At 53.5% G+C, this 115,343-nt stretch carries 95 protein-coding genes, 8 pseudogenes and 1 CRISPR repeat array (1 of these 104 running past the window's edge); of the genes and pseudogenes, 45 read left to right on the forward strand and 58 right to left on the reverse strand.

Annotated features, from left to right (window positions below):
- Positions 1–34: 34 nt before the first annotated feature.
- From cmk to NL510_RS15065, 4 genes are all read right to left on the reverse strand, one after another.
- On the reverse strand, positions 35–718 hold the full coding sequence (gene cmk / locus NL510_RS15050; RefSeq protein WP_253377934.1) for a (d)CMP kinase: 684 nt from the start codon (positions 716–718) through the stop codon (positions 35–37).
- Between the two features lie 188 nt (positions 719–906).
- Complete coding sequence (gene aroA / locus NL510_RS15055) at positions 907–2,190, reverse strand: 3-phosphoshikimate 1-carboxyvinyltransferase (protein ID WP_253377935.1); 1,284 nt, start codon at positions 2,188–2,190, stop codon at positions 907–909.
- 69 nt (positions 2,191–2,259) lie between these two features.
- Positions 2,260–3,348, reverse strand: a complete 1,089-nt coding sequence (gene serC / locus NL510_RS15060) for a 3-phosphoserine/phosphohydroxythreonine transaminase (protein ID WP_253377936.1) — start codon at positions 3,346–3,348, stop codon at positions 2,260–2,262.
- Positions 3,349–3,510: 162 nt separating this feature from the next.
- A complete protein-coding gene (locus NL510_RS15065; RefSeq protein WP_253377937.1) occupies positions 3,511–4,203 on the reverse strand; it encodes a DUF421 domain-containing protein in 693 nt (230 codons plus the stop codon).
- 127 nt (positions 4,204–4,330) lie between these two features.
- Between NL510_RS15065 and ycaO the strand changes: the two genes are divergently transcribed.
- The 4 genes from ycaO (at position 4,331) to pflA (ending at position 10,657) form a co-directional block, all read left to right on the forward strand.
- Positions 4,331–6,091 (forward strand): 30S ribosomal protein S12 methylthiotransferase accessory factor YcaO, encoded by a 1,761-nt coding sequence (ycaO, locus tag NL510_RS15070; RefSeq protein WP_253377938.1) that lies wholly within the window; start codon positions 4,331–4,333, stop codon positions 6,089–6,091.
- Between the two features lie 406 nt (positions 6,092–6,497).
- A complete protein-coding gene (gene focA, locus NL510_RS15075) occupies positions 6,498–7,355 on the forward strand; it encodes a formate transporter FocA (protein ID WP_253377939.1) in 858 nt (285 codons plus the stop codon).
- A gap of 51 nt (positions 7,356–7,406) precedes the next feature.
- Entirely contained in the window at positions 7,407–9,689 is a 2,283-nt protein-coding gene (gene pflB, locus NL510_RS15080) for a formate C-acetyltransferase (protein WP_253377940.1), read from the forward strand.
- Positions 9,690–9,916: 227 nt separating this feature from the next.
- Positions 9,917–10,657, forward strand: a complete 741-nt coding sequence (gene pflA, locus NL510_RS15085; protein ID WP_119934860.1) for a pyruvate formate lyase 1-activating protein — start codon at positions 9,917–9,919, stop codon at positions 10,655–10,657.
- A 32-nt stretch (positions 10,658–10,689) separates the two neighbouring features.
- Here pflA and NL510_RS15090 read toward each other — a convergent pair whose 3' ends face one another.
- The 8 genes from NL510_RS15090 to lrp all read right to left on the reverse strand — a co-directional run bounded on the left by NL510_RS15090 (position 10,690) and on the right by lrp (position 22,966).
- The gene (locus tag NL510_RS15090) at positions 10,690–11,838 is read right to left on the reverse strand and encodes an MFS transporter (RefSeq protein ID WP_253377941.1); all 1,149 of its coding nucleotides are present in this window, start codon (positions 11,836–11,838) and stop codon (positions 10,690–10,692) included.
- A gap of 268 nt (positions 11,839–12,106) precedes the next feature.
- Positions 12,107–12,322 (reverse strand): DmsC/YnfH family molybdoenzyme membrane anchor subunit, encoded by a 216-nt coding sequence (locus NL510_RS23060; RefSeq protein ID WP_436299138.1) that lies wholly within the window; start codon positions 12,320–12,322, stop codon positions 12,107–12,109.
- Positions 12,323–12,538: 216 nt separating this feature from the next.
- Entirely contained in the window at positions 12,539–14,983 is a 2,445-nt protein-coding gene (gene dmsA, locus NL510_RS15105; RefSeq protein ID WP_253377942.1) for a dimethylsulfoxide reductase subunit A, read from the reverse strand.
- A 171-nt stretch (positions 14,984–15,154) separates the two neighbouring features.
- Positions 15,155–16,447, reverse strand: a complete 1,293-nt coding sequence (gene serS / locus NL510_RS15110) for a serine--tRNA ligase (protein WP_253377943.1) — start codon at positions 16,445–16,447, stop codon at positions 15,155–15,157.
- Positions 16,448–16,539: 92 nt separating this feature from the next.
- Positions 16,540–17,883 carry a replication-associated recombination protein RarA gene (rarA, locus tag NL510_RS15115; protein ID WP_253377944.1) on the reverse strand — a complete coding sequence of 448 codons (1,344 nt, stop codon included), beginning with the start codon at positions 17,881–17,883 and terminating at the stop codon, positions 16,540–16,542.
- Positions 17,884–17,892: 9 nt separating this feature from the next.
- Positions 17,893–18,504: an outer membrane lipoprotein periplasmic chaperone LolA gene (gene lolA / locus NL510_RS15120; RefSeq protein WP_253377945.1), complete on the reverse strand. Its 612-nt coding sequence runs from the start codon at positions 18,502–18,504 to the stop codon at positions 17,893–17,895.
- A gap of 127 nt (positions 18,505–18,631) precedes the next feature.
- A complete protein-coding gene (locus NL510_RS15125; protein WP_253377946.1) occupies positions 18,632–22,336 on the reverse strand; it encodes a DNA translocase FtsK 4TM domain-containing protein in 3,705 nt (1,234 codons plus the stop codon).
- A gap of 135 nt (positions 22,337–22,471) precedes the next feature.
- Positions 22,472–22,966 (reverse strand): leucine-responsive transcriptional regulator Lrp, encoded by a 495-nt coding sequence (gene lrp / locus NL510_RS15130; RefSeq protein WP_000228473.1) that lies wholly within the window; start codon positions 22,964–22,966, stop codon positions 22,472–22,474.
- Positions 22,967–23,497: 531 nt separating this feature from the next.
- Between lrp and trxB the strand changes: the two genes are divergently transcribed.
- From trxB to infA, 5 genes are all read left to right on the forward strand, one after another.
- Positions 23,498–24,466 (forward strand): thioredoxin-disulfide reductase, encoded by a 969-nt coding sequence (gene trxB, locus NL510_RS15135; protein WP_253377947.1) that lies wholly within the window; start codon positions 23,498–23,500, stop codon positions 24,464–24,466.
- Between the two features lie 114 nt (positions 24,467–24,580).
- Positions 24,581–26,347, forward strand: coding sequence for a heme ABC transporter permease/ATP-binding protein CydD (gene cydD, locus NL510_RS15140; RefSeq protein ID WP_253377948.1), 1,767 nt, complete (start codon positions 24,581–24,583; stop codon positions 26,345–26,347).
- Positions 26,347–28,068: a heme ABC transporter ATP-binding protein/permease CydC gene (gene cydC / locus NL510_RS15145; protein WP_253377949.1), complete on the forward strand. Its 1,722-nt coding sequence runs from the start codon at positions 26,347–26,349 to the stop codon at positions 28,066–28,068. Before cydD ends, cydC begins: the two co-directional genes overlap by 1 nt.
- Positions 28,069–28,114: 46 nt before the next feature.
- Positions 28,115–28,819 carry a leucyl/phenylalanyl-tRNA--protein transferase gene (gene aat, locus NL510_RS15150; RefSeq protein WP_253377950.1) on the forward strand — a complete coding sequence of 235 codons (705 nt, stop codon included), beginning with the start codon at positions 28,115–28,117 and terminating at the stop codon, positions 28,817–28,819.
- 284 nt (positions 28,820–29,103) lie between these two features.
- The gene (gene infA / locus NL510_RS15155) at positions 29,104–29,322 is read left to right on the forward strand and encodes a translation initiation factor IF-1 (RefSeq protein ID WP_002211347.1); all 219 of its coding nucleotides are present in this window, start codon (positions 29,104–29,106) and stop codon (positions 29,320–29,322) included.
- Between the two features lie 94 nt (positions 29,323–29,416).
- Here infA and NL510_RS15160 read toward each other — a convergent pair whose 3' ends face one another.
- The 15 genes from NL510_RS15160 to clpS form a co-directional block, all read right to left on the reverse strand.
- Positions 29,417–30,106, reverse strand: coding sequence for a fimbria/pilus periplasmic chaperone (locus NL510_RS15160; protein ID WP_253377951.1), 690 nt, complete (start codon positions 30,104–30,106; stop codon positions 29,417–29,419).
- The gene (gene ecpD, locus NL510_RS15165; RefSeq protein ID WP_253384946.1) at positions 30,075–31,703 is read right to left on the reverse strand and encodes a fimbrial adhesin EcpD; all 1,629 of its coding nucleotides are present in this window, start codon (positions 31,701–31,703) and stop codon (positions 30,075–30,077) included. The genes NL510_RS15160 and ecpD overlap by 32 nt, the downstream gene beginning before the upstream one ends.
- Positions 31,704–31,707: 4 nt before the next feature.
- Positions 31,708–34,233: a fimbrial biogenesis outer membrane usher protein gene (locus NL510_RS15170; protein ID WP_253377952.1), complete on the reverse strand. Its 2,526-nt coding sequence runs from the start codon at positions 34,231–34,233 to the stop codon at positions 31,708–31,710.
- Between the two features lie 25 nt (positions 34,234–34,258).
- Entirely contained in the window at positions 34,259–34,927 is a 669-nt protein-coding gene (locus tag NL510_RS15175) for an EcpB family pilus assembly chaperone (protein WP_253377953.1), read from the reverse strand.
- Positions 34,928–34,987: 60 nt separating this feature from the next.
- Positions 34,988–35,575, reverse strand: coding sequence for a common pilus major fimbrillin subunit EcpA (ecpA, locus tag NL510_RS15180; protein WP_253377954.1), 588 nt, complete (start codon positions 35,573–35,575; stop codon positions 34,988–34,990).
- A gap of 654 nt (positions 35,576–36,229) precedes the next feature.
- Positions 36,230–36,508 carry an anti-adapter protein IraM gene (locus NL510_RS15185; protein WP_253377955.1) on the reverse strand — a complete coding sequence of 93 codons (279 nt, stop codon included), beginning with the start codon at positions 36,506–36,508 and terminating at the stop codon, positions 36,230–36,232.
- A gap of 489 nt (positions 36,509–36,997) precedes the next feature.
- Positions 36,998–37,552: a type I-F CRISPR-associated endoribonuclease Cas6/Csy4 gene (cas6f, locus tag NL510_RS15190; protein ID WP_253377956.1), complete on the reverse strand. Its 555-nt coding sequence runs from the start codon at positions 37,550–37,552 to the stop codon at positions 36,998–37,000.
- 9 nt (positions 37,553–37,561) lie between these two features.
- Positions 37,562–38,560, reverse strand: a complete 999-nt coding sequence (gene csy3 / locus NL510_RS15195) for a type I-F CRISPR-associated protein Csy3 (RefSeq protein ID WP_253377957.1) — start codon at positions 38,558–38,560, stop codon at positions 37,562–37,564.
- 12 nt (positions 38,561–38,572) lie between these two features.
- Positions 38,573–39,508, reverse strand: coding sequence for a type I-F CRISPR-associated protein Csy2 (gene csy2 / locus NL510_RS15200; RefSeq protein WP_253377958.1), 936 nt, complete (start codon positions 39,506–39,508; stop codon positions 38,573–38,575).
- On the reverse strand, positions 39,505–40,815 hold the full coding sequence (gene csy1 / locus NL510_RS15205) for a type I-F CRISPR-associated protein Csy1 (RefSeq protein WP_253377959.1): 1,311 nt from the start codon (positions 40,813–40,815) through the stop codon (positions 39,505–39,507). Before csy1 ends, csy2 begins: the two co-directional genes overlap by 4 nt.
- A gap of 382 nt (positions 40,816–41,197) precedes the next feature.
- The gene (gene cas3f / locus NL510_RS15210; RefSeq protein ID WP_253377960.1) at positions 41,198–44,425 is read right to left on the reverse strand and encodes a type I-F CRISPR-associated helicase Cas3f; all 3,228 of its coding nucleotides are present in this window, start codon (positions 44,423–44,425) and stop codon (positions 41,198–41,200) included.
- A complete protein-coding gene (gene cas1f, locus NL510_RS15215; protein WP_253377961.1) occupies positions 44,422–45,405 on the reverse strand; it encodes a type I-F CRISPR-associated endonuclease Cas1f in 984 nt (327 codons plus the stop codon). Before cas1f ends, cas3f begins: the two co-directional genes overlap by 4 nt.
- Before the next feature lie 702 nt (positions 45,406–46,107).
- Positions 46,108–48,477: a CRISPR direct-repeat array (repeat unit 28 nt; unit sequence TTTCTAAGCTGCCTGTACGGCAGTGAAC).
- A gap of 175 nt (positions 48,478–48,652) precedes the next feature.
- The gene (locus tag NL510_RS15220; protein WP_253377962.1) at positions 48,653–49,093 is read right to left on the reverse strand and encodes a hypothetical protein; all 441 of its coding nucleotides are present in this window, start codon (positions 49,091–49,093) and stop codon (positions 48,653–48,655) included.
- 409 nt (positions 49,094–49,502) lie between these two features.
- Positions 49,503–51,782, reverse strand: a complete 2,280-nt coding sequence (clpA, locus tag NL510_RS15225; protein WP_253377963.1) for an ATP-dependent Clp protease ATP-binding subunit ClpA — start codon at positions 51,780–51,782, stop codon at positions 49,503–49,505.
- Between the two features lie 27 nt (positions 51,783–51,809).
- Entirely contained in the window at positions 51,810–52,130 is a 321-nt protein-coding gene (gene clpS, locus NL510_RS15230) for an ATP-dependent Clp protease adapter ClpS (protein WP_253377964.1), read from the reverse strand.
- A 267-nt stretch (positions 52,131–52,397) separates the two neighbouring features.
- Here clpS and cspD point away from each other — a divergent pair, with 267 nt between their 5' ends.
- Positions 52,398–52,619 carry a cold shock-like protein CspD gene (gene cspD, locus NL510_RS15235; RefSeq protein WP_006174390.1) on the forward strand — a complete coding sequence of 74 codons (222 nt, stop codon included), beginning with the start codon at positions 52,398–52,400 and terminating at the stop codon, positions 52,617–52,619.
- 70 nt (positions 52,620–52,689) lie between these two features.
- Here cspD and macB read toward each other — a convergent pair whose 3' ends face one another.
- Together macB and macA are read right to left on the reverse strand one after the other, a co-directional pair.
- Positions 52,690–54,630 carry a macrolide ABC transporter ATP-binding protein/permease MacB gene (gene macB, locus NL510_RS15240; RefSeq protein WP_253377965.1) on the reverse strand — a complete coding sequence of 647 codons (1,941 nt, stop codon included), beginning with the start codon at positions 54,628–54,630 and terminating at the stop codon, positions 52,690–52,692.
- Positions 54,627–55,742 (reverse strand): macrolide transporter subunit MacA, encoded by a 1,116-nt coding sequence (gene macA, locus NL510_RS15245; protein ID WP_253377966.1) that lies wholly within the window; start codon positions 55,740–55,742, stop codon positions 54,627–54,629. The genes macB and macA overlap by 4 nt, the downstream gene beginning before the upstream one ends.
- A gap of 158 nt (positions 55,743–55,900) precedes the next feature.
- Here macA and NL510_RS15250 point away from each other — a divergent pair.
- Positions 55,901–56,098 (forward strand): annotated as a pseudogene (locus NL510_RS15250) (VirK/YbjX family protein); the annotation flags it as partial.
- 19 nt (positions 56,099–56,117) lie between these two features.
- Here NL510_RS15250 and NL510_RS15255 read toward each other — a convergent pair.
- Positions 56,118–57,776, reverse strand: a complete 1,659-nt coding sequence (locus NL510_RS15255) for an ATP-dependent endonuclease (RefSeq protein ID WP_253377967.1) — start codon at positions 57,774–57,776, stop codon at positions 56,118–56,120.
- 287 nt (positions 57,777–58,063) lie between these two features.
- Between NL510_RS15255 and aqpZ the strand changes: the two genes are divergently transcribed.
- The 8 genes from aqpZ to NL510_RS15295 all read left to right on the forward strand — a co-directional run bounded on the left by aqpZ (position 58,064) and on the right by NL510_RS15295 (position 68,025).
- Positions 58,064–58,759, forward strand: a complete 696-nt coding sequence (gene aqpZ / locus NL510_RS15260; RefSeq protein ID WP_253377968.1) for an aquaporin Z — start codon at positions 58,064–58,066, stop codon at positions 58,757–58,759.
- Between the two features lie 148 nt (positions 58,760–58,907).
- The gene (locus NL510_RS15265) at positions 58,908–59,807 is read left to right on the forward strand and encodes a LysO family transporter (RefSeq protein WP_253377969.1); all 900 of its coding nucleotides are present in this window, start codon (positions 58,908–58,910) and stop codon (positions 59,805–59,807) included.
- Positions 59,808–59,951: 144 nt separating this feature from the next.
- Complete coding sequence (hcp, locus tag NL510_RS15270) at positions 59,952–61,604, forward strand: hydroxylamine reductase (RefSeq protein ID WP_253377970.1); 1,653 nt, start codon at positions 59,952–59,954, stop codon at positions 61,602–61,604.
- Positions 61,605–61,614: 10 nt separating this feature from the next.
- Complete coding sequence (hcr, locus tag NL510_RS15275; protein ID WP_253377971.1) at positions 61,615–62,583, forward strand: NADH oxidoreductase; 969 nt, start codon at positions 61,615–61,617, stop codon at positions 62,581–62,583.
- Positions 62,584–62,712: 129 nt separating this feature from the next.
- Entirely contained in the window at positions 62,713–64,431 is a 1,719-nt protein-coding gene (gene poxB, locus NL510_RS15280; protein ID WP_253377972.1) for a ubiquinone-dependent pyruvate dehydrogenase, read from the forward strand.
- Positions 64,432–64,469: 38 nt separating this feature from the next.
- Positions 64,470–65,471, forward strand: coding sequence for a low-specificity L-threonine aldolase (ltaE, locus tag NL510_RS15285; protein WP_253377973.1), 1,002 nt, complete (start codon positions 64,470–64,472; stop codon positions 65,469–65,471).
- A gap of 10 nt (positions 65,472–65,481) precedes the next feature.
- Positions 65,482–66,918 carry an SDR family oxidoreductase gene (locus tag NL510_RS15290; protein ID WP_253377974.1) on the forward strand — a complete coding sequence of 479 codons (1,437 nt, stop codon included), beginning with the start codon at positions 65,482–65,484 and terminating at the stop codon, positions 66,916–66,918.
- Positions 66,919–67,011: 93 nt separating this feature from the next.
- On the forward strand, positions 67,012–68,025 hold the full coding sequence (locus NL510_RS15295) for a 3-beta-hydroxysteroid dehydrogenase (RefSeq protein ID WP_253377975.1): 1,014 nt from the start codon (positions 67,012–67,014) through the stop codon (positions 68,023–68,025).
- A 56-nt stretch (positions 68,026–68,081) separates the two neighbouring features.
- Here the strand turns inward: NL510_RS15295 and NL510_RS15300 are convergent, their stop codons facing one another.
- Both NL510_RS15300 and NL510_RS15305 read right to left on the reverse strand, forming a co-directional pair.
- Positions 68,082–68,705, reverse strand: a complete 624-nt coding sequence (locus tag NL510_RS15300) for a helix-turn-helix domain-containing protein (protein WP_253377976.1) — start codon at positions 68,703–68,705, stop codon at positions 68,082–68,084.
- 299 nt (positions 68,706–69,004) lie between these two features.
- Positions 69,005–69,148, reverse strand: a pseudogene (locus NL510_RS15305) (heavy metal-binding domain-containing protein); the annotation flags it as partial.
- Between the two features lie 110 nt (positions 69,149–69,258).
- On the opposite strand from NL510_RS15305, the gene NL510_RS15310 reads away from it, so the two are divergent.
- The 6 genes from NL510_RS15310 (at position 69,259) to artJ (ending at position 73,786) form a co-directional block, all read left to right on the forward strand.
- Positions 69,259–69,777, forward strand: a complete 519-nt coding sequence (locus tag NL510_RS15310; protein ID WP_253377977.1) for a lipoprotein — start codon at positions 69,259–69,261, stop codon at positions 69,775–69,777.
- A 226-nt stretch (positions 69,778–70,003) separates the two neighbouring features.
- Positions 70,004–70,732 carry an arginine ABC transporter ATP-binding protein ArtP gene (gene artP / locus NL510_RS15315; RefSeq protein WP_253377978.1) on the forward strand — a complete coding sequence of 243 codons (729 nt, stop codon included), beginning with the start codon at positions 70,004–70,006 and terminating at the stop codon, positions 70,730–70,732.
- 19 nt (positions 70,733–70,751) lie between these two features.
- Positions 70,752–71,483, forward strand: a complete 732-nt coding sequence (gene artI / locus NL510_RS15320) for an arginine ABC transporter substrate-binding protein ArtI (protein ID WP_253377979.1) — start codon at positions 70,752–70,754, stop codon at positions 71,481–71,483.
- 6 nt (positions 71,484–71,489) lie between these two features.
- The gene (artQ, locus tag NL510_RS15325) at positions 71,490–72,206 is read left to right on the forward strand and encodes an arginine ABC transporter permease ArtQ (RefSeq protein WP_253377980.1); all 717 of its coding nucleotides are present in this window, start codon (positions 71,490–71,492) and stop codon (positions 72,204–72,206) included.
- Positions 72,206–72,874 (forward strand): arginine ABC transporter permease ArtM, encoded by a 669-nt coding sequence (gene artM / locus NL510_RS15330; RefSeq protein WP_253377981.1) that lies wholly within the window; start codon positions 72,206–72,208, stop codon positions 72,872–72,874. The genes artQ and artM overlap by 1 nt, the downstream gene beginning before the upstream one ends.
- A gap of 180 nt (positions 72,875–73,054) precedes the next feature.
- The gene (gene artJ / locus NL510_RS15335) at positions 73,055–73,786 is read left to right on the forward strand and encodes an arginine ABC transporter substrate-binding protein ArtJ (protein WP_253377982.1); all 732 of its coding nucleotides are present in this window, start codon (positions 73,055–73,057) and stop codon (positions 73,784–73,786) included.
- 63 nt (positions 73,787–73,849) lie between these two features.
- Here artJ and NL510_RS15340 read toward each other — a convergent pair whose 3' ends face one another.
- The 11 genes from NL510_RS15340 to nfsA all read right to left on the reverse strand — a co-directional run bounded on the left by NL510_RS15340 (position 73,850) and on the right by nfsA (position 84,506).
- On the reverse strand, positions 73,850–75,319 hold the full coding sequence (locus tag NL510_RS15340; RefSeq protein ID WP_253377983.1) for a sensor histidine kinase: 1,470 nt from the start codon (positions 75,317–75,319) through the stop codon (positions 73,850–73,852).
- Complete coding sequence (locus NL510_RS15345) at positions 75,303–76,010, reverse strand: response regulator transcription factor (RefSeq protein WP_253377984.1); 708 nt, start codon at positions 76,008–76,010, stop codon at positions 75,303–75,305. Before NL510_RS15345 ends, NL510_RS15340 begins: the two co-directional genes overlap by 17 nt.
- Positions 76,011–76,081: 71 nt before the next feature.
- Positions 76,082–77,209 carry a 23S rRNA (uracil(747)-C(5))-methyltransferase RlmC gene (rlmC, locus tag NL510_RS15350; RefSeq protein WP_253377986.1) on the reverse strand — a complete coding sequence of 376 codons (1,128 nt, stop codon included), beginning with the start codon at positions 77,207–77,209 and terminating at the stop codon, positions 76,082–76,084.
- A 40-nt stretch (positions 77,210–77,249) separates the two neighbouring features.
- Positions 77,250–77,735 (reverse strand): YbjO family protein, encoded by a 486-nt coding sequence (locus NL510_RS15355; protein WP_253377987.1) that lies wholly within the window; start codon positions 77,733–77,735, stop codon positions 77,250–77,252.
- Positions 77,736–77,787: 52 nt separating this feature from the next.
- Positions 77,788–78,633, reverse strand: coding sequence for a putrescine ABC transporter permease PotI (potI, locus tag NL510_RS15360; RefSeq protein ID WP_253377988.1), 846 nt, complete (start codon positions 78,631–78,633; stop codon positions 77,788–77,790).
- Entirely contained in the window at positions 78,630–79,583 is a 954-nt protein-coding gene (gene potH, locus NL510_RS15365) for a putrescine ABC transporter permease PotH (protein WP_253377989.1), read from the reverse strand. The genes potI and potH overlap by 4 nt, the downstream gene beginning before the upstream one ends.
- 10 nt (positions 79,584–79,593) lie before the next feature.
- The gene (gene potG / locus NL510_RS15370; RefSeq protein WP_253377990.1) at positions 79,594–80,727 is read right to left on the reverse strand and encodes a putrescine ABC transporter ATP-binding subunit PotG; all 1,134 of its coding nucleotides are present in this window, start codon (positions 80,725–80,727) and stop codon (positions 79,594–79,596) included.
- A gap of 100 nt (positions 80,728–80,827) precedes the next feature.
- Positions 80,828–81,940 carry a spermidine/putrescine ABC transporter substrate-binding protein PotF gene (gene potF / locus NL510_RS15375; protein ID WP_253377991.1) on the reverse strand — a complete coding sequence of 371 codons (1,113 nt, stop codon included), beginning with the start codon at positions 81,938–81,940 and terminating at the stop codon, positions 80,828–80,830.
- A gap of 349 nt (positions 81,941–82,289) precedes the next feature.
- Positions 82,290–82,766: a YbjN domain-containing protein gene (locus NL510_RS15380; RefSeq protein ID WP_253377992.1), complete on the reverse strand. Its 477-nt coding sequence runs from the start codon at positions 82,764–82,766 to the stop codon at positions 82,290–82,292.
- Between the two features lie 63 nt (positions 82,767–82,829).
- Entirely contained in the window at positions 82,830–83,732 is a 903-nt protein-coding gene (gene rimK, locus NL510_RS15385) for a 30S ribosomal protein S6--L-glutamate ligase (RefSeq protein ID WP_253377993.1), read from the reverse strand.
- Between the two features lie 51 nt (positions 83,733–83,783).
- Positions 83,784–84,506 (reverse strand): nitroreductase NfsA, encoded by a 723-nt coding sequence (gene nfsA / locus NL510_RS15390; protein ID WP_253377994.1) that lies wholly within the window; start codon positions 84,504–84,506, stop codon positions 83,784–83,786.
- Positions 84,507–84,690: 184 nt separating this feature from the next.
- Here nfsA and NL510_RS15395 point away from each other — a divergent pair, with 184 nt between their 5' ends.
- On the forward strand, positions 84,691–84,942 hold the full coding sequence (locus tag NL510_RS15395) for a GrxA family glutaredoxin (protein ID WP_253377995.1): 252 nt from the start codon (positions 84,691–84,693) through the stop codon (positions 84,940–84,942).
- Positions 84,943–84,972: 30 nt separating this feature from the next.
- On the opposite strand, the gene NL510_RS15400 is transcribed toward NL510_RS15395, so the two are convergent.
- Complete coding sequence (locus NL510_RS15400) at positions 84,973–85,347, reverse strand: inner membrane protein YbjM (protein WP_253377996.1); 375 nt, start codon at positions 85,345–85,347, stop codon at positions 84,973–84,975.
- A 271-nt stretch (positions 85,348–85,618) separates the two neighbouring features.
- Between NL510_RS15400 and NL510_RS15405 the strand changes: the two are divergent.
- Positions 85,619–87,311: pseudogene (locus NL510_RS15405) on the forward strand (aspartate:alanine antiporter).
- 1,005 nt (positions 87,312–88,316) lie between these two features.
- A complete protein-coding gene (locus tag NL510_RS15410) occupies positions 88,317–89,330 on the forward strand; it encodes a hypothetical protein (RefSeq protein WP_253377997.1) in 1,014 nt (337 codons plus the stop codon).
- A 65-nt stretch (positions 89,331–89,395) separates the two neighbouring features.
- Here NL510_RS15410 and NL510_RS15415 read toward each other — a convergent pair whose 3' ends face one another.
- Entirely contained in the window at positions 89,396–89,953 is a 558-nt protein-coding gene (locus tag NL510_RS15415; protein ID WP_253377999.1) for a TetR/AcrR family transcriptional regulator, read from the reverse strand.
- A gap of 81 nt (positions 89,954–90,034) precedes the next feature.
- Here NL510_RS15415 and NL510_RS15420 point away from each other — a divergent pair, with 81 nt between their 5' ends.
- Together NL510_RS15420 and NL510_RS15425 are read left to right on the forward strand one after the other, a co-directional pair.
- The gene (locus NL510_RS15420; protein WP_253378001.1) at positions 90,035–91,249 is read left to right on the forward strand and encodes an MFS transporter; all 1,215 of its coding nucleotides are present in this window, start codon (positions 90,035–90,037) and stop codon (positions 91,247–91,249) included.
- Positions 91,239–92,051: a Cof-type HAD-IIB family hydrolase gene (locus NL510_RS15425; RefSeq protein WP_253378004.1), complete on the forward strand. Its 813-nt coding sequence runs from the start codon at positions 91,239–91,241 to the stop codon at positions 92,049–92,051. The genes NL510_RS15420 and NL510_RS15425 overlap by 11 nt, the downstream gene beginning before the upstream one ends.
- A 56-nt stretch (positions 92,052–92,107) precedes the next feature.
- Here the strand turns inward: NL510_RS15425 and NL510_RS15430 are convergent, their stop codons facing one another.
- Entirely contained in the window at positions 92,108–93,340 is a 1,233-nt protein-coding gene (locus NL510_RS15430; protein ID WP_253378005.1) for an MFS transporter, read from the reverse strand.
- Between the two features lie 167 nt (positions 93,341–93,507).
- On the opposite strand from NL510_RS15430, the gene NL510_RS15435 reads away from it, so the two are divergent.
- The 8 genes and pseudogenes from NL510_RS15435 to NL510_RS15470 form a co-directional block, all read left to right on the forward strand.
- Positions 93,508–93,909: a hypothetical protein gene (locus NL510_RS15435; RefSeq protein ID WP_253378006.1), complete on the forward strand. Its 402-nt coding sequence runs from the start codon at positions 93,508–93,510 to the stop codon at positions 93,907–93,909.
- 7 nt (positions 93,910–93,916) lie between these two features.
- The gene (gene ybjG / locus NL510_RS15440; RefSeq protein ID WP_253378007.1) at positions 93,917–94,525 is read left to right on the forward strand and encodes an undecaprenyl-diphosphate phosphatase; all 609 of its coding nucleotides are present in this window, start codon (positions 93,917–93,919) and stop codon (positions 94,523–94,525) included.
- Positions 94,526–94,592: 67 nt separating this feature from the next.
- A complete protein-coding gene (deoR, locus tag NL510_RS15445; protein WP_253378008.1) occupies positions 94,593–95,351 on the forward strand; it encodes a DNA-binding transcriptional repressor DeoR in 759 nt (252 codons plus the stop codon).
- 493 nt (positions 95,352–95,844) lie between these two features.
- Positions 95,845–96,036: pseudogene (locus tag NL510_RS23070) on the forward strand (type III effector phosphothreonine lyase); the annotation flags it as partial.
- Positions 96,037–96,297: 261 nt separating this feature from the next.
- A complete protein-coding gene (locus NL510_RS15455) occupies positions 96,298–96,657 on the forward strand; it encodes an EspG domain-containing protein (RefSeq protein ID WP_253378009.1) in 360 nt (119 codons plus the stop codon).
- A gap of 37 nt (positions 96,658–96,694) precedes the next feature.
- Positions 96,695–97,539, forward strand: a protein-coding gene (locus NL510_RS15460) for an IS5 family transposase (RefSeq protein ID WP_253376809.1) whose coding sequence is annotated in 2 segments (ribosomal slippage) — positions 96,695–97,040 and positions 97,040–97,539 — 846 coding nt in all. Because the reading frame shifts where the segments join, the coding sequence is not laid out codon by codon here.
- A gap of 18 nt (positions 97,540–97,557) precedes the next feature.
- Entirely contained in the window at positions 97,558–98,400 is an 843-nt protein-coding gene (locus NL510_RS15465) for an EspG domain-containing protein (protein WP_301308608.1), read from the forward strand.
- 230 nt (positions 98,401–98,630) lie between these two features.
- Positions 98,631–98,717 (forward strand): annotated as a pseudogene (locus NL510_RS15470) (hypothetical protein); the annotation flags it as partial.
- Between the two features lie 284 nt (positions 98,718–99,001).
- On the opposite strand, the gene NL510_RS15475 reads toward NL510_RS15470, so the two are convergent.
- Complete coding sequence (locus NL510_RS15475) at positions 99,002–99,742, reverse strand: carbonic anhydrase (protein WP_253384951.1); 741 nt, start codon at positions 99,740–99,742, stop codon at positions 99,002–99,004.
- Between the two features lie 188 nt (positions 99,743–99,930).
- A complete protein-coding gene (locus NL510_RS15480) occupies positions 99,931–100,959 on the reverse strand; it encodes an NEL-type E3 ubiquitin ligase domain-containing protein (protein WP_301308566.1) in 1,029 nt (342 codons plus the stop codon).
- 555 nt (positions 100,960–101,514) lie between these two features.
- Here NL510_RS15480 and NL510_RS15485 point away from each other — a divergent pair.
- From NL510_RS15485 to NL510_RS15495, 3 genes and pseudogenes are all read left to right on the forward strand, one after another.
- Positions 101,515–101,658: pseudogene (locus tag NL510_RS15485) on the forward strand (IS630 family transposase); the annotation flags it as partial.
- A 149-nt stretch (positions 101,659–101,807) separates the two neighbouring features.
- Positions 101,808–102,272, forward strand: coding sequence for a hypothetical protein (locus NL510_RS15490; protein ID WP_253378010.1), 465 nt, complete (start codon positions 101,808–101,810; stop codon positions 102,270–102,272).
- A 54-nt stretch (positions 102,273–102,326) separates the two neighbouring features.
- Positions 102,327–102,701, forward strand: coding sequence for a hypothetical protein (locus NL510_RS15495; protein WP_253378011.1), 375 nt, complete (start codon positions 102,327–102,329; stop codon positions 102,699–102,701).
- Positions 102,702–102,804: 103 nt separating this feature from the next.
- On the opposite strand, the pseudogene NL510_RS15500 reads toward NL510_RS15495, so the two are convergent.
- The 4 genes and pseudogenes from NL510_RS15500 to NL510_RS15515 form a co-directional block, all read right to left on the reverse strand.
- Positions 102,805–102,912, reverse strand: a pseudogene (locus NL510_RS15500) (IS3 family transposase); the annotation flags it as partial.
- 168 nt (positions 102,913–103,080) lie between these two features.
- Positions 103,081–104,058: a fimbrial protein gene (locus NL510_RS15505; RefSeq protein WP_253378012.1), complete on the reverse strand. Its 978-nt coding sequence runs from the start codon at positions 104,056–104,058 to the stop codon at positions 103,081–103,083.
- A gap of 42 nt (positions 104,059–104,100) precedes the next feature.
- Positions 104,101–104,391 carry a FimD/PapC C-terminal domain-containing protein gene (locus NL510_RS15510; protein WP_253384953.1) on the reverse strand — a complete coding sequence of 97 codons (291 nt, stop codon included), beginning with the start codon at positions 104,389–104,391 and terminating at the stop codon, positions 104,101–104,103.
- Positions 104,392–104,751 (reverse strand): annotated as a pseudogene (locus NL510_RS15515) (fimbria/pilus outer membrane usher protein); the annotation flags it as partial.
- Positions 104,752–104,845: 94 nt separating this feature from the next.
- Here NL510_RS15515 and NL510_RS15520 point away from each other — a divergent pair.
- Together NL510_RS15520 and NL510_RS15525 are read left to right on the forward strand one after the other, a co-directional pair.
- Positions 104,846–105,265, forward strand: coding sequence for a hypothetical protein (locus NL510_RS15520; RefSeq protein ID WP_253378013.1), 420 nt, complete (start codon positions 104,846–104,848; stop codon positions 105,263–105,265).
- Positions 105,266–105,273: 8 nt separating this feature from the next.
- A complete protein-coding gene (locus NL510_RS15525; protein WP_301308567.1) occupies positions 105,274–106,488 on the forward strand; it encodes an IS91 family transposase in 1,215 nt (404 codons plus the stop codon).
- Between the two features lie 136 nt (positions 106,489–106,624).
- Here NL510_RS15525 and NL510_RS15530 read toward each other — a convergent pair whose 3' ends face one another.
- From NL510_RS15530 to dacC, 4 genes are all read right to left on the reverse strand, one after another.
- On the reverse strand, positions 106,625–108,547 hold the full coding sequence (locus NL510_RS15530) for a fimbria/pilus outer membrane usher protein (protein WP_253378015.1): 1,923 nt from the start codon (positions 108,545–108,547) through the stop codon (positions 106,625–106,627).
- A 73-nt stretch (positions 108,548–108,620) separates the two neighbouring features.
- Entirely contained in the window at positions 108,621–109,295 is a 675-nt protein-coding gene (locus NL510_RS15535) for a fimbrial biogenesis chaperone (RefSeq protein WP_253378016.1), read from the reverse strand.
- Positions 109,296–109,391: 96 nt separating this feature from the next.
- Positions 109,392–109,907: a fimbrial protein gene (locus NL510_RS15540; RefSeq protein ID WP_253378017.1), complete on the reverse strand. Its 516-nt coding sequence runs from the start codon at positions 109,905–109,907 to the stop codon at positions 109,392–109,394.
- Positions 109,908–111,211: 1,304 nt separating this feature from the next.
- Positions 111,212–112,417, reverse strand: coding sequence for a serine-type D-Ala-D-Ala carboxypeptidase (dacC, locus tag NL510_RS15545; protein WP_253378018.1), 1,206 nt, complete (start codon positions 112,415–112,417; stop codon positions 111,212–111,214).
- Positions 112,418–112,672: 255 nt separating this feature from the next.
- On the opposite strand from dacC, the gene NL510_RS15550 reads away from it, so the two are divergent.
- Positions 112,673–113,299 carry a glutathione S-transferase family protein gene (locus NL510_RS15550; protein ID WP_253378019.1) on the forward strand — a complete coding sequence of 209 codons (627 nt, stop codon included), beginning with the start codon at positions 112,673–112,675 and terminating at the stop codon, positions 113,297–113,299.
- On the opposite strand, the gene NL510_RS15555 is transcribed toward NL510_RS15550, so the two are convergent.
- Positions 113,300–114,418, reverse strand: coding sequence for a PQQ-dependent sugar dehydrogenase (locus NL510_RS15555; protein WP_253378020.1), 1,119 nt, complete (start codon positions 114,416–114,418; stop codon positions 113,300–113,302). It lies immediately after the preceding gene.
- 106 nt (positions 114,419–114,524) lie between these two features.
- Positions 114,525–114,908, reverse strand: a complete 384-nt coding sequence (bssR, locus tag NL510_RS15560; protein WP_253378021.1) for a biofilm formation regulator BssR — start codon at positions 114,906–114,908, stop codon at positions 114,525–114,527.
- A gap of 185 nt (positions 114,909–115,093) precedes the next feature.
- Between bssR and rimO the strand changes: the two genes are divergently transcribed.
- Positions 115,094–115,343 carry the 5' portion of a 30S ribosomal protein S12 methylthiotransferase RimO gene (gene rimO, locus NL510_RS15565; RefSeq protein WP_253378022.1) on the forward strand. The gene runs 1,058 nt beyond the window's last position, so 250 of the gene's 1,308 nt are visible here — the first part of the coding sequence; the start codon lies at positions 115,094–115,096; its stop codon lies beyond the right edge, outside the window.

Here is a 115,343-nt window from a genome sequence, read left to right on the forward strand (position 1 = left end):
CATTGCAGCGGGGATACTGCTAAATAGGTCGCGATTACGCGAGTGCCAGTTTTTGGCGCGCATATTGTAGCGCTTTTTCAATCACTTGCTCAATAGTTAAACTGGTGGAATCCAGAACTAATGCATCTTCCGCAGGAACAAGCGGGGCGACGGCACGGTTGCGATCGCGGTCGTCGCGCTCTTTTATCTCAGATAAAAGGCGATCAAAGTTAACACTAAACCCCTTTTCCTGCAACTGAAGCATGCGGCGTTGAGCACGTTCTTCCGATGAGGCGTCAAGGAAAATTTTCACGGGAGCGTCCGGGAAAACGACGGTTCCCATATCACGCCCGTCGGCGATCAGGCCCGGTGCTTCACGGAAACCGCGCTGGCGGCGCAACAACGCTTCGCGTACGCGCGGGAACGCAGCGACCTGAGAGGCCGCGTTTGCGACGTCCTGGGTCCGAATTTCAGCGCTCACGTCTTCCCCTTCCAGGATCACTTCGAGGTTGCCGTCAGTAGAGACAAAACGCACATCCAGATGCGCAGCCAGCGGTACCAGCGCCTCTTCAGAGGCAACGTCCACATGGTGATGCAAGGCCGCCAGCGTCAGCACGCGATAGATTGCTCCCGAATCTAAAAGATGCCATTGCAATGCTTCCGCCATCGCTTTGCACAGAGTACCTTTCCCTGCGCCACTTGGCCCATCAATGGTGATTACCGGGGCAACTGCCGTCATCTTTTTCTCCTTAATTAAGGCATACCGTTAACATAAACGCCGCGCATTATACGCGCCAACGTGCGCAACTGTTACCTTTGCGTGCAAATTACCGAATGATAGAAGCAGAGTGTAGAAGAAATAAGCGCGGGTGTTCATCAGGAACCGTAAGGAAATGATGCCGCACCCGAAGATGCGGCAGAGCGTCATCAGGCCAGCGTACTGATGCGCGCCAGCTGCCCGAAGTAGTCCGGGAAGGTTTTCGCCGTGCACTTCGGATCGAGGATGGTGACCGGGGTATCCGACAGCGCCACCAGCGAGAAACACATCGCCATACGGTGATCGTTGTAGGTGCCAATTTGCGCGGACTGCAGTTTTACCGGCGGCGTGACGCGAATGTAGTCTTCGCCCTCTTCAACGTGAGCGCCAACTTTACGCAGCTCAGTCGCCATCGCAAACAGGCGATCGGTTTCTTTTACGCGCCAGTTATAGATGTTGCGCAGCGTCGTGGTGCCATTGGCGAATAACGCCGCCGTCGCAATGGTCATTGCCGCATCCGGGATATGGTTCATGTCCATATCAATGGCGTTAAGTTCGCCGCGTGTACAGGAGATGAAGTCATCGCCCCAGGTCACCACGGCGCCCATTTTCTCCAGCACATCGGCAAAACGGATGTCGCCCTGCACGCTGTTACGGCCTATGCCGGTGACTTTCACCGTACCGCCTTTAATCGCGCCAGCGGCAAGGAAATAAGACGCGGAAGATGCATCGCCTTCAACCAGATAGGTGCCCGGAGAGTGATACTGCTGCGCCCCACGCACCACGAATCGCTGATACGCCTCGTTTTCAACCTCAACGCCAAAGGTCTTCATCAGGTGCAACGTGATGTCGATGTACGGTTTCGAGACCAGATCGCCTTTGATTGTAATCACCGTATCCTGCGGCGCCAGCGGGGCAGTCATCAGCAACGCGGTCAGGAACTGGCTGGAGACGCTGCCGTCAACCTCAACGTGACCGCCGGTAAACCCCCCGCGCAAACGCAACGGCGGGTAGTTTTCCTGCTCCAGATATTCAATCTGCGCGCCGCCCTGACGCAGGGCATCGACCAGATGACCAATCGGTCGCTCTTTCATGCGCGGTTCGCCGGTCAGGACGATGTTGTTGCTGCCCAGACACAGCGCGGCCGCCAGCGGACGCATTGCGGTACCCGCGTTGCCCAGGAAAAGCGCAAGCTCATCTATGGAACGTAACGCGCCGCCGTTGCCGGTCACTTCACATCGGGTACGATCGTCAGAGAGTGTGTAATGAACGCCCAACGCTTTCAGCGCATTGAGCATATGGCGCACGTCATCGCTGTCCAGCAGGTTAGTGAGGACGGTCGTGCCGTTTGCCAGCGCTGCCAGCAGCAGAGCGCGGTTCGAGACACTTTTTGAACCAGGCAGATTAATGGTGCCATCCACCCGCGCGATAGGTTGTAACGTCAGGGATTCCATGAAACTTCACTCTCAACTCAACATAATAAAAAACCCCGCAGCCGCGCTACGGGGGTGATAACGGGGCGATTAACCGTGACGACGTTCGAAATCAATCATGAATTCGGTCAATGCCTTAACGCCTTCCAGCGGCATGGCGTTATAGATAGAGGCGCGCATACCACCCACGACACGGTGGCCTTTCAGCGCGTGCAGGCCTGCGGCGAACGACTCTTCCAGGAAGAGTTTATCCAGGCTGTTGTCCGCCAACTGGAACGGCACGTTCATGCGGGAACGGTTCGCTTTCGCCACGTCATTGCGGTAGAAGCCGCTTTTATCGATAGTGGCGTAGAGCAGGTCCGATTTTTGCTGATTGATCTTGTCCATTTGCGCCACGCCACCCTTTTGCTTCAGCCATTTGAAGACCAGGCCGGAAAGATACCACGCAAACGTCGGCGGCGTGTTGAACATAGAGTCGTTATCGTTGAGCACGGTGTAATCAATAATCGACGGGCAGGAAGTGTGGGCTTTGCCCAGCAGGTCTTCGCACACAAGGACGATAGTCAGCCCGGCGGGACCAATATTTTTTTGAGCGCCAGCATAGATAACGCCGTAACGGCTGACATCCAGCGGCGTGGAAAGGATTGTGGAAGAGAGATCTGCCGTGACCACCACGTTCTCACCAAAGTGTGGCTCTTCGTGAATGGCGATACCGTCGATGGTTTCGTTCGGGCAATAGTGCAGGTATGCGGCATCAGCGGAAAGCTGCCACTCGCGCATCGGCTTAACAGCACGCAGGCCGTCAACAGTCACTTTGGCGTCGATGACGTTCGGGGTGCAGTATTTATGCGCTTCTTTTACCGCACTGGCCGCCCAGTAGCCTGCATCAACATAATCGGCCGTGGTTTTATCGCCCAGAAGATTGAGCGGGATGCCCGCAAACTGACCGCGGCCACCGCCGTGGCAGAACAATACTTTGTAGTTCGAGGGAATGTTCAGCAGATCGCGAAAATCTTTTTCTGCCTCTTCCGCCACCTGAATGAATTCTTTACCACGATGGCTGATTTCCATCACCGACGTACCCAGACCGTTCCAGTCACACAGCTCCTGTTGCGCCTGTTTAAGTACATCTGCCGGTAACATTGCTGGACCTGAACTGAAATTAAAGACTTGAGCCATTTCCCCTCACCACGCTAAAAGCCATAAGTTATAACTGTGGATATCGGTTTTATCATTCAGTGACACGCGCCGCAATGTCTAAAACTTATGACCGGTGAAATGTGCTCGTCATCACACAATACAATCTGCCACCTTGCGGTAACAAAACCGACAAAATAGCTGTCAGGTAATACGTTTAGCCCGGCTAACCCGCGACCATTCCGGATTTGCGCAGCGTGGACATAATTGATGGTCCCCCGCCTGTAGAGCAATAACATGGCTACATCTTACACAGGCGTACTCTTGTGACTCAGGAACGGTCGTAAACCGCTCAACGAAGCTGTCTGGCAAAATGCACAGCCCCGGTTTCACCTCATCATCGGCATAGTAATAAACGCTGATTTGTCCGTTGGTCTCCATTATGGCCAGCCGTACCTGCCCCAGTTGTTCAACGCTGCTGATTCGAAGCTCCATAAAGAACTCAAGCTCTGTCATATTGGCTGCGCGAACGTTCTCCCAGGCCAACCGCCCTTCTTCCACAATAACAACCGGTTTCCCTTCAAACAGATCTTCCAGTTTTTCACTTTTCGACATCAGCCACATCACCAGCCGGTACAGCAAGGCCAGTGAGACGAAGACGATAAAGACCGGCACCATCGGCACATCGTCATAAAAGGCGACATCCCCCGCCGCGGATCCGAGGGTGAGGATGATCAACACTTCAAAAAGCGACATCTGCCGCACGCCGCGACGCCCGGTGATCTTGAGAAACAGAAACACCAGGACAAAGGTATAAAGACTACGCAGCGCGACCTCCCACAAAAATTCAGGAGGAACTTTGTCAAACGCCATCCGCTGGAGATCGAAAGCTTTCATTTTTCTATGCCTTAACAGTGGTTTACTGCCAGTAAGCATAGCTCAGCCTTTTATTTTCGCCGAAGATAGCACCTGTCACGCAAAACCCGTATCATTGCGCGCTTTACGTACGATAAAAGTGAACGCCATGACTCAAACGTTTATCCCCGGCAAAGACGCCGCCCTGGAAGATTCCATCGCTCGCTTCCAGCAGAAACTGACCGACCTGGGCTTTAATATCGAAGAAGCCTCCTGGCTGAACCCGGTGCCTCACGTCTGGTCCGTGCATATTCGCGATAAAGACTGTGCACTGTGCTTTACCAACGGTAAAGGCGCGACGAAAAAAGCGGCACTGGCCTCGGCGCTGGGTGAGTATTTTGAACGTCTGTCGACCAACTATTTCTTCGCCGACTTCTGGCTGGGTGAAACCCTTGCGAACGGCCCGTTCGTTCATTACCCGAACGAAAAATGGTTCCCGCTGCCCGAAGACGACGAACTGCCTGAAGGCATTCTTGATCCGCGCTTACGCGCGTTTTACGCTCCAGAAAACGAGCTGACAGCAAGTATGCTCATCGACTTGCAGTCAGGTAACGAAGCACGCGGTATCTGTGCCCTGCCGTTCACTCGTCAGTCTGATGAGCAGACCGTCTATATTCCGATGAACATTGTCGGGAACCTGTATGTCTCTAACGGCATGTCCGCCGGTAATACCCGCAATGAAGCGCGCGTACAGGGTCTGTCTGAAGTTTTTGAGCGTCACATCAAAAACCGCATCATTGCCGAGTCCATCAGCCTGCCGGTGATCCCAACTGAGGTGCTGGCACGCTATCCAGGGGTGGTGGAATCTATCGCAAAACTGGAAGCCGAAGGCTTCCCAATCTTCGCGTATGACGGCTCGCTGGGCGGGAAATATCCGGTCATTTGCGTGGTGCTGTTCAACCCGGCTAACGGCACTTGCTTCGCCTCTTTTGGTGCACACCCGGACTTCGGCGTGGCGCTGGAGCGTACAGTGACCGAGCTGCTGCAGGGGCGGAGTCTGAAAGATCTCGACGTGTTCACCCCGCCAACCTTCGATGATGAAGAGGTCGCTGAGCATACCAACCTTGAAACCCACTTCATCGATTCCAGCGGCGCTATCTCCTGGGATATGTTTAAGCAGGACGCGGATTATCCGTTTGTGGACTGGAGCTTTGCCGGTACTACCGAAGAAGAGTTCGCCACCCTGATGGCTATCTTCACAGCGGAAGATCAAGAAGTCTATATTGCTGACTACGAGCACCTGGGCGTTTACGCTTGCCGCATTATTGTGCCTGGGATGTCCGATATTTATCCTGCTGAGGATCTGTGGCTGGCGAATAACAGCATGGGCGCACACCTGCGCGAAACGCTGCTGGTCTTGCCGGGTAGCGAGTGGGAGAAAGAAGAATATCTTAACCTGATAACCCAACTGGACGAAGAAGGCCACGATGATTTCACCCGCGTACGCGAGCTGCTGGGTCTGGCGACGGGTAAAGACAACGGCTGGTATACTCTGCGTATCGGCGAGCTGAAAGCCATGCTGGCGCTGGCGGGCGGCGATCTGGATCAGGCTCTTGCATGGACGGAATGGACCATGGAATTCAACCAGTCCGTCTTCTCTGCCGAGCGCACCAACTACTACCGCTGCCTGCAAACCTTTCTGCTGCTTGCTCAGGAAGAAGAACGAGAGCCGCTGCAATATCTGAATGCATTTGTACGTATGTACGGTGCCGACGCAGTAGAAGCGGCCAGCGCGGCACTGAGCGGTGAAGAACCGTTCTACGGCCTTCAGGCCGTCGATAGCGATTTGAAAGCCTTCCCGGCGCATCAGTCGCTGTTGAATGCTTATGAGAAACTGCAGAAAGCCAAAGCCGCTTACTGGTTAAAATAAGCGCACATCACAGTAGCGACAGTAGGCGTATTCACTCGCCTGGGCTATATTACGGGGCAATTTCATTGCCCCCTTTTTTATTTTTTCCCGCAATGACGTTCGATTGTAGTAATTAAGTTAAACATAGGTAAATATAATAATAGTTACCTGGGCTTTACTGTAACTTATTATGGGTAATACTCCATTTTAATTAACTGTTGCATGGAGGGCCCGGCGAAAAAATTCAACACTTTCGATAACTTTTAAAATTTATTTTTACAAGAATAATCAAAAACTTACACCGCACTTGCTGTAAAACCATACGCAATGCGGGCCTATAAGCCAGGCGAGATATGATCTATATCAATTTCTCTTCTATAATGCTTTGTTAGTATCTCGTCGCCGACTTAATAAAGAGAGAGTTAGTGTGAAAGCTGACAACCCTTTTGATCTAATACTCCCCGCTGCGATGGCCAAAGTTGCCGAAGAAGCAGGTGTCTATAAAGCAACGAAACACCCGATGACGACGTTCTATCTGGCGATCACGGCCGGTGTGTTCATCTCCATCGCTTTCGTCTTCTACATCACGGCCACCACCGGTACTGCTGCAATGCCTTATGGTATAGCGAAGCTGATTGGCGGTATCTGCTTCTCACTGGGTCTGATTCTTTGCGTCATCTGCGGCGCTGACCTCTTCACCTCAACGGTGTTGATTGTGGTCGCAAAAGCCAGTGGCAGAATTACCTGGGGGCAACTGGCGCGCAACTGGCTTAACGTCTATGTTGGTAACCTGGTTGGCTGTCTGCTCTTTGTTTTGTTGATGTGGCTCTCTGGCGAGTACATGACTGCCAACGGTGGCTGGGGGCTTAACGTCCTGCAGACCGCTGATCACAAAATGCACCATACATTTATTGAGGCTGTTGCTCTCGGCATCCTCGCAAACCTGATGGTCTGCCTGGCGGTCTGGATGAGCTACTCAGGTCGCAGCCTGATGGATAAAGCCATGATCATGATCCTGCCGGTTGCGATGTTTGTGGCCAGCGGCTTCGAACACAGTATCGCAAACATGTTCATGATTCCTATGGGTATTGTTATCCGCAACTTTGCGAGCCCGGAGTTCTGGACTGTTGTTGGTTCAGCCCCGGAAAATTTCTCTCACCTGACTATTATGAATTTCATTACTGATAACCTGATTCCTGTCACTATCGGGAACATTATCGGTGGGGGTTTATTAGTTGGGTTGACATACTGGGTCATTTACCTGCGTGGCGGCGACCATCATTAAGGGTTGTCTCAGGCAGTAAATAAAAAATCCACTTAAGAAGGTAGGTGTTACATGTCCGAGCTTAATGAAAAGTTAGCCACAGCCTGGGATGGTTTTGCGAAAGGTGACTGGCAGAATGAAGTAAACGTACGTGACTTCATTCAGAAAAACTATACCCCGTATGAAGGTGATGAATCCTTCCTGGCTGGCGCAACTGACGCGACCACCACCCTGTGGGATAAAGTAATGGAAGGCGTTAAACTGGAAAACCGCACTCACGCGCCAGTTGACTTCGATACCTCTGTTGCATCCACCATCACCTCCCACGATGCTGGCTACATCAACAAAGCCCTTGAGAAAATCGTGGGTTTGCAAACTGAAGCGCCGTTGAAACGTGCGATCATTCCGTTTGGCGGTATCAAAATGGTTGAAGGTTCCTGCAAAGCGTATGACCGCGAGCTGGACCCAATGCTGAAAAAAATCTTCACCGAATACCGCAAAACCCACAACCAGGGCGTATTCGATGTTTACACCAAAGACATTCTGAACTGCCGTAAATCTGGCGTTCTGACCGGTCTGCCAGATGCATACGGCCGTGGCCGTATCATCGGTGACTACCGTCGCGTTGCGCTGTACGGTATCGATTTCCTGCTGAAAGACAAATACGCACAGTTCGTTTCCCTGCAGTCTGACCTGGAAAACGGCGTGAACCTGGAAGCGACTATCCGTCTGCGTGAAGAGATCTCTGAGCAGCATCGTGCGCTGGGCCAAATCAAAGAAATGGCGGCTAAATACGGCTGCGATATCTCTGGTCCTGCGACCAACGCTCAGGAAGCTATTCAGTGGACCTACTTCGGCTACCTGGCCGCGGTTAAGTCTCAGAACGGCGCAGCAATGTCCTTCGGTCGCGTATCCACCTTCCTGGACGCCTACATCGAACGTGACATCAAAGCCGGTAAAATCACCGAGCAAGACGCTCAGGAAATGATTGACCACCTGGTCATGAAACTGCGTATGGTTCGTTTCCTGCGTACTCCTGAATACGATGAGCTGTTCTCCGGCGACCCAATCTGGGCAACTGAATCTATCGGTGGTATGGGTGTAGATGGCCGTACTCTGGTAACCAAAAACAGCTTCCGCTTCCTGAACACCCTGTACACCATGGGGCCTTCTCCGGAGCCGAACATCACCGTTCTGTGGTCTGAAAAACTGCCTCTGAACTTCAAGAAATTCGCCGCTAAAGTGTCCATCGACACCTCTTCTCTGCAGTACGAGAACGATGATCTGATGCGTCCGGACTTCAACAATGATGATTACGCTATCGCATGCTGCGTAAGCCCGATGGTTGTTGGTAAACAAATGCAGTTCTTCGGTGCGCGTGCAAACCTGGCGAAAACCATGCTGTACGCAATCAACGGCGGCGTTGATGAAAAACTGAAAATGCAGGTTGGTCCTAAATCTGAACCAATCAAAAGCGATGTTCTGAACTTCGACGAAGTTATGGACCGTATGGATCACTTCATGGACTGGCTGGCGAAACAGTACGTCACTGCGCTGAACGTGATTCACTACATGCATGACAAGTACAGCTACGAAGCCTCTCTGATGGCGCTGCACGACCGTGACGTCGTTCGCACCATGGCATGTGGTATCGCAGGTCTGTCCGTTGCAGCTGACTCCCTGTCTGCAATCAAGTATGCGAAAGTTAAACCGATTCGCGACGAAGACGGCCTGGCGGTAGACTTCGAAATCGAAGGCGAATACCCGCAGTTTGGTAACAACGACGCTCGCGTTGATGATATGGCGGTTGATCTGGTAGAACGTTTCATGAAGAAAATTCAGAAACTAACCACTTACCGTAACGCTATCCCAACGCAGTCTGTTCTGACCATCACCTCTAACGTTGTGTATGGTAAGAAAACCGGTAACACCCCAGACGGTCGTCGTGCTGGCGCGCCATTCGGACCAGGTGCTAACCCTATGCACGGTCGTGACCAGAAAGGTGCCGTTGCCTCTCTGACCTCCGTTGCGAAACTGCCGTTTGCTTACGCTAAAGATGGTATCTCTTATACCTTCTCTATCGTGCCAAATGCGCTGGGTAAAGACGACGATGTGCGTAAAACCAACCTCGCCGGTCTGATGGATGGTTACTTCCACCATGAAGCGTCCATCGAAGGTGGTCAGCACCTGAACGTGAACGTAATGAACCGTGAAATGCTGCTTGATGCGATGGAACACCCTGAGAAATATCCTCAGTTGACCATCCGCGTATCGGGCTACGCAGTACGTTTTAACTCCCTGACCAAAGAACAGCAGCAGGACGTTATCACTCGTACTTTCACGCAGTCCCTGTAATGGGAGTTGACTGAAATCACACGTTAAAAAGCGTATAATAAAGGCTCCACGCAAGTGGGGCCTTTTTAGCTCTCCCCCAGTCTCTTTTGTCCGCTATCTATACGTATGGATAACAGCCAAAACAGACTAAGAGCCACCCCATCAGGTGGGTTTGGTTCGTAAACACAGCCGGTTTGAGCTGTGCATACTCAGGCCCCGGACGGGCCGAAGCTGGAGATGTCACCGCAATGTCAATTATTGGTCGTATTCACTCCTTTGAATCCTGTGGCACCGTTGATGGCCCGGGGATCCGCTTTATTACCTTCTTCCAGGGCTGCCTGATGCGCTGCCTGTACTGCCACAACCGTGATACATGGGATACGCACGGCGGAAAAGAAGTGGCCGTCGAGGATTTGATGAAAGAGGTGGTGACCTATCGCCACTTTATGAACGCGTCCGGCGGCGGCGTGACCGCCTCAGGCGGCGAAGCAATCCTTCAGGCCGAGTTTGTCCGCGACTGGTTCCGCGCCTGCCGAAAAGAAGGCATTCACACCTGTCTCGATACTAACGGTTTTGTCCGTCGTTACGATCCAGTGATTGACGAACTGCTTGAAGTAACCGATCTGGTGATGCTCGATCTCAAACAGATGAACGATGAGATCCACCAGAATCTGGTTGGCGTCTCCAACCATCGTACGCTGGAATTCGCGAAATATATCGCCGACAAAGGCATCAAAACCTGGATCCGCTATGTGGTTGTACCAGGCTGGTCAGATGATGATGATTCAGCGCATCGCCTGGGCGAATTTACCCGCGACATGGGCAACGTCGAAAAAATTGAGCTTCTGCCCTACCACGAGCTGGGTAAACATAAATGGGTGGCGATGGGCGAAGAGTATAAGTTGGATGGCGTGAAACCGCCGAAAAAAGAGACAATGGAACGCGTCAAAGGCATTCTTGAGCAGTACGGCCACAAGGTCATGTATTAAAAAATCCCGGCGAATTCGCCGGGATTTTTATATCAGGCATGTGCCACTGGCGTGCGGTGCTCGCCGGCTTTTCGCAGCAACATAAGCAGATAAATAAACGACACGCTGGCAATCATAATAAACAGCAGGTTGTCAGAAAAGTTTTGCATCAGCATGGCGGTAAACGTCGGCCCCAGCAAACTGCCGATAGTATAGCTCAGCAATAATGCCTGGTTCATCGCCACCAGTTGATGATGCTCGACTTTCTCACAGGCCCACGCCATCGCTACCGGGTAGAGCGTAAAGCCTGCCGCCCCCAGAATAAACAGTGCCGGGGCCATCGCCGCGCTGCTCAGCATCGCCAGACACCCGATAATGACCACAAAGACCTGCACGCGCAGTACCAGCAGGCGACCAAAGCGGTCCGCCAGGCGGCCGATTGGCCACTGTCCGACAATGCCGGCGCTGACCATCACCGCCATCCAGAAGCCAATGCCGGAATCGCTTACGCCCTGATGATTAAGATAAAGCGGCATTAGCCCGTAGAGCGAGCCCAGCACAATCCCGGAGATAATACAGCCATTAACCCCCAGACGTGCCTGACGCAGTCTGAGCATCGGCCAGATGTGCGTCGCTTCCTGATGTTCGCTGTTCTGGTTTACAATACGCGTAAAGAGCAGCGGCAGAATAGCAGCCAGCACCATACCCGTGACCCACGGCAGCACGCTCATCAGTTCGGTCGGCAGTTTACTGACCATCAGTTGACCGAGCACGGTCCCGACATAATAGACCATCATGTAAGCTGCCAGCAGGCGCCCGCGATTGTGGGAAGTACCACTGCACATCAGGGCGCTTTCAACCACCACCCAGATCATTGCGCAGCCTACGCCCGCAATAAAGCGCCAGACCATCCAGCTCCAGAAGCCGACCATCAGGCCCAGGCCTGCACATCCCATGGCGAACATCAACGATGCCAGATAATAGCTGCGGTTAAAACCGAAGCGTTTTATCAAGCTCCCGGTTAATAATGTCCCCAGCAGGTTGCCGCTAAAAAAGGAGGAGCTAACCATACCCACCTGCCAGGTCGGTAAGTTTTCATGGGCGAGCCACAGCGGGACGAGCGTATTTAACACCGCGATCGCCAGGGTCAGCAGAAGCAGGCCACAGAGCAAAAGCAGCACTGGCCGGGTATAGATGGTCATGGATTAAAAACCGTGAGGAAGTAGTGATTTCGTGCGCATCATGCCACCGGTAAAATCAAAGTCAATCCACCCTTTTAGCCGGTACGCACAATATGTGCCGTGTCGATTTAAAAAACTAATCCTGCTAATGCAACGCCTGCTATTTATATAACTTATCTGTTTGTTTTTATTTATTTCCAGACAATGTGAAAGCCAAACGACAGTCGAAAAATTTCATGAATGAAAAAAAGCCGGGCACGAAGTCCTGGCGTGAAATAAAAAGTCAGCCTTAACTGGCGACGGCCATGCCAGCGGTCATATGCAGACCGTAAAACACCCCGCGACCTATCAGTTCCCCCGCCAGCACCAGCACAAAAGCCAAAGACAGTGCGTCGCTGGCAATTTCGTTGCTGAGTGAAGAGGCCCCTACGGGATTCAGGGAGTTGAACGCGCGCGCAGAAGACCCGGGGTGCAGGGTCGAGGCAACAAAGCCAATCTCCCTCAGCGGCCATTCATACCATCCACTTCCCTTCTCACACCTCCATCGGGTTTGCCGGTAGCACCTGTAGGGTGGCTGTTGGCGTTCGGTTTACTCACCATGTTTGGCTGCGTACAATAGACGGACGGCAGCATTGCGACGGCGGCCAGCTCGCAGGTTTTGCACCCGGTGCACCGGCTGGAATCAATTTAAAATTCATATTGGTTTGTCCTCGGTTACTCCTTACGCCTTTTCCACCTGGACGAGATTGGTGTGGGACGGGTTGCCTTTCGCCAGCGGTGACGGGCGCTGCGTGGTCAGAACGTTTATACTGCCAGCCTGGTCGATGCGGTTCGCATCCGGGCTATACCAGGCCCCTTCCCCCAGCGCGACCACCCCAGGCATCATGCGCGGCGTTACTTTGGCTTCGATATGCACCTCCCCACGCCCGTTAAAGATGCGCACACGGTCACCATTGCTGATCCCACGCGCCTTCGCATCCATCGGGTTGATCCACATCGCCTGCCGACACGACGCTTTCAGCACATCAACGTTGCCGTAGGTCGAGTGAACGCGCGCCTTATAGTGGAAACCGGTTAGCTGTAGCGGGAATTTTTCCGTCAGCGGATCGTTGTAGTTTTCAAAGCCCGGCGTATAGATTGGCAGCGGATCGATAACATCCCCATCCGGCAGTTCCCATGTAGCCGCAATGTTCGCCAGCTCTTCGGAGTAGATCTCAATTTTGCCCGACGGCGTAGTCAGCGGATTAGCCTCGGGATCTTCCCGGAAAGCTTTGTACGCCACGTGGTGCCCTTGCGGATCGCGCTGCTTGTAGATCCCCTGCTTGCGGAAGGTATCAAAATCAGGCAGATCGGGGATTGCCCGGCGGGTAATTTCATGCAGATGGCGCATCCACCCTTCCTGGGTACGTCCCTGTGTGAAGGGCTGCTCCACGCCAAGACGTTTTGCCAGATCAGAGGTCATCTGATAGATGGTTTTGCACTCGAAGCGCGGTTTGATGGCGCGATCGGTGAAGATAACGTAAGACATGTTGCCGCAGGAGGCATCCAGCGCGAAGTCCATCTGCTCGGAGGCGGTGCAGTCCGGCAGCAGGATGTCGGCATATTTCGCCGATGAGGTCATGTGGCAGTCAATCACCACAATCATCTCGCATTTCTTGTCATCCTGCAGGATATCGTGGGTGCGGTTGATATCAGAATGCTGGTTGGTGAGGCAGTTACCGGCATAGTTCCAGATCATCTTGATTGGGACAGCCAGTTTGTCTTTGCCGCGCACACCGTCGCGCAACGCGGTCATTTCCGGGCCACGCGCAATCGCATCCGTCCACATGAACATGGAGATGCTGGTCTGAACCGGGTTGTCCAGCGTTGGCATGCGTTCAAAGGGCAGCGAACAGGAGCCTTCACGCGCGCCGGAATTACCGCCATGAACACCGACGTTGCCGGTCAGGATTGAGAGCATTGAGATGGCGCGAGTCACGATTTCGCCGTTAGCATGCCGCTGCGGTCCCCAACCCTGGCTGATAAAAGCAGGTTTCGCCGAGCCGATGTCGCGTGCAAGTTGAATAATACGTTCCGCCGGGATCCCGGTGATCGTGGAGGCCCATTGCGGGGTCTTTGCCACACCGTCGCTGCCCTGACCCAGAATATACGCTTTGTAATGCCCGTTAGCTGGCGCACTGGCTGGCAGAGTTTTCTCGTCATAACCGACGCAGTATTTATCGAGGAACGGCTGATCGACGAGATTCTCGACGATCATAACCCACGCCAGCGCGCTAACCAGCGCCGCGTCGGTCCCTGGACGGATGGGGATCCATTCATCTTCGCGCCCTGCCCCGGTATCGGTATAGCGCGGATCGATGATGATCATGCGGGCATGCGATTTTGCCCGCGCCTGTTCCAGATAATAAGTCACCCCGCCGCCGCTCATGCGCGTTTCGCCGGGGTTATTGCCGAACAACACCACCAGTTTACTGTTCTCAATGTCGGAGGGGCTGTTACCGTCTGCCCAGCCACCGTAGGTATAGTTGAGTCCAGCAGCAATCTGCGCGGAAGAGTAGTCACCGTAGTGATTAAGATAACCCCCGCAGCAGTTCATCAGACGCGCGATCAGCGTTTTACCCGGCGGCCAGGAGCGTGTCAGGGTGCCACCAAGCGTACCGGTGCCGTAGTTGAGGTAGATAGATTCGTTACCGTAGTCTTTAATCAGGCGCTGCATATTGGTGGCGATGATGTCGTAGGCTTCGTCCCAGCTGATACGCTCGAATTTCCCTTCCCCTCGCTTACCGACGCGCTTCATCGGATATTTCAGACGATCCGGGTTATAGACGCGGCGACGCATTGAGCGGCCACGCAGACAGGCGCGTACCTGGTGTAACCCTTCGTAGCTATCATCACCGGTATTATCGGTTTCGACATATTTAATTTCGCCATCCACTACGTGCATCCGCAATGGACAACGACTGCCACAGTTTACGGTACAGGCACTCCACACCACTTTTTCCGGTTCAGTGGCCGGGGACAGAGCATTCGCCGCAGACGCCAGCCGGGTAAAAGGAAGCGTGAAGGCGCTACTGGCCACCGCCAGTCCGCTGATTGTCGTCGTTTTCATCAACCCACGGCGAGTGACCCCGGCAGCCATTAACGCTTCAGGCGCGTTGATTTTCATAGAGATTTGGTTGCTCACACAGAAAAGAGAAGCGGCGCAAGCCGCTATGGCGTTTTATGCTACCCATTATTTAAAGGAGTATTACTCCTTTAGAGGGAGGAGGTATTGCTTCTCATCAAATCCCGGGCGTAAAAAAAGCGCCCTGAGGCGCTTTTGTGTGTAAGGCAACGATTAGCCGATGTACTGCTGACCTTTCATGTAAGGACGCAGCACTTCAGGGATCTCGATACGGCCATCAGCCTGTTGGTAGTTTTCCAGCACCGCAACCAGCGTACGACCCACCGCCAGACCAGAACCGTTCAGGGTATGAACCAGACGGATTTTCTTGTCGGATTTACTGCGACAGCGAGCCTGCATACGACGCGCCTGGAAATCCCAGACGTTAGAGCAGGAAGAAATTTCACGGTAGGTATTCTGCGCCGGAACCCAGACTTCGAGGTCGAAGGTTTTGCAGGCACCAAAGCCCATATCCCCGGTGCACAGCGCCATACGACGGTACGGCAGGCCGAGCAACTCCAGCACTTTCTCGGCGTGGCCGGTCATCTCTTCCAGCGCGTCCATCGACTCTTCTGGACGAACGATTTGCACCATTTCAACTTTGTCGAACTGGTGCATACGGATCAAACCACGGGTGTCACGACCGTAAGAACCCGCTTCAGAACGGAAGCACGGAGAGTGCGCCGTCAGCTTAATCGGCAGATTGTCTTCGTCGATGATCTCGTCACGCACGAGGTTGGTCAGCGGCACTTCCGCCGTTGGGATCAGCGCGTAGTTGCTGCTGTCTGCTTCCTCGTCCAGCGGACGCGTGTGGAACAGATCGCCGGCAAACTTTGGCAGCTGGCCGGTGCCGTACAGCGTATCGTGGTTGACCAGATACGGAACGTAGGTTTCGCTGTATCCATGCTGCTCGGTATGCAGATCCAGCATGAACTGCGCCAGTGCGCGGTGCAGGTGGGCAATCTGGCCTTTCATCACCACAAAGCGAGAGCCGGTCAGCTTAACCGCCGCGGCAAAGTCGAGGCCCGCGTGCATTTCACCCAGCGTGACGTGGTCGCGAACCTCGAAGTCGAACGCGCGAGGCGTGCCCCAGCGCTTCACTTCAACGTTGTCGTTTTCGTCTTTGCCGACAGGTACGCTGTCGTCAGGCATGTTCGGAATAGCCAGGGCGATATCACGGATCTCGGCCTGAAGAACCTCCAGCTCGGCTTTCGCCTGATCCAGCTCTTCACCCAGTTTGTTCACTTCCAGGCGTAATGGCTCAATGTCTTCTCCGCGCGCTTTCGCCTGGCCAATGGACTTCGATCGAGAGTTACGCTCTGCCTGCAGATTTTCAGTTTGTACCTGCAGAACTTTACGACGCTCTTCAAGAGTGCGCAGCTTATCTACATCCAGCTTAAAGCCCCGGCGTGCCAGTTTGTCAGCGACTGCGTCTGGCTCATTACGCAGCAGATTGGGATCGAGCATGCTTATCCTGTGCTTATCGAATTAAAATAGGAAAATGTGACCACAGCCTGCGGCCACAAGGATATTACGCCAACATTACCGCAACGATCGCTCTAACGGTAGCGTTTTATAGGGCTATTTTGATCCTGTCCGGTAAGCCAGGCGAGCTTTTCGCCAATCTTACCCTCAAGACCTCTGTTTGTGGGGTGATAATAGCGGGTTTGTGCCATCTCCTGCGGGAAATACTCCTCCCCGGCGGCATAGGCATTGGGCTCATCATGGGCGTAGCGGTACTGCTGCCCATAGCCCATCTCTTTCATCAGTTTGGTTGGCGCATTGCGCAGATGGACCGGAACATCGTAGTCCGGACGATCCCGCGCGTCAGACAGCGCCGCCTTAAAGGCGGTATAAACGGCATTACTTTTCGGTGCACACGCCAGATAAACAATCGCCTGAGCAATGGCACGCTCGCCTTCTGCAGGGCCGACGCGGGTAAAACAGTCCCAGGCCGAGATTGCGACCTGCATGGCACGCGGGTCGGCATTGCCCACATCCTCAGAGGCAATGGCCAGACAGCGACGCGCCACGTACAGCGGATCGCCGCCTGCGGTAATAATGCGTGCATACCAGTAAAGCGCCGCGTCTGGCGCACTGCCGCGCACGGATTTATGCAGGGCGGAAATCAGATCGTAAAAACGGTCGCCTTTGTTATCGAAACGCGCGCTACGTTCACCCGCAATTTCAGTGAGCAGTTCAGGTTTCAGCACTCGCTTGCCGGCATCATCCAGTTCGGCCATGTCGGCCATCATTTCGAGCGTATTCAGTGCCCGACGCGCATCGCCGTTGACCAGCTCCGCGATCGCACGACGCGTCTCGTCCAGCAGAACGATATCCTGCCCGCCGTAACCACGCGCGTTATCATCCATCGCCTGAGTGAGGATCTTTTCAATGTCTTCAGTGATTAGTGATTTAAGCAGATAAACGCGCGCGCGCGAAAGCAACGCCGAGTTCAGCTCAAAGGATGGGTTTTCAGTCGTTGCGCCGATGAAAAATATCGTGCCATCTTCAATGTGCGGCAGAAAAGCATCCTGCTGGCTTTTATTGAAGCGATGAACCTCATCCACAAACAGGATGGTCCGGCGTCCGGCATTGCGGTTCTGTCGGGCGCGCTCAATGGCCTCACGGATCTCTTTAACGCCGGACGTGACCGCCGAGAGACGTTCAACATCGGCATTAGCGTAGCGGGCGATCACTTCAGCGAGGGTGGTTTTACCGGTTCCGGGCGGGCCCCAGAGGATCATGGAGTGCAGATGCCCCGCTTCAATAGCGCGCGGCAAAGGCTTGCCCGCAGCCAGCAGGTGCTGCTGGCCGATATACTGGGCTAAATTTTCTGGCCGCATACGCGCGGCCAAAGGTTGAAATGCATTCTCTGAAAAATCAAGCGACAGGTTGCCCACGCACGCCTCTTACTTACGTTGGTCGTCCACCGTTACGCCCTGTGGCGGGGTAAAGGTGAATTTCGATGCATCAATAGCGCCATTCTGCTGCGTTTTGAGCTGATAGCTGCTGCGCTGACCATCCTGCTCAACCGCACCGAACTGATTGATGGTCCCGTTGCTGCTCACGTTAATGGTGAACTGCTTGAGATTGCCGTTACTGTCTTTCGGCGTCAGGACAAATTCATCACCGTTCTGTTTAATGTTGTACTGCTGCCAGTCGCTGGACTGGTTACGGGCAATCAGCATAAAGGGCGTATTGCTGGTCGCATCGTTCAGCCAGGTCGCCGTTGCCTGCTCAACAAAGGGGTTGAAGAACCACAGAGTTCTGCCGTCAGACACCAGGATGCTTTCATCCGGCTGGGTCATATGCCAGTTAAACAGATTCGGGCGTTTCACCCACAAGTCGCCCTGACCTTCCTGCACCGCGTTGCCGCTGCCGTCCGTCACCTTTTGCGTGAAGCTGGCGTGGAAGCTGCTGACTTTATCCAGTCGGTTTTTAAGGTCGCTGGCTGCATCAGCCCAGACGCTAGTGGCGACAAAACTGGTGAGTAATGCACAGGCGATTGCGATTTTTTTCATCGTTATTCCTTAAAATACGTCTTCCCGATATGGGGGTTACGTGTTCTATTCTGGACCTGCCCACAGGCAGGCGACAGAAGAATATGCTTAATTTTTCCTGATTTACCCTTCTTTGCAATCATGAGGGTTAATCAAACGGCGGCGGCGCCAGTACCTCTCGGTTACCGTTATGCCCTTGCTCGCTCACAATGCCCTGCGCCTCCATTTGTTCAATGATACGCGCTGCGCGGTTGTAGCCGATGCGGAACTGACGTTGTACACCAGAGATAGAGGCTTTACGTTTTTCAGTAACGAAGTTAACTGCCTGGTCGAATAACGGATCCAGCTCTTCGCCGCCGTCCATGCCCCCCCCCCCACCTTCGCTTTCGCTTTCGGAGGTAATGCCGTCAACGTATTGTGGACGCCCACGCGCTTTCCAGTCCTGCACCACTGCGTGCACTTCCTCGTCGCGCACGAAGGCGCCGTGAACACGCACCGGCGAGGTCGAGTTCGGGCCGGAGAACAGCATATCCCCCATTCCCAGCAGCGACTCAGCGCCGCCCTGATCGAGAATAGTGCGGGAGTCAATTTTGCTCGAGACGGTAAACGCGATACGGGTCGGGATGTTGGCTTTGATCAAACCGGTGATGACATCCACGGAAGGACGTTGTGTCGCCAGCACCAGGTGGATACCTGCCGCACGCGCTTTCTGCGCCAGTCGGGCAATCAACTCTTCCACTTTCTTGCCAACGGTCATCATCAGGTCGGCGAACTCATCCACCAGCACCACGATGTAAGGCAGTTTCTCCAGCACCGGATGCTGGGCATCCATGCTATCGCCCGGCTTCCAGTACGGGTCCGGGATCGGACGGCCCATGCGTACCGCCTCGGCGATTTTCTCGTTATAACCGGCAAGGTTACGCACGCCGAGCGCTGACATTAGCTTATAGCGACGTTCCATCTCGTTAACGCTCCAGCGCAGGGCATTGGCCGCGTCTTTCATGTCGGTCACCACTTCGGTGAGAAGATGGGGAATACCTTCGTAAACGGAGAGCTCCAGCATTTTCGGGTCGATCATAATAAAGCGCACATCTTCCGGCTGCGCTTTGTAAAGCATGCTGAGGATCATGGCGTTGACACCAACCGATTTACCGGAACCGGTAGTACCTGCAACCAACAGGTGAGGCATTTTCGCCAGGTCGGCAACCACCGGATCGCCCGCGATATCTTTACCCAGCACCACGGTTAACGGAGAGGGGTTATCACGGAACTTGGTGTTGTCCAGCACTTCACGCAGGTAGACGGTTTGACGTTTCTTATTCGGCAACTCAAGCCCGACGTAAGGCTTGCCGGGGATCACCTCTACCACACGTACCGCGACGGTAGAGAGGGATCGCGCCAGGTCACGGGACAAGTTAGAAATTCGCGCCGCTTTAACGCCAGGCGCCAGGTTCAGCTCGAAGCGGGTGATAACCGGCCCCGGAGAATAGTTCACCACATCCGCTTTGATGCGGAAGTCTGCCAGACGCGCTTCCACCAGCCGCGCCATCTGCTCCAGAGCAAAGGTATCGACAGGCTCTACCTCTGACGGCGGCGGCGTTAACAGGTCAAGCGACGGCAGCGGCGTGCTCGGGCGCTGCAGCGGACGGCTGTCACCGTTACGCATCAGCAGCGGATGGATAAGGCTCTCCTGAGGCTGCTGATACTGCGGCGGCCGTTGAGGCGGCGGCTGCTGCGTCCAGGGTTGCGCTGCGAGTTGCTGTTTCTGTGGTTGCTGCTGTGGCTGCACGTAAGCCTGCGGCGCTGGAGCCGGCGGCTGACGTACGGGTTCGGCTTCCGGCATCACGCCCGGGGTAAACAATGGCTCGCTCGGGCCATCATCCACCAGGTCCTTCAGCGGCGAGAATTCGAAATCAGCCAGCGAGAACGGGTTCGCGCCGGTGGGTTGATCGCCGGAATAGCGCTGCTGCTGAGTGGCGGCAAACTGGCGGGCTAACTCCGCTTCTGCCGCATTATCTTCGTCTTCCTGCACAGGCTCAGGGTGTTGGTACGCGTCGCCGTAGCGTTGATTCTGCTGCGCGGCGAATTGACGCGCCAGCTCATCCTGGTGCAGTTCGTCGGCATCGTCTTCATAACCTGGCTCGCGCGCGTGCTCTTGTGTCATACGCTGGGACGGCAGCTTAATACCATAGGAGGCCAGCTCACGACGGGTTGGCACGCGCACGCGGTTAGGGCGAGGCAGTTGAGGACCAATCCCCTCTTTCACCTGAGGGCGTGGCGCACTGCCTGCCAGGCTAAAGACCGGTGCAGCCGCGACGGTAGCGGCAGTGGCTTGCTTCACGCTCTCAGCCACCGGAGCCATGGCCGCTGTAGCATCTACCGGCGGTACAGAAACGGCAGGCGCTTTGGTGACTGGCTCCTGAACGGGTTCAGGTACGGGCTGATACCAGGCCGCCAGCTGTTCGCGCTCGCGGGCACGACGCTCCTCGACCTCTTCGAAATAGTACATCGGCGGACGCGAGGGCTTCGCCTCTTCCATCACGTCAGGTTCCGGCTGTGGCGCAACGTAGGGCTCGACCGGCTCAGGCACATACTCCTGATACGGCTGGGCGGCGGGCTGCTCGACGTGCGAATACCCCTGCGGCTCATACACCGGCTCCGGCTGTAAGGGCTGCTGCCATTGCTCCTGCTGTACCGGCACATAGCTTTCAGGCTCAGGCGCAATAACCGGTTCCGGGGTGTGCACGCCTGGCGCGGTCTGCCAGTTAACCTGAGAGCGCTGGATAACGGAGTCCGGCGCCGGAACGGGCGCGGTGGGCATGACCGCCTGGACAGGCGCGGCGTACGCCTGGGCCGCCGTGGTAGCGGCTGCAGCCACCGCAACCGGCTCGGTTACCGGGTGGCCGTGCAACAACGGATCGTACTCGTCAAAATCACCCGGCAGCGCGCGGTTGCCTGAGAAGAGCACATCTTCTGGATCGACGGCCGCTCCTGCGGCACGGTACTCAACCTGCTCGTCTTCATCCATACGTTTGCCGGAGAAAAGCGCCGCATCGGTTTTACGGCCAAGTGGATTGGCAAATTTTTCAGCGACGCGCTGACGACGCGCCAGCGCACCGCGCAGAATGCGCGCACGACGAGACTCATGACGCTGCACGGGCGCATCGTCATCCTCTTCGTACTCATCTTCATATTCGTCTTCGTCTTCGTCTTCGTCGACCCACGTATCATCACGGCGGGTACGATTGCTGGCGAAGGTCAGAAGCGTAAGGATAAAGCTGCCGATCTTCTCGGCAATGCTCACCCACGACCAGCCGGTGAACAGCGTTAAACCTGCCGCCCAGACACACAGCAGCGTCAGGGTGCCGCCGCTGCTGTGAAGCATCGGCTTCAACACGGAACTCAGCAGACTGCCAATCACCCCGCCGGACGCGAAATACCAGATATCATCAGCGTTAATGGCCGCCAGCCCGCAGGAGGTGAGGATCAGCGCCAGCGCGCCAATCAAACGCAACGACACCGCAAAGTAATCGATGTAATCATCATTTTGACGGTGCCGCCAGGCAAACCAGCATCCGCCAATAATGATGACGGGAATGGTGTAAGCCATCACACCGAAAATGAACAGGAGGGTGTCCGCAAGCCAGGCGCCGGGGACGCCGCCTAAATTATGGATAGGCTCGTGCCACGCGGTCTGCGACCAGCTCGGGTCTGAGGGGTTAAAGCTGATTAAGGCAACCATCAGCCAGACGGCAAAAAGGGCAATAACTATCAGCAACGCCTCAAGGAGACGACGTCCGCTGCTTAGCTTAGATAGTGTGACTTCTTTGTCTTCAGTGTATTCCTGGCTCAAAAAAGGCTCTCCAGGTATCAGGCAATTCCTGCCTGTTTGCTAAAACGGACAACAGTGCCGGGTATCCCCGGCACTGTTGCTGTATGGATTAACAGGAGTGTAATCAAACTACACTGACTTTGCACCTGTTCCGTGTTAGCGCGTCTTAATTACCAGACGATTGCTCTGTTTGACCTCTTCCATCACCACATAGGTGCGGGTGTCATTCACGCCAGGCAGACGCAGCAGGGTTTCACCCAGCAGCTTACGGTAGGCGGACATATCGGGTACGCGGGTTTTCAACAGGTAGTCAAAATCACCGGACACCAGATGACACTCTTGAATTTCTTCAAGTTTTTGTACAGCGGTATTGAATTGTTCAAACACATCCGGCGCACCACGATTCAGAGTAATCTCAACAAATACCAGAAGTGAGGCATCCAGATAATGCGGGTTCAGCAGAGCCGTATAGCCCTGAATAAAACCCTGTCTTTCCAGTCGGCGCACACGCTCAAGGCACGGCGTCGGGGAAAGCCCCACACGTTTAGAAAGCTCGACGTTGGAAATACGCCCATCCTTCTGCAATTCATTAAGAATGTTACGATCGATACGGTCGAGATCTTTGCCAGGGCGCTTCTTGCTATCTACCATTATTATTGTCTCTCTGTATTCCTTCCCTACTCCTGCCTGGACCCTGCACACATCACTGTTCAGAGCCTGTACCCGTTTTTCATCACATCGCCTGATTATGGAATAGACGCGATGTGGGATCGGGTTCTGTTTGTTAAGAAGACCGTCATCGACATCACGTATGGCATCTGTCCACACCATGCGTAGATTTTACTGACACGGTTAAAAATGGCATTTCCATGCATGCTTATGCGGTACATGGTTAATGCGGATTTTTTCTTCCTCGAATGTTTTCGCAAAAGCGCAGGTGATTGTCAAAGCAAAACATCGATTTTTAGTACAACATGCCAGATATTCATTACGCCCGGGAATTAATCCTCATTTTCTTGCCGTATAAACGACCGTTTTTCAGTTGAAAGCGTTATGTTATAGCGCTCGGTTAATCGTCGGCATCTATTACACATATCGTTATCAAAATTGCTGAGCTCTTTTTTTACGGCTACAAATTCCCTACAATCCTGCCCAATGTCTGCCAACAACAATGGGGATCTCATGGGCACGGCCAAACACAGTAAGCTACTCATCCTTGGTTCTGGACCTGCGGGATACACCGCGGCGGTCTATGCTGCACGCGCTAACCTGCATCCGGTACTCATCACCGGTATGGAAAAAGGCGGTCAGTTGACCACCACCACAGAAGTAGAAAACTGGCCAGGCGACCCGAACGACCTGACCGGGCCGCTGCTGATGGAACGTATGCACGAGCATGCGGCCAAATTCGAAACCGAAATTCTGTTCGATCATATCAATAAGGTCGATCTGCAGAACCGTCCGTTCCGTCTGACCGGCGACAGCGGCGAATATACCTGCGACGCGCTGATTATCGCGACGGGCGCCTCTGCCCGTTACCTGGGTCTGCCTTCTGAAGAAGCGTTTAAGGGCCGCGGCGTATCAGCCTGCGCAACCTGTGACGGTTTCTTCTATCGCAACCAGAAAGTGGCGGTTATCGGTGGCGGCAACACCGCCGTGGAAGAGGCCCTCTATCTGGCGAACATCGCCTCAGAGGTGCATCTGATCCACCGTCGCGACACCTTCCGCGCGGAAAAAATCCTGATCAAACGCCTGATGGATAAAGTGGCGAGCGGCAATATTGTGCTGCACACCAACCGTACGCTGGAAGAGGTGACCGGCGATCAAATGGGCGTTGCCGGTCTGCGTATCCGTGATACGCACAATACCGATAGCGTTGAAACGCTGGACGTCGCCGGCCTGTTCGTGGCGATCGGCCACAGCCCGAACACCGCTATTTTCGACGGCCAGCTGGAACTGGAAAACGGCTATATCAAAGTACAGTCCGGTATTCACGGCAATGCAACCCAGACCAGCATCCCAGGTGTCTTCGCAGCAGGTGACGTGATGGACCATATTTATCGTCAGGCGATCACCTCTGCGGGTACGGGCTGTATGGCCGCACTGGATGCGGAACGTTACCTCGACGGACTGGCTGAACAAGCCAAATAATCTTTACAAGTCAGTAACAAACGTAAATAAAGGCGGCGATAAGTCGCCTTTATTGTCTCTCCGTTGTAACATTGCGCTGCCCACTTTCTAATAACATCACCTGCAAAGCACGCAATGGAAAAAACCCGTCAACAAGAGTTAACACGCTGGCTGAAACAGCAAAGCGTTATATCCCGCCGCTGGCTTATGATCTCGCGACTTCTGGGGCTAGTCAGTGGTGTGTTGATTGTTGCCCAGGCATGGCTGCTGGCTCGCATTCTTCATCATATGATCATGGAGAACATCCCGCGCGAAGCGCTGTTGATGCCGTTTATCGTACTGGTTCTGATTTTTGTTCTGCGCGCCTGGGTCGTCTGGCTGCGTGAGCGCGTCGGTTTCCATGCGGGGCAGCATATCCGGTATGAAATTCGTCGCCAGGTGCTCAACCGTCTTCAGGATGCAGGGCCCGCGTGGATCCAGGGTAAGCCTGCCGGTAGCTGGGCCACACTTATTCTTGAACAGATCGATGATATGCACGACTACTATGCCCGCTATCTCCCCCAGATGGCGCTGGCCGTGTTTGTGCCGCTGCTGATCGTTATCACCATTTTCCCCATTAACTGGGTGGCGGCCCTGATTCTGCTGGGGACCGCGCCGCTGATCCCGTTATTTATGGCGATGGTCGGTATGGGCGCGGCAGATGCCAACCGTCGTAACTTCCTGGCGCTTGGCCGCCTGAGCGGCCACTTCCTTGACCGTCTGCGCGGGATGGAAACCTTACGGATCTTTGGTCGTGGGGAAGCTGAAACCCAAAATATCCGCCTGGCTTCGCAGGATTTCCGCCAACGGACCATGGAAGTATTGCGACTGGCGTTTCTCTCCTCGGGCGTACTTGAATTCTTTACCTCGCTGTCGATTGCGCTGGTTGCGGTCTACTTCGGCTTTTCCTATCTTGGCGCACTGGATTTCGGCCATTACGGTACGGCGGTGACGCTCTCTGCGGGTTTCCTGGCGCTGATCCTGGCGCCGGAATTCTTCCAGCCTTTGCGCGATCTCGGCACGTTTTATCATGCAAAAGCGCAGGCCGTGGGCGCCGCCGATAGCCTGAAAACGTTCCTCGAGACGCCGCTGGCGCACCCTGAGCGGGGTGAAATGACCCTGAACGCAAAAGATCCGCTGACGATAGAAGCGCATAACTTTTCTGTCCTGTCGCCTGAGGGCAAGGTGCTGGCTGGCCCACTGAACTTTACCCTTCCCGCCGGGCAACGGGTGGTTCTTGTCGGCATCAGTGGGTCGGGTAAAAGTTCACTCCTGAACGCGCTGTCGGGATTTATGGCTTATACCGGGTCGCTGCGGATCAATAAAACTGAACTGCGCGATCTCGACCCGGACGCCTGGCGTAAACAGCTCAGTTGGGTGGGGCAAAACCCACAGCTTCCGGCCGCGACGCTGCGTGAAAACGTGCTTCTGGCCCGCCCGGATGCCCATGTAGATGAACTCCGCTCCGTGCTGGACCGCGCCTGGGTGAGTGAGTTTCTGCCGCTGTTACCACAGGGCGTGGATACCATTGTCGGCGACCAGTCCGCCGGTCTGTCCGTTGGGCAGGCGCAGCGTGTGGCCGTTGCCCGTGCCCTGCTCAACGCTTGCCAGCTGATGCTGCTCGATGAACCTGCGGCCAGCCTGGACGCGCACAGCGAACAGCGCGTAATGCATGCGCTTAACGACGCCTCGCGCAAACAAACGACCCTGATGGTAACCCACCAGCTTGATGGCATTGCCGACTGGGATCAAATCTGGGTAATGGATAACGGCCATATTGTTGAGCAAGGTGATTACGCCTCGCTCGTTGCCGCACAGGGGCCTTTTGCCGCTCTGCTGGCGAATCGTCAGGAGGATATCTGATGCGCACCCTGCTCCCCTACCTTGCACTGTATAAACGCCACAAATGGATGCTGACGCTGGGGATTATTCTGGCGATTATCACCCTTCTCGCCAGTATCGGGCTGCTCACCCTCTCGGGATGGTTCCTGTCGGCCTCTGCCATGGCGGGCTTTGCCGGATTATACAGCTTCAACTATATGCTCCCGGCTGCGGGCGTGCGCGGTACTGCCATTACCCGTACTGCCGGACGTTATTTCGAGCGTCTGGTTAGCCACGACGCGACGTTCCGCGTGCTACAGCACCTGCGGATTTACGCCTTCAGCAAGCTGTTGCCCCTCTCCCCTGCCGGGCTGTCGCGTTTTCGCCAGGGCGAGTTGCTCAACCGCGTGGTTGCGGATGTCGATACCCTTGACCACCTCTACCTGCGCGTGATTTCCCCCATTGTTGGCGCATTTGTAGTGATCGTGGTGGTGACGCTGGGGCTGTGCGTGCTTGACGTTCCCATCGCGCTGACGCTCGGCGGCATCATGTTACTGACGCTTATTCTTCTTCCGCCGCTGTTTTACCGTGCCGGTAAATCAACCGGTGAAAAGCTGACGCGTCTGCGGGGAGAGTACCGCCAGCAGCTGACATCCTGGCTGCAGGGACAGGCTGAGCTCACCCTTTTTGGCGCCAGTAAGCGCTACCGTTCGCGCATGGAAAGTACTGAGCTAAACTGGCACGAAGCGCAGCGTCGCCAGTCTGAGCTGACCGCCTTCTCACAGGCGCTGATGACGTTAATTGGCGGCGTGGCCGTCATTGCTATGCTGTGGATGGCCTCCGGCGGCGTGGGCGATAACACCCAGCCCGGCGCGCTGATCGCCCTGTTTGTTTTTTGCGCGCTGGCCGCGTTTGAAGCGCTGGCGCCGGTGACGGGGGCGTTCCAGCACCTGGGGCAAGTCATCGCCTCTGCTCTGCGCATCACCGGGATTGTCGAGCAGAAGCCGGAAGTCACGTTTAGCGCAGAGCAGACCCCGGTCCCCACGCAGGTGGCGCTCACGTTGCATGACGTCATGTTTGCCTATGACAGGCAAGCCCAAAACGCGCTGGAGGGGATCACCCTTTCTGTCAATGCCGGACAGCGCATCGCTATCCTTGGCCGAACCGGTTGCGGGAAATCAACGTTATTACAGCTCCTGACCCGCGCATGGGATCCACAGCACGGGCAGATTCACTTCAACGGCACACCGCTGGCGGATTTTAGCGAACAGAGCTTGCGTAAGACCGTGAGCGTTGTACCGCAGCGCGTGCACCTTTTCAGCGCCACGTTGCGCGATAACCTGCTGCTGGCCGCGCCAGACGCGTCCGACGATACACTGCGGACGGTGCTGGAACAGGTGGGGCTGCATAAGCTTCTTGAGGATGAAGGGCTTAACGGCTGGCTGGGCGAAGGCGGCCGCCAGCTTTCCGGCGGTGAGCTGCGTCGTCTGGCGATTGCGCGCGCCCTGCTGCACGATGCCCCGCTAATGTTGCTCGACGAACCGACAGAAGGGTTGGACGCAACCACCGAAAGCCAAATTCTTGATTTACTGGCCAGGGTTATGGCCGGTAAAACGGTACTGGTCGTGACCCATCGCCTGCGCGGACTGGCGGGGTTTGATAGTATAATTGTGATGGACAATGGCCACATTATTGAGCAAGGTAGTCACGCAGAACTGTTAGCGAAACAGGGCCGCTATTACCAGTTTAAACAGCGTCTGTAGACTATATTTGTAACGTCCCTTACTCGCGTACTGGAGTTCTGCTGTCATGCGCCTGATCCAGCTTTCTCGTCATAATATCGCCTTCCCCTCACCGGAAGGGGCGCTGCGTGAGCCTAACGGGCTGCTGGCGCTGGGCGGCGACCTCAGCCCCGCACGGCTGTTGATGGCTTATCAGCGCGGCATTTTCCCGTGGTTTTCTCCCGGCGATCCCATTTTATGGTGGTCGCCCGATCCCCGTGCCATACTGTGGCCTGCGCAGTTTCACCTGAGCCGCAGCATGAAGCGTTTCCATGCAAAATCACCCTACCGTGTGACCCTGAATCACGCTTTTGGCCAAGTTATTGAAGGTTGCGCGCAAGACCGACACGAAGGGACCTGGATCACCCAGGATATTATCACCGCCTACCATCAGTTACACGAACTGGGCTATGCGCACTCTGTTGAGGTGTGGAAGGGAAACGATCTGGTGGGCGGCATGTACGGCGTGGCGCAAGGGACGCTGTTTTGCGGTGAGTCGATGTTCTCCCGTGCGGTTAATGCCTCAAAAACAGCGCTGCTGGTTTTCTGCCAGCAATTTGCTCAACGTGGCGGACGGTTGATCGATTGCCAGGTGCTTAATGAACACACCGCCTCGCTCGGGGCCACTGAAATCTCCCGTCGTCACTACATTGAACACCTTGAGACGTGCCGCCAGGATAGGCTCCCGCATGATTTTTGGATACCAGGGACACTCTTTCTGCCCAATGCCTAAATGTTTTCCGCATATTTTTTATGAGGGTGTTATAATTACGCCGCAGAATAGCTTCTGCCTGTTGCCCCGCCGCCGTTTGGGACCCTCGCTTCAGATAACGTCCGTGCGTTTATCCTGTCGTCTCCCCTTTACGAATGCGCTTCCTGTTCGGTTGTACAGTGACGCTTGGGCAATGCGCTGAAACTGTTTTGCTGCGTTTTAATCGCGCAATTCTTTACTTAATTGATGAATTTCGGCATTATCTTGCCGGTTCAAAACTTGGTAGTGATACCCCAGAGGATTAGATGGCCAAAGAAGACAATATTGAAATGCAGGGTACCGTACTTGATACGTTGCCTAATACCATGTTTCGCGTAGAGCTGGAAAACGGTCACGTGGTAACTGCGCACATCTCCGGTAAAATGCGCAAAAACTACATCCGCATTTTAACGGGCGACAAAGTGACTGTTGAACTGACCCCGTACGACCTGAGCAAAGGCCGCATTGTCTTCCGTAGTCGCTAATTTTTTTCGCCTGTAATGGCAGATGAATATTAAAAAAGGCCAGGATGCTTCCTGGCCTTTTTTTATGCGCGTGAGTCCCGCTTAAGGGCGGCGATCATTTACAATCCCCGCTGATTTTAATGAATCGATCGTCGTAGATGAGAGAGTGGTTCCCCTGCTTACGTAATGACGGCTGATGCACCTCGTCGCCCGGGCGAAGGTACCAGGCATCCCCCTCCTCTTCCGTGGTTTCACATCCTGGCTTGATGAGCAATTTAAACCAGGTATTACCGGTGTTACGCACGGTTCCGCTCGCCTTGTCGTAAGTCCATCTGAACTCAACCTGGCGGGGGCGGACAACCAGGATCGTGTCCATCACCACCACCGGCTCCATGCTGACCGCCCCGCCATTCGATTTTTGCATGACCAGATTGCGGGTGGGGATCTCGCGAAATGTGACCCGGTAATAACGTTCACGGTTATCCCCGGGGCCATGATAATAGAATTTAAAATAGTCGCTTTCGCCAGGCTGAAGCGTTAACTGGCGCGGCGAAAAAAGCAGCTCTCCATCCGCCGGGCGCGAATGAACTTCCCGGCCGCCGGGCCTGTCGATAGCGGTCAATGAAACACGGTATAACCGTGAACTCTTATTGTTATTCAACACCTTTTTGGCGACAAATTCCTCGCCTGGAGCCAGCGAAAAGGTCAGATTACCCACAGATATCGCCTGCGCCAGCGGGGTAATCAGGAGCCACAGGAGCACCGGGTACAATTTAGTTAATATCACGCCATGTAGCCTGGACATGAATCTCTCCTGAAGCGCTGACCTCACCAAACCATCCATTATTGTCCACAGTACGCTGGGAAATAGCGTTATCCATGGGGATAGAAAATTTAACAGTCGTTTTATCAAGCTGGCCTGCATCGCCTGAAATATCCACCCACGGTGTTGTTAACCATAAAGCATCTGTCATATCATGCCAGCCGTCGTCACAACCCGCGTCATACTTTTTAACCTCTCCGGTGCTGGTTATAAAAGATAAAAAAGCGGGAAATGGTACTTTGGTTAAACCGTCTTCAGAACTGAAAATACAGTAGGATCGCCCGCCAATATTCTGCGCTGGTCCTTTAACTTTTATCAGAACTTCATCGGCGGCGGTTTTTCCACTGGTGGTAACAAAATAACCGAAATCAAGGGACGGTTCATTACCGCCAACGCTACCGGACCGTTTAGGTGACGTCGTCAGCTCATCAGATATGATACTGACGCTGAACTCCCTGGGTTTTATGATTAAGGTATTCGACGTCGAAAACTCATACCAGCCAGCCTCTACCGCATTGGAGTTTTGAAATCTAAACGCCAGTAGATCTTTGGTATCGGAATCACTTAATCCTAAATCAACCATTTTCTTGAAAAAATTACTTGAGAAGAAAACATACACGCCAGTAGCGTTTTTAAGTTCGTTAAAATTATAATAGGATGCAGTGCCATTCAGTCTCTTCCAGCTTTTTCCATCAAGGCTAAACTGCAGATCGCTCCCTGAGATAGCAGAGAGGAGTGTCGGGTTCGTTATGGCCGGGAACATACTTATACTGCTATTACTTAACCCATTATTTTGCAGCGAGTAGTTTACCATCCTGCAGCTCAACCCGTTCAATGAACCAATGGTCTGGATAGTACAGTCTGAACTCCCGGCACCCAACGTTGGAACACCATCGCTATTGATGAAAACTTCTGAAAGCGCTCCGGTATTAATCAGTTTCATATGCGCGGCTTTCATTTGCGTGACATTTCGCACATACCACGCGCCAGACGCCTGATCTTTGCAACGAGCACCGCTGCTGGCATCGTAATTAACAGACGTCTGACAGGTATTAATAGACATTGTAAAACTGTCGCCTACCGGCAATTGCTGTAGATAATAGAAAAAGGCATCGGACATCATGCCGTGCATCCATTTTGCGCCACCAGGCGTTACGGTCACTCCGTAGAAACCATTCGAATCCGTGGTGGCTGGCAGAATGAGGCTGGTGGCCATATTGCACCCTGCATACCAGTTAATACAGCGCAACCCAAGCAACGGCTGAGAAATAGGTGAATTCTCCAGCCACATATCAAATTTCCAGTTAGCGTTAAGCCCGGTATTATAGCCATTATCTATATAGCCGAGGCTAACCTGATAAGTAGGCCCTGTGCCGCCATATTTTAAGCCCGTCCAGCGGTTTGACCCGGTCATTCGCGGGTCCCTGGCGGCGCCAGGCGTAACAAAATAGTTATTATCTCCATTATTTTCGACGAAGACGAATGGCATTATGCCGGAGTTTGGCCAAACCGTTTTCGAGACTGCAGCATCAGTATTCAACGAGCCGGTTATTAAAAAGAGTAATAAAAGTGCTTTAATCCCTTTAACTTTCACTGTTTCCTCCTGTCTGTGGCACGCTTGCCCACGAAGAGAGACCCTTGCATACCACATCTCCAACCCAGAGTGCGCCGCGCGCCTTGTGTAAATCCAGTTCAACTTCACAGGTTTTACTTTCTCCATGGCTGAAATCGATAGTGGGATGCTTTTTATCGATATCCATAACAAACTCCCCCTTCTCATCGGTACGGGTTCGTCCTATGTGGTTATTAATGCTCGCATTGGACAGCAATGTTCCATCCTCAGCGCGAATGCGCCCGGATACTGTCACCATCTGCTTCACTTCCGGCTCAATCACGGCAACGTTGCCAGGATAAAGCGTCAGGTTGCTCTTACGCCCCTTTACAATGTCGTAACTGTCAGACGAGTTCTTACTGTTCTGCAGTTCGACTTCGTAGCGGCCGTATGGCAGCAAGGTAAGATAATTTTGTTTGCCGCTGAGCTGTACAACGCGCCCGTTCACTTTGGCGCTGAGTTGGCCGTCATCTTCCAGGCCGGTTTTAAAAATCACGCCGGCGTTACCCTCGCTTCGTCCGCTGGCGGCAATATTTGTCCCCTGCCAGCCGACGCTGCCGCTGGCCGACAGGTTTGTATTGATATAACCGTCCGCGCCGCTACTCACGTTCAGTGTTCCGTTGGCATAACGCGTTTCAAATTGCGCGTAAGCGCCGCCGCTCAGGGTTTTATCATCACCCGTCTCGCCAGAGATCGCCCGCGACACGTTCGCTCCGACGGTGCGAATAGCCCCTTCGTCAATGTGCTTACGGGCGGAAATATTGGCCATGGAGTAACCGTTCTGGTGCGTCATCCCGGCGCTGATCCAGTTACCGAGCGGAAGGGATAAATCAAGGGCGATGTATTTCCCGGTACTGGAATTGCTGTTGCTATTATTGTAACGCTGTACCCCCGCACGCAGCCCCAGCGAACCAAACGCGCCGCTATAAACCGTCTGGTAGTAATCTGCCGTGTAGTAATGATTGTTATAACGGCGGTCGTCGTTATAGCTAAGGCTGAGCGTGCCAACTTTTGACCATAACGCGTTGAGGTTTACTGTGCCGCCAATCGCCCGGTTATCTGCGTTGCTGCGCCTGAGATTATCGCCAATACGGCTCTTCTCCTGGTTAACCCATAGCGAACTAAAGCCGCCGGGTAAGGCGGCACTAATGCTGCTGATACTGCTCCAGGAGCCGTCGCTCGCCAGCATATTTTGCAGATTGAGACTCACCGTCTCTGTCACCGGCAGCGTAATGCGGGTTTCACCGATGGCGTTATTATCGAATCCATAGCCGCTCGCGGCCCAGCTCAAGGTGCTCAGGGCGCCAGAGGAGGATATGCCTGCCAGCCAACTCTCTTTTGCCGGTTTCGTTTTTTTACCGCCTTGCGACCAGCTGTCCATATGGAAGCTGCCGCCCCATATTTGCCAGGCCACAGGCGCACCTGCGCCGCGACCACGGCTAAAAAGTTTATTTACCCGCTGGGTACGCGTACTGACCAGCCGGCCATTAACAATTACGTCCACATTAATGTCGTAGATACCATACGGCAGGCCGCGGGTGTCTACTTCATGATTGCCCATGACAAAGTTTTGGACGCTCAACAGCCGCCCGTCACGGGTGAGATGGACCTCCCCGGCCGCAGGCAGGAAAGCCACCACCGGCGTCGCCGACTGGCTGGTATCAAATACCGTTGAGCTGGCCTGATTCCCCCATGACGCCCCGTAGATTTTGCCTGCTGAAATCGCGGACGTTGGGCCCAGAGACTGAAGATTCCAGGTATCCAGCATCCCACCTGCAAAGCGATGGCCGGCGAAATCTCGCTCATACATCGCCTTATACAGCGCATTATCCTGGCGAGAGGTGCCCATGCCGTAAAGCGAACCATCCAGAATGACGTGATGCTCGCGCAACGCACTGACGTTATTGAGTGAAAGATAGCTGGAGGTATTACCACTCCCGCTGCGCATCTGGTTGTTATAAACCCCCAGGTTATACTGCAGGTTATTACTGACCGCATTAACGCTGGACTGCCCGATATCTTCACTGCGCGCACGCAGTACGGTACCCAACGCCTCTCGCTTCACAACCAACTGCAGAATGAGCTGTCTGAAACTGAACCGGAGCCAGGCATCATCCGTCAAGGATACGTTTAGCGCCCGATCAAAGGCGGCATCCGCAAGCTGGAGTAATTGCTGACGTGTCTCGTCGCTGACCCGCGCGTTATCATCGTTCTCTTCGAGAATAATCTTCCGCACCCGCAGCGCATGGCCTTCAAGCCAGATATAAGCCGTCCCGATACGCTGATCGTTATTGTTATCGCTACTGCCTTCCAGATGAATAAAAAGCGGAATGCTCATACCGTCCTGCAACGCCTGGCTAAAAGCCTGCGGGATAATAACGCCGCCGATTTGCTGTACAGAGTCTGCGGCAATACTGTCGGCTGACGGCGCCAGCAGAAAAAGTATGCCGGAGGCAAGCCGCATTTTCGGTCCTGGGAAGATCGGTCGTAAAGGCATAGTTCTCGTCCGTTAGCACCAATGTCTATTTCACAGGAACAAATTGCTCACCCTGCCAGGCCGCAACCCGACCTTTTTTGTCGGCGATATTGACCCGTGTGAAGTTGCGCGATTTGCCGGGCATCAGGTAGTAATTTTCTTTGCACTCTTTGCCGTCAGCGCTTTTCAGGCATGGGCCGTAGGCGATGATGCGCAGGGTGGCATTACCGGTGTTGGTTAGCGCGTTGCCCGTGAACGTCCAGGCGTAATTTACCTTGCGTGGCGCCACTACCAGGAGGGTACCTATCCGCGCTGAGGCGGTCGCCACGGCACTGCGCTCGGATCCATGATGCTGAGCATCACTTAACGCCTGATCAAACCAGATGATACGGTAATAACGCTCCCGGTCATCGGCAGGGCCTTTATAGAAGAAACGAACGACTTCACTGGCCTGGGCTGGCAGCAGCAGACTGGCAGGAGTTAGCAGGATCTCATCCTGTTTTTCCATAGGGATCACCCTGCCCTCTTCCAGGGGTGAAGAGAGGCGTTCGAGATGAATGTTTATCAGGCGGCCGCTGTCGGTGGTGTTTTTAATCTCTTTACTCAGCGTACTTTTATCGCTGTTCATAAAAGAAGAGATTTCCCCCACATCCAGCGCCAGCGCGGGGCTTGCTATACCCACAAACAAGGCAAGAGAAAGAAGGTGTTTTTTCATCAGAGTTCAGTCCATGAATAAAGCAGGGGGAAGTCCCCCTGCCTTGTCATATACGGGAGATCAGCTTGTCCAGGTCGCGTCGAACTGTACGCTGACGTCGCCGCTCCAGATCCCTTCCGGCAGCGTGCTGTAGTCAGTCACTGGGGTTGTGCCATCAGTGGTGCCGCTGATAATGGAAAAATTGAAACCATCCTGAACGGTCGTGCGGCCTGCAACGTTATAACCTGCAGACAATGCGCTGAGGTTGCCGCCCAGTACGCCATTTGCGGTATCGATCATGATAGTGTCGGCATTTTTCGCCACTTCAGCGCCATTGTAATTAACGCCTACGTTCAGGGTTGAACCGGAGGTATCCAGCTGAGTCAGCGTATTCGTTACCAGGCGGGAGGTCAGCTTAAAGGCCGTTGCCGTCGTATCACCTTCAATTGCAACGTCAAAAAGACCTTTCTGAGAATTAAAACCTTTTATTCCCTCTGCATACTGAAAAGCGAGGCTGCCCAGTGGGGTAACAATCAGTTTACTGGTGGTGTCTTTTTTGGCGGTTGCCGACCAGGTCGCGACAGCCTGAGCGGTAGTATCAGCAGCCTGAGCCATTCCCATTCCGGCAAATGTGGTAACCAGTGCAATAGCAAGAATCTTTCTTTTCATTTCAATATCATCCTGAGTTAATTATAATTCATACTTAACTATTCCCACTAAAATGTAATAGGAATAGCAAAGTTACGCGCAAAGGCACGGTAATAATGGAGATAAACAGGTCTTTATCGTGATGAGAGCATGGGGAAACTTTCCATGACCAAAATAGCCAGAGAATCCCATGCGTTAAACGCATCATTAAAACTACATATAAAACAATGGATTAATACACTTACAACACCCTCATCATATGAGTACGAAAGTGATTTTTATGTATTTGTATACATGCCTTAAATAAGCGTATTTATCATCTTCATGTCAAAGATGAAGATTTTTTATCTCAACGAATTGAGCGGCAGTGTAACAAAATTTTTTTTGCGCAACTACTCGCAAAATGTTATAAAGATGTTAATTTGATGGGATTTTAAGGATGCAGAATTTAACTCAAATAAAACCACATTAACAATATGGACTGGAAATCCTTGTTATTTAAGGCGGTTATTTAACCCGTTAGCGGATATTTTTGGTTTAATTTCATGCTGAAATTAAACCAAACTATTTCAAAACAACCTGGTTTTCGTTGAATGTTGGTTAATGCGGGTCATGCACAGCAACCAGCGTCTCAGGATTGACTACACATTAACGCTACCATCAGCAGAATATGCTTTATTTCGGGTTATGGCCTGATTTTAATGATGAGGACATTTTGCCTCTCATCATCTCCCACACCTGGCGATTAAAAGGTGTGATATTATAGATTGTTAGTTGAACGTATTTCCCATCAACTGCCAGACTATCCCTGAAAGGTTCAACCGTTGCGCCAGGGCGAAGTATAACACTCCCTTTATACCAGATAACGAGTTTAAGCATCTTAACGCTAACGATGCTTGTAAACATAATTCCCGTGGCAGGGCAAACAAGGGTATCTATGACAGTCCATTTCATGTACAGCTCCTTACAGATTACAACGAAATTAACAGCGGATCCCGATCAAATATATCCAGGAATTTGCTTAGAAGAATATAGTTGACGTTCTTAAAATAAGCAATGATATCGCAAGTCATTGAAATTGATCATTTTTATACTTTTTCTTTATTTCTTTTGAATTCATACATTAAGCTAAACATTGCTTTATCGTAAAAATTTAAAAAATTTTTAAGTGGCGATATATTATATATGACACGAACAAGAATCTTCTGACGATAATACTTGCATTACATATTGTTTTACTATCGAATTGTTAGCTTTTATAATTTTCCCAGAATAAAACAAAATCAAAACATATCATTAACACAAAGAAGGGTTATCGGCATAAGGAAGCGTAATACGCCCGGTCTGTTCCGCTTTCAGTGCGCGATAAACCGGAGAAGTGAATTGAATATATCAATAAGACAGAAAGAACCGCCCCCTCAAAACGGATGCGGCCGTCATTGCTTAAAACCAGGGAACCGTCGCTGTCGCGCTTAAGCCATACGTTGAAAATGTTCCCGCGACGGGTGCGCAGAGTAATTCTCCGTGCCGAATAAAAAGCCGGAAAGATTGCCCCGATGAGAGGCTTCGCAGGTTCAGCCAGGGTAAATCAGTCCGTGCGTCTTCCGCTGTCCTCAGGCGCTGCTGCGCCTCTTGTTCTGTTATCCATCCCTTTTTCACTGAACGCCGCATCAGCCGCTGCGCGCTGCTTTTAACCTGTACACGATTCACACAACGCCAGGTGCTTACCGCAGGCACAGGTTTTATATCCGCGCATATACAGTAATCGCTTAGCCCTTTGCGCCAGGCCAGTAATTCGAGTTCATTCAATGCCGGCAGGCTTCCGTGCAGACGCAAAATTGCCCCCGGCTTGATGTCATGTGCGGGAAAACTGATACCAATATCCCCTTTTCCTCTCTGCCCGAGCACACGATGAAGTTTGGCCACCAGCGCCGCCATCAGCATCTCTTCACTGAACTCCGGGTCTGGCAGCACGCGGATCTCCAGGTAGTGATCCATACCAGCTCCTTACTCGCCCTTTTCGCCGAAAACGCCGCCACGGATAAGCACAGCCATCACGTAGTGCTGTTGTTCCACGTCAGGTTTTTTACCTTTCGTGACCCAGTTATCGAGAAGCGTGTAGAAATCCATACTCTCTTTTGGTTGACGGCACGCCACCCCGCGGCTGGTCACAGAGCCATATGGCTCTACGGCGATAGCCCCTAACTCATCAACCAACGGATGCCAGGTATCGATAGTTCGCAGTGCATTGCCAATTTTCTGCGAGTGCATACCGGCAACGTTATCCACCTGATACAAGAGGCGGCTTTTCGTGCTATTGCCGTCCAGCACCAGCTCCTGCGACGGGAAAATCTCCTGTCCGGCCCCAAGCAGCACCTGCGCTTCAACATTTAACAGGACAAATCCTTCGCCGCTGAGTCCTTTTTCAATCTCCGTTGCCAGCTGGATGAGTTGCTTATCGCTGGCGGAAAAATCACGCAAACCATAGCCATACGCATCAAATGTCCAGGTGTTGCTGCCCGTGATGTTCACGACGATTTTTTCAGCACCGACGCGGTTACGCCATAAAAAACGTCCGTTAGCCAGGTTGGTTGCGTAGCGACGCGCCAGTTCAGCAAAACCGTGCTCTCTGATATAGCCGTCAATCACCTGCTGTAGCGCATCCTGATAGTCACGGTCATTGCACACCGAAGGGGTAGAGATATTACCGAGTACGCGCAGGGTAAATTTAACCTTTAGGGTATCGGCATCTGCCGGGAGTGCTGCCACATCCACTCGCTGAAGGTTAGCCTTCTGGATCTCGGCATCCAGTTTAGCCGGGTCGTTGATCAGCGCATTTTTCAGACGGTTTGAAATAGTGCCGCGCACCGCTTTCTCCTGAATGCAAACAGGTTGCCACTGTTTGCCCTCCCAGCTTCCGGAATACATTACTGCATCAGAAGTCGCCAGTTTGCGTTCAAATGCCAGTACAGATGCCGTTTTGACAGCAGTTGGAGCCTTAGCCATAAATCAATCCTTTTAAATTGAATGTTCAGAAGTCACCGGTGCGTCGGCACCCTGACAGTAGTAGCCGGTTTCTGTGGTGCGATAACGCCAGAAAATATCATTAAGTGACTGAATTTTATGTAATCCACACCATTCACCGATGCCGTATACCGCCTCTACAAACGCAAACGGAGTGTGCATATCCCGGGCATGGGTTACCCCGCCCGGCGGAAAGCATTCAGAGATACGCTGATATCCGGTCATGAGCGGCACCAGATAGCCGGACCTGGGTTTTGCAACAACGTGCCAGTTGGCCGGATCGCCTTCCTGAATGTCTCCCTCGTCCGGCGTGTCGGCCTGCATTTTTAGCGCGGCAAAATCGAGCCAGGCATCCAGCAGCGTGGCATCCGGGCGCTTTTCAAGCAGCGCCTGATGGTGCTCGTCAAGCCAGCGGCTGCGATCGCGCAGGGCAAAGCCCGGCATGAGTTGCCACTGTAGCCGGGACATCTCAGCTCCGATGCCGGGCATCGCCATAACAAAAATATGCTGAATATCGACGATTATCCCGCCCGCCAGCCGCATTGACGGGCACACCTGCGATAACACCGCCGCCAGATCGCGCTGCCCGTATTCCCCATTCGGGATTTCGCCATGGCATTCAAGCAGTAGCGAAACAGTCATATGCATGCGCCCCTCTTCATTGAACGAGGCGGTTTTGGCTTCACGGGTAAGGGGGTTACGGGTCAATGCAAACTGATAATCCCGACCGGAGGTGTGAGCATGGATTTGCTGCTCATGGCTTACCACCGCGCAGCCGTCAATGCGCAGCCCGTGCGAATCCGTGAGCTTGCGCGATAACGCATGGGCAAACCCCAGAAAGTGGGTGATAGCGGGAAAACCGTACGTCAGGCCCGCAATGGCGTTGGCGTTTTCCACCCGGACACGGCGAAGCAGAATTAATGAACTCATTTCAGCGCCTCCTGAATGATTTTTTCCATTTCACGCAGTTGGCTGCGCAAACGCTCGCGGGTTTCCCATTCACGTTTTTCAGCAGCGCCGACGTCAGGTAGCGCCTTACGAAGCCGCGCGTTCAGCCACAGGGCGAAATCTTCCGCGACGCTTATCTGCCAGTTGTCTTTTTCTCGCTCAAGGCGAAAAACGTAATCTGTTTTGCTGCGCCAGGGATCGAGCCACAGCTGTTGGTGAGCGCTCAGATTCGGGCAGGAGAGCGTCCAGTTTTGCCATGCCTCGTGCTGGTGCTCTATCGCTACGCCAAACAGCAGATCGATAAGCGCATTAATATACTCATCGCGGGCTTCACGAATACGAAAGTTGGTGTAATTAGGCGATCTCGACAGTAACGAAACCAGTAACTGAACCGTGGTGTTTGCCCGTCTGTCAAATCGCCCGCCCGGCCTGAACAGGGAACGTAACTCTGTCGGCGGTTTATCCGCTTTTTTCCACGTTGGCGGCTGGCAGGAAAGCAGCCAGACGCGTCCCCCGCGTACGCTGTTGAGATAAGAGATGTTCTGCGGTTTGGTGCCGCCAAAATGTATTTCTGCAGACGCCGGAAATAGCGTTAACACTTCAGGGTGCCAGGTTTTTTCGCGACGTGCTTTCCAGAGGGCTTTAACTGCGTCGCCAAAGCGAAAAGTGACCATTTTCTGGTGCATGGCATGGGCCAGCGAGGTGGCGAACAGCGGGCTTAACAGATGATAATTGTCGCCTGCGGGGAAATAAGCCTGCTTCGCCAGCTTATGCGAGGTGGGCTGGGCTGGCGTTAAGGCGCGAGAAAATCCGCTCATCCACCTGTGCAACAGATCTTCGTCGTCGGTAAACGCAGCAAGGGCACAGCTATCGCCACGTTTCAGCCTCGCCAATAGTGAATCGCCGCCCTCAATGCGCGTTTGGAGCAGTTTCGCCACATCCAGCACCGCTGCGTTCCCCACAGCATCCGGTTCCAGACCGAACAACGCCGAACTGCTGAGATACCCTTCCTGCGCCATTGCCTCGCTGTAAATACTGCTACTTTTTGAATCCCCATGGGTAAATTTTGCTGCATGGGTCACAAGGTTAATTTGTCCGGCTCGCTTCGCCGCATCCGTCAGCCAGGCTTGCGGTTGATAGCGAAGTTCCCGTTCCCGGCGTTCTGCCGCAAGCGTCGCGCTATCGGTATCGCTGCGTTTTGCGGCCCCTTTATCAAAGGCTTCCAGCTTTGCTTGCCGCCTTACGGCTATGTATTCAGCAATAAAAGCGCTTAGTGCTTCAACTGACATAACACCTTCTTTATCAATCCAATTTGATAACAATAGCCGTTAAGATGCGCTGGATTAATAAGTAATTTAAAATCAGAAACTTAAAACAGCGATCGAGAGAAAATAACAGCTACAACAATACACAGCAGGAGCAAAAAACGGGTTATTTTAATTAGCATCGCACTTACCCCTTCTAAGACCAGGGATAAGACTATGCTTTGTTTAAATGATCCGCAATATGCTCCTATGTACAAAAAAGTTATTTTTAAATAAAAAGTAGTTTTTTTTTTCGATAAACCACTTCAAACTCTATAACCTAACTGTCGCGCAGACAGCTTAGAAATATGTGCAATAAAGCTCATTTTAAATGTACTACTGCTGTACAAGCAGCTCGCGCCCTCTTCTAGAGGGCGCGAAACACGCCCAATACCGGGTGATAAAACCATTGTTCTGCCTCCTCCTCTCTCCCGACTCTCAGTGTGATTTCGCCATAGCGTTGCGATACAGCGGCCAGCTCCATCTGTTTCGCCTCGGCCAGCGCCTGTAAAACCTCTGCATAATCAATCGCCCACCACGGTTCCACGCCAGCCGCCATGAATAACGCTTGCTCACGAAAGCGTCCCGCCGGTTTTAACCCGCCGTTTTCCTGCATCAGGCAAAACTCGGGTTTGTCGTCTTCCTCTTCCATGCTCAAAAAAAAAGAAGCCTGCGGCGAAGAACGACGAAATGGCGTATGACGCTGAAGCTCACCATTCCAGGTCAGCGGTAATCGCCACCATGACGCGGCTGTGGCCTCTGATTTATCGCCCCCCTCCAGTAACGCAGCGCGAAGCCGGGTGTGCTCCAGCGCCGCCAGCGCATTGCCGGGCAAACCTTCTGCGATCCGCGGAATGGCATTCAGCGTGCGATACCCCTCTTCGTCGATCAGTTCATAAAGATGATGTTGAGGCAGCCGGTGGCGTTCATTTTCAAAGCCGGGCTGGCAAAAGGCCACGGCCTCCCCCCGAAGCGCGCGCAGGTTGCGTTCCAGAATGACCAGGTTCTCGCATTTGGGAACCTGCTGACGATGACGCTGAATGCGCCCGGCAAACTGAATGAGCGAGCGCATGGAACTCGGTTCAACGATCCCCCAGTCAGCATCAAAATCTCTTCCGACCTCCAGCACGGAGGTGCCGAGTACCACAAAAAGATGGTGCTGTTCCGGCGATGCCAGCGCTTGCTGAACCTCCGGCAACTGCCAGACCTGTTCCGCATCATGGCGGTCGAACGCGCTATCCAGCCTTTTTTCGACAGCCGCGCGCACAGCCAGCGGATGCTGGCTGTGATAGACGCAGTAATGGATGCGGTAATTTTCGGGTGAAGGCAGCGCCATCAACGTTTGGGCGACGGCCACCAGCGGGTTGATATTAGCCATACGGACCAGACCAAACGACACGCTTTTGCCGCTTTTATGCGAAGTAAGATGATGCCCGTGAAGGACCAGCATCTGCTGATGCAGCGTGTGCGCCACCGCTGAAACTGCGGCCTCAGGGTGGGTTGCATGTTGTTCGACAGCCGCCAGTTTTGCCAGACGAAGCCGTGGCTGTGCGTGCAGGCGTTTGATCCTTCTTTGAACAAACTCGCCGTGTTGCTGACGAAACTGGCTAATGTCGGCAACGTCATGCGCCCGGGCGCCGTACTCGTCGAACCAGGCGCAGCAGATATTCAGCGATCTGCCAGCGTAACCGCAGGCCGCCTGCCAGGCTTTACGCCCTTCCCGATAAGCGTCAAACAGGGCCTCGGTTAGCGCGGGGGCTAACGTCGCAGAGGAGAGCAGCACGCGCGAGCCGAGCATGCCAGCCCAATTCACCAGCCGACACAGGGCGTGCAAATCATCAATATCAAAATCATCCGGCTCATCAAGAACCAGATCGCTGGTCAAAAGGCGCAGCATGGCGGGGATTTGTCTGCCGCCGCGTACCCCTTCCGTTGCCGGTACCAGATGATCGACGGTTGTGACCAGCACCGGCGCGCTGACCAGACGATTAAGCGCCGGTTCTTTCGCCAGCCATTGCTGGGCGACGCCGCTGCCCATCGCCCCCTCATAGTGAACATAATGATGGCTGGCAAAAAATGCTTCGTCGCTGGCGCTGCTTGTATCCTCAGTATCATTCCCCTGGTAAAGCTCTCGCACCGCCGCTGAGCCCGTCAGCACAGCTAGCGTGTCATCGTCCAGCCCCAGGCGCGACTGCAAAGCCTGCCCCGTTTGTAGGGTCAGCGTCCGTAACCCCAGGGCGACGCTGAAGCGACACCCTTCTTTCTCGTCGGCCAGGCCGTACATAATCCGGGCATTGGCAAAGGTTTTGCCGCAGCCGGTCGAGGCCATATTGATGCCGAAAAAACCCTGCTCAGCGCTTTTCTGCCGCAATGAAGAGGCGACATCCCACGCGAGGTTCTGCCAGTGAAAACGGGCATCTTTCGCCCTTTCACGAAAGGTTTTATGCCGGGTAATGGCGGGTAAGGTTCGCCGTATTGTGGGAAGAGAGCGCCCCATCAGCAACGCAAGGTGCGCCACGCCAACGTTGTGCTCGTCGAGCTTTTGGTTGAGCTGACGGGTCTTACGGTCTGAGTTTGCCCAGGCCGGAAATGCATCATCCTGCCATTTTGCATACGCAGGCTGGGCGGAATAAACATGATCGGCCAGCATCAGCGACAGGCGCGCCAGATGCAGGGTAAACAGGTTATCCAGCGAGCCATACTGGAGCAGCGCAGGCATGTTCCTGATACGTTTGCCAATCTGGCGGGCTTTCTCGCGCCAGGTAGCACTCTTCATCGGCGTGCCGTGCAAAAACGTCCAGACATTTTTCCTGTCCCTCGCTGTCCAGTTATTCTTGCTGGATTTGTGGTTAAGCGAGTTCCAGTCGGCATTTAGCTGCCGCTCGAGCCAGCCCTCGCAGTACATCAGTTGCGGGACCGCCGAATGCGATTGCGGCAAACGATGGTGTGACAATATCAGCCATGCTACCACTCTCGCCAGGGGGGGTAACCCACGCAACGGGCTGTCGCTCTTTTCGAGCGTATCCCGCGTTAGCGCTTTCAGCATGCCCTTTTCATCTGAGGCTTTAAGCTGTTCAAGTGATGTCAGCCACTCGGCATCCGTTTGTTGTCCGACGAAAGCCTGAAACAGACGAACCGAGATCCACTCGTGGCGATAGGGCTGGCAGAGATGCGCGCTCTCTCCTTTCAGCGTTTGCTGAAAACACATTCCCGCCTTACCAAAATCATGAAACAGCCCGGCGATGGCCGCCAGCAGGGCAATAGTTTCAGCGCTGTTCCATTGATGTTCAGCCCCATTCTTGAGGATATTTTGCGTCGTGCGGTTGGTGGGCACGCGTCCCTGGGCATTAAAGCGGCGGAGATTCCCGACAATCCAAAGTAATTCTGGTTGTCCATTTTTTTTAAGCCAGTGACAGGCAACGGCGGTGTTACGACGCGCCGTTTTACGCAGTAGTTTTCTCAGCGTTGTTATGCCATCCAGCGTAATAGCGGTCTGCCAGGCCGCATCGCCCGTACGTTCAGCAAATTGATCGATGATACGACAGCTTTCATCCCGTGCATTTTTGGTGCAGCGGGAGATAATAAGAACATTCATGATGGCGTTCCTGCCAGGGCCTGGGCGGTTTCCTGCAAGGTGGTAATCATTACGTCCAGCGCATCCGCCTGCTGAAAAGCGTTGATACAGCGCTGGCGGAAAAGTTGATTATCTTCGCCTTCCATCGCCGCGATGAAAGCCTGCGGCATGACCAGCGCATCTTTCAGTAAATCGGCAATGTCGAAAACCAGGCCGCCGCGCCGGGTTTTACCGTGCATAACCGCCAGACCGTGCGGGATGCCGGTCACCCAGGCAGCCACCGCGGCCAGACCATAGGCCAGATAGTTTCCCTGGTCGAGAAACCGGTTTGCCATATCCGCCCCGCCGCCCCGTTTAGCGCGGGTGAAACTGCCGTATCCCACCGTCTGGCTAGCCATTTTGTAGAGCGATTTTGTGAGTTGCGCTTCCTGAAGCATTAACGACGTATGGTCGTGAGCGTTTTCCATGCCCTGTCGCGCGCGTTCAAGAATGCTTTTTAATGCGTCCATATCGGGCTGAAAAACCGTTTCCCGCTGCATCCGCAGGCTGGCCCAATGCTTTTCAATTTGCTGTAAACGGATAAGCTGAAATTGTTTTGCCGCCTGCAGTCGTTTACCTTCGTTGAACCAGAATGAGACCCAGTTTTGCAAATACGCTGTAGGGCGATATTCGCTTTGCGGGCAAAGCCAGGAGACATCAACATCCACTTCATTGGCTGAATAAAGTGGCGTACCGTCGGTACCACAGAACCCCACCATCACGCCTGCCCGGGCAAATTCGCGCATAGCCATTTGCGTGACGGAGGTGCCCATTCCCAACATGACTGCTGTGGTATTAGCGATGGGGATATTCCAGTAAAATGACTCTTTACCTTCCTGAGTGACATATTCAACGCGGCCGCCATTTACCTGAATGCGACATTTCTCAAGATAATAAATATTCGCACGTTTAGAATGTAGGATAGTTTTTAAATCACCGGGCGTGATAGTGCTTTGAGGCATGGTAAAACCTTTGGTTATCAGCCGTTTATTGATGAAGAGAATGCTAACCAATTATTCATCAATCAAAAATTGATAAATATCAAGTAGGCCTAATGCAAGCCAGACAAAACTATAACAAAAAGTTTCCTGAAGTTAATTCATCGGTTTCAAAAATGCTATTGAGATCATTAATTTATTAATAGTATATATTTTTCATTTAATCCAAAACATTGTAAACGTTTTATTTTACGCACTATTAAGGGTTGATTTGCATTGTGATGGGGGGAATTGTCTTTTGGGGATTGCACTGGTTAATGGCATCCTTTTTCTGAGTAATACGTGCGGCTCGCGCTCCTCTTTGGGGAGGGCTGTGGTGAGGGGGAACATACGGCTGAGGGGGTATTCCGTTCACTTTGTGTTCCTTGCTACTCTTTTATTACATTACCGGTAAACGTGCCAGGGTGGCTCCCGGCAAGAAAATCGCCGCTTCGCGGTTCCCTCAGCGTATTCCTTACGGCTTATCGGGGACGGGCGGAGGTAACATCCCTGCAAAGCCGCCCTCGACGCGCATCCCTGCACGTCGCTTCGGCCTTCCGGAAACGCTTCGGCGATTTTCGGCCGGACCCTGGTATCACTATGAGTCTTTTATGACCTGGTAATCATTCATATCGCTTTATATAAAAAAATTTACTGAGGAACCCTTAGCGCAACCAGGGGGTATTGTTTCTAAGCTGCTTTTACGGCAGTGAACAAGAGTTTGGAGGCCGTGGGGGCGTCCGCTCTTTTCTAAGCTGCCTGTACGGCAGTGAACGAATAACGTTGCCGAGAATTTTAAGTTGACAATTTCTAAGCTGCCTGTATGGCAGTGAACTTTGTTTTGATTGTATGGGCGGGGGTGTGGGTTTTCTAAGCTGCCTGTACGGCAGTGAACTTTCCCATCGCCAGTTGAGAGCGCTGCAGGCTTTTCTAAGCTGCCTGTACGGCAGTGAACATTTGGTGGTTCGCTTGTGGCGGCTATCATCATTTCTAAGCTGCCTGTACGGCAGTGAACATAGTCATAGCTGTTTACACGGCTATTGCTGTTTTCTAAGCTGCCTGTACGGCAGTGAACGGGCTCTGTGCTGGCTCCGGTTGGCTCTGTGTTTTCTAAGCTGCCTGTACGGCAGTGAACGTGAAGAAGACTGCAACTATCAGGAGTTCGCTTTTCTAAGCTGCCTGTACGGCAGTGAACGCATTAAGAATATCCCATGCATCGCCCAGCAATTTCTAAGCTGCCTGTACGGCAGTGAACGAGAAGTATCTTGGCTTGAAACCAGTCACAGCTTTCTAAGCTGCCTGTACGGCAGTGAACACCATGACCGACGTTATTTCCGGCATGCAGGATTTCTAAGCTGCCTGTACGGCAGTGAACCAGTGTCAGACTTCTATAGGGCAATGGGGGATTTTCTAAGCTGCCTGTACGGCAGTGAACAAATTTATGTCCCACATGATCGCAGCCTATTCGTTTCTAAGCTGCCTGTACGGCAGTGAACGACCTGAGCAGCAATTACCAGGTAATCGACGCTTTCTAAGCTGCCTGTACGGCAGTGAACTGTGCAGTAAACGCTTACGCCGACTCTTATCATTTCTAAGCTGCCTGTACGGCAGTGAACAGTTTTTGCTTTTTGTGCTGTGAGTGCTTTCGTTTCTAAGCTGCCTGTACGGCAGTGAACATCAAGTGCCGGTGATGGAATCGGCGAAAACTTTTCTAAGCTGCCTGTACGGCAGTGAACACGTGGAGCGCCGAGGGCTAACATTCAATACATTTCTAAGCTGCCTGTACGGCAGTGAACCCAGAAATTACATGCTGCGCTCTGGAATTACGTTTCTAAGCTGCCTGTACGGCAGTGAACTTATTGGGCGTGAACGTGCGCTTTATCTTATCTTTCTAAGCTGCCTGTACGGCAGTGAACGAAATTTTCTGGAATAACTTCCGCCGCGATCTTTTCTAAGCTGCCTGTACGGCAGTGAACAGTGGTACCGAACATGATGCAGTTGTTTATCTTTTCTAAGCTGCCTGTACGGCAGTGAACTCATTGATGTAAGGGAGGGTCTTACGGGACCATTTCTAAGCTGCCTGTACGGCAGTGAACTGCTGCCGATTAGTGCCGCGTGCTTAGATACATTTCTAAGCTGCCTGTACGGCAGTGAACCTGACGTGCGAAAGGGCATATGACGCAGTGAGTTTCTAAGCTGCCTGTACGGCAGTGAACCTCACGCTATGGGAGCAGTACCAAGCCACCTTTTTCTAAGCTGCCTGTACGGCAGTGAACTGTTGAAGTGGTTGATGCGCGGTTTGGTTTCTTTTCTAAGCTGCCTGTACGGCAGTGAACTCGAATGCCTGGCGCATTTCCGGGTGCGCGGTTTTTCTAAGCTGCCTGTACGGCAGTGAACCAATCCATCACGCCGCTTATCGACAACATCAATTTCTAAGCTGCCTGTACGGCAGTGAACTTGAAATAATGATTATTTGGTCTCTTTTTGATTTTCTAAGCTGCCTGTACGGCAGTGAACCATGCGCCAGTAGGGAAACAATACGATTGGACTTTCTAAGCTGCCTGTACGGCAGTGAACCCGGGCAGCCAGCGGAATGGCACGCGCAGGATTTTCTAAGCTGCCTGTACGGCAGTGAACTGTTGAAGTATTGCGCCGCCCGGATGACGTGTTTTCTAAGCTGCCTGTACGGCAGTGAACTGATGTTCCGCGCACCAACTACAGAAGTGCAATTTCTAAGCTGCCTGTACGGCAGTGAACGGACATTTAAAACGTCCGTAAATGCGGCGTCATTTCTAAGCTGCCTGTACGGCAGTGAACTGATTTCGTCGCTTTCGTGGCTTTCGATTTCTTTTCTAAGCTGCCTGTACGGCAGTGAACTCCTAAGAAAATGAAAGTACCTGATTGCGTGGTTTCTAAGCTGCCTGTACGGCAGTGAACGATATTCGGAATATCAACAGGCGTTACATTATTTTCTAAGCTGCCTGTACGGCAGTGAACGTTTAAACTGTAAAGATTCCGGTTTAATCGTGTTTCTAAGCTGCCTGTACGGCAGTGAACTGAACGAAAACATCGCCATCTTATTGTTCGGAAAGAAAATAATCAATATTTCCGCGTAAAACCCTTTTTTACAGAGGGTATTCCCGTCTTATATAAAACAATCACTTAAAAACGCTCAAGAAAAAAGGGTCTGGCTATCGTGCGCCAGGGTTCGCCCCGACACGGATCATCCGGCTCAGGAAATAATGTGAATCACTGTCTTTTGATTACAAGGTGCAACAATATCTACCGCCATTGAATGCGTGATGTCGTGCAATAATCCCGTCAAATGCGGCAACATGTCCCGGTCAAAGTGCGATATCAGCAGGACATGATTTAGCGCCCGGCAGTAATCGCACTTCGTTTCGGTATCTTCCAGCAGCCACTCTTTTTGTTGCGGTTCTTCCGCTTCCTCCTCAAATTCTATTATCTGAAAATCGCTCATTGATTCCGTAAGCCCGGTTTTAACCTCTTCGAGATAAGCGCCAAGACAGCGGCAAACGGGCTGCGTTTGCGGAAGTGATTTGCAGTCGAGAAGGATCTCGGTGAGTAGATTGCAGCGCTCAACAAGGGTTGGGAGATCGGGTTTGAGTGAGAGTTCGCTATAGAGCTGAGAGAAATTATTTTCAGTAATCATTACGTAATTCCTTAACACACTTTGAATTTACCACCTCACGAAACGCCAAATTCGCTGGCGACGGGCGAAAAGGAATTGGCGTACCAGTGTGTGCTACTAGCGCTTCTCAAAAGAAGCTTCCAATTCGCCCGCCTGATGCAGAAGTATACTCTTTTCCTTGGGGCGAACGAAACTTGCAGCACTTCTGCTGCTAACACACTTACAGGACGCCAATCCTGGCACCTGTTTTTTGCAGGTGCGCCGCCATTTTATTACTGTTAATTTGTCCAGCAACTTCCATCGAAAAAAACTGGAAAGCGCCTCGCAAAATTTTTCTGGTACTCAATTTACCTCACCTCAGTACGCCCATACACCTAAACGCAGACACAAAAAAGCCGGGTAAAAAACCCGGCTTGATAATCAGCGAACCTTAGTGAGCCGCTTCCGGCTTATGCTTCGCCGCGCTCTGGAAATCGTACGTCAGCTCATTCTTCGCCTGATCCAACGCCACGGTCACCTGGCCGCCGTCCACCAGCGAGCCAAACAACAGCTCGTTCGCCAGCGGTTTCTTCAGGTTATCCTGAATCACACGCGTCATGGGCCGCGCACCCATCGCACGATCATAACCTTTCTCAGCCAGCCAGTTGCGGGCCTCCTGGCTCACTTCCAACGACACGCCTTTCTGATCCAGCTGAACCTGCAGCTCGACGATGAACTTATCCACCACCTGATGGATCACCTCAGTAGACAGGTGATCAAACCAGATAATGTTGTCCAGACGGTTACGGAACTCCGGCGTGAAGATCTTCTTGATCTCTTCCATCGCATCGGTGCTGTTATCCTGGTGGATCAGACCGATGGATTTACGCTCGGTTTCACGTACGCCAGCGTTGGTGGTCATGACCAGCACCACGTTGCGGAAGTCCGCCTTGCGCCCGTTGTTGTCGGTCAGGGTCCCGTTATCCATCACCTGCAGCAGGATGTTGAACACATCCGGGTGCGCTTTCTCGATTTCATCAAGCAGCAGCACCGCATGCGGATGCTTGATAACCGCGTCGGTGAGCAGGCCGCCCTGGTCAAAGCCCACGTATCCCGGAGGCGCACCAATCAAACGGCTGACGGTGTGACGCTCCATATACTCGGACATATCAAAACGCAGTAGCTCAATGCCCAGCGCTTTGGAGAGCTGAACCGTCACCTCGGTTTTCCCGACACCGGTGGGGCCGGCGAACAGGAAAGAACCGACCGGCTTATGGTCATGCCCCAGTCCGGCACGGGCCATCTTGATCGCTTCGGTTAAGGCCTCAATGGCTTTATCCTGACCAAAGACCAGCATTTTCAGTCGGTTGCCGAGCGTGCGCAGCGTGTCGCGATCGCTCTGAGAAACACTCTTCTCAGGAATACGCGCGATGCGGGCCACCACAGACTCAATATCCGCCACGTTAACGGTCTTCTTACGCTTGCTGGCCGGCATCAGGCGCGCACGCGCCCCCGCCTCATCAATTACGTCAATGGCCTTATCCGGCAGATGACGATCGTTGATGTATTTCACCGCCAGCTCCACCGCGGCACGCACCGCTTTTGCGGTATAACGCACGTCATGGTGCGCTTCGTACTTCGGTTTCAGGCCGTTAATGATCTGCACCGTTTCGTCGACGGACGGCTCAGTCACATCAATTTTCTGGAAGCGACGCGCCAGGGCACGGTCTTTCTCGAAAATGTTGCTGAACTCCTGGTAGGTGGTGGAGCCCATCACGCGGATCTTGCCGCTTGAGAGCAGCGGTTTGATCAGGTTAGCGGCATCCACCTGGCCACCGGAGGCGGCGCCAGCACCGATAATGGTGTGAATTTCATCGATAAACAGAATGCTGCTGGTGTCCTGCTCCAGCTGTTTCAACAGCGCCTTGAAGCGTTTTTCAAAATCACCACGGTATTTCGTGCCCGCCAGCAAAGAGCCGATATCCAGCGAATAAATGGTGCAATCGGCAATCACTTCCGGCACGTCGCCCTGCACAATACGCCAGGCAAGACCTTCAGCAATCGCGGTTTTACCGACGCCAGATTCCCCCACCAGCAGCGGGTTGTTTTTGCGGCGACGACACAGCACCTGGATCGCGCGCTCCAGCTCTTTATCGCGTCCAATCAGCGGGTCGATACCGCCAACGCGAGCAAGCTGGTTAAGGTTGGTGGTGAAGTTTTCCATACGATCCTCCCCGCCTGCTTGCTCTTCATTGTTGTTGACCTGATTACTGGGATCCGATGCCGGGTTAGGCTCGTCTTTTCGCGTACCGTGAGAGATAAAGTTCACCACGTCGAGTCGGCTGACTTCGTGTTTGCGCAGCAGATAGGCAGCCTGTGACTCCTGCTCGCTGAAGATGGCGACCAGCACGTTGGCGCCCGTCACTTCGCTACGTCCGGAAGACTGGACGTGGAAAACCGCGCGCTGCAATACGCGCTGGAAGCTGAGCGTCGGCTGCGTGTCGCGCTCTTCTTCGCTGGCAGGCAGCACCGGGGTGGTTTGTTCGATGAAGGCTTCGAGTTCCTGACGTAGCGCTACCAGATCCACGGAGCAGGCTTCCAGCGCTTCGCGGGCGGATGGGTTGCTAAGCAGTGCGAGCAGTAGGTGCTCGACGGTCATAAACTCATGTCGGTGCTCACGCGCTCTGGCGAAAGCCATGTTTAAACTGAGTTCCAGTTCTTGATTGAGCATAGGCACCTCCCCCAATTTTATGCCTTTTCAGGCTTTTTCCAGCGTACACAGCAACGGATGCTCGTTCTCCCTTGCATAGTCGTTCACCATCGCCACTTTGGTCTCCGCGACTTCAGCGGTAAAAATGCCGCAAATCGCTTTGCCTCGATAGTGAACGGTAAGCATCAGTTGCGTTGCACGTTCAACATCATAAGAAAAGAACTTTTGTAGCACGTCAATAACAAATTCCATCGGCGTGTAATCATCGTTCATTAACATAACTTTATACATAGATGGCGGTTTTAGCGCGTCGCGCACTTTATCTTCCGCCTGCTGGTCAACATCCAGCCAGTCGTTGCTCTTACCCATTTTGCATAATCACTTTGAATCTACCTCAGATGTTAGATAACAATCATCTATTACTGTCATCCGCGATGTCTGTCACAAACTGTTGCAATAGCGTTAACTGCTTCAAATTTTGGTTGATTATTGTCCCAACTCCAGCGCCAAACGCTTGACGGCATGATTCGTTTATCTAAATTGTACAAGCGTGAGTTGGCGAGGTTTTGAACAGCCCCCACTCCACCACCGGTTCATTCCATCTTAATTTATAAGACTTACGAAGGATGTCGAAGCATGGAAATGGGTACTGTTAAGTGGTTCAACAACGCCAAAGGGTTTGGATTCATCTGCCCTGAAGGCGGCGGCGAAGATATCTTCGCTCACTATTCCACCATTCAGATGGATGGTTACAGGACGCTAAAAGCCGGGCAATCCGTCCGGTTCGATGTACACCAGGGGCCAAAAGGCAATCATGCCAGTCTTATCGTGCCCGTTGAAGCAGAAGCCGTTGCCTAGCGCTTTGATTCATTGTGTACACCCTGCAGACAAAATGCCAGCCCGATCGGCTGGCATTTTTATTTTCAGGCTATTCCCGCGCCAGCGCATCCACCGGATCTAATCGTGCCGCGTTGCGTGCCGGTAACCAGCCGAACAGGATGCCGGTAAACGTCGAGCACAAAAACGCGGTGAGGATCGCCACAGGCGAGAAACCAATTTCCCAGCCGGGCAAAAATAGCTGCAGAGCAAACGCAATCATCATCGACAGCGCAATCCCCATCGCGCCGCCAACCAGACACACCAGCACCGCTTCAATCAAAAACTGTTGCAGTACATCGCTGGCTCTCGCGCCAACCGCCATGCGGATACCAATCTCCCGCGTGCGTTCCGTCACAGACACCAGCATGATATTCATCACCCCAATCCCGCCGACCACCAGCGAAATGACCGCCACCAGCGTCAGGAACATCTGTAGAGTACGTGTGGTCTTTTCCGCCGTTTTCAAGAGACCGTCCATATTCCAGGTGAAGAAATCTTTCTTCCCGTGGCGCAGGGTTAACAGCCGCTCAAGCTGCTGCTCGGCCAGCGCGCTGTCATAGCCCTCTTTGACGCGCACGGTGATGGAGTTAAGCCAGGACTGGCCCATGATCCGCCCGGATATCGTGGAGTACGGCAGCCAGACGCGCAGATTCTTGCTGCTGCCAAACATCGACTGCTTTTCTTCTGCTACGCCAATAACCGTGGCGGGCATGTTACCCACCAGAATCACTTCGCCCACCACACTGGTTTTATTGGGGAACAATTGCCGGCGCGAGTTAATGTCTAACACCACAACCTGCGCCCTGCGCGCCAGCTGTTCGGCGTTGAAGGTCGCGCCTTCGCTGAAGGTCATTCCGTAGACGTTAAAATAGTCTCCGCTGACGCCATTGGCGCTGGCGGCGACGTCGATATTGCCGTAACGCAGGCGCAGATTTTGCGAAACCGAAGGCGTAGCGGAGTTTACCCACGGCTGGCGCTGGATCGCCAACAGGTCGTCGTATTTTAGCGCCTGCTGATACTGCGGTTCATCATCGCCAAAGTCTTTACCGGGATAGATATCAATGGTGTTGGTGCCAATGGCGCGGATGTCGGCCAGTACCAGCTGTTTGGCCGCATCGCCCACCACCACGATTGACACCACCGATGCAATACCGATGATGATGCCAAGCATGGTGAGCAGAGTACGCATTTTATTGGCCGCCATCGCCAGCCAGGCCATGGTCAGCGCTTCGCGAAAACCGCTATAAAACTGTCCCCATCCGGTGGCCGCAGGCAACACCTCCTTCGGTGCCACGGCTTGCCCCTGGCGCGCAGGCGGGTTGCTGACCAGTTCGCCGTCATGGATCTCAACGATGCGCTCCGCCTGGGCGGCCACCTGCGGATCGTGGGTGACGATAATCACCGTGTGCCCCTGATCGCGAAGCTGGTGCAGGATCGCCATCACCTCCTCACCGGAATGGCTGTCGAGCGCGCCGGTGGGTTCATCCGCGAGGATCACCTGCCCGCCGTTCATCAGCGCACGGGCAATACTTACGCGCTGCTGTTGACCACCGGACAACTGCGAGGGTGGGTAATCCACCCGCTCCGCCAGCCCCAGACGGGTCAATAATGCCTTTGCGCGTTCCAGACGTTTTTCGCGCTCAACCCCGGCATACACCGCAGGCACTTCAACGTTTTGCGCGGCGCTCAGGTGCGAAAGCAGGTGGTAACGCTGGAAAATAAAGCCAAAATGTTCACGACGCAGTTTCGCCAGCGCGTCGCTATCCAACGTTGAGACGTCCGTCCCGGCCACACGATAGGTTCCGCTGGTGGGTTTATCCAGGCAGCCAAGAATATTCATCAGCGTTGATTTACCGGAACCCGATGCTCCGACAATCGCCACCATTTCACCCGCTTCTACCTGCAGGGAGATCCCCTTCAGGACCTCCACCGGGCCATCGCCTGAAGGATAGCTGCGGCGGATGTCCTTTAGCTCAAGCAACGCCGTCATTGAGCGGCCCCTGGCAGGCTTTCGCTGATAACGACCTCCTCACCCTCTTCCAGCCCTTTCACCACCACCACGTCGGTGTCATTGCGCGCGCCAATCACCACTTCACGCTCGCGCGTTTCACCGTTGCGCAACACTTTGACCTTGTAGCGGCTATCGCCGGTAGCTTCACCCAGCGCAGACAAGGGAACGGTCAGCACGTTTTTTTCCCCGGTAAGCTGAATATGTACCTGAGCGGTCATATCCAGACGCAGCACGCCCTGCGGGTTAGGTACCTCAAAACGGGCATAATAGAAGATGGCATCGTTCACTTTTTCGGGCGTCGGCAGAATGTCCTTTAGCTGGCCCTCATAGCGGGTTTGCGGATCGCCAAGCACGGTAAACCAGGCGTGTTGCCCGGGCTTAAGGTGAATGATATCCGCCTCTGAAACCTGGGCTTTCACCAGCATGGTGCTCATGTCCGCGAGCGTCAGAATGTTGGGCGCCTGCTGGGCTGCAATTACCGTCTGGCCCTGCAGGGTCGTTATCTGCGTCACTTCCCCGGCCATCGGCGCCACGATTTTGGTGTAGTCCAGGTTGGTTTTTGCCGTGTCCAGGGAGGCCTGATTACGCTTGATCTGCGCATCAATGGTGCCAATCTGAGCCTGTTTCACCGCCAGCTCTGTCGAGGCCTTGTCCAGATCCTGTTTCGAGATGGCCTGCGTTTTCGCCAGCGCCTGCTGGCGCGTGAGGGTGACCTGGGCAAGATTACGTTCAGCCTGCGCCTGGGCACGCTGGGCCCGAAGCTCCATGAGCGTCGCTTCCACTTCGCGGATCTGGTTTTCCGCCTGCTCAGGATCGATAACGCCCAGCAGTTCGCCTTTTTTCACCCCGTCGCCAATGTCGACAGACAACGTTTTCAACTGGCCGCTGACCTGCGCGCCCACGTCAACTTTACGCAAGGCATCGAGTTTGCCCGTCGCCAGCACATTTTGCTGCAGTTCGCCGGGGCGGACAATCAGCGTCTGATACTGCGGCACCGGCGCATTCAGCACCTGCCATAGCCAGAATCCGCCAATCACAATCACTACCGCCAGCAGCAGAAACAGCTTTCTGCGTTTTCCCTTGAGGTTCATAAATATTCCAGTTAAATGTTCTGGCAATCATATGCGGTAATTCTAACTAAACCACACGTCAACGAAACCCCTGAATTCTGGAATTGCCCGGATTTGTTGACACGTTATTGACAAAAGCCCAACTGAAATGGCGTCTTCCTTAAGAAGCAGGATTTACCATGTCTTTCATCATCGATAGCCCCTGTTCACGCCTGCCGGAGCCGAAATCCGGCTGGCAGCTTTTCACAAGCCTGGCTTCAGGCCGCATGGCCCCGGGGCAGGCATGGCAGAACCCCGCGTATCGCCGTAAATTCCTGTTACGTTCACTGGCAATGCCCTTTTGCACCGCTCGCCTGCTGGGTCGCCTGACGCAACAAGTCATTCAGCCACCCGCAGTTAATCGGCCCTCCCGCGCGCCAGCCACAGCACGCGAGAGAACATTTTGCGCAGCAAGACTGGAATGGATTCAACGCCGCGTCTCCCCGCTTCCGACGCTACTTCGATCGCCAGATCCGGTTTTGACGAGCGGTGAATCGCTTTGGTTATCACGCGCCTGGTGTTCATCGGCACGTTCAAGGGCAGCATCGCCACGCGGTGGAAAACATCGGCAAATCCCTGGCGGTACATAAAGTGTTCCATGTCCAGCGCCGGCAGCAGGGTTAAATGATCCCGTTCTTCTTCCCGGTCCCCGTTGAGCAGACCGCGCACGGTCGCGGCATATTTTTTACCCGCGTCATCGCCATCCACCAGCACGTGCCATTCAATGCCCATCCGACGTGCGAATTTAATCAGCGGTTTTAATCCCGACTGCGCAAACTCGATGACCTTAATGCCTTCCGCATCAAAATGGTGGCCACACTGGCGCGCCAGTTCGTTGATGACCCAGGTTTCGGTCTCCCCCTCCACCAGCAGCCAGCAGCGCGCAAACAGCGACGAGGCGCGGTTAAAGCGAATATGAAACGCAATCCGGCGTCCATCTTCTGCGCTCAGGCCGCCCGGCCCCAGCCGGAAAGCCGAGACGCGGGAAGACTCGCGCACCAGGCGGCAGACATATTCCACCGGCGTTAGCGAGAGCAGCTCTCCCGAGTTAGTGGTGGTGATGCGCTGCAGCGGCAGCAAATTGAGCAGGTGCCATGCCACGGAGAGCATAATGGGATGCAGGCGGGTTTCGGGATCTTCCACCAGCAACAGCGGGCGCGCATCGCTGTCCAGGCGAACGGTGCCTTTCGCCTGCAAAAGCGTTGAGAATAACCCCAGCAGGATCACCCGCTGGTTGCGTCCACCGGGCCGGTCAATCATCCGGTTGATAATATCAAGGTAGCGCCAGCTGCGTTGTTCATCATGTGAACGGCGGCGCATCAACCGATGGCGCGACTGCGTTGTTCCCTGCTCGGCAAAGTAGTGCTCCAGCAGTTGCACCATCGCGGAGAGTCCCTGGCGGATCTGACCATCGCTCAGATTCTGCGGACGCGAAACCAGCTCCCGGGCCAGGTAATCCAGCTCGCGGGCGGTCACTTCCACCTCGGGCATTTTCGGCACGGTGCCGTTTCTGATCCGGCGCATAAAGCGCGCATCACGCAAGCGCAGGACCGGCATCAGGCGAATAAGCTGACGCGCCAGCGCGTCAATATTCATAAGGGGGATCGGGTTACCTTTCTGGTCGAGAAATTCACGCAGGGTGAGGACACTGTCATGGTCAGCCAGCTCGCCTTCCAGGCGGTAGAAAATGCGGCGAAAGCCGTCATCACATGGCACCCAGCAGGGCGACAACGGCCGGAATCGGCGCACGTGATGGCGGCCCGGCTCAGATTCGCGAAAAGTAAGGATAATATGCAGATGTTTTTCGCGCCCCGCGACGTCGCCGGGAGGGAACCAGAAATCATCATGTACGAAGTGATATAACGTCTCCTCCGGTGAAAGCAACAGCGTAAGCGCATCCAGCAAACTGGATTTACCCCACGCGTTCTCTCCGATCAACACGTTGTTCTCTTCCAACTGGAGCGACAGGCGGTTGATTCCGCGAAATCCGACAATTTCCACACGTTCGAGAAGCATACATCCCCCGACAGATGAGCACTTTTCCTTTAAGTTATCAGCAGTATAGCGGCATACGCCGGGCCACGACAGCATAACGTTCTCCCCGGTAGCGTGGACGGTGCGCGCTTTATCGCCGTTTTACCCATAAATAACATCACATGGCTTTAAATCAGATTAATCAAATTTATTTAAGTAGCGCAGGGATGTTCTTACTTTTTAAAATAATGGCTCTTTGCGTTGTCATTCTTTATGGCGATATAGCCCATACGCGGGAAAGCGTGTGGATGTTTATTATTGAGGTGGTTATGTTCAGAAAATTAGCGGCAGAATGTTTTGGTACATTCTGGCTGGTGTTTGGTGGTTGCGGTAGCGCCGTACTGGCAGCAGCATTCCCGGAATTAGGCATTGGTTTTGTCGGCGTGTCGCTGGCATTTGGTTTAACCGTATTAACCATGGCGTTTGCCGTGGGCCATATTTCCGGTGGCCATTTTAACCCGGCAGTGACATTAGGCTTATGGGCGGGCGGGCGTTTCCCGACAAAAGACATTATTGGTTATATTGTGGCCCAGGTCGTGGGGGGCATTATTGCCGCTGCGGTCCTGTACGTGATTGCCAGCGGAAAAGCGGGCTTCGACGCGGCGTCCAGCGGCTTTGCCTCTAATGGATTCGGCGAACATTCACCGGGCGGCTACTCAATGCTGTCTGCCATCGTGATTGAAATTGTGCTCACGGCGGGCTTCCTGTTGGTTATTCACGGCGCCACTGACAAACAGGCTCCGGTGGGCTTCGCGCCCATTGCCATTGGTCTGGCGCTGACCCTTATCCACCTGATCTCCATTCCGGTAACCAACACCTCCGTTAATCCGGCGCGCAGTACCGCCGTGGCTATCTTCCAGGGCGGTTGGGCGCTGCAACAGCTATGGCTGTTCTGGGTGATGCCAGTCATTGGCGGTCTGCTGGGCGGCGTGCTGTACCGCACACTGCTGGAAAAACGCCGTTAATTGTTTTCTCTCCTTGTGGGTGATACACCCCCACATCAACACGGGCCGGGTAAGCGCTACCCGGCTTTTTTTATTGTGCCTTTACCTGAGAGCCTTTATTGGGTAGTGTCTCTGGCGCTTAGCAAATACTCAAAAGGACCGGCTGTTCATGTTTTCAGGACTCCTCATCATTCTTCTGCCCCTGATCCTGGGCTACCTTATTCCGCTGCATAAAGAATCTGCGTTACGGCTCATCAACCGTTTTTTAAGCTGGATTGTCTACGTTATTCTTTTCTTTATGGGGATTAGCCTGGCATTCCTGGATAATTTGTCCGCCAATTTGCTGTCGATCCTGCATTATTCTGCCGTCACCGTGGTGGTTATTTTGCTGTGCAATATTGCCGCACTGCTCTGGCTGGAACGCACTATTCCGTGGAAAAATAAGCACCATCAGGAAAAATTACCTTCGCGTATTGCGATGGCGCTGGAATCATTAAAATTATGCGGCGTTGTGGTTCTGGGTTTTATTCTCGGGCTCAGCGGCTGGAATTTTTTACAACATGCCACCGAAGCCAGCGAATATACCTTGATCTTCCTGCTGTTCCTGATTGGCATCCAGCTTCGCAACAACGGTATGACCCTAAAACAGATTGTCCTTAACCGTCGGGGGATGATCGTCGCCGTGGTGGTGGCCGCCAGTTCGCTGGTCGCGGGCATCATCAACGCCTTTATTCTCGACCTGCCGCTGAAAACCGGCCTGGCGATGGCATCCGGGTTTGGCTGGTATTCTCTGTCCGGCATTTTGCTGACGGAATCCTTTGGGCCAGTCATTGGCAGCGCCGCATTCTTCAACGACCTGGCGCGCGAGCTGATCGCCATTATGCTGATCCCGGGCCTGGTGCGCCGCAGCCGCTCTACGGCGCTGGGTCTGTGCGGCGCCACCTCAATGGACTTTACCCTGCCGGTTTTACAGCGCTCGGGCGGCCTGGAGATGGTGCCTGCCGCCATCGTTCACGGCTTTATTCTGAGCCTGCTGGTGCCCATTCTGATGGCGCTGTTCTCTGCCTGATACCCCTCTGGCGGTAGCTCTCCTGCCGCCAAAATTGCGCTAAATCAATATCCCTCGCGTTTGTCGAAGAAAGCCCTTTTCACCTTTCTGGCTCAGGCATAATCTTAAACATGTATATTAAATATAACTTTAACAGGTGTGATTATGTTTTGTGTGCAATGTGAACAAACTATCCGTACTCCGGCAGGCAATGGCTGCTCTTATGCGCAGGGGATGTGCGGCAAAACGGCTGAAACGTCTGACCTACAGGATCTGCTGATTGCCTCCCTGCAAGGGTTGTCCGCATGGGCATTCAAAGCCCGCGAATACGGCATTATCGACCACCACGTCGACAGCTTCGCCCCGCGCGCCTTTTTCTCAACGCTGACCAACGTCAACTTTGATTCACCCCGCATCGTCGGGTATGCCCGCGAAGCCATTGCCCTGCGTGAAGCGCTGCAGGCACAGTGTCTGAAAGCCGATCCCCGCTCTCGCGTTGATAACCCCCTGTCTGAGCTGCAACTGGTGAGCGACGATTTAGGCGACCTGCAGCGTCAGGCGGCAGAATTCACCCCGAACAAAGATAAAGCGGCGATTGGCGAGAACGTACTCGGCCTGCGTCTACTGTGCCTGTACGGCCTGAAAGGCGCTGCGGCCTACATGGAGCACGCGCACGTGCTGGGTCAATACGACAACGACATTTACGCCCAGTACCATAAAATCATGGCGTGGCTGGGCACCTGGCCTGCGGATATGAATGCCCTCCTGGCCTGCTCAATGGAAATCGGCCAGATGAACTTCCGCGTGATGCGTATTCTGGATGCCGGTGAAACCCGCACTTACGGCCACCCAACGCCCACGCAGGTCAACGTGAAAGCGACCGAAGGCAAATGCATTCTGATCTCCGGCCACGACCTGAAAGACCTCTACAACCTACTGCAGCAAACCGAGGGGACCGGCGTTAACGTCTACACCCACGGCGAAATGCTCCCCGCGCATGGCTACCCTGAACTGCGTAAGTTCAAACATCTGGTGGGTAACTACGGCAGCGGCTGGCAGAACCAGCAGGTCGAATTCGCCCGTTTCCCTGGCCCCATCGTGATGACCTCTAACTGCATCATCGACCCCACCGTCGGCGCGTATGACGATCGTATCTGGACCCGCAGCATCGTCGGCTGGCCGGGCGTGAGCCACCTTGAAGGCGACGACTTTGGCCCGGTTATCGCCCAGGCGCAGCAGATGGCGGGCTTCCCGTACAGCGAAATCGAACATCTGATCACCGTCGGCTTCGGCCGCGAAACTCTGCTGGGCGCCGCCGAATCCCTGATTGACCTGGTCAGCCGTGAAAAACTGCGCCACATTTTCCTGATTGGCGGCTGTGACGGCGCACGCGGCGAGCGTAACTACTTCACCGACTTCGCCACCCGCGTACCAGAAGACTGCCTGATACTGACCCTGGCCTGCGGGAAATACCGTTTCAATAAGCTGGACTTCGGCAATATCGAAGGCCTGCCGCGCCTGGTCGATGCCGGTCAGTGTAACGATGCTTACTCAGCCATCATTCTGGCAGTCACGCTCGCGGAGAAACTGGGCTGCGGGGTGAACGACCTGCCGCTGTCGCTGGTGCTCTCCTGGTTCGAACAGAAAGCGATCGTTATCCTGCTGACCCTGCTCTCTCTGGGCGTGACCAACATCGTGACCGGCCCGACCGCACCTGGCTTCCTCACGCCGGACCTGCTGGCCGTGCTGAACGAGAAATTCGGTCTGCGTTCAGTCACGAATGTTGAAGACGATATGAAACAACTGCTGAGCGCGTAAGGAGCAATTCATGACCATGCCAACCTCACAATGTCCATGGCGGATGCAGGTTCACCACATTCATCAGGAGACGCCGGATGTGTGGACGCTGTCGCTGCTGTGCCATGACAACTACCCGTACCGTGCAGGTCAGTATGCGCTGGTCAGCATCTGCAATTCTGCGGACACCCTGCGCGCCTACACGATCTCCTCAACGCCGGGCGTGAGCGAATATATTACGCTGACTATCCGCCGCATCAAGAACGGTGCAGGCTCCCAGTGGCTGACCCGCGACGTGAAGCGCGGAGACTACATCTGGCTGTCCGACGCCCGGGGTGAGTTTACCTGTGACGACAAAACAGAGGATAAATTTCTGTTTCTGGCGGCCGGTTGCGGCGTGACCCCGGTGATGTCGATGCGTCGTTGGCTGGCAAAAAACCGCCCTCAGGCTGACGTGCGAGTGATTTTCAGCGTGCGTTCTCCGGAAGATGTGATTTTTGCCGATGAATGGCGCAACTCTCCGGTGACGCTGGTGGCGGAACACAACGCGACGCACGGTTTTGTCCCCGGACGTCTTAGCCGCGAGCTGCTGCAAAGCGTGCCGGATATGGCAAATCGTACTGTGATGACCTGCGGCCCGGCGCCGTACATGGATATCGTGGAAAAAGAAGTGAAAGCCCTGGGCGTGACCCGTTTCTTCAAAGAGCAGTTCTTCACGCCTGTGTCGAAAGCGGCAACCAGCGGGATTACGTTCACGAAGCTGCAACCGGCGCAGACCTTCTTTGGCCGCGTGGGCGCCACGCTGCTGGAAGCGCTGGAAAGCAATAAAGTGCCTGTTGTTGCAGCCTGCCGAGCTGGCGTATGCGGCTGCTGCAAGACGAAAGTGGTTTCCGGTGAGTATTCGGTCACCTGTTCCACGACGTTGACTGAGGCGGAAATCGCCGAAGGTTACGTACTGGCATGTTCGTGTCATCCGCAGGGCGATTTGGTGCTTGCATAAACGTTAAACCTCAAACGCTCCATCAAAGGCCCGGTAAGCGTCAGCGCCACCGGGCTTTTTCGTTAGCGGGCAATATGGCGACTTTCTTCTAAGCTTGTAAGCGATATCACTAAAAGGAGAAGGACCCCCATGAAACACACCGTGGCTGCATACATAGCGAAAACCCTCGAACAGGCTGGCGTAAAACGCATCTGGGGCGTGACCGGCGATTCCCTGAACGGACTCAGCGACAGTCTGAATAAGATGAAAACCATCGAATGGATGCCGACCCGCCATGAAGAGGTGGCCGCCTTCGCCGCAGGTGCCGAAGCGCAACTTACCGGGGAACTGGCCGTATGCGCCGGATCCTGCGGGCCGGGAAACCTGCATCTGATTAACGGCCTGTTCGACTGCCATCGTAACCACGTGCCAGTCGTGGCCATTGCGGCCCACATTCCCTCATCCGAAATCGGTAGCGGCTATTTTCAGGAGACGCATCCTCAGGAGCTGTTCCGTGAATGCAGCCATTACTGCGAGCTGGTCTCATCACCCGAGCAGATCCCTCAGGTGCTGGCGATTGCGATGCGCAAAGCCGTGCTCAACCGCGGCGTCTCGGTGGTGGTTATTCCCGGTGACGTAGCGCTCCAGGCCGCGCCTGAAGGCGCCAGCACCCACTGGTATTCCGCCCCTCAGCCAGTGGTCACGCCTGCTGAAGAGGAGCTTAAAAAGCTGGCGCAACTGCTGCGCTACTCCAGCAACATCGCCCTGATGTGCGGCAGCGGTTGCGCAGGCGCGCACAAAGAGCTGCTGGAATTTGCCGGCAAACTCAAATCGCCCATCGTCCACGCCCTGCGTGGCAAAGAGCATGTCGAGTATGATAACCCGTACGATGTCGGCATGACCGGACTGATCGGTTTTTCCAGCGGTTTTCACACCATGATGAATGCCGACACGCTGATTTTACTCGGCACCCAGTTCCCGTACCGGGCCTTCTACCCGTCGGATGCCAAAATCATCCAGATTGACATTAATCCCGGCAGTATCGGCGCGCACAGCAAAGTCGATATGGCGCTGGTGGGCGACATCAAATCCACCCTCGCGGCCCTGCTGCCGTTGCTGGAAGAAAAATCAGACCGCAAATTCCTCGATAAAGCGCTCAGTGATTATCGCGATGCGCGTAAAGGGCTGGATGACCTCGCCAAACCGAGCGATAAAGCCATTCACCCACAGTATCTGGCGCAACAGATTAGTCATTTTGCCACCGACGACGCTATCTTTACCTGCGATGTCGGCACGCCAACCGTCTGGGCGGCGCGTTATCTGAAGATGAACGGTAAACGCCGTCTGCTGGGCTCCTTTAACCACGGTTCAATGGCCAACGCCATGCCGCAGGCGCTGGGCGCGAAAGCCTCCGCCCCTGACCGCCAGGTGATCGCCATGTGCGGCGACGGCGGCTTCAGCATGCTGATGGGCGATTTTTTATCGGTGGTGCAGATGAAGCTGCCGCTTAAAATTGTGGTCTTTAACAACAGCGTGCTGGGCTTTGTGGCGATGGAGATGAAAGCAGGCGGCTACCTCACGGATGGCACCGGGTTGCACGATACCCACTTCGCCCGCATCGCCGAAGCGTGTGGAATTACGGGTATTCGCGTCGAGAAGGCCTCCGAGGTCGATGACGCTCTGCAGCGGGCCTTCTCTCTCGACGGGCCGGTGCTGGTGGACGTGGTGGTCGCGAAAGATGAGCTGGCGATCCCGCCGCAGATCAAACTCGAGCAGGCCAAAGGCTTTAGCCTCTATATGCTGCGCGCCATTATTAGCGGGCGCGGTGATGAGGTTGTCGAACTGGCAAAAACCAACTGGCTCAGGTAAAACATCTGGCATCGCCTTTTTAAATATAAGGACTTGCCATGATCGATTTACGCAGTGATACCGTTACCCGTCCGAGCCGCGCCATGCTTGCAGAGATGCTGGCCGCCCCGGTCGGTGACGACGTTTACGGCGATGACCCGACCGTCAACGAACTCCAGCGCTATGCCGCAGAGCTGAGCGGCAAAGAAGCCGCCCTGTTCCTGCCAACCGGTACCCAGGCAAACCTGGTGGCGCTGCTCAGCCACTGCGAGCGTGGCGAGGAGTATATCGTGGGCCAGGGAGCACATAACTACCTGTATGAGGCTGGCGGCGCCGCAGTACTCGGCAGCATTCAGCCGCAGCCGATTGACGCGGCAGCGGACGGCTCTCTGCCGCTTGATAAAGTCGCGGAGAAAATCAAAGCTGATGATATCCATTTCGCACGCACTAAGCTGCTTAGTCTGGAAAACACCCACAACGGCAAAGTGCTGCCCCGCGAGTACCTGAAAGCGGCGTGGGAATTCACCCGTGCGCGCAAGCTCGGCCTGCACGTAGATGGCGCGCGCATTTTTAACGCCATCGTCGAATACGGCTGCGAGCTGAAAGAGATTACGCAATATTGCGACTCGTTCACCCTTTGCCTATCCAAAGGTCTGGGGACACCGGTCGGTTCCCTGCTGGTCGGTAATGCGGAGTACATCAAGCGCGCCAACCGCTGGCGAAAAATGACCGGCGGCGGCATGCGTCAGGCAGGATTCCTGGCGGCTGCCGGGCTGTATGCGCTGAAAAACAATGTAACGCGCCTGAAAGACGATCACGACAACGCCGCGTGGATGGCGACACAACTGCGTGAAATCGGCGCGGATGTGATGCGCCACGACACCAACATGCTGTTCGTGCGCATGGGTGACGAGCAGGCTGCCGCGCTGGGTGCGTTTTTGAAAGCCCGCGGGATCCTGATTAACGCCTCGGGGGTAGTGCGTCTGGTGATGCATCTTGACGTCAGCCGCGAGCAGCTTGCGGAGGTGGTGAAACACTGGCAGGCATTTTTACAGCGTTAAGGAGTATAACGTGCCGCAACGCATTCTGGTGCTCGGCGCCAGCGGGTATATTGGTCAGCATCTGACTACTGCTCTCAGCCAGCAGGGGCACCGGGTGCTGGCAGCGGCACGCAACACGGAACGCCTGCAAAAACAAAACTTGCCCGGCGTGACCTGTCACAGCGTCGATCTTAACTGGCCGAGGGCGCTGTCGGCATTGCTGGAAGGGGTCGACACGCTTTACTACCTTGTGCACAGCATGGGTGAAGGCGGGGATTTTATCGCCCATGAACGTCAGGTGGCGCTGAACGTCCGCGACGCCCTGCGGCAAACGCCGGTGAAGCAGGTGATTTTTCTAAGCTCGCTACAGGCCCCCGAACACGAGCAGTCCGATCACCTGCGCGCCCGCCAGCTCACGGCAGAAACGCTACGCAGCGCTACCGTTCCGGTAACCGAACTGCGGGCCGGTATCATCGTCGGGGCCGGTTCCGCCGCCTTCGAAGTGATGCGCGACATGGTCTATAACCTGCCGGTGCTGACGCCACCGCGCTGGGTGCGCTCGCGCACCACGCCGATCGCGCTGGAAAATTTACTCCATTATCTGGTGGCCCTTCTGGACCATCCCGCAAAGCAGCATCGCGTGCTGGAAGCCGCTGGCCCTGACGTGCTGAGCTATCAGGAGCAGTTCGAGCACTTTATGCGCGTAAGTGGCCGTCGACGCTGGCTGGTCCCTATCCCCTTCCCGACCCGCTGGATCTCAGTGTGGTTTTTGAACGTCATTACCTCTGTGCCGCCGACCACCGCCAAAGCGCTGATCCAGGGGCTGAATCACGATCTGCTGGCGGACGATCGCCAGCTGCGGGCGCTGATCCCACAAACGCTGATCCGCTTTGATGACGCTGTACGTCGCACGCTTAAGGAAGAAGAGAGGCTGGTGAACTCCAGCGACTGGGGCTACGACGCGCAGGCTTTCGCCCGCTGGCGACCCGAATATGGATACTACCCGAAACAGGCAGGCTGCACGGTGAACACCGCCGCCAGCCTGGACGCGCTGTGGGAGGTGGTAAACCAGATCGGCGGTAAAGAGCGCTATTTCTTCGGCAACCTTCTCTGGCAGACGCGCGGCGCAATGGATCGGCTGGTGGGACACCGGCTGGCGAAAGGTCGTCCCGCTCATCCGTATCTGCGGGTAGGTGACACCGTCGACAGCTGGAAGGTGATTATCGTCGAGCCAAAAAAACACCTGGCGCTGCTGTTTGGCATGAAAGCGCCGGGGCTGGGGCGTCTGTGCTTTACCCTCAAGGATAAGGGCGATCATCGTGAACTGGACGTTCGCGCCTGGTGGCATCCGCACGGAATGCCCGGCCTGTTTTACTGGCTGTTGATGATCCCCGCGCATCTGTTTATCTTCCGGGGGATGGCAAAACGCATTGCGCAACGGGCAGAACAGAAGCAGGAAATTAACTAAATAAAATTCTTATTCTTGTACCTTTCCCATTGCATAGCGCCGTAATTCACGAAAGAATGCGCACGAAATTCTTTTTCAATACAGTGGATGGATATGAAGGTACTGGTTACCGGGGCGACCAGCGGCTTGGGCCGAAACGCGGTCGAGTTTCTGCGCAACAAAGGCATCAGTGTCAGGGCCACCGGTCGCAACGAGGCGATGGGTAAGCTGCTGCAAAAAATGGGCGCTGAGTTTATCCATGCAGACCTGACGGAGCTGGTTTCCTCTCAGGCCAAAGTGATGCTCGCCGGTATTGATACACTGTGGCACTGTTCCAGTTTCACCTCCCCGTGGGGCACCCAGGAAGCCTTTGACCTTGCTAACGTGCGCGCCACCCGCCGTCTGGGGGAGTGGGCCGTGGCCTGGGGCGTACGTCACTTTATTCATATCTCTTCGCCGTCGCTCTATTTCGACTATCACCACCATCGTGGCGTACGGGAAGATTTCCGACCCGCGCGTTTTGCCTGCGAATTTGCCCGCAGCAAGGCGGCCAGTGAAGGCGTTATCGACCTGCTGGCGCAGTCGAACCCGCACACCCGTTTTACGGTATTGCGTCCGCAAAGCCTGTTCGGCCCGCATGATAAAGTGTTTGTTCCGCGTCTGGCGCAGATGATGCACCACTACGGCAGCGTGCTACTGCCTCGCGGCGGCGATGCGCTGGTGGATATGACCTATTACGAAAATGCCGTTCACGCCATGTGGCTGGCGAGCCAGCCGGATAGCAACAATCTGGTGTCAGGCCGGGCCTATAACATCACGAACGGTGAACCCTGTACGCTGCGCAGTATTGTCCAGCGGCTGATCGATGAGCTGCAGATCAACTGCCGCATCCGCTCCGTACCGTATCCGATGCTGGATATGATTGCCCGCAGCATGGAGCGCTTTGGCAGTAAATCAGCCAAAGAACCCGCCCTGACCCATTACGGCGTGTCGAAGCTCAACTTTGATTTCACGCTGGATATCACACGCGCGGAGAATGAACTGGGATACCAACCGAGAGTGACCCTGGATGAAGGAATTATCCGCACGGCGGCATGGTTACGGGATCACGGGAAACTTCATCGCTAAGGTTTTTGCCGGAGGCAGCGTCTTGCCCGGTATCCATTTCTTAGTGCCGTGAGGGGTTAAAATTTTTCAGGTAAGGTAGTCAGGCTAAGCAGTCGACCTTTCTCCACCACAATATAGTGCCCTTTTTTTAACTCGGCGAGAATTTTTATAATGGTGCTGCGGGCCAGATGGGTATAAGACTGAATATAGTCGTAGATATTGATATCGCGGTGATGGTGAACAACCAGTTCATTTATCTCAAGTAAAAACTCACGCACAATAGAATAAGCGCTTCGCGAAACGAGCACATCATCGCGTTTACTGAGCAGACAGATATACCACGCCAGCACTTTGGTTAACGCTGGCCACAGGCCTTTACTGTCCATCAGCCGGTAAAATTGGTCTTTGTTTATCGTACGAACCAGCGTATTGCTTCGAACTACGCCATGCATATGGGAGGAGTGATAATTAATCGCGGCGAGGCCAAAAATACATTGTCCTTGCAGGTGGAACATACATAAATCATCTGAAGCACGGCGAAAATCAACTTCACCGCTGACAATAATATGAATAACGTCGGCATCCGTTGTGGATATCCGTTGCCATTTCCGTAACGTTTTTTCTTCATGGCCTGCAGTGGCCGCCACAATGGCCTCTATTTCAGCCTGCGGTCGCGTACTCTTACCGTAAGTGCTTAACATTTTATATCCGATTAAGGTGTATGAATGAAAGCGATACGTAAGAAAGGTCAACCCGGATAAGAACTTCGTAAGGAGTTAAGACAAAATGAACCAACCGAGGGCTATCTTTTTAATTTCATTCATGCAGTAGATCAATCACTCAATATTAATTCACGGTAGCTATAAATCAATTAACTTAAAGTGAATTGATAATGTACTAAAATTTGATTGCTCTTAAAAAAGTTACCCCAACAGGCGTCAACCCTGCCGTATTTCGCTAACAGTGCCTCGGCAACGGCCAGGGTTTGGACATCCGCGCCCAGCGCCTTTTCATATGAGCCAGAGCGCCCACCAAGGATATTGCGGATCCCGGCGAAGGAGCCCCCCAGAATGACTTCCCCCGTCACCACACCGCAATACTCCGTAATGGGATGCCCTTCCAGGGGCGGGGTTGTTGAAAATTGCCTGGCTTATCTCCCTCTTTAGCGTTCAATGCGTTAGGCCGTAACTTCGACTGCATTCTCGGTCCGTTAGGCTATGATTGAATGATCAGTTAACAAATAAGGAAATCAACATGCGCTACTCTGCTTTAACGCTTTTAGTGCCCTGTGCGCTGGTGCTCAGCGCCTGTACCACCCCGGTCACGCCGGCCTTTAAGGATATCGGCACCCGTAGCGGCCCCTGTATCGACGGTGGCCCGGATACCGTGGCGCAGCAGTTCTTTGATTATCGTATTCAGCACCGTAACAATGACCTGACCGGCCTGCGTCCTTATTTCAGTGACGGGCTGGCAAAACTGCTGAATGATGCTTCACGCTCCCCACAGCATAACGCCCTGCTTAAATCCGATCCGTTCTCCAGCCGCTCGACGCTTGCGGACAGCGCTAAAGTGGCCAGCGCGTCGACCATTCCCAACACCGATGCGCGAAACATTCCGCTACGTGTGAAAATGACTCAGGGCAGCCAGACCTGGCAGGATGAAGTGCTGATGATCCGTGAAGGTCAGTGCTGGGCGATAGACGATGTTCGCTACCTCGGCGGCAGCGTTGATGCCCCGGCAGGCACCCTGCGCCAGTCGATTGAGAACCGCTAATCCATCCCTTATAAACCGCTAACCCCCGTAAAATGTGCGGCATTTCTGATGGAATGCCGACATTTATACTCGCCGCCCTGCCCCTTCGCTATTTTGTGCTATGTTTAGAGAAGATCACGAGTTATATTTAACTTTTAACGCAGAAATATTGCATAACTATTCTGTCAACGGTACTATCTGCGGCCTCAATTGCTATCAATTGCCTGGATGAGTAAAGACTGCCCCGATGAGTATTAAACTAAATGGCATTAACTGCTTCTACGGCGCACACCAGGCGCTGTTTGACATCACGCTGAACTGCCCGGAGGGCGAAACGCTGGTTTTGCTTGGCCCAAGCGGCGCAGGTAAAAGCTCCCTTCTGCGTGTTCTTAATCTGCTTGAAATGCCCCGTTCAGGTACGCTGGCGATCGCCGGCAACCATTTCGATTTCGCGAACCCCCCTTCTGATAAAGCGATTCGCGGACTGCGTCAAAACGTGGGCATGGTCTTCCAGCAATATAATCTCTGGCCGCACCTGACGGTCGTACAGAACCTGATTGAAGCGCCGTGCCGGGTGCTCGGTTTAAGCAAGGAGCAGGCGATGGCACGTGCGGAAAAACTGCTGGAACGTCTGCGCCTTAAGCCTTATAGCGATCGCTTTCCTTTGCATTTGTCCGGGGGTCAGCAGCAGCGGGTGGCAATTGCCCGTGCGCTGATGATGGAGCCTGCGGTGCTGCTGTTTGATGAACCCACGGCCGCGCTGGATCCGGAAATTACTGCCCAGATCGTGAGTATTATTCGTGAGCTGGCGGAAACCAACATCACTCAGGTCATCGTCACCCACGAAGTGGAAGTGGCGCGCAAAACCGCCAGCCGGGTGGTGTACATGGAAAACGGGTATATTGTTGAGCAAGGTGACGCCAGCTGCTTCACCCATCCGCAAACCGATGCCTTTAAAAATTACTTATCTCACTGATGTGTTAGGGAAAATGATAATGAAAAAAGTATTGCTTGCCGCGCTGCTTGCTAGCGTCTGCTTTTCCGCTACCGCAGCCCAGACCATTCGTTTCGCAACCGAAGCGTCTTATCCTCCGTTTGAATCCATTGACGAAAACAACAAAATTGTTGGCTTCGACGTGGATCTGGCTAACGCCCTGTGTAAAGAGATCGACGCGACCTGTACCTTCACCAATCAGTCGTTTGACAGCCTGATCCCAAGCCTGAAGTTCCGCCGTATCGACGCCGTCATGGCAGGTATGGACATCACACCTGAGCGTGAAAAACAGGTGCTGTTCACCACGCCGTACTATGACAACTCCGCCCTGTTTATTGGTCAGAAAGGGAAATTCACCGCCATTGATCAGTTGAAAGGCAAGAAGGTGGGCGTGCAGAACGGCACGACGCACCAGAAATTCATTATGGATAAGCACCCGGAAATCACTACCGTTCCGTATGACAGCTACCAGAATGCGAAGCTGGATCTGCAAAACGGACGTATCGATAGCGTATTCGGAGATACCGCCGTAGTGACCGAGTGGCTGAAAGCGAACGACAAACTGGCCCCGGTGGGCGATAAGGTGACCGATAAAGCGTACTTCGGCACGGGCCTTGGCATCGCTGTGCGTCAGGGCAATACCGAGCTGCAGCAGAAATTTAACGCGGCGCTGGAAAAAGTGAAGAAAGACGGCACCTACGAAACCATCTACCAAAAATGGTTCCAGAAGTAACTTCAGATGAATGAAATTTTTCCTTTAGCAAGCGCCGCCGGGATGACCGTCGGCCTTGCCGTCTGCGCCCTGATTATCGGCCTCGTGCTGGCGATGTTCTTTGCGGTGTGGGAATCAGCGAAATGGTTCCCTGTCGCCTGGACGGGTTCAGCGCTGGTGACCGTGCTGCGTGGGTTGCCCGAAATTCTGGTGGTCCTGTTTGTCTATTTCGGTTCTTCACAGCTGCTGCTCATGCTGTCGGACGGCTTTACGCTTAATCTCGGCGTTGTGCAGATCCCGGTGCAGTTGCAAATTGAGAATTTTAACGTCAGCCCGTTCCTGTGCGGGGTGATTGCGCTCTCCTTGCTCTATGCCGCTTATGCGTCGCAAACCCTGCGCGGCGCGCTGAAAGCCGTGCCTCAGGGGCAGTGGGAATCCGGCCAGGCGTTAGGCTTGTCAAAAGCGGCGATCTTCTTTCGCCTGGTGATGCCGCAGATGTGGCGCCATGCTCTGCCGGGGCTGGGTAACCAGTGGCTGGTGCTGCTGAAAGATACCGCGCTGGTTAGCCTGATTAGCGTTAATGATTTGATGCTGCAAACCAAAAGTATCGCCACCCGTACCCAGGAGCCGTTTACCTGGTACATTGTGGCGGCATCTATCTACCTGGTGATCACGTTGCTGAGTCAGTATATCCTCAAGCGCATTGACCTGCGTGCGACGCGTTTTGAACGGAGACCAGGCTGATGCTGGAATATTTACCCGAGCTAATGAAAGGGCTGCATACCAGCCTGACGCTAACCGTTGCGTCCATCATCGTGGCGCTGATTTTGGCGCTGATCTTCACCATCGTCCTGACCTTAAAAACGCCGGTGCTGGTATGGATAGTGCGTGCTTACATCACCCTCTTTACCGGTACGCCGCTGTTGGTGCAGATCTTCCTGATTTACTACGGCCCGGGCCAGTTCCCGTCGCTGCAGGCGTATCCGGTTATCTGGCACTTGCTCTCTGAGCCGTGGCTGTGCGCACTGATTGCGCTTTCCCTCAACAGTGCGGCCTATACCACTCAACTGTTTTACGGCGCTATCCGCGCGATACCGGAAGGTCAATGGCAGTCCTGCGGCGCGCTGGGGATGAGCAAGAAAGATACGCTGGCGATTTTGCTCCCTTACGCCTTTAAGCGCGCGCTGTCCTCTTATTCCAACGAGGTGGTGCTGGTATTCAAGAGCACTTCTCTGGCCTATACCATCACCCTGATGGAAGTGATGGGCCACGGACAATTACTCTATGGACGCACCTATGACGTAATGGTGTTTGGTGCGGCAGGTCTGGTTTATTTAGTGGTGAACGGTCTGTTGACGCTGATGATGCGCTTGATTGAACGTAAAGCGCTGGCGTTTGAGCGCAGAAATTAACCCCAGATGTGCATAAGATGGTTTGCAGAAAGCGGGCAACATGATGTGTTTCCCGCTTTTTTTTAAGCATAAAAACAATACTTAGTCATTTTTATTGCATATAAATTCAATCACTGGCATTGTACCTTCATGCCGCAGACACAGCGCATAATGACAAGATTGACAGACGGGAGTTTTACAATGAAGAAGATCGTTCTGACCGCATTACTGGCAACGTTCGCCGCTGGCGCATCCGCTGCAGACAAAATCAGTTTCGGCGTTTCCGCCACCTATCCGCCGTTTGAATCGCTGGATGCCAGCAACCAGATCGTGGGTTTTGATATCGATCTTGCGAAAGCCCTGTGCGCGCAGATGCAGGCCAACTGCACGTTCACTAACCACGCATTTGACAGCCTGATCCCGTCGCTGAAATTTAAAAAATACGATGCGGTGATCTCCGGTATGGATATCACGCCGGAGCGGAGCAAGCAGGTCTCCTTCACCGACCCGTATTACGCCAACTCCGCCGTGGTGATTGCAAAAAAAGGGGCCTACACCGCCTTTGACCAGTTGAAAGGTAAACGCATTGGCATGGAAAACGGCACAACGCATCAGAAATACCTGCAGGACAAACATCCTGAAGTGAAAACCGTCGCCTATGACAGCTACCAGAACGCGATTATCGACCTCAAAAACGGCCGTATCGATGGCGTATTTGGCGACACTGCCGTGGTCAACGAATGGCTGAAAACCAACCCACAGCTGGGTACGGCAACGGAAAAAGTGACCGATCCGCAGTACTTCGGGACGGGCCTCGGTATCGCGGTGCGTCCGGATAACAAAGCCCTGCTGGAAAAACTCAACGTCGCCCTGAAGGCGATTAAAGCCGACGGTACGTATCAGAAAATCAGCGAGCAGTGGTTCCCGCAGTAAACTCTTTTGCCGGGTGGCCTGGCCTACGGGGGTGGTCTGTAGGCCGGGCCACCCGGCAATGTCTTATAAAGGCACGAAGAACCGGAAACGCGCGCCGCGCACCGAATCCATTAGCCTGATCCCGCCGCCATGCAGTTCAAGCATCCGTTTAACAATCAACAGCCCCAGCCCTCCACGGTTCTCCCGCGACGCCTGCGTATTCAATGTCGAAGGCCGCTGGAATAAAAAGTCCTGTAGCGCCGCATCAACGCCGGTGCCACTGTCCTGGACTTCCACCTGCAGCTTTTGATCCTCTTGCCACACCGCCAGGCGGATCTCCCCCCCGGCAGGCGTATGGCGCATCGCGTTATCCAGCAGATTGGTCACCACGCGCTCTATCATGGAGACATCGGCATTCACCAGCGGCAGCGGCCCCGGGAGATCAATATGCAGGTTCAGCTCGCGCGTGCGGGCCGTTAGTTCAAACTTCTGCGCCACGTCGGAAATCAGCTCGCCCATCGCAAAGCGTTCCCGCTGCGGCTTAATGCCGCCGTGCTCCAGCCGCGCCAGTTCAAATAGCTGCTGAGACAGATGGCGCACCTTTTGCCCCTGGCGCAGCGCGGTGGCGAGATATTGCTGATGCTCCTGCGGCGTGAGCGTGGCGGATTTGAGCGACAGCGTTTCCAGATAGCCCAGCAACGAGGTCAGCGGGGTACGTAAATCATGGGAGATGTTGGCAATAAACTCCCGGCGCTGGCGATCGCTGTCGGCCAGTTGATCCCACTGGGAGGTGATTTTGCGTGCCAGCTCGATAAAGGTATTACGCAGCAGGGCCACTTCATCATTGCCCGCCGGCTCCAGGGAGAGTGTCGCCAGCCGTTTGATGGCGGTGATACTGTCCTGCTCAAGCCCGGCAACTTCATCGGTTAACTGCTTCACGGGCCGCGTAACCCAATACCACACCAGTCCCCCCGCCAGCAGGCCAAACAGCGCGACCCACAGCAATGACCACAGTACGGTGCTCCAGAGCGCTTTATGCCAGGCCATTTCCGCCAGCGCATTAGACTCTTCGCCCTGCAAAATGATGTAGAGATACCCTTTCAGTTCACCGTCCTGGCGCAGCGGCGTGGCGCTAAATACTTTTTGATTCTGGCTGCGCGGATCGTCACCCAGCACCGGCATTACCGCCCCGCTGAGGAAAGTGTGCACCGGAACAAGATCAATGTTTTGCCGCTGAATGTGGCCCGGCGGGGCAGCATCCGCCATAATGTCGCCGTCAGGGGAGATAACGTACAACTCCACGCTCGGATTAAAGGTCATTAGCCGGTCAAACAGGGGCTTTAACGCGCTACGGTTTACCTGGCCCTGCGCATCCAGAATAGGTTCACGCTGAACGATCTGTTGCGCCAGCCCGCCGGACAGCCGCTGGACCATCGCGTTACCGTACTGCTTGCTGTTGTAAAGCTGCACCGCGCAGGCGACGGTGGCGCAGAGCAGCAGCAGCAGAATAAACAGCACAGTCAGCCGCTGGCTGAGGCTAAAGCGCCGCATCATGGTTCAGCTCCGCAAATTTATAGCCTTTACCCCAGACGGTACGAATGATCTCCGGCTCGGCGGCATCTTTTTCAATTTTGATGCGCAAACGGTTGATGTGGGTGTTGACGGTGTGTTCATAGCCTTCGTGCTGATAGCCCCAGACTTGCTCCAGCAGCGCCAGACGCGAAAAAACGTCGCCGGGATGACGGGCAAAAAAGTACAGCAGTTCAAATTCACGCGGCGTGAGATCGACAAGCTGGCCGTTCAGGCGCACCGTGCGGGCCAGCGGGTCGATTGTCAGCCCATGCGCCTGAATATGGCCCGAAGTCTGCGCCTGCCCCATCGCCTGCTGGCGACGGAATAGCGCCTTGATACGCGCAATCAACTCCTGTACCGAGAAGGGTTTTGCCAGGTAATCATCGGCGCCGGTTTCCAGCCCGGTGATGCGATCGGTTTCGCTACTGCGGGCGCTGATGATGATAACCGGCAGGTAGCGGGTCATCTGGCGGATCCGCCGGCAAATCTCCAGGCCATCAACGTTGGGGAGCATTAAATCGAGGATCACCGCGTCCCACGGCTGGGTTTCCAGGCGTTGTAAGGCCCCGCTCCCGTCCGGCTCGTGGGTTATTGCGTAACCTTCGTCTTCAAGGTTCAGACGCAGGAGCGCGGCGATATCATTATCATCTTCAACCAGCAGGATCTGCTTCATCGTAAGCCTTCATTCAATTCTAATGGCTTAAGCTTACCTGATTTTGCAGGGCGCAAGAGTTCACATTTTGTTTAAGATTTGACGAGCAACGTCAGCACTTCATAGTGCGCAGTATGGGGAAACATATCGAAAAGCTGTACGCGTTCGATACGATAGCCCGGCAGGTTGGCAATGTCTTTTGCCATGGTCTGCGCGTTGCAACTGGAGTAAATGATGGTGTCCGGGGCCATCTGGCTCAGGTAGTCGCACAGGGCTTTACCCACTCCGCGTCGCGGTGGGTTAACCAGCACCAGCTCCGGCACCTCTCCCTGCCCGGTGGCGAACTGAGTAGAGTCCAGCGCCTGGAAGCGCAGATTGGTTAACCCCAGTTCGGCGGCGGACTGCTTCGCGCAGATAATCGCCTCCGGGGAGATCTCAATGCCGGTCAATTGCATTTCAGGCGTGGCACAGTGCAAGCCAAAACCGCCCACGCCGCAGAACAGATCCCACATATGATGAATGTTTAACGCGCGAACCCACTCCCGTGCCGTGGCGTACAGCGCTCTCGCCACCGCCGGGTTAGTCTGGAAGAAGCTCTGGGGGCGGATCCACAGCGGCACGCCGTTGAAGCGCTCCGCCAGGGCATGTTGTTCGGTGAAGAAAATCTCTTTCTCCCCTTCCATTATAGCCATGTGCACTGGCTGAATGTTGGCGGTAATCACCTTCAGTTGTGGGAGCTGCGCCTGCAGCCACGGCAGCGCGGCGCGCAGTTGCGCCAGCTTAGCTTCCGAGCGCAGCACAAAACGCAGCATCATTCCGCCGTCAGCCTGGCTTTCCGTCAGCAGGAAATATTTCAGTTCACCGCGCTTACGGGCCACGTTATAGGGCGTTAAACCCGCGCGGGCAATAAAGGGCCTGAGGGTGGCAAAGATCGGCGCAAAGGAGGCGGGATAAAGCGGGCAGCCGGTTAAATCTTCCGGCGTACCGTCGCGATGCAATATGCCAGGCAGCGGTTTTTCAACGCTGCCGCTGACCACCATTTTCGCTTTATTGCGAAAGCCCTGTTCCGGGCCGCTAACGGGTGCGCACCACTCGGCCACGGCATGCTCAGCCAGCAGGTGTTGCAGGTCGGTCATTTTGGCGGTGAGTTGTTGGGAGACCGGCTGTTCTATCCACTGACAGGAGCGGCAGCGACCGGCGTCATAGAGTGCGCACTGCATATGAAAACCTTAATAATAACGAGGGCTGCGATTATACACATTATTGCAGCTGGAAGAACCGCCGACTGGAAGCAGGGATAAACAGCAGGCAGAGCAGCAGCAAATCCGGGAGTTTTTGCATAAACAGCGCATGCAGAATTTCACGTCTGGAGCCACCCGCAATGCTGAATAATTCGGGATAGCCGTAACCCAACGACGCCGCCCACAAATAACCTGCGGCGATAATTTGCGTCAGCAAATAGACCCAGCGCGCCCAGTTGCGCCCTTTTACCAGAGAGAACGCACAAGAGATCTCGATGAATACCAGTAGCAGGCTGCTCATAAAGACCAGCGTTAAATTCCACGTCTGCACGCTACGGTGAATGAACTCACCCATGCCGCGCGGCCCCAGGGTATGCAGAATCATCAGCACATCCAGACAGCGGATCATAATAATCGCCAGCGCCGCCACCTGCACCAGCGCAGGAACGTTCAGACGGGCGTGTGAATGACGTGATTTATTTAGGGATCCCAATGTCTTACTCACTGAAAATCAGTGCCGCGTCATGCGCGGCACAACACTGGAAATAGTCATTCGTTCAGCCGCGTCTTGCACGCTGGATATCGCGTACGCGTTGCTTTTCCGCGCGCGCCATCAAATACCAGGCGATAAATCCGACTATTCCGACGACGCCAAGGATGATGGATGCCAGCGCGTTGATCTCCGGGTTCACCCCCATGCGCACGCTGGAGAAAACCAGCATCGGCAGCGTCGTCGCCCCCGGGCCGGAGACAAAGCTGGCAATAACCAGATCGTCAAGCGAGAGCGTAAACGCCAGCAGCCAGCCGGAGATCACCGCGGGCATGATCATCGGCAGCGTGATAATGAAAAAGACCTTCAGCGGCGTTGCGCCAAGATCCATCGCCGCCTCTTCAATGGAACGATCCAGTTCACGCAAGCGCGAAGAGATGACCACCGCCACGTACGCGGTACAGAAGGTTACGTGCGCCAGCCAGATGGTGAGCATGCCGCGATCCGCAGGCCAGCCGATGGCGTGGGCCAGGGCGACAAACAGCAGCAGCAGCGACAGCCCGGTGATGACGTCTGGCATGACCAACGGCGCGGTGATCATAAACGCAAAGCCATTGGCGCCGCGAAAACGCCCAAAGCGCACCATCACCAGCGCGGCGAGGGTCCCGAGAACACAGGCCATGGTGGCCGCCAGGGCGGCAATGGTCAGGCTCAGGCCTACCGCGCTCATCATGGCCTCGTCGCGGAACAGTTCGCTGTACCAGCGCGTCGACCAGCCCGCCCACACAGTGACCAGCTTTGAGCTGTTGAACGAGTAAATCACCAGCATCAGCATTGGCGCATACAGGAAGGTAAAGCCAATCACCAGGATCAGAATTCGCCACGGTGAGCGCACGACCGGTAAGTTATTCATCCGTGCTCTCCCATCTGTTTTTGCTGATGTTTATGGAACCACATGATTGGCACGATCAGTACTAACAGCATTACGATCGCCACGGCCGATGCCACTGGCCAGTCGCGGTTGTTAAAGAACTCCTGCCACAGCACGCGGCCAATCATGATGCTGTCCGGGCCGCCGAGCAGTTCAGGGATCACAAACTCCCCCACCGCAGGAATAAACACCAGCATCGACCCGGCAATAATGCCGCCTTTGGTCAGCGGGACGATCACACTAAAAAAGGTTTTCAGCGGCCGCGCGCCGAGATCCAGCGAAGCTTCCACCAGCGAGTAATCAATGCGCGTCAGAGCCGTATAAATCGGCAGCACCATAAACGGCAGGTAGGCGTAAACAATCCCGATGTAGACCGCGAGGTTGGTGTGCAGAATGGTTAACGGCTGGTCGATGACGCCAAGCCACAGCAGAAAGTTATTCAGTATGCCGTTGTTTTTCAGGATCCCCATCCACGCGTAAACGCGGATCAGGAACGAGGTCCACGACGGCAAAATAACCAGCAACAGCAGTATGTTACGCGTCGACGGTTTACTGTGCGCCACCGCCCACGCCAGCGGGTAACCCATTATCAGACAGCAGAGCGTCGAGATCCCCGCCACCTGCAATGATTGCAGGTACGCTTCGAAATAGAGCGGATCTTCCGTCAACTGCAGGAAATTGCCCAGATTCAGGGTCAGCGTGAGTTGTCCGTCGGCCCATGTCCACAGGTCGGTGTACGGTGGGATCGCCCGCGCCATCTCCGCCAGGCTGATCTTGAAAACGATCAGGAACGGCAGCAGAAACAGCAGGATGAGCCACACGTAGGGGATGGCGATTGCCAGCTTACGGCCGTGCGCCATTTGCATACGCGCCAGCGAGTGGGCAAAACCCGCCGGTTTTTTGACCCGGGCTGGAGGTTCGAATGTACTCATTGTCCTCTCCTTATACCGTCAGCACGACGCAACTGTCCGCGTCCCAGTACAGGCTCACTTCATCGCCCCAGGTCGGCTGTCCCTTGCGGTAGCGATGTTCGTTCTGCAACTGGGCGCTGAGCATCTGTCCGCTTTTCAGACGCACGTGATAGATAGAAAGATCGCCCAGATAGGCAATGTGTACCACTTCGCCCACGGCAAAGTTATACCCGTCGGCTGGCGGTTCTTCGCAGAGCATGATTTTCTCGGGGCGCAGCGCCACATACACCGGCACGTTATCAACAACGGAGTTATCAGCGTCGACTTTCAGCGGATGGACAAGTCCATGAGAGTCAATGACCAGACCGTCATCCTCGCGGGCCTTCAGCACCCCTTCGAAGACGTTGACCGAGCCGATAAATTCTGCGCTGTAGCGGGTGGTCGGATGTTCGTAAATCTCTTCCGGCTCGCCAATCTGCACGAACTTACCGCGATTCATGATCGCAATACGCCCGGCCATGGTCATCGCCTCTTCCTGGTCGTGGGTGACCATCACGCAGGTGGCGCCTACGCGCTCCAGAATATCCACCACTTCTAACTGCATGCGGTCGCGCAGTTTTTTATCCAGCGCACCCATGGGTTCGTCGAGCAGCAGCAGTTTCGGGCGTTTCGCCAGGCTTCTGGCCAGCGCCACGCGCTGGCGTTGACCGCCAGAAAGCTGATGTGGTTTACGCTTTGCGAACTCCTGCATGTGCACCAGGCTCAGCATCTCGGTCACGCGGGCGCTGATTTCCGCCTTCGGCAGTTTGTCCTGCTTGAGACCAAAGGCAATGTTCTGCTCAACCGTCATGTGCGGAAACAGCGCGTAGGACTGGAACATCATGTTGATCGGGCGCTGATACGGCGGCACGCTGGAAAGGTCGACGCCGTCCAGCACGATCTGTCCCGCCGTGGGCTGTTCAAAACCAGCCAGCATGCGCAGTAAAGTTGATTTACCGCAGCCAGATGCCCCGAGCAGGGCAAAAATTTCCCCTTTATAGATAGTCAGGCTGACGTCATCCACGGCATGCTGGCCGTCAAAGGATTTAGTGAGGTTACGAATTTCAAGCAGCGGGGTCAGCGCTTTACGGACTTTCGCCTGCGGGCGGGGGATCGCATCATTCACGGTGTGTTCTCCGGCAGAAATCAAACAGGGTGCAGGCGCACCCTGACGGTGCGCCTGTTGCCGGGACGCTGTGCTTACCCGGCCTGGATCACACGGAAAATTACTTGCCGCTTTTCACCTTAGTCCACGCACGGGTACGTACGCGGTCAATTTTGGGCTCCTGAACCTTCAGTGTAAAGAGCTTAGCGAAGACATCCGCAGGCGGATAGATAGCCGGATTATTACGGATCGCTTCGCTGACCAGCGGAACAGACGCCTTGTTGCCATTAGCGTAGTAAACATGATCGCTAATGTGGGCAATCACCTCCGGGCGCATCAGGTAGTTGAGGAACTGATAGGCTTCGTCTTTGTTTTTCGCATCCGCCGGCATGGCGAAGACGTCGAAGAACGCCAGCGCACCCTCTTTCGGAATGAAGTAAGAAACATTCACGCCGTTCTTCGCCTCTTTCGCGCGGTTAGCCGCCTGCCAGACATCGCCTGCCCAGCCGATAGCCACGCAAATATCGCCGTTTGCCAGGTCATTAATGTACTGAGAAGAGTGGAAGTAACGAATATTTGGCCGCAGCTTCAACAGCAGATCGGTTGCCGGACCGGTGTAGTCATCGGCTTTAATGCTGTTGGGATCTTTACCCAGATAGTTGAGCACGGTGGCGAAGATCTCTTCTGGCGCATCGAGGAGAGAGACGCCGCAGCTTTTCAGCTTCTCGAGGTTTTCCGGCTTCAGCACCACGTCCCAGCTATCGAGCTTAACGTCCGGGCCCAGCGCCGCTTTGACTTTATCGACGTTATAGCCAATGCCGGTTGTCGCCCAGAGGTAAGGCATCGCGTATTTGTTGTCCGGGTCATGCTTAGCCACTAGCTTTAGCACGTCCGGATCGAGGTTTTTCCAGTTCGATAATTTGCTTTTGTCCAGCGGCTGGAAAACACCGGCGGTTAGCTGGCGCTCAAGGAAGCTCGCGGACGGCACCACAAGGTCGAAACCGGTGCTGCCCGCCATCAGTTTTCCTTCCAGCACTTCGTTGGAATCGAACACATCGTAGACCACTTTAATCCCGGTCTCTTTTTCGAAACTGGCAACCGTATCCGGCGCAATATAGTCAGACCAGTTATAAACATGCAGCGTTTTTTGTGGTGCAGCGAGCGTGCCGGCAGAGACGGCCATCAGAGCGCCCGCAACCAGACCCGACAACCATTTTTTATTCAAGGCGATCATCTCTTTATTCCTTCTGAAGCTCGTTAACACACGAGCTGAAACTGTGCACTCAGGAGATATGCAATAATCATGCATAGTTTGTCGCTCTGCCCGACATAAAATAAAGCCTTATACCCGGCAGGATCCGCTCGCTTTTTTAAGCATTGCAAGAATAACTGTAGCCCGTGTATCCGGCTATAGCCCAGACGAAAAAACGCCTTTTATCAATTTTTTATGCAAGTTATGTCTATGTGATAAGCCGAAATGGCCTGCGAGGAGGTGAAAAATTCTTTAAGAAAAGGTTAAAAGCAGCACAAAAAATGGCGTTATGCAGTCGCTCTGGCAGCGACTGCGCAAAAGTCACACAGCTTTAGTGGAGAAAATTGGGCGACGCGTCGGTATTCTCTGCGTCATCTTCCGGGCTGTACAGCAGATGATGGGCGTTGGCTTCCATCATCACCATTGAAATTTGCTCTTCGCTCATGCGCACAAACCAGGCGAACTGTTTTAAGGAGAGGCCAGCACCGGAGAGTATAGACTGGCAAACGACCAGTTTCGGTAGGTTATCATCCTGGATATCGAGAAAGGCTTTAACCGTCAGCGAACTGGCATTGATGGCCGAGAGATCGGATGCCAGCGTCAGCAGCGCAGAGGGTTTAACCTCCGCCAGGGCCGAGAAAAGAATAACGTCGTCAACCAGGTCGATTTTGGCATCAAATATACCGTCAAAATTTTGCATATGAGGCAGATGCAGCGCCTGGCAGGAGTCGCATTCAAAAAAGGTAATACCGGCATCGTCAAGCCATTGTCGTAACGTATCCAGTGTTGGAACGACCTGTAAATCCATCGCTGTGTGGCCTCTTTTATAAAAACTTCATCAAGATTACGCAAAAAATTAATATTAATCTATTTAACCGCCCGTTTTCAGACAGTAGCCCGGGGTGGCGTGCCGCTCGATCCATAAGATCATTTTACCCGCGATATCGACGCCGGTAGTTTTTTCCACCCCCTCCAGCCCCGGCGACGCATTGACCTCCATCACCAGCGGCCCACGCGTTGCGCGCAGCAGGTCAACCCCGGCAACGTCCAGCCCAAGCGTTTGCGCCGCTTTCACCGCAATCTCGCGCTCGCGCTCGCTGATCTCAGCAACCCGCGCTACGCCCCCACGATGAAGATTGGAGCGGAAATCGCCCTCTTTCGCCTGCCGCTCAATGGCCGCGACCACTTCATTACCTACCACGAAGCAGCGAATATCGCGCCCTTTGGCCTCTTCGATATACTCCTGCACCAGAATGTGGGCATTGAGGCCGCGAAAGGCGTCAACTACGCTTTCTGCCGCCTGCCGCGTTTCTGCCAGCACCACGCCAATACCCTGCGTTCCTTCCACCAGCTTAATGACCAACGGCGCGCCGCCGACCATGTCGATCAGATCGCTGGTATCATCCGGTGAATGGGCGATTCCGGTAACGGGCAGATCGATACCCTGGCGGGCAAGAAGCTGGAGCGAGCGCAGTTTATCGCGGGCGCGAGAAATGGCGACAGATTCATTGAGCGGGTAGCTGCCGAGCATCTCAAACTGGCGCAACGCCGCCGTGCCGTAATAGGTTATCTGGGATCCAATGCGAGGGATCACCGCATCGAAATGCGGTAATTTGCGCCCTTTGTAGTGAATCGACGATGCCGCAGGATCGATGTTCATATAACAGGACATCGGGTCGATGATCTCAACCTGATGTCCCCGTTTAGCCGCCGCTTCTCGCAGGCGTTTGCATGAATAGAGCGTTCCATCCCGGGACAAAATGGCAATTTTCACCCTGCACCTCTCTAAAAACATGGAAAAAGCCTGCGTATCATACAGAATGAACTATCGCGTCGCCCAGCCCTGTTTATGCAGATAATCAAGAATAAACGGACGATTTTCTTTGATGATGGTGCGACGGATATGGTCAGTCCAGGTATCGCGACGGTTATTGCTGTCTCGCGTCAGGTAGTAGTTCGCTAACTCGTCGTCATACTGATCCAGTACATTCTGATCGACCGGCTGGTAGTGATTCTCATGCACCAGCATTGCAGCGGGAATACGCGGTTTGAGACTGGGGTTATCTGCCGGCCAGCCGAGGCACAGGCCGAACAATGGCAGGACATGTTTTGGCAGTTTCAGCAGTTCGGTCACGCTTTCGATGTTATTACGCAGCCCACCGATGTACACCCCGCCTAAACCCAACGACTCGGCTGCCGTGAAGGCATTTTGCGCCATCAGCGCGGTATCCACGACACCGAGCAGCAGCTGTTCGGCAAGGCCCAGCTCGGCTTCAGGGCAAATCTGCAGGTGGCGATTGAAATCAGCGCAGAACACCCAAAACTCAGCCGCCTGGGCAACATGTTTCTGCCCACCTGTCAGCGTTACCAGCTTTTCACGCATCGCCGGATCGGTAATACGAATAATGGAGCTGCACTGCAGGAAGCTGGAGCTGGAGGTTCCTCTTGCGCTATCAATAATCGCTTCACGTTGCGCCTGGGTGATAGGTTCATCGGTGAAATGGCGGATTGAACGGTGGGAACGGAGCAGGTCAATGGTTGGCGTCATCTTGTCTCTCTTTTTCTGACTGAAAACGTATGGCAGCCAGTATAGGCAATCATGCGCGGCATGTAATTGGCGAAACATAGCCTGATGATATTAAAGTGACAGGCGAAACCTTCTTTTCATGACGGCAGGTTATCGTGCACACCAGGCGTTCTTCGCCGTCAGGCTTGTTTTTGAGGAGAGAGAAATGTTTGCCGTTATTTTTGGAAGTCCAGGATGCCCTTATTGTGCGCGCGCGAAAGCGCTGGCAGAGAAACTGACCGAAGAGCGTGATGATTTTAACTTCCGTTATGTGGACATCCACGCGGAAGGCATCAGCAAAGCGGATCTGGAAAAAGAAACCGTCCCGCAGATCTTCCTCGATCAGAAACACATTGGCGGCTGCATCGATTTTGAAGCCTACGCCAAAGATAACCTGGGGCTATTTGCCGCTCAGTAACACCCGGACGCCCTCACCCGAAGGGCGTTTTTATTTGTCATGCCTGCGTCGATACAGCAAACTACGCACAAAGAGAAAGCATAGCGCCCCCAGCGCGCACCAGAACACGCCGCTCAGTAACCATGCCAGCTCCTGCCAGAGGCTTCTCGACGGGACATACATCAGACGCATCAGCAGCAGGCACAACGGTGCTGCAAGCATCGCGCCCAACAAAGGCTTAACGACTTCGCCTTTGTGAGAGAGAAAACTCGCCACCGCCCCCGGAAAAATAAAAAAGAGCAAGCCCAGTTCAGGATGACCAGAGGCTCTGAACGCACCTTTCACATTAAACGCGAGCGACATACAAACGACCGTAAACAGCAAAAAGCAACTGACCAAACCCGCCCAGTTTCGTTTTATGTTCACACTATCCTCCCGACCTCTCTACCAAATACACCTTCGTCCAGTGGACGCCCAGTCAGATAAAGCAATACGGCATTCCATGCCAAAGTACGCACATTGTGATGCGATAATAGGTAGCTGTCGGTAGCTAATACGATTAAACTAGCCACCTGCTGTTGTTTTTTGGAAATTATCAGGAAGCAGGGAGTGATGAACACTTTCCCTGACACTAAAAACAGTAGCCCAAATAGTCCGTTCATTCAACAACTTACTGGTAAACAAGAAGTTAGCCTCCGTGAATATAAACGTCGCAGACTTGTTAAATGGGAATTACATCCTGTTATTATTTGTGGTACTTGCCCTGGGTCTTTGCCTGGGTAAATTGCGACTGGGTTCAGTCCAACTTGGTAATTCCATTGGCGTTTTAGTCGTCTCCTTATTATTAGGCCAGCAGCACTTCAGCATTAACACGGATGCACTTAATTTAGGTTTTATGCTGTTTATTTTTTGTGTTGGCGTGGAAGCAGGGCCCAACTTTTTTTCAATTTTCTTCCGTGACGGCAAAAATTATTTGATGCTGGCGCTGGTGATGGTGGGTAGCGCCCTGCTAATCGCGTTAGGGCTGGGTAAACTGTTTGGCTGGGATATCGGGGTTAACGGCCGGAATGCTTGCGGGCGCCATGACATCGACGCCGGTACTGGTGGGAGCGGGTGATACCCTGCGCCATTCCGGTATGGCGGGTTCGCAACTGTCCACCGCGCTGGACCACCTGAGCCTGGGTTATGCCCTGACCTATCTGATTGGTCTGGTGAGCCTGATTGTTGGCGCTCGCTACCTGCCAAAACTGCAGCACCAGGATCTGCAGACCAGCGCCCAGACGATTGCCCGCGAGCGTGGCCTGGATACTGACACCAAACGTAAAGTCTATTTGCCAGTCATTCGCGCTTATCGTGTCGGGCCTGAGCTGGTGGCGTGGGCTGACGGCAAAAACCTGCGTGAGCTGGGCATTTATCGCCAGACGGGTTGTTATATCGAACGCATCCGCCGCAATGGGATCCTGGCGAATCCGGACGGCGATGCCGTGTTGCAAATGGGAGATGATATCGCGCTGGTCGGTTATCCGGATGCCCACGCCCGCCTCGACCCTAGCTTCCGTAACGGCAAAGAGGTGTTCGACCGTGATCTACTCGACATGCGAATCGTTACCGAAGAGATTGTGGTGAAAAACCATAACGCTGTCGGCCGCCGTCTGGCGCAATTAAAGCTGACCGACCACGGTTGTTTCCTTAACCGGGTGATCCGCAGCCAGATTGAGATGCCTATCGACGACAACGTCGTTCTCAATAAAGGCGACGTCCTGCAGGTTAGCGGCGATGCCCGCCGCGTAAAAACAGTTGCCGACCGTATCGGCTTTATCTCTATTCACAGCCAGGTCACCGACCTGCTGGCCTTCTGCGCCTTCTTTATAGTGGGCCTGATGATCGGGATGATTACTTTCCAGTTTAGCAACTTCAGCTTTGGCATCGGTAACGCCGCCGGACTGCTGTTCGCCGGGATAATGCTGGGATTCCTGCGCGCGAACCATCCGACCTTCGGCTATATTCCGCAGGGCGCGCTGAACATGGTAAAAGAGTTTGGCCTGATGGTGTTTATGGCCGGTGTGGGGTTAAGCGCGGGCAGCGGTATTGGCAGTAGCCTGGGGGACGTCGGCTGGCAAATGTTGGTTTCCGGACTTATCGTCAGCCTGGTGCCGGTGGTGATTTGCTTCCTGTTTGGCGCTTACGTGCTGCGCATGAACCGCGCTCTGCTCTTCGGGGCAATGATGGGCGCACGCACCTGTGCCCCGGCGATGGAAATTATCAGCGACACCGCGCGCAGCAACATCCCGGCGCTGGGGTATGCAGGAACCTATGCAATCGCCAACGTCTTGCTGACCCTTGCCGGTACGCTGATTATCATCATCTGGCCAGGACTGGGGCTCGGATAACGCTCAGGTTCGCGCGCAGGTGAAATTATTTTCGTCATGCGCAGAACTTTTCTCGCAGGAGGCAGTCATAACTATTGCCACTGCTTTTCTTTGATGTCCCCAATTTGTGGAGCCCATCAACCCCGCCATTTTGGTTCAAGGTTGATGGGTTTTTTGTTGCCTGAAAAATCATTTTATGGATTAAAGCCGTTACACGCATGGAATTAGCTTATTGGCGACAGACTTTTACACGTCAGGTTTGATTCCACAAAATCGAGCTTTAAGCTCACCCGCCTCTGATTTTTGCGGCTCCGTATGAAAGCACATAGCCAACTATCAGTGCCCCAAAACACCCGGCGAATTTCATCCATGTACTTTCAAACCAGAAGAATGACCCGATAGCAAAAATTACAGCCAGAAAGGTGATGGTTCCCTCAATTGCGTGGGACATTAACGATTTTACAAATTTCATTCTGTATTTCTTTGCAATCAATAGGGTGTCCTTCAATGAACATGAGGTTAGGCGCTACCTTCCTGGTGCTAAAAAATCTGCGGCCACCATGATATAAAATGGCCATGCGCCGCGCTTCACTCCGCTGGCTACGATGGTTTAACAATTTCATGGCGCTTTCCAGTAACTGTAAAACAGGGGGGGAATTATATAAAACACAAGTAAAACAAAGGGTAAGGAATGAATGCCACATGGTGGCAGCGATCGTCATCACCCCATAATCGCCACTCCTGACAACTAACCCAACTCAGTAGCGTTTTAACAAGTGATTGTTTTACGAGCCCATTTACATCAATGGTTATTTGTTGCCCGCAATCCCTGCTTATCCCTTCTACACCTGATCTCCTCGCCAGAACAAGCGAGCCGTGTATATATTTCAGGCAAACCTGTTATTTACGGCTAACCTTAAAGTGGCTGCCCACACAGTGTAATTACCTGCCTTATGCTGTTATACCGCCAAATGTTATCTGAAAATCAGACAAACAAACTACAAGGTATTAAAAGGAGATGTCAGGATGGCTGAAAATACTAACCCTACCCGCCCGCCCTATGAACACCACGTTGTTGACCACCAACGTGCCGTCGTGCTTAAACGTATTTCGTGGAGCGCGGTTTTCGCAGGCGTCATTATTTCGATGGTTATCTACCTGCTGCTTGCGATTTTAGGTACCGCAATCGGCGCGAGTACCATCGATCCACTTAAAGAGCAGAATCCTTTAGAGGGTATTGGCACAGGTGCGGCAATCTGGACGGGTTTGAGTATGTTGATCTCAATCGCCGTGGGTGCGTACGCCACCGGTCGTCTGGCCCAACGAGAAGGCGCTTTACACGGTTTGTTGATGTTTGGTGTTAACACCCTACTCTGCGCCTGGTTTGTTATTGCCGTCGTTAATAATACCGTAAGCGGCACCATGAACGTGTTGGGTGCGGGTTTGCAAACGGTAGGAAGCGGTCTGACCGCGCTGGCCCCTCCCGCAAAAGATATGGTTAAACAAAAACTGCAGGAAAATAATATCAATCTTGATACTCTGCAAAACGAACTTGAAACCACGCTGCGTCAAACGAATAAGCCGGAATTACAACCTGAAACGCTGGAAAATAAAGCGCAGAATGAAGTGAATAATGCGCAAAATCAGGCCGAACAGACCGCCAATAACCCTCAACAGGCGGATACTGATATCCCTGCCTTTATAAAGGGTTTAATTGATCGTAATCAGGATACCTTCCAGGCGGCAGATCGCGACGCGCTAAAAAATATCATCAAAGCGCGTACGGGCAAAAGCGATCAGGAAGCTGAACAGATCGTTACTCAGGCGGAACAAACCTACCAACAGGCCCGGGCAAAATATGCGGAAGTTAAAAAGCAGGCTGAACAGCAGGCCCGTGAGGCTGGCGAAAAAGCCGCCGCTGCGGCAGCAAAAGCCAGCTGGTTTACCTTCTTCATGCTGTTGATCGAAGCGGTTCTGGCTGGCGCCATGGGAATGGTTGGACGTCGTACACAACCTCGTACGGCCGTTACCCACTACTAATTCTGCAGGCTCTTAGTTACGTTTTTCTGTTCCGTACCCGTTTACTCACGTAAGCGGGTATTTTTTTACGATTCTGACGACGATGATGCCGCTATCCTCCCCACCATCGCGCGGATCTCTTCCCGGGATAAGGGTTCCCTGTCCGTGACAAAGTGCAGCGTCATCCCTTCGATAAAAGCGTCCAGCGCGCGGGTGGTTACCGGGTCAAACCACTGTCCGAGCGTCATCTGGCTCATCTTCATCCACTCCTGCATAACGCTTTTGAGCGCCGCACTGCGGTTCATAAAGGCATACAGTTGGTACATCAGTTCCATGTTGTGCGCAGTGGTCACTGACGAGCTGTGAATTAAAGTCGTTATGGATTCACACGCCATTTCCGGACCGGTGACACCCGCGAAGAATTGCCGATACTGTTGCGACATTTGCTGTGTAAACCACGTAAAAGCCTCTTCGAGCAGTGACTCTTTGCCGTCGAAATAGTAGGTCATTGACCCCAGCGGCACCCCCGCGCAGCTGGCAATTTTACGGTGCGTAACAGCGTGAATACCGTGCTCTGCGATGGTATCCAGCGTCGCCTGCAGGATCTTCTCCCGGCGCTGCGGATCGTTCGGTGATCTGCTCATAAATTCTCCCCATGATTTATGTACAAATGTACACAAACTTGTTAATGTTGTCGCTATTGTTGGACTTCCGGTGCTGAACCAATGACTCTGACCTCTCCCCATAAAGCCCTTCAACTGCGCAAGTGGGCACTCTTCATGTTCTTCTTTATTCCAGGGCTATTAATGGCGTCCTGGGCGACACGTACGCCGGCTATCCGGGATATTTTGTCCGTTTCCACCGCGGAAATGGGCATTGTGCTGTTTGGGCTGTCGATAGGCTCCATGAGCGGTATTCTGTGCTCTGCCTGGCTGGTGAAGCGGTTTGGTACCCGGGCGGTTATTCGCACCACCATGTGCTGCGCGGTATTCGGGATGATGGTGTTGAGCGTGGCGCTGTGGTTTGCCTCCCCCCTTTTCTTCGCACTGGGTCTTACGGTCTTTGGCGGCAGTTTTGGGGCGGCGGAAGTGGCCATCAACGTTGAGGGCGCAGCGGTTGAGCGTGAAATAAATAAAACCGTCCTGCCAATGATGCATGGTTTCTACAGCCTTGGCACTCTGGCCGGTGCGGGGGTAGGGATGGCGCTGACGGCATTAGGTATTGCCGCCAGTCTGCATATTCTGCTGGCAGCGCTGGTGTGCATCATTCCCATTCTGACGGGTATCCGGGCCATCCCTGGCGGGACGGGCAAGAATATGTCTGACGAACAAAAAACGGCCGAAAAAGGGCTGCCTTTTTACCGCGATAGGCAGTTGATGCTGATTGGCGTGGTGGTGCTGGCGATGGCGTTTGCCGAAGGGTCGGCCAACGACTGGCTACCGCTGCTGATGGTGGACGGACACGGATTTAGTCCGACCTCCGGCTCGCTGATCTACGCCGGTTTTACCCTGGGCATGACCCTTGGGCGCTTTACCGGCGGCTGGTTTATTGACCGCTACAGCCGTGTAGCCGTCGTGCGCGCCAGCGCCCTGCTCGGCGGGTCAGGCATTGCGATGATCATTTTTGTGGACGTAGACTGGATAGCCGGGGTCTCGGTGATCCTCTGGGGTTTAGGCGCATCGCTCGGCTTCCCGCTCACGATTTCCGCCGCCAGCGACACCGGACCGGATGCGCCTACCCGCGTTAGCGTAGTGGCGACTACCGGCTATCTCGCCTTCCTGGTTGGCCCACCGCTGCTCGGGTTCCTGGGTGAGCACTACGGGCTGCGCAGCGCCATGCTGGTGGTGTTAGGGTTAGTGATTATCGCCGCGCTAGTGGCACGCGCCGTGGCAAAGCCGGAAACAGAACAAACGACACTGGAGAAGGGATATGAGCGTTAAACTGATTGCAGTCGACATGGATGGCACCTTCCTGAGCGATGCGAAAACCTATAATCGCCCGCGTTTTCTGGCGCAGTATGCGCGCATGAAGGAACAAGGTATTCGTTTTGTGGTGGCCAGCGGGAACCAGTATTATCAGCTGATCTCTTTTTTCCCGGAAATCGCCCACGAGATTGCGTTTGTCGCAGAAAACGGCGGCTGGGTCGTTAGCGCCGGAGAAGATATTTTTAACGGCGAACTGTCGAAAGAACATTTCGACCACGTCGCCGCCCTGCTAAACGACATCCCTGGTATTGAGATTATCGCCTGCGGTAAAGGCTGTGCCTATACCCTTAAAACCTATGACGACCTCTTCAAGCAAATTGCAGCGAAGTACTATCATCGCCTTGAGATGGTGAACAATTTCGACAACCTGAACGATATTTTCTTTAAGTTCGGACTGAACGTTTCTGACCACGAAATCCCACGCATTCAGGCGTTACTGCATGAAAAACTGGGCGACATCATGGTCCCTGTCACCACCGGCCACGGAAGTATCGACCTGATTATCCCGGGGGTGCATAAAGCCAACGGTTTGCGGATTTTACAAAAGCGTTGGGGGATTGAAGACCGAGAAGTGGTAGCCTTTGGCGATAGCGGGAACGATGTCGAAATGTTGCGCCAGGCTGGGTTCAGCTTTGCGATGGCGAATGCCAGACCGCATATTAAAGCCGTCGCCCGCTTTGAAGCACCGCTGAATAACGAGGAAGGCGTGCTGGACGTGATCGACAAGGTATTGAACGGGGAACCGCCGTTTCATTGACACCCGGCGGTCTGTGTCTGTCTGGTCCTCTCCCGCCGGGAGAGGAGTTAAGCAGTTTACGGCTGCAGGGCACAGCCGACGCGTTTATCCTTAAGGAACACCACCATCAATGCGACCCACAGTACGCCGTTGGTAAGGTTAAACAGGCTGAACAGAGCGTTCCCGCCTAGCGCATAAGCATGCTTGCTCACCTCAATGCCGACGGTGAAAATCAGCATTTGTAACATTCCCATTGCCGCGGATACCGTCCCCTTACTCATATCGCTGGCAAACAGCGTCAAACGTACCAGCCCGGCATTCGCTACACCAATACCAAAGGCATAGATGCTAAGCCCTGCCGTCATCCACAGGTAAGCGTGCGACGAGACTACCGTCGCGACCGCCGCCACAATAAGCCCTGCCGCAATCGGCCAGCCGCCCATGACGATCAGCGAACGCACGCTGCGCCGTGACGTCAGACGCGCCAGCACCAGGTTACCGATAATCAGCGCGCCAAAAATCGGCACCTGTAACAGACCGTACTCATAGCTGCTGAGCTGCTCCCCGCTGATAATAATTACCGGCGACTGGGCAATCCACGCCAGCAACGGCAGGCTAACGAAGCCCGTCGCCAGCGCGCCCGCCACGAAGCGGACGTTTTTTAGCACGTCTTTATAATCCCGCCCCAGCTCTTTCAGCGACAACTTTTCGCCCAGCCGGGTCGCGGTTTCAGGCATCGCCCGATGCAATCCAAAGAAAGAGATGGCTGCCAGCGCGGCAAAGAGCACAAACATCCCTTCCCAGGGCGCAACATGCACCCACGCGGCGCCCACCAGCGGCCCCAACAGCGGAGCGATCAGCGCCACGTTTGCCATCAGCGCGGTAATTTTGATACACACCGCTTCTTCAAATGACTCCTGGATCGCGGCATACCCGACGGCACCGATAAAGCACAGGCTGACCCCCTGCAGGAAACGCAGCAGGGTAAATTGTTCGATGTTTTGAACCAGCAATGTGGCAAGGCAGGTGAAGATAAACCACACCACACCCGTCAACATCACTGGCCGACGCCCGATACGATCCGACAGTGGCCCTAGCAGCCACTGCAAAAACATGCCGCCCGCCAGGTAGGCGGTCATTGAGGTTGGCACCCACTCAATGCCCGCGTTGAACTGTTCTACCACGGTTAGCATACCGGGCTGGATCATATCGTTGCCGATATAGGTAGAGAATTCGTATAGCACCAGACACAGTGGGAAAAGTAACGCCTGACGGCCCAGACGTGTACCGGAGGAAGAACGGTTTGACATGCAATCTCTTTATGGTGAAAAAACGCGAAGAGTGTAATGAATTGCCGCTTGCTGAGATAGCACATTCTCAAGAAAAAACAGAAATAACGCACTTATGGTTGTTGTTTAAGCTTTCCTTAAGTTGACAGATTTATGATAGCCCTATTACACATCACCGACCCCAATATATGTCGTACTCCTTAAGCCCTTCAGAATTGTCTAAGTTACCGACAAATAAGACAAAACGTCTTTACCGTTTGCCGGTACGCTTTTATGGTTATCAGCTTTTCGTGCTGGTCGTCCTTGCGATGATCTTTACCTGGCTATCTCGCGATGAAACGCTCGACAGGTGGATAACCCACTTTTGGTATGACGCCGCTACGCAGCGTTTTCCCCTGCTGGATTTGCTGAACCACTGTCTGGCGAAGCATATCGCCCTCGCGTTGGCTACAGCGGCGTTGCTTTACCGCGCTTACAACGTTATGCGCGGCGCCCATTTTTTCTCTCACAACCTGTGGGCTGGGTGGTGGGATTGGTTTTCCCAGGTGGCGGCCTATGGCCTCGTTTCCACCCGCTTTGCTAAAGAGTAACGACACTATGTTAGAGCAAATCAATTATTCGCTGTTTTATCTGATCAACGCTACGCCATCCTCTCCGACGTGGATGATTCATTTCGCCACCTTTCTGGCTAAAAACTTGATCAGCATTGTGCCTGCGATGGCCGTTATTCTCTGGTTATGGGGGCCGCGTGAACAGGTGACAGCCCAACGCCAGCTGGTGATTAAAATGGCGATGGCGCTCGGCGTAAGCGTATTGACCAGCTATATCCTGGGACACGTCTTCCCGCACGATCGTCCGTTCGTCGATCATGTGGGTTATAATTTCCTGCACCATGCCCCGGATGACTCCTTCCCGAGCGACCATGGCACGGTGATTTTCACCTTCGCGCTGGCATTTCTGTTCTGGCATCGCTTTTGGTCTGGCGCCGTGCTCATGGTGGTGGCGGTCGCCATTGCCTGGTCTCGTGTTTATCTTGGCGTTCACTGGCCACTGGATATGGTCGGGGGATTACTGGTAGGGCTGATCGGCTGCGTGAGCGCGGCGATCCTGTGGAGCCTGTTCGGTGAGGCTCTCTACCGTGGTCTCTCTTCGCTGTATCGCGCCATTTTCGCCCTACCGATCCGCAAAGGCTGGATACGTGACTAACCCCGGCCCGACAGGTTACACTTGAGCCCCCGCCCTACGGGGGCACACATTTATACCCCGAGGTTCTATGGAAACACGACGCGATGACCGCATTGCTCAGTTGCTTCAGGCGCTGAAGCGCAGTGATAAGCTGCATCTTAAAGAAGCCGCGGCCCTGCTTGGCGTTTCTGAGATGACCATTCGTCGTGATCTGAGTAGCGAGAGCGCGCCAGTCGTGCTGCTGGGCGGGTACATTGTGCTGGAGCCGCGTAGCGCCAGCCATTACTTATTAAGCGACCAAAAGACGCGGCTGGTTGAAGAGAAACGCAAAGCCGCGCGGCTGGCGGCATCTCTGGTGCAGCCGCATCAGACCCTGTTTTTTGATTGTGGCACCACTACGCCGTGGATAATCGAAGCCATAGACAGCAGTATGCCTTTTACCGCCGTGTGCTATTCGCTTAACACCTTCCTGGCGCTGCAGGAAAAACCCGAGTGTCGGGTTATCCTCTGCGGTGGGGAGTTTCACGCCAGCAATGCCATTTTCAAACCGTTGGATCTTCAGGACACCCTCAGCAATTTATGTCCGGACATTGCTTTTTACTCTGCGGCGGGAATCAACGTACGCCAGGGGGCGACCTGCTTTAATCTGGAAGAGCTACCGGTGAAGCACTGGGCATTACGTGCCGCGCAGTACCACGTGCTGGTGGTCGATCACAGTAAGTTCGGCAAGGTGCGTCCGGCGAGAGTGGGCGAGCTGTCGCGATTTGACGCCATCGTGAGCGATTGTCGCCCGGAGGATGAGTATCTGGCGTATGCAAAAACCCGGCAGGTGAAGTTGATGTATTAAACGGTGTGGGGGCGTTATGCCAGGGAAGCGCAGCGCGACCCGGCAAACCAACATCGAACCTCCCGTGGAATTTCATTCATACGAAATCCCACAGAGCCATCTTTCAATGAGCTGAGAAGTAAACCCGTTTTTCCATCTGCCGATGGATGATCCCGCGAAGTAGTGTACCTAAACTTTTGCCATTGCTCTTCATTAACTCTCTACCCGCAACGGACCGAAATAGCAGTTTTTTCTGCCTGATAAAAAATAAGGTTTTATGGATAATTAATTGTTTTATTAAAGAAAACTGAGAATTTATGTCTGACAATATGGCAAAATCCATATCGCAAAAGACATTTTCCATGCCCATTGTCAGGTCCAATCTGAAGTTAAACCTCTCTCCTTTGAAAATTGGCGCTGCTAATGATGGGGCGGAGTTAACATCTACAAATAATCACCTGAAAAATAATTTCGATTCCTTGTGTAAGTATCCCACATAATCGTGCCATTCACATTTATAGAGACTCTGGAATCCAGACTATCTGAAAGTGGGATTATTTCAGGACAGTGCCCTGAGTCAGACGTTCGTCCTGAAAACTGGAAATATCTCAGTTATCGTAATGAACTACGGAGTGGGCGTGATGATGGAGAAGTGCAGAGTCAGGCCTTACGTGAGGAACCGTTTTATCGTTTGATGAAAGAGTAAGGTGTCACGGTTTTCGTGCACCGGGCGTACAGCACCTTAACGAATTTTTGGGGGAAATCGGTTATGTTTTTCATCGTGGTTACCTCTCTCAAAGAGTGTAGTCTCCAGGATTACCAAGGCGGTTCACCCTTCTGGCACTGGCGGCCTGTCACCCTTTGCCTTACCACCTGCAAGCAATGAGCGATTTCTAATAGAAATTCAAGGTCAGATGTCCATTAATTACTCATTAAACTCGGTCAACAGCATAGAGGGCGGTAAAAAATGGCTGCAGTACAAAATGTTTGTCAGACAACAACAGGAACACACTGGGCGTCATGCGTTGCGTTGAATGAGCATAAAAAGTGGTCAGATATGACCACGCCAGAGAAATTACTGAAAATAGTTACCATTGGGTTTTATAGTCCACATTTTTCCCTTGCAGAAAAAATGGATGTTAGTAAGCTGATGTCACATTTTGCGCCCAATCCATATTATCAACCCAGTGACAAGGACACATCGCCTTTTGCTCATGCAAACTTAGGTGATACTAATATCGCCTGCTATCATATCTCAGACGGTAAGATTAAAGTGGAATGCCGTAGCGGTGACAATATTACTAGGCTGTGTCCCTTAATCGTTTGAGCTATAGTAACTGTCTGTTTCCACAACATATTGAACTATGGCTCGCTACGACCTTCCTGATGAAGCATGGATTATCATCCAGCCTTTATTGCCTGCTGAACCCGTATCTCCACGGGCCGGACGCCCATGGGCTGAGCATCGTAAAATTATCAACGGTATGTTCTGGGTGTTGTGTTCCGGGGCTCCGTGGCGTGATTTACCTGAACGATATGGACCATGGAAAACGGTTTATAACCGCTTTAACCGGTGGTCAAAATCAGGTGTTATTAACATTATTTTCAACAGGTTGCTTTCGCTACTTGATGCCAGCAATCTTGTTGACTGGTCTGCTACGGCGCTGGATGGCAGCAATATCCGGGCGTTGAAATGTGCTGCCGGGGCTCAAAAAAACATCCCGATATCGCCGGAGATAATGGGCTGGGTCGCTCTCGCGGTGGTTTTGGCACCAAAATCCATCTGGCGACAGACGGAAACGGTCTTCCGTTAAACATAGTGCTGAGTCCCGGACAGGCTCACGAAAGCCAGTTCGCGCAACGTCTTCTCGACGGTATTGGTGTTCAGCGCCAGAACGGCAGCATGAAACGCCGTGGCCATGCGGTACTGGCCGACAAAGCGTACTCCGGGCATGCGTTACGCAACGAACTGAAAAGCAAAGGTATAAAAGCAGTCATTCCCCGAAAATCAAATGAGAAAATGGCATTGGATGGGCGTTCACAGCTCGATCGTAATGCGTACCGCAATCGCAACGTTGTTGAGCGATGTTTTGGTCGCCTGAAAGAATACCGTCGCATAGCGACGCGTTACGACAAAACGGCGAGAAATTATCTGGCGATGGTGAAGCTGGGCTGCATCCGGCTCTTTTATCAACGACTATATAATTAAGGGACACAGCCTAAATCTATTCTTAATAAAGAACAGTCAGCCAATCTGTTACATGCTCTTCCCCCCGGGGCCTATCACACTGGCTTGCGGCCTGTCAGTATCCGAATCCCGCCTCAGTCCCTTCATTCCGTAGGCGCGATTAATGACTATCTTAAAGCGGTACAAAATATTCCAACGGCTATCACAGGCCCTGTGACTGATTCCAGTGATTCAGCTTTCAACTCGGTGTGGTGTGATGTTGTTCGCACATTACCTCTGGAGTGCACTCGTGTTGTACTGGACGGCGTGTATATTCCACCATTAGTCCTCAGTGCATACCTTAAGGCCAGTGGTATTGACGGCCGACAAGACCAGACATTCATGCCGAAAATACCGTCTTTATCTGAAATCACCACGATATATAAACAGTCATCCGAAGACGAGTCGGATATAAGCCGTGAAGTGGCGCTAGCATTATTGGGATTGAACGAAAATAACGCACTCCGTGCAGCTCTGTTTTCATCAACTTATCAATCCTTATGTGCTAACGAGGAAAACTTAAAAGTCATAGCAAATGAAATTTTGCTTACTGGCACCCAAGATGTTATAGGAGAAAAGTTAGTTAATCACCGAGATATTATTATCACCAAAAATAACGATGGCACGGGTCCTGTTAATGACCGTCATTCTTATACCGTTCACTCCAGTCTTTACATATTTGGTGTAGATTGCGAAACTCAGACGCATGTAAAAGGCCTAAAGTGGAGCGCGGATTATTACGTTCCACCCTATATTGAGCCCACTCGAAACAGTATGAGTACGCTAGTAGATCCAAAGCTAAATTTAATCATCGGTTCAAGCGCAACTATCCAGTTTGGTTGATGGAGACAGACACATGAGCAGAACGAGAAATACTCCCATATTTCCGTTAGCATTCAGCCTGGCGCTCTCCGGTTTACGCCTGAAAACAAGAGAAATGAAAGTGGGGCCCTGGGCGTGATACTCAGGCCGCAGCGGATAGCAACTTCCCGCTGGGTTCTTTTACCCGGGTACGCTCGTTCCGCTGCATTGTTATTTGTGCCCTGCAAGGCAAGACCTTTCTGTCGGTGAAAGTCCGACACGTCCTGGATATCATCGCTGACTGCCCGGTAAACCGGGTCGGTGAACTGCTGCCGTGGCGAGTGACTTTGCCAGCCTGACCAACTTCACTTCGTCAATATGGTTCTTGCTGTATGCTTACTTTTGACTTACAACTCTGGCAGAAGAAGCGGCTGTGGGTGCAGTCTGATGATAAATAGCAGTAGCGGCGGGCTCCCATACTGGCGGTGCACTCAACGCAGAGGAGAGTCCACAGGGTACACCATTGCACTCTGCGTGAAGCCTGGTTCAGGCCTCAGGCTGTCGTTGAAGGACGTCACCTGGCGAAGTCTCTTGAGCAGAAAATCTGATCAAGAGACAGGGTTGTTACCACCAGTGTCAATCTTTATACCTCAAAAAAGTCAACCTCTCCTCCAATCAGGCTGTACATACTGCCAACGATTTTGATTTTCTTCTCATCTTCCAGCTGTTTCAAAACCGGGCTGTTTTTGCGGATATTTTCGATAGTCAACTCGACATTTTTCCGGGCTACTGCATCAACAAAATCATAATTGCTCCCCTTACGCTCACCGCTGTACTCTGTTCTTTTAATGGCAGGTTTAATTTCATCCAGCAATCCCGTCAGATTACCCAATTCAGCATTATCAATGGCACCACGAACAGCGCCACAACGGGTATGCCCCATCACCAATACCACTTTTGCACCGGCAACCGCACAGGCAAATTCCATGCTGCCCAGTATGTCGCGATTGCTGATATTTCCTGCAACACGGGAATTGAACGTTTCACCTATTCCTGCATCCAGGATAATTTCTGCTGGTGCTCTTGAGTCAATACAACTCAGAATGACAGCAGCCGGATACTGACCGGCAGTACTGCCACGTTTCTGCTCCAGATAATCATGTTTAGCGGGTCTGTTTTCCCGAAATCGCAGGTTACCCTGCTTAAAATGTTCAATCACAACATCCGGAGTCATACCATCACGCTGTTCTTTAGTGAGTGATGCCGCAAATGAAATGGAGGGCACTGATAAGGCTGCCACTCCCGTGACAGAAAGGGCTGAAACAGCAAGCGTTTTTTTCAGCATTGTGCGACGCGAGGGTTGAGTTGGTTGATCAGTTTTCATGATGTTTTCCAGTTTAGTTTGTTGAATTGAGATAACTTGCTGTGATAGCGCGGTTAAACAAATCACAGCCTCATCCAAATAATAGTAGAGACGCACGGGCTCCATGACGGAAATTGGGGTGCAGGGCTACAAATACGACATATCGATTAGCAGTTAATGTCAGTACGGTAGAATGTCATGCAGGCCAGTCAGTCAGTGACCGCATGATGCAGAGTGCGGGTTTCGCGGACAGAGGAGGGCTCGGCCATATTGAAATATATCGTGGGGCCCAAATAACCCGGGGCGCTGACCATGGCCACCATATCCTGACGTGCCCCTTCTGAAAGGGGATTATTTGCGAGGCCTACACTTGCGCCCGTGGACAGGCGGGCAATGCCTTCCGGCAGTCTGGTCAGCTGGTTATCACTGACCTCCAGCATCCATAGCACTTCCGGCAGCGCTGGCAGGCTGGTCAGATGGTTTTCAAGGCACCACAGCACCTGCAGTCCCGATGGCAGCACCGGCAGGCTGGTCAGCTCGTTTTTATGGCACCACAGCAAATTCAGTCCCGATGGCAACGCTGGCAGGCTAGTCAGCCAGTTATTACTGACGTCCAGCCACTGTAGCCCTTCCGGCAGCGCCGGCAAATAGTTCAATGGAACATAATCAGTATTCAGTTCTGTAAGATTCTGCGGTAAAAGGTCGGGTAAGGTGGTAAGTGCAAGGTATTTCAGCTCAAGCTCTGTCCTGCCATTATACAGGCAGTTACGCATTTTCTGTACCGCAGCAGCGCGGTCGGTGGACTCTCCTGCCGGCGCAGCCTTTACCCACGCGGACCAGACCGCCTCATAAACCTGTGGTGCCGTTGTGGTGGCAGCAAGTTCTGTCCGGACCATTCCTGATGCACCTTCCTCTCCAGGATCCGTGTCAGGAATGAGAGGGTGAGTTTCACAGTCCCACTGACACTTAACGGTATACTTCCCAGCGTCATCAAGGGTGACCGACAGCATCTCCCGGCTGTTTTCGTCCAGAATGCAGAAGTGGTTTTCCCCGTGCCAGCCGGACTGAACGTTTTCCTTAAATCCGCCATATGCGAGCGTTCTGAGTTGTTCAAATCTGCCAGCTACCTCCTCCCGCGTCGTTCCGGCCGGCGGGTGACAAATCTGCTGGATGAGCTTCAGCGCTTCTGGCTTGTTTGTTAAGCAGATAAACGCCTCGATTTTTCCCCATACGCTCAAGTGAGGGGAAGCATCAGGCGGGCAATCTGGTTAATGCGGCTGTCGCTCATTGCTGCAGGTAAACTTACGTTTCCAATCTGAAAGGGCATAATTAAGCTCTCTGTAAACTGACACATTGATACATTATGACCGTCCGGCCGGCGTTGGGTGTTGAGGGTATCATCGTTGTCCAGTTTATTATTTACAACACGGTCATCTACTGATTCTCAATTGTCCCGTCGAGGTAGGCCACAAATGATGCAGGAGAATCACCGGCAGGTAGAGTCTTAGGAGGTGGTGTAAATTCGACAGGACGGCGATAGCCATCGTATTATCCAGTAAGTAATGGTTACAAAGATATTATCTGAAGAGGAGTCAACCGATGGCCGACAGCAGCATGACATTCAGCAACGCCCTGATGCAGTTCGTCGGTGAGGACTTTCTGCGTGAACTACGTGAATTTATGCTCAACCGCATCATGGAAACTTATGTCACTTAGCGTATTAACGCTGAGCCTCATGAGCACAGCGGTGAGCGGGAGACATACCGCAAATTATAAAACGGTGCCCGGGGCATGTAAACCATCGGAGCCGCGAAGCCGTAACGCGAAATCATCAGTGCCGGTATATATGGCACTTACTGAAACAGGTGAATCAGTTTATGAGGGTCGCCTCCCCATTCCCCGGCAATCAACATGGACTGGCTAAAATGGAGCGATAATATGCGAAATTATTTAGTACGATAAGACCTATTCCCTATATGATACCCTGACAAAAATAGAGTATAATATCTCTCATTAGAGAAGTGAAAATTGCAGCGGTTTTTCTTTTCCCAGAATTTCATGCTTAAAAAAAGGACATAAGATTTCAATGAAGAGCATACTTTTCGATGTAACAAGAGAAGATTTACAATCGCCGTTCAACGAAAAGCTACATTATCAGCTAATCACTTCATTACAACAGTATAATATTCAACAGCTACCGACTAACTTCAGTGATTTCTTTGGCGTTAATCCTGCGCTGGCCTCTAATTTCCCCACGTTATCTAACAAACTTAACCCACACAGATTAAATCTAAATTGTTATTATTGTACTATTGCTGCACTAACTAACCAGACCGTACATGATATGGTCGCTGCAACGGAAGTAATGCAACATGATCAGGCAACGTTGGACGAAATAATGTGTCTGTTCCGGGAAGCTGGTGTACCAGTCGCTCTGATGAATTTTTATGATTATACCCTGCCTGCACAACAACTCTGGGAGCATACGTATAACTATATTGATCGAGCATTAGCGGAAGGTGAAGCCGCAGGACTCGCTTACAAACGCTAGCCTGGCGTTGATCGGAATGGTTTTTTTTCTCCGGCCTCAGGACATATGGTGGTTGTGGCTAAAGACGGTAATGGAGTTATTGCTGCGCTCGATTACCAATCCGGTAGTCTGGAAGTTTTGAGCCAAAAACATCCACCGGAAAACGCCTGGCATCAGAGTTACAGTCTTTTTCAACAATACACGATTCAGGCAAGCCAATCCTGGCAGGAGGTATACGACTTTATTAGCAGTCAATATACCAGAAAATTATCATGCCGAGGGGTTCTGATTACTGAGAAAAATAATCAGGAAAAATTTTATCTCTATCACATATCAGAAAAAAATAAAATAATTGCACAGATTGGTAATGAAGTAATAAAGCTGGATAAGTATAAAGCACCTAAAGGAATAGATACAAATTCCACCATTATGATTTGTATAGAAAGATAGCAATCGGAGGGTGGCTGTCGCATTTATGTCAGCTATCGGGAAAAAGCTTCGGGTGTGAGGGCGACCGTATCAGTGTTCTTACCAACGTAATGTGGACACAGCCCTAAGCGAGGGTCTGGTTTTCAAACTGTTCCGGGCTGAGGCCGCCCCAGGCACTGTCACGACGCCAACGATCGTAATCACACTCATTATAATTAAACACCGTCAACAGTGTAATGCTGATCGAGTACAAGTTGGGCGGCTTCGAGGCGAAACTATGAGCTAAAATTACGTCTGTACGTCCGGTCATAATGTCACCTGTTTTTGACTATGAGACGATGATATCAACTCTGTACAGGCGGCCAAATTTAGTGTGCCATTACAGTTCAGCATATTCTCGCTACTGATAGGTTAACGTCATTGTCACCACAGCAGACACCTTGCCGCCATCTACGCGGTCTGCAACCTGGATATACTGGGCACTGTAATTACTGAAACTACCGTTGATATTCCCCGGTACTGAAAGTGGCTGTCCCAGCTGAACAGGAGTGCCCGATGCCGCATTCACAATCTGAAATCCGACGCCGGTTGCTGCACCGCTGTCAGGAATAATAATGTTTCCATTTCTGACGGTGATAGCATCAAAGGTAATAAAATTTTGTGAATTAACGTTACTTGAGACAATCTCCAGCGGAATTGGCGTACGCCCGGCAACAGAACCTACGCCCTGAAATACACTTGATGAGACTGGGGGCAGGTCGACAGTTGTGTTTTCATTACGCAATAGCACAGGAATATATCTGGCAGTGCCTTTGAGTATGAATCTGTAATATAAATACTGGCCATCAGCGCTTTCCACTTGAAAAAAAGGCACATTAAATGGCCCTGAGAAAAACGGCTGAGAGCTCACATATTCTGAATTATTATAATGAATAAGAATAGAAGTATCCACTCCAAAATTTACTACCTGATTAATAGTTGTGGGGGTATCTCTTGGTGGACGAACAGTAAGGTTCACGGCGGACGGTGTATTATAGGCTACGACTCCAATATTTGAACTTAACCCCACATCGCCATTTGTTGGGTATATCTGTACGTTGCGCACAATATCCAGAGAGGTTGATTTAAGTGGCCTGAACAATATACTACATGGAGATGTACTGGAAGATGATATGTTTATACGCGGCCACTCTGCTTCTGCTCTAACCCATCTCACTCCTACACTCTCAGGAGTGACAATGATGTCTCCCAGGTCGAAAATGCGCTCATGTGTTGGCACTGAAATACAGTTGGCTACAGCCTCCCTGATACCCGTCAGCAAAAGGGCACCCGTCAGAAGAGAGGCGTAAAACAGGCCGTGCATCAGTCTGGTTATCATCTTTAGTTTCCTTATAAGCTAATCTGGTGCTGGGCTATTGCCTCATCGACAGTCAATCTGTGCCGTTCTGAAGCGCTCCCCTTTCTGGGCAGGGCGCAGTTTTACCTCTCCCGTACACTGCTGCTCCGGGCTTTTGCCCCACTGCACGTGCAGCTGGCTCCGTTCCGGGACACCGCTCAGATAGATGTCACCGTTATCCCCCACAAAACTGTGGCTGACATTCTTTTCCTGGACCCAGAGTGAGGCGCTGGCCCCGAACGGCACAGGCTTACCCCGGTAGCTGACCGTCGCCAGAACCCTCGCCCCCACGTTCGCCTGGTAGTCCGCCACCACCAGTGCGCCACGGGTCGGGATGACCGTCTGGACCGGCTCCTCAAGTTCGACCTCATCCGGCAGGGATTCCGTACGGAGCGCCACGTTGTTTCTTCGGTAGGCCGACACGTACGGCACCACGGTATACCCACGCCAGTCCGTACGCACCCCGCGCTGGTTCTTCACATCGATGCCGGCCCCGTCCGGGACGCGTACCAGTACCATGGTATCCCCGAGAGGCTGAGACAACGTCACGCCCCAGGGGTGCACCACGATGCCGCCATTCAGGCCTGCATTCAGCTGCTGGCTGTCGGTGTTGTAGCTGTAACCCGCGCTGGCCCGGCCATAGGTACCACTGTAAGAACGTAGCGCCCTTACAGGGCGAGCGTCATCGCTTCGCGATTCCGATGGTTTGCATGTCCTGAGTCCGGCTTTATACTCTGCGGCATGTTAATTTTCTCAGGAAGTCATTGGTATGGCCCGCAGCAAAGCCCCCCGAAAGCGTAAACCCACGCCCTCGTCCCGACTCTCACGCCCTGATTATCCGAAGCGTTTCCTCGTCTCCCTGCCCCCGGAAAGCGACCATGATGACCCCGACGAGTTTTTTTACGACACACCGCAGGATGCCATTCGTCACTGTGTCCACCTGGGGCCGCAGTTTTTCCTCGATACACACTTCGACCCGCCTCTCGTCTGTATCATCCGCGGCTTTGAGCCGCCTGACTCACCCGACGGCGATGTCGTCATTGAGTCCATGCCAGCCGATGTGTTTATTCTCGCCACAGAATCCGGCATGCTACCGGTGACCTTCGCACCGTGGGATAAACACACCGACAACTGGGCCGATGACTGTGACGACTGGCACTATCATACCGGTGCCACTGCAGAGCGATAATCCGCCGCATGTATATCCCGCGCCCCGCAAAGCTGCTGTTCACCACTGATGACGGCTGGAACAGGTATATGGATAAACACGGTGACACCCTCAGCCCGTGGACCGTTCTCTGTGTCGAGCGCATGCTCGCCTGCGGCACTGCTGCCATGGGGGTGAAGCGATACTGCTGCGCCTCCCCGGACTGTACACATTCCCGCTTCTTCTGCCAGACCTGTAAATCAAAAGGCTGCAGCTCGTGTGGACATAAAGCCACGGAACAGTGGATTACAGAGCAACAGCATATTCTGCCCGACTGTGACTGGCAGCACATCACCTTCACCATGCCCCACCTGCTGTGGCCCTTCTTCAACAGCAACTGGCCCCTTCTCAATGCACTGTTCCGGGCAGCCACCCGGGCCATACTCCGGTGGACCCGCAAACAGGGCGTGGAGGTCGGTATCTTCTGCGCCCTGCATACGTACGGCAGACAACTTAACCAGCATCCGCACATCCACCTCTCCGTTACCCGCGGCGGGCTTGATATTAAACACGGCGTATGGCGCGACCTCTTCTTTAAGAAGCATGCCGTGGAGGAAATCTGGCGCGGAGCCGTCATCCGGCTGCTGCGCCACAGTTATGACCTGATTAATCCCGGCAGCCTGCCGGGGCTGGGCCATATCCGCGATAAAACTCAGTGGCAGCGGTATCTGCAGGCGCAGTACGGACGCCGATGGAAGGTTCACTTTGCGAAGAAAACAAAAGGCGCATGGCGAAGCGTCAAATACCTCGGGCGCTACCTGAAGCGCCCGCCGGTATCGGCGGCGAAGCTCAGGCACTACAGCGCCGGCGCGGTGGTGCACCACTATTACGACCATCGTACGCAGCAGTACCGGCAGCAGACGCTGACCCAGGAGGAGATGATCGGACGCTATATCAGTCATATCCCGGAGAAGCATTTTAAGATGGTGCGTTACTACGGCTTCCTGTCTAACCGTAAACGGGGCACCTTGCTGCCGAAGGTGTATGCAGCCCTGGGGATGGAAGCGCGGAAAAAACCGGAACAGCCCGGCTTCGCCGCGCTGATGAAAGAATTTCTGCGCACGGATCCGTACAAATGCCTTCTGTGCGGGACCCGGCTGCGCTTTGTCAGCGCTCAGGCCGGGAGGCACGCCACGGAGTTAGTGGCAGAAAGGCAGCATAAAATCGACCGGAAACGATGGCTTCAGGAACAGACTGCGGGATAAGTGCATCTGAAAAACGGCTTTCAGGTTAAAAACGCGCCGAAAGAGCCATTTTATGGCCATAACATTCCCGATGGCACATCATTACTGCATTGCAGACACTGCTGTTCATGGTCAGGAAATTTTTTAAAACGATGATTCATTTTCCTAACCATGAACTGCTTACCCCGCCGCTGTTTCCTTCGCCCCTGCTGGCATACCCCTCACGCGCGCTCCAGCTCAGACGGTTGTCGAGCATCGTTCCGCTCAGCCCGACGTCATTGCGTATCCGGCTGCGGTTATCCGCGCTCATGCTGTAGCTGACCCGTGAGCCGGCCAGCCATCGTTCAAGCGGGACGGAAACGCTGAAAAAAATCTGGCGGTTGTTATCGCTAATCGGGGAACGGGTATCGCTGAGACTCAGGGTGTAACTGGCACCCTGCAGGGTGATGCCATATCCCAGCTGCAGGGTACGCTCTGTTCCGCTGTCGTTATAGTAATCCTGCTGGTACGCGGAGAGACTGAGGGAGCCATACTGCTCCAGGTTCTGGGTTACCTGAGCCTGAAGTCTGCTGCGTTTGTTATGCGTCCGTCGCCAGAACTCCAGTGTGTCATCATCCCCGGCAGTGCGGGGCAGCGCCTCATTTGCTTCATTAAACGAGTAGAATCCCGTGCCGGAATAGCGGTATCCGCCGAGTACCAGAGAAGTGCCGCTTTGCATAACATCCTTGGCGTACTGCAGGCGGTAAGACTCCCCCGTTCGGGTCAGCGTGGAGTCAAACTGCGTTCTGGCATGGGTGACGTCGAATGACACCGAGCCGAGGTTACCCAGCCCCTGACCGATGCCCAGTAATCCGGAGGTATAGTCAGCGGAGAAAATACTTCCGCCATACATTGTGGTGCTGTTACTCAGGCCATACTGGAGCGTACCCTGGGCAAAATCAGGCTCACGGATATTATCTCCCCAGGAACGGTAGCGCCCGGCAGTAAAGGCATAGCGCCAGTTTCCGTCACGCTGCATGCCGGGAACCGCAGAAAAGGGCTGGATGAAAGTATTTTCACTGCCGTCTTCTTCCCGGATCGTCACGTCCAGATTGCCGCTGTTGGCGGTGGGATACAGATCCCGGATTTCAAAATTTCCGGGCGCCACCGCGGTCTGGTAAATAACCTGGCCGTTCTGTCTGACTGTCACCTGCGCATTACTGCGGGCAATCCCCCTCACGACCGGGGCAAACCCCCTGAGGCTGTCCGGCAGCATCGAATCATCCGAGGCGATCTGGATCCCCTGAAACTGTACGCTGTCGAACAAATCGCCGGGGGTAGAGGACTGTCCAAGCGTGAGCCGGCCGGTCAGGGAGGGGATATCCCGCTGCAGAAAGGTATTAAGGCTGTTCCATCCGTCGCCATCACTGCGCCGGACACGCCGGCCGGACTCTTCACTGTTTTCAGTGTACTGACTGACGTTGCGGGTATAGGTTGCGTTATTTCGCAGACGCCAGGCGCCCAGATTCAGGCCGCTGTCCAGACGTAAAAACAGATGATTGCTGGTCGTGTCCTCCTGCCAGATATTATTGCTGTTAATGCCATAGTTGAGCAGAAATGCGGGCACCCCGTTATCCCATAACGCCGGGTCGATGGCGTCCCTGGCCCGAAAATCAAGGGCTGCCTGCGGAACACTGAGGTCGAGGCGGAGCTGGTTGATGTCCAGCCGTGCGCTGGCTCCGGAAATATAAAGGCCGGGGTCGCTCACCACGGCATTCTCTTTCAGCACCGCAGGAAACGCGTTTTCTTTCACCCCCAGGGTGCGCCAGTACCCGACAGTCAGGACAGGCGCGAGCCGGTCATTATCGGTAACAAACTCAACGTCCCGGGTACCCTGAAACGCATTATTAACATAGATATCAACGCGATAACGCCCGGGGGACTGGGCGCCGCGTTCAAACATACTGAGATCCTCAATGGTCGGGCTGCCCGGGCCCAGCCGAAGCGCTGCCGGGTTGAAGTGCATCTCGCCCTTTCCCTCAGATGAGATAAGCCCCGCGCCAACCAGAATGAGAAGGCTGATGTTGTTGTTTCTTATCATCCGGTGTCCCTGAGAAAAAATGACCCTTCATTATCAAAAGCCATCTGAAAAGTGGCGGGAAAACAGCATCCGCCTACTGGCGGGCTACCGGACTGCCCGCGCCGAAGTCGTTAACGGATTGCCATTCGATAACGCCACTGCCGGATGCGCTGACCCGGTGTTCCCCGAACGGGGGAACCATGCCTGGATTATCAACGCTGACGCCCCCGACTTTAAGACTGAAAAAGGAGACGTAGTAAGGCGTGGGGTTGTTGATAATAAGGGTCTGGCCCTGACGCCGGAACTGCAGTGACTTGTAGGCTTCAGCCGCCCCCTGACTGTTTAATGCCCGTGGCCGGTAGATCAGTTTAAGGCGGTGGCGGACGACGACCTGGAGATGATTCTGCTCCTGATTTTTTGGCGTGGCGGCAATCCCTTTAATACTGAGCCAGTAAAGGGATTCCCGGTCGGCAGGTAAAGACGCGCCGGTAATGGCGATCCGCAGAATGCTTTCCTTTTCACGATCCAGTCTGAACAGGGGAGGGGTGATAACAAAAGGGACTCTGGCCGTATTACCGTCATTCTCATTATCCAGCCATGACTGGACAAGATAGTCGGTTGCCTTATCCGCGTTTCGAATGGATAACGACACCTCCCTGTTCGCCTCAGGGAAAATAACCCGTGTCCCTCCGGGGATAATGCTGGCCGACGCAGTATGCATGCCGGCAATAAGTAAAAACAGGCAGGTTAAGAGATGACCACCGCGCATTACGCCTCCGTCAGGATCACATCAGCGATGGCAGCGCGTGCCGCCATCGCTATACAGGATGCAGGTATTACTCTGAATGACAAACACTACATGGAATTACTGATACTGCACGGTAAATCGTAGCACACCATTTGCCTGACCCGGGGTAATAGTCGCGGCGGTCTTTTGGTAACGGGCATTAAAGTCAAGCGTGGCGTTTTGCCCTGTCACCGTGGCCGGATTTGACGCCACGCCCAGCGGAACCCGGGAATCATTACGGGCGTCGAAGACGGCAATGGCCACGCCGGCTGCGCCACCATCGACCTGCAGAAGAGAAGAGTCGCTGGAATCACGGTTACCGTCAAACACAACGCGGGCATTGGTTAATGCTGACGGGCAATTTTCCATACTGATGCGGAATGAAGCAGAGCTGGCCGTGGAGCCCACCGCCCCAAATGAACTTTCAGCAACGGTTCCCAGAGAAATGGTCTGCGTCTGGTCGGTTGTGGTGACTTCACATCCGGCGGCAATGATTTCCCCGTTAATGGTAATGGTTCCGTCAGCGGCATTAGCGGCTGTGAACGCAAAGGAGGAAAACAGGGCGACGGTTAAAAGTGATTTTTTTAAAAACATAATCAGGTAACTCCTGTGAATGATTAGAGCGCCCACTTTTTTATTCCTGAACACAGCGGGGGTAGCTCATCTGGTTTATCCAGGAATTATCCTAAGTGAAATAACGCGAAAAATAAAAGCCGCCCGATTTCAGTGAAAATACATTTCCCGACAATCAGGTAACAAAAAGAAACATCTGCAATTACCCCAGAATCAGCCTGATGCTGCAGAATTTAGCGGCTATTTTTTATCGGGTTACCTCATTCTCCCGTGTGACGGTAAAATAAAAAGTCCTTATTGCGCCGCGTATACCCTTAGTTTCCCAGGGGGGATGAACAACAAATAAAATACAAAAGAAAGCAGCTAATTAAAGGACGGTTAACATGTATGTTAATGTAACGACCCTGCTACCAGACTTTCAGCCATCATCAATACATTTAATTACATAATCTTTAAAAAAAGAACCACATTAAAATATCGGAGAATAAATACCCACCCATATTCAATGAGTTACATTAAGCATGGCGCCATATCAATACAAGAAAGACCGGACTTCCTGATGTTTCATAACATTTAATCATCCTTCAGACACAGCGTATTTTTATCCATAACACTGGAAACACATCCGGATTTAACGAAACCATCCGGCAGGATGTATCTTTAATCAATAGCAACATCCACTAAGCTTTATTCCAGTATGGTTTTAAGATTTCCCGGCCATTACAGAGCAGCAACAGGAGGTTAATTACTCAATAACGTCAGGGTTTAAATAAAGCAATGCTTTTAATTACATTGAATAACAGTCAGTTCTGCCGGATGGTGCTGATTTACTGGCATTGTGTACTGCATAACTATAACCTAAAATGCCGTTAATCATTCAGGCATCCTCATGTTCGTTTTAACCGACAATACAGGTTATATTGACTCATTTCTTTCATAAAGCGACTATTGAAAAACGCATATGCAGACATCGCTGAGATATAGTCTGAATCACCTTGATTCGGGCAGTCAGACATTACATGCACCGCTGCTTCATGCAGGCCCTGCAACAAAAATTGTTGCGATGGTAATATTTTCTTCCATTTTCGCCAGTAACGCTGACCATGAGCATTCTGAAGGCCGGCATCTTTCCAGGATAACCATTCATCCTCAACCCCTGGGGCTTTTCGTGCTTATCTTAAAGTAGAGTGTAATTTTACTACCGCGCTTATTTGCAGGTATTTTTCGCGGATGCTTGATGGTCGGTCAGGATAATAAGGCAATGGAAGGGTATATGATGTGCAGATATTTAAACCGGGTGGGTGCCCACCCGGTTTAAAAAGCCTTTAGCTAAACCAACGTCCAAACCACCCGTGGAATTTCATTAATACGAAATCCCACATCCGGCTAAAGAAGCCGCCCTCTTCGACCGCCTCCATTACAATCAGCGGACGCTGTTCAATGGATTTACCGTTCAACTGGAAATCAATGGTCCCCACCACCTGGCCTTTTTTCAGCGGCGCGGTTAACTGCGGCTCGGTCAGGGTAAAGCTGGCTTTCAGGTTTTTCAGTTGACCGCGCGGAATGGTCACTGACCCAGCCTCACCCGCCCCCAGATTCACTTCGTTCTTATCGCCAAACCAGACGCGCTGAGTGATGAAGGTGGCGTCTGGCTTTATTGGCGTCACGGTTTCAAAGAAGCGGAAGCCCCAGGTCAGCAGTTTTTCCGATTCATTAAAGCGGATACGGTCAGTTTTGGTGCCGAGCACAACGGAAATCAGGCGCATATCGCCCTGCGTAGCAGAGGCGACCAGGTTATAACCCGCCCCCGCCGTGGTGCCAGTCTTCATTCCGTCAACATTGACGTTGCTGCTCCACAGCAGGCGGTTACGGTTCGGCTGGCGGATATTATTGAAGGTAAACTCTTTCTCTTTGTGAATGGCATACTCATCCGGCACGTCGTGGATTAACGCCTTTCCGAGCAACGCCATATCACGCGCGGTGCTGAACTGCCCTGGCGCATCGAGTCCGTGAACGGTTTTGAAGGTGGTGTTGGTCAAACCGAGCTTCTGCGCGTAGCCGTTCATCAGGCCGATAAAGGAGTCCTGGCTGCCCGCCACATAATCTGCCAGAGCGATACAGGCGTCATTACCCGACTGGATAATCACCCCTTTGTTTAAATCGGAAACTGAAACCTGATCGCCCGGTTTCAGGAACATTACGGAAGACCCGCGCAGCGCCGGGTTACCGGTCGCCCAGGCATCTTTGCCAATGGTGACCATATCCTCAAGCTTAATCTTGCCCGATTTTAACGCCTGGCCGACTACATAGCTGGTCATTATTTTTGTCAGGCTGGCCGGATCAAGCTGTTCATCCGCATTGCCTTCGGCCAGCACTTTACCGCTGGAATAATCCATCAGGATCCAGGCGCGCGCGTCCACTGGCGGCGCTTCAGGCGTTGTCGGTCCAGCTGCATATAGCGTTGGTGCAAACAGGAAAAGGAGCGCAGAGCCTGCCGCCAGGCTGCGCAGAGAAGTCGTTTTTCGCGTCATAAATGCCACCCGAGTGTCCATTCAAATAATCACGTCACATCACCGTGTCGCAAGAAGCGATGAGTAATAGCGCACTAAAACTGTTAATGAAACCTATACCAGGTAAAGTTTTTAAAGTTTATGCAATAACAGCCGGATACGCTTTGATTCAGGAGATTTTTTTGTCTTTTGTTGCGTAATTGTTAGGTTTATCTCACCATGGGGATCGCAGTCTCTGATTCACATCTCAGGTTGTTTACTATTTCGGGAGTTAACATGATTACGCTGTGGGGCAGGAATAATTCGACCAACGTTAAGAAAGTGCTGTGGACGCTGGAAGAGCTGGATTTACCGTATAAACAGGTGATGGCAGGGCTGTCGTTTGGAGTGAACAAAAACGCGGATTTTCTGGCCATGAACCCGAACGGTCTGGTGCCATTGCTGCGCGATGAAGAGACTAACGCGACGTTGTGGGAGTCCAACACTATTGTGCGTTACCTTGCCGCACAGTACGGCCAGAGCCGCCTGTGGGTTGAAAGCCCGGTACAGCGTGCGCAGGGTGAAAAATGGATGGACTGGGCAAATCAGACGCTCTCGCCGACCCATCGCGTGATCATGATGGGACTTATCAGAACCCCAGAAGCCGAGCGCGACTATGCCGCCATTCACGCTGCCGAAGAGGCGTGTGAACACCTGTTTGCGATGATGGACGACGAACTGGCGAAGCAGAAGTGGTTTTCCGCTGACGCGTTCGGCGTGGGTGATATCGCTGTCGCGCCCTTCGTCTGGAACCTCACCAACATGGGGCTGACATGGACGCCGCGCCCTCACATTGAGCGCTGGCTCCTGCAGTTAAGCGAACGCCCGGCCTACCAAAACGTTGTGATGATCCCGGTGACCTGATTAGGTGCCGGACGGGCTGACTTTTAATAGTTGCCCGTCCGTCTCGTCGGTCAGGACGTATAAATACCCATCCGGCCCTACGCGCACATCGCGAATACGCTGATCTTTATTGCCCAGGATCCGCCCGTCTTCGGTCACCTTGTCGCCATCCACGCTCAGCACAATCACGTCCTTTTCCTTCAGCGCGCCGACAAACAGTTTATTTTTCCACTGCGGGAAGACGTTGCTGTCGTAGAACGCCATGCCACTTACGGCGGGTGACACTTTCCAGACGAACACCGGTTTTTCGGTTCCCTCAACATGCTCGCCCTGGGCCTCGGGGATTTTCAGCCCGCTGTAGTTAATGCCGTGCGTCGCCAGCGGCCAGCCATAGTTTTTCCCTTTCTGCGGAATATTGATTTCATCTCCCCCACGCGGGCCATGTTCGTTGAGCCATAGCGCGTCGCTCCACGGGTTCATCGCCATCCCCTGCGGGTTACGGATACCGTAAGACCAGATCTCAGGCCGGGCACCGGAGGTGTTGACAAACGGATTATCCGGCGGCACTTTCCCGTCTTGCGTCAGACGCACCACCTTACCCTGCAATTTATCCAGATCCTGCGCCGTCGGACGCTGATTATTCTCGCCGAGGGCAATAAACAGATGGCCTTTTCCATCAAATACCAGACGCCCGCCAAAATGGTTTCCGGTTGAGAGTTTCGGCATCTGGCGGAACACCACCTGAAAGGCTTCCAGACGCGCGAAGTCGTCGCTCAGGCGACCATACCCTACCGCTGTTCCCGCTTTTCCATCATCACCCACTTCGGCATAGCTCAGCCAGACGCGGCGTGATTGAGCGAAATCCGGGGCCAGCACCACATCCAGCAACCCTCCCTGCCCCTGCGCCCAGACGCGTGGAACGCCCACAATGGGATCGGAAAGCCCTTTACCCGCCTGCCAGTGTACAAGCTGTCCGCCCCGCTGGGTGATAAGCAGGCCTCTATCGTCCGGCAAAAATGCCAGCGACCAGGGATGATCGAGCCGGTTTTGCAACACCTCGACCTTGACCGGACCGGGCGCGGCGAGAAGGGAAACGGGAAATAATAACGCAGGCAGGAAAATCAACGAGGATCGATGCATAACGCGCTCCTATATCAGCATATGGCATAAAGATTAGCCACAATGCCCGGCTTCGTTACACTTTTTACAAAAGCTTAATCAACAGGGGGAGTCTCCTCCCCCGGGATTAGTGCTGTTCAAGCCCGACGTGCTCGCTCAGGCACATGATGCACAGCGCGATCGTGGTCAGGCAGTGTTCAAGCTTATCTGGGTTAACGGCAATAAAATTCGGGCAGTCGTAACGTCCGTTCATCAAACAGACTCCTGCCAGGGAGAGCGACTCTGCGGCGCGGCGTAACGCAACCAGCTCGCTTTCACTGTATTCCATTTTCAGGAGCGGGGCTTTTTCACGCATGAAATTGCAAAGTTCAAACAGGTTGTCACGCAGTTGTTCGCTTTCACCGACTGACATATATCCTTTTGCTTTCCTCAACTGCAGATAGGCAGCAAGGTCGATTCGGGCATTGGTAAGCTTGTTCAACAGATCGCATTTCAGTCTGTCAACGGACATACTTATTCCTCCTCTTTCAGCCATGTTGCACAGTCAGAATACGGTTATTTTTTGCACAATTAAATACCTGAGATCAAAAAAATGGTTGCCCCTTTATTCCGTCTATCACTTGACCGCCTGATATAGCTATAAAGTTGCGGCATCTATATAATCCCCGGCATTGTGAGCAACTGATTGTACAAAAAATGTCTAAAATTGGTTTTATCTCATTAGGGTGCCCGAAAAACCTGGTCGATTCTGAACGCATCCTCACTGAACTTCGTACTGAAGGCTATGACGTGGTGCCACGCTACGACAACGCCGATGTGGTGATTGTCAACACCTGCGGGTTTATCGACAGCGCGGTCCAGGAGTCACTGGAAGCCATCGGTGAAGCTCTGACGGAGAACGGCAAAGTCATCGTGACCGGCTGTCTGGGCGCGAAAGTGGATCAAA

This window comes from unidentified bacterial endosymbiont, from assembly GCF_918797525.1.
Classification (GTDB): Bacteria; Pseudomonadota; Gammaproteobacteria; order Enterobacterales; family Enterobacteriaceae; genus Enterobacter.

Excerpts from the sequence above, each read along its gene's own strand:
- NL510_RS15490 (WP_253378010.1), top strand. The coding sequence starts at position 101,808 with ATGAAGAGCATACTTTTCGATGTAACAAGAGAAGATTTACAATCGCCG.
- infA (WP_002211347.1), top strand. The coding sequence starts at position 29,104 with ATGGCCAAAGAAGACAATATTGAAATGCAGGGTACCGTACTTGATACG.
- serC (WP_253377936.1), bottom strand. The coding sequence starts at position 3,348 with ATGGCTCAAGTCTTTAATTTCAGTTCAGGTCCAGCAATGTTACCGGCA.
- lolA (WP_253377945.1), bottom strand. The coding sequence starts at position 18,504 with ATGAAAAAAATCGCAATCGCCTGTGCATTACTCACCAGTTTTGTCGCC.
- potI (WP_253377988.1), bottom strand. The coding sequence starts at position 78,633 with ATGAATAACTTACCGGTCGTGCGCTCACCGTGGCGAATTCTGATCCTG.
- ecpA (WP_253377954.1), bottom strand. The coding sequence starts at position 35,575 with ATGAAAAGAAAGATTCTTGCTATTGCACTGGTTACCACATTTGCCGGA.
- serS (WP_253377943.1), bottom strand. The coding sequence starts at position 16,447 with ATGCTCGATCCCAATCTGCTGCGTAATGAGCCAGACGCAGTCGCTGAC.
- NL510_RS15535 (WP_253378016.1), bottom strand. The coding sequence starts at position 109,295 with ATGCGCGGTGGTCATCTCTTAACCTGCCTGTTTTTACTTATTGCCGGC.
- hcp (WP_253377970.1), top strand. The coding sequence starts at position 59,952 with ATGTTTTGTGTGCAATGTGAACAAACTATCCGTACTCCGGCAGGCAAT.
- artQ (WP_253377980.1), top strand. The coding sequence starts at position 71,490 with ATGAATGAAATTTTTCCTTTAGCAAGCGCCGCCGGGATGACCGTCGGC.
- NL510_RS15525 (WP_301308567.1), top strand. The coding sequence starts at position 105,274 with ATGTATATCCCGCGCCCCGCAAAGCTGCTGTTCACCACTGATGACGGC.
- cmk (WP_253377934.1), bottom strand. The coding sequence starts at position 718 with ATGACGGCAGTTGCCCCGGTAATCACCATTGATGGGCCAAGTGGCGCA.
- NL510_RS15255 (WP_253377967.1), bottom strand. The coding sequence starts at position 57,776 with ATGCTTCTCGAACGTGTGGAAATTGTCGGATTTCGCGGAATCAACCGC.
- NL510_RS15300 (WP_253377976.1), bottom strand. The coding sequence starts at position 68,705 with ATGTTAAGCACTTACGGTAAGAGTACGCGACCGCAGGCTGAAATAGAG.
- NL510_RS15435 (WP_253378006.1), top strand. The coding sequence starts at position 93,508 with ATGTCGTACTCCTTAAGCCCTTCAGAATTGTCTAAGTTACCGACAAAT.
- deoR (WP_253378008.1), top strand. The coding sequence starts at position 94,593 with ATGGAAACACGACGCGATGACCGCATTGCTCAGTTGCTTCAGGCGCTG.
- NL510_RS15175 (WP_253377953.1), bottom strand. The coding sequence starts at position 34,927 with ATGAAAAAACACCTTCTTTCTCTTGCCTTGTTTGTGGGTATAGCAAGC.
- clpS (WP_253377964.1), bottom strand. The coding sequence starts at position 52,130 with ATGGGTAAGAGCAACGACTGGCTGGATGTTGACCAGCAGGCGGAAGAT.
- cydD (WP_253377948.1), top strand. The coding sequence starts at position 24,581 with ATGGAAAAAACCCGTCAACAAGAGTTAACACGCTGGCTGAAACAGCAA.
- ybjG (WP_253378007.1), top strand. The coding sequence starts at position 93,917 with ATGTTAGAGCAAATCAATTATTCGCTGTTTTATCTGATCAACGCTACG.
- ltaE (WP_253377973.1), top strand. The coding sequence starts at position 64,470 with ATGATCGATTTACGCAGTGATACCGTTACCCGTCCGAGCCGCGCCATG.
- NL510_RS15430 (WP_253378005.1), bottom strand. The coding sequence starts at position 93,340 with ATGTCAAACCGTTCTTCCTCCGGTACACGTCTGGGCCGTCAGGCGTTA.
- NL510_RS15160 (WP_253377951.1), bottom strand. The coding sequence starts at position 30,106 with ATGTCCAGGCTACATGGCGTGATATTAACTAAATTGTACCCGGTGCTC.
- ycaO (WP_253377938.1), top strand. The coding sequence starts at position 4,331 with ATGACTCAAACGTTTATCCCCGGCAAAGACGCCGCCCTGGAAGATTCC.
- NL510_RS15555 (WP_253378020.1), bottom strand. The coding sequence starts at position 114,418 with ATGCATCGATCCTCGTTGATTTTCCTGCCTGCGTTATTATTTCCCGTT.
- potF (WP_253377991.1), bottom strand. The coding sequence starts at position 81,940 with ATGATCGCCTTGAATAAAAAATGGTTGTCGGGTCTGGTTGCGGGCGCT.
- NL510_RS15380 (WP_253377992.1), bottom strand. The coding sequence starts at position 82,766 with ATGGATTTACAGGTCGTTCCAACACTGGATACGTTACGACAATGGCTT.
- clpA (WP_253377963.1), bottom strand. The coding sequence starts at position 51,782 with ATGCTCAATCAAGAACTGGAACTCAGTTTAAACATGGCTTTCGCCAGA.
- NL510_RS15340 (WP_253377983.1), bottom strand. The coding sequence starts at position 75,319 with ATGATGCGGCGCTTTAGCCTCAGCCAGCGGCTGACTGTGCTGTTTATT.
- NL510_RS15185 (WP_253377955.1), bottom strand. The coding sequence starts at position 36,508 with ATGAAATGGACTGTCATAGATACCCTTGTTTGCCCTGCCACGGGAATT.
- artJ (WP_253377982.1), top strand. The coding sequence starts at position 73,055 with ATGAAGAAGATCGTTCTGACCGCATTACTGGCAACGTTCGCCGCTGGC.
- lrp (WP_000228473.1), bottom strand. The coding sequence starts at position 22,966 with ATGGTAGATAGCAAGAAGCGCCCTGGCAAAGATCTCGACCGTATCGAT.
- csy1 (WP_253377959.1), bottom strand. The coding sequence starts at position 40,815 with ATGTCAGTTGAAGCACTAAGCGCTTTTATTGCTGAATACATAGCCGTA.
- artM (WP_253377981.1), top strand. The coding sequence starts at position 72,206 with ATGCTGGAATATTTACCCGAGCTAATGAAAGGGCTGCATACCAGCCTG.
- NL510_RS15065 (WP_253377937.1), bottom strand. The coding sequence starts at position 4,203 with ATGAAAGCTTTCGATCTCCAGCGGATGGCGTTTGACAAAGTTCCTCCT.
- NL510_RS15395 (WP_253377995.1), top strand. The coding sequence starts at position 84,691 with ATGTTTGCCGTTATTTTTGGAAGTCCAGGATGCCCTTATTGTGCGCGC.
- NL510_RS15425 (WP_253378004.1), top strand. The coding sequence starts at position 91,239 with ATGAGCGTTAAACTGATTGCAGTCGACATGGATGGCACCTTCCTGAGC.
- NL510_RS15540 (WP_253378017.1), bottom strand. The coding sequence starts at position 109,907 with ATGTTTTTAAAAAAATCACTTTTAACCGTCGCCCTGTTTTCCTCCTTT.
- macB (WP_253377965.1), bottom strand. The coding sequence starts at position 54,630 with ATGACGGCGTTGCTTGAGCTAAAGGACATCCGCCGCAGCTATCCTTCA.
- NL510_RS15415 (WP_253377999.1), bottom strand. The coding sequence starts at position 89,953 with ATGAGCAGATCACCGAACGATCCGCAGCGCCGGGAGAAGATCCTGCAG.
- NL510_RS15520 (WP_253378013.1), top strand. The coding sequence starts at position 104,846 with ATGGCCCGCAGCAAAGCCCCCCGAAAGCGTAAACCCACGCCCTCGTCC.
- NL510_RS15345 (WP_253377984.1), bottom strand. The coding sequence starts at position 76,010 with ATGAAGCAGATCCTGCTGGTTGAAGATGATAATGATATCGCCGCGCTC.
- cas3f (WP_253377960.1), bottom strand. The coding sequence starts at position 44,425 with ATGAATGTTCTTATTATCTCCCGCTGCACCAAAAATGCACGGGATGAA.
- pflB (WP_253377940.1), top strand. The coding sequence starts at position 7,407 with ATGTCCGAGCTTAATGAAAAGTTAGCCACAGCCTGGGATGGTTTTGCG.
- artI (WP_253377979.1), top strand. The coding sequence starts at position 70,752 with ATGAAAAAAGTATTGCTTGCCGCGCTGCTTGCTAGCGTCTGCTTTTCC.
- aat (WP_253377950.1), top strand. The coding sequence starts at position 28,115 with ATGCGCCTGATCCAGCTTTCTCGTCATAATATCGCCTTCCCCTCACCG.
- trxB (WP_253377947.1), top strand. The coding sequence starts at position 23,498 with ATGGGCACGGCCAAACACAGTAAGCTACTCATCCTTGGTTCTGGACCT.
- macA (WP_253377966.1), bottom strand. The coding sequence starts at position 55,742 with ATGAACCTCAAGGGAAAACGCAGAAAGCTGTTTCTGCTGCTGGCGGTA.
- NL510_RS15170 (WP_253377952.1), bottom strand. The coding sequence starts at position 34,233 with ATGCCTTTACGACCGATCTTCCCAGGACCGAAAATGCGGCTTGCCTCC.
- cas6f (WP_253377956.1), bottom strand. The coding sequence starts at position 37,552 with ATGGATCACTACCTGGAGATCCGCGTGCTGCCAGACCCGGAGTTCAGT.
- cas1f (WP_253377961.1), bottom strand. The coding sequence starts at position 45,405 with ATGCCTCAAAGCACTATCACGCCCGGTGATTTAAAAACTATCCTACAT.
- NL510_RS15310 (WP_253377977.1), top strand. The coding sequence starts at position 69,259 with ATGCGCTACTCTGCTTTAACGCTTTTAGTGCCCTGTGCGCTGGTGCTC.
- nfsA (WP_253377994.1), bottom strand. The coding sequence starts at position 84,506 with ATGACGCCAACCATTGACCTGCTCCGTTCCCACCGTTCAATCCGCCAT.
- dmsA (WP_253377942.1), bottom strand. The coding sequence starts at position 14,983 with ATGAAAATCAACGCGCCTGAAGCGTTAATGGCTGCCGGGGTCACTCGC.
- NL510_RS15420 (WP_253378001.1), top strand. The coding sequence starts at position 90,035 with ATGACTCTGACCTCTCCCCATAAAGCCCTTCAACTGCGCAAGTGGGCA.
- bssR (WP_253378021.1), bottom strand. The coding sequence starts at position 114,908 with ATGTCCGTTGACAGACTGAAATGCGATCTGTTGAACAAGCTTACCAAT.
- hcr (WP_253377971.1), top strand. The coding sequence starts at position 61,615 with ATGACCATGCCAACCTCACAATGTCCATGGCGGATGCAGGTTCACCAC.
- csy2 (WP_253377958.1), bottom strand. The coding sequence starts at position 39,508 with ATGAGTTCATTAATTCTGCTTCGCCGTGTCCGGGTGGAAAACGCCAAC.
- NL510_RS15475 (WP_253384951.1), bottom strand. The coding sequence starts at position 99,742 with ATGAAAACTGATCAACCAACTCAACCCTCGCGTCGCACAATGCTGAAA.
- cydC (WP_253377949.1), top strand. The coding sequence starts at position 26,347 with ATGCGCACCCTGCTCCCCTACCTTGCACTGTATAAACGCCACAAATGG.
- artP (WP_253377978.1), top strand. The coding sequence starts at position 70,004 with ATGAGTATTAAACTAAATGGCATTAACTGCTTCTACGGCGCACACCAG.
- pflA (WP_119934860.1), top strand. The coding sequence starts at position 9,917 with ATGTCAATTATTGGTCGTATTCACTCCTTTGAATCCTGTGGCACCGTT.
- NL510_RS15550 (WP_253378019.1), top strand. The coding sequence starts at position 112,673 with ATGATTACGCTGTGGGGCAGGAATAATTCGACCAACGTTAAGAAAGTG.
- rlmC (WP_253377986.1), bottom strand. The coding sequence starts at position 77,209 with ATGCAGTGCGCACTCTATGACGCCGGTCGCTGCCGCTCCTGTCAGTGG.
- NL510_RS15090 (WP_253377941.1), bottom strand. The coding sequence starts at position 11,838 with ATGACCATCTATACCCGGCCAGTGCTGCTTTTGCTCTGTGGCCTGCTT.
- potH (WP_253377989.1), bottom strand. The coding sequence starts at position 79,583 with ATGAGTACATTCGAACCTCCAGCCCGGGTCAAAAAACCGGCGGGTTTT.
- NL510_RS15505 (WP_253378012.1), bottom strand. The coding sequence starts at position 104,058 with ATGATAACCAGACTGATGCACGGCCTGTTTTACGCCTCTCTTCTGACG.
- poxB (WP_253377972.1), top strand. The coding sequence starts at position 62,713 with ATGAAACACACCGTGGCTGCATACATAGCGAAAACCCTCGAACAGGCT.
- aqpZ (WP_253377968.1), top strand. The coding sequence starts at position 58,064 with ATGTTCAGAAAATTAGCGGCAGAATGTTTTGGTACATTCTGGCTGGTG.
- cspD (WP_006174390.1), top strand. The coding sequence starts at position 52,398 with ATGGAAATGGGTACTGTTAAGTGGTTCAACAACGCCAAAGGGTTTGGA.
- NL510_RS15410 (WP_253377997.1), top strand. The coding sequence starts at position 88,317 with ATGGCTGAAAATACTAACCCTACCCGCCCGCCCTATGAACACCACGTT.
- aroA (WP_253377935.1), bottom strand. The coding sequence starts at position 2,190 with ATGGAATCCCTGACGTTACAACCTATCGCGCGGGTGGATGGCACCATT.
- csy3 (WP_253377957.1), bottom strand. The coding sequence starts at position 38,560 with ATGGCTAAGGCTCCAACTGCTGTCAAAACGGCATCTGTACTGGCATTT.
- NL510_RS15295 (WP_253377975.1), top strand. The coding sequence starts at position 67,012 with ATGAAGGTACTGGTTACCGGGGCGACCAGCGGCTTGGGCCGAAACGCG.
- NL510_RS15530 (WP_253378015.1), bottom strand. The coding sequence starts at position 108,547 with ATGATAAGAAACAACAACATCAGCCTTCTCATTCTGGTTGGCGCGGGG.
- dacC (WP_253378018.1), bottom strand. The coding sequence starts at position 112,417 with ATGACGCGAAAAACGACTTCTCTGCGCAGCCTGGCGGCAGGCTCTGCG.
- NL510_RS15265 (WP_253377969.1), top strand. The coding sequence starts at position 58,908 with ATGTTTTCAGGACTCCTCATCATTCTTCTGCCCCTGATCCTGGGCTAC.
- NL510_RS15455 (WP_253378009.1), top strand. The coding sequence starts at position 96,298 with ATGGCTGCAGTACAAAATGTTTGTCAGACAACAACAGGAACACACTGG.
- NL510_RS15220 (WP_253377962.1), bottom strand. The coding sequence starts at position 49,093 with ATGATTACTGAAAATAATTTCTCTCAGCTCTATAGCGAACTCTCACTC.